96 protein-coding genes and 2 tRNA genes (1 of these 98 only partly in view) are annotated in these 112,962 nt (G+C 70.3%); 45 read left to right on the forward strand and 53 right to left on the reverse strand.

All coding sequences use genetic code 11. From position 1 onward, the window contains the following. Positions 1-299 precede the first annotated feature (299 nt). The 6 genes from ftsY to AB3X07_RS13910 all read left to right on the forward strand — a co-directional run bounded on the left by ftsY (position 300) and on the right by AB3X07_RS13910 (position 6,619). Complete coding sequence (gene ftsY, locus AB3X07_RS13885; protein ID WP_369939185.1) at positions 300-1,601, forward strand: signal recognition particle-docking protein FtsY; 1,302 nt, start codon at positions 300-302, stop codon at positions 1,599-1,601. A 205-nt stretch (positions 1,602-1,806) separates the two neighbouring features. After that, on the forward strand, positions 1,807-2,868 hold the full coding sequence (mutY, locus tag AB3X07_RS13890) for an A/G-specific adenine glycosylase (protein WP_369939186.1): 1,062 nt from the start codon (positions 1,807-1,809) through the stop codon (positions 2,866-2,868). Positions 2,869-2,921: 53 nt separating this feature from the next. Continuing rightward, a complete protein-coding gene (locus AB3X07_RS13895) occupies positions 2,922-3,197 on the forward strand; it encodes an oxidative damage protection protein (RefSeq protein ID WP_369939187.1) in 276 nt (91 codons plus the stop codon). A 231-nt stretch (positions 3,198-3,428) separates the two neighbouring features. Beyond that, the gene (locus AB3X07_RS13900; RefSeq protein WP_369939188.1) at positions 3,429-5,312 is read left to right on the forward strand and encodes an ABC transporter ATP-binding protein; all 1,884 of its coding nucleotides are present in this window, start codon (positions 3,429-3,431) and stop codon (positions 5,310-5,312) included. A 29-nt stretch (positions 5,313-5,341) separates the two neighbouring features. After that, a complete protein-coding gene (locus AB3X07_RS13905; protein WP_369939189.1) occupies positions 5,342-5,743 on the forward strand; it encodes a hypothetical protein in 402 nt (133 codons plus the stop codon). Positions 5,744-5,839: 96 nt separating this feature from the next. After that, positions 5,840-6,619, forward strand: a complete 780-nt coding sequence (locus AB3X07_RS13910; protein WP_369939190.1) for a ferredoxin--NADP reductase — start codon at positions 5,840-5,842, stop codon at positions 6,617-6,619. 131 nt (positions 6,620-6,750) lie between these two features. On the opposite strand, the gene AB3X07_RS13915 is transcribed toward AB3X07_RS13910, so the two are convergent. Next, entirely contained in the window at positions 6,751-7,242 is a 492-nt protein-coding gene (locus AB3X07_RS13915; RefSeq protein WP_369939191.1) for a glutathione peroxidase, read from the reverse strand. Positions 7,243-7,574: 332 nt separating this feature from the next. Between AB3X07_RS13915 and AB3X07_RS13920 the strand changes: the two genes are divergently transcribed. Further along, positions 7,575-9,776 carry a M3 family metallopeptidase gene (locus tag AB3X07_RS13920; protein WP_369939192.1) on the forward strand — a complete coding sequence of 734 codons (2,202 nt, stop codon included), beginning with the start codon at positions 7,575-7,577 and terminating at the stop codon, positions 9,774-9,776. Between the two features lie 120 nt (positions 9,777-9,896). Here the strand turns inward: AB3X07_RS13920 and AB3X07_RS13925 are convergent, their stop codons facing one another. From AB3X07_RS13925 to AB3X07_RS13935, 3 genes are all read right to left on the reverse strand, one after another. Beyond that, positions 9,897-10,394 carry a MarR family winged helix-turn-helix transcriptional regulator gene (locus AB3X07_RS13925; protein ID WP_369939193.1) on the reverse strand — a complete coding sequence of 166 codons (498 nt, stop codon included), beginning with the start codon at positions 10,392-10,394 and terminating at the stop codon, positions 9,897-9,899. A gap of 468 nt (positions 10,395-10,862) precedes the next feature. Then, the gene (locus tag AB3X07_RS13930) at positions 10,863-11,651 is read right to left on the reverse strand and encodes a DUF3298 domain-containing protein (RefSeq protein ID WP_369939194.1); all 789 of its coding nucleotides are present in this window, start codon (positions 11,649-11,651) and stop codon (positions 10,863-10,865) included. Positions 11,652-11,793: 142 nt separating this feature from the next. Continuing rightward, entirely contained in the window at positions 11,794-12,081 is a 288-nt protein-coding gene (locus AB3X07_RS13935) for a GNAT family N-acetyltransferase (RefSeq protein WP_369939195.1), read from the reverse strand. 280 nt (positions 12,082-12,361) lie between these two features. On the opposite strand from AB3X07_RS13935, the gene AB3X07_RS13940 reads away from it, so the two are divergent. Continuing rightward, complete coding sequence (locus AB3X07_RS13940) at positions 12,362-12,562, forward strand: hypothetical protein (RefSeq protein WP_369939196.1); 201 nt, start codon at positions 12,362-12,364, stop codon at positions 12,560-12,562. A gap of 91 nt (positions 12,563-12,653) precedes the next feature. On the opposite strand, the gene AB3X07_RS13945 is transcribed toward AB3X07_RS13940, so the two are convergent. Both AB3X07_RS13945 and AB3X07_RS13950 read right to left on the reverse strand, forming a co-directional pair. Then, positions 12,654-13,289: a rhomboid family intramembrane serine protease gene (locus AB3X07_RS13945; RefSeq protein ID WP_369939197.1), complete on the reverse strand. Its 636-nt coding sequence runs from the start codon at positions 13,287-13,289 to the stop codon at positions 12,654-12,656. 8 nt (positions 13,290-13,297) lie between these two features. Continuing rightward, positions 13,298-14,851, reverse strand: coding sequence for an oligopeptide:H+ symporter (locus tag AB3X07_RS13950; protein ID WP_369939198.1), 1,554 nt, complete (start codon positions 14,849-14,851; stop codon positions 13,298-13,300). Between the two features lie 179 nt (positions 14,852-15,030). On the opposite strand from AB3X07_RS13950, the gene AB3X07_RS13955 reads away from it, so the two are divergent. From AB3X07_RS13955 to AB3X07_RS13965, 3 genes are all read left to right on the forward strand, one after another. Next, positions 15,031-16,803, forward strand: coding sequence for a M14 family metallopeptidase (locus AB3X07_RS13955; protein WP_369939199.1), 1,773 nt, complete (start codon positions 15,031-15,033; stop codon positions 16,801-16,803). Positions 16,804-16,880: 77 nt separating this feature from the next. Further along, positions 16,881-19,865 (forward strand): glycoside hydrolase family 3 C-terminal domain-containing protein, encoded by a 2,985-nt coding sequence (locus tag AB3X07_RS13960; protein ID WP_369939200.1) that lies wholly within the window; start codon positions 16,881-16,883, stop codon positions 19,863-19,865. A 313-nt stretch (positions 19,866-20,178) separates the two neighbouring features. Continuing rightward, positions 20,179-21,066, forward strand: coding sequence for an endonuclease/exonuclease/phosphatase family protein (locus AB3X07_RS13965; protein WP_369939201.1), 888 nt, complete (start codon positions 20,179-20,181; stop codon positions 21,064-21,066). A 31-nt stretch (positions 21,067-21,097) separates the two neighbouring features. Here the strand turns inward: AB3X07_RS13965 and AB3X07_RS13970 are convergent, their stop codons facing one another. Next, positions 21,098-21,703: a response regulator gene (locus tag AB3X07_RS13970; RefSeq protein ID WP_369944768.1), complete on the reverse strand. Its 606-nt coding sequence runs from the start codon at positions 21,701-21,703 to the stop codon at positions 21,098-21,100. Between the two features lie 26 nt (positions 21,704-21,729). After that, positions 21,730-24,726 (reverse strand): sensor histidine kinase, encoded by a 2,997-nt coding sequence (locus AB3X07_RS13975; protein WP_369939202.1) that lies wholly within the window; start codon positions 24,724-24,726, stop codon positions 21,730-21,732. A gap of 201 nt (positions 24,727-24,927) precedes the next feature. On the opposite strand from AB3X07_RS13975, the gene AB3X07_RS13980 reads away from it, so the two are divergent. Continuing rightward, positions 24,928-25,302, forward strand: a complete 375-nt coding sequence (locus tag AB3X07_RS13980) for a hypothetical protein (protein ID WP_369939203.1) — start codon at positions 24,928-24,930, stop codon at positions 25,300-25,302. 143 nt (positions 25,303-25,445) lie between these two features. Then, a complete protein-coding gene (locus AB3X07_RS13985) occupies positions 25,446-25,934 on the forward strand; it encodes a helix-turn-helix domain-containing protein (protein ID WP_369939204.1) in 489 nt (162 codons plus the stop codon). 69 nt (positions 25,935-26,003) lie between these two features. Here the strand turns inward: AB3X07_RS13985 and AB3X07_RS13990 are convergent, their stop codons facing one another. Beyond that, a complete protein-coding gene (locus tag AB3X07_RS13990) occupies positions 26,004-26,615 on the reverse strand; it encodes a superoxide dismutase (RefSeq protein ID WP_369939205.1) in 612 nt (203 codons plus the stop codon). Between the two features lie 298 nt (positions 26,616-26,913). Here AB3X07_RS13990 and AB3X07_RS13995 point away from each other — a divergent pair, with 298 nt between their 5' ends. Both AB3X07_RS13995 and AB3X07_RS14000 read left to right on the forward strand, forming a co-directional pair. Continuing rightward, on the forward strand, positions 26,914-27,384 hold the full coding sequence (locus tag AB3X07_RS13995) for a ribonuclease domain-containing protein (RefSeq protein WP_369939206.1): 471 nt from the start codon (positions 26,914-26,916) through the stop codon (positions 27,382-27,384). Continuing rightward, positions 27,381-27,824: a barstar family protein gene (locus tag AB3X07_RS14000; protein ID WP_369939207.1), complete on the forward strand. Its 444-nt coding sequence runs from the start codon at positions 27,381-27,383 to the stop codon at positions 27,822-27,824. Before AB3X07_RS13995 ends, AB3X07_RS14000 begins: the two co-directional genes overlap by 4 nt. A 329-nt stretch (positions 27,825-28,153) precedes the next feature. On the opposite strand, the gene AB3X07_RS14005 is transcribed toward AB3X07_RS14000, so the two are convergent. After that, complete coding sequence (locus AB3X07_RS14005) at positions 28,154-30,046, reverse strand: ATP-binding cassette domain-containing protein (protein WP_369939208.1); 1,893 nt, start codon at positions 30,044-30,046, stop codon at positions 28,154-28,156. A gap of 17 nt (positions 30,047-30,063) precedes the next feature. Between AB3X07_RS14005 and AB3X07_RS14010 the strand changes: the two genes are divergently transcribed. The 4 genes from AB3X07_RS14010 (at position 30,064) to AB3X07_RS14025 (ending at position 33,327) form a co-directional block, all read left to right on the forward strand. Next, the gene (locus AB3X07_RS14010) at positions 30,064-30,423 is read left to right on the forward strand and encodes a hypothetical protein (RefSeq protein ID WP_369939209.1); all 360 of its coding nucleotides are present in this window, start codon (positions 30,064-30,066) and stop codon (positions 30,421-30,423) included. A gap of 116 nt (positions 30,424-30,539) precedes the next feature. Next, positions 30,540-31,229: a serine aminopeptidase domain-containing protein gene (locus tag AB3X07_RS14015; RefSeq protein WP_369939210.1), complete on the forward strand. Its 690-nt coding sequence runs from the start codon at positions 30,540-30,542 to the stop codon at positions 31,227-31,229. A gap of 197 nt (positions 31,230-31,426) precedes the next feature. After that, positions 31,427-32,803 (forward strand): ATP-dependent RNA helicase DbpA, encoded by a 1,377-nt coding sequence (gene dbpA / locus AB3X07_RS14020; RefSeq protein WP_369939211.1) that lies wholly within the window; start codon positions 31,427-31,429, stop codon positions 32,801-32,803. Then, a complete protein-coding gene (locus tag AB3X07_RS14025) occupies positions 32,800-33,327 on the forward strand; it encodes a DUF6985 domain-containing protein (RefSeq protein ID WP_369939213.1) in 528 nt (175 codons plus the stop codon). Before dbpA ends, AB3X07_RS14025 begins: the two co-directional genes overlap by 4 nt. Before the next feature lie 128 nt (positions 33,328-33,455). Here the strand turns inward: AB3X07_RS14025 and AB3X07_RS14030 are convergent, their stop codons facing one another. From AB3X07_RS14030 to AB3X07_RS14040, 3 genes are all read right to left on the reverse strand, one after another. Further along, on the reverse strand, positions 33,456-34,013 hold the full coding sequence (locus tag AB3X07_RS14030; protein ID WP_369939214.1) for an adenine phosphoribosyltransferase: 558 nt from the start codon (positions 34,011-34,013) through the stop codon (positions 33,456-33,458). A gap of 83 nt (positions 34,014-34,096) precedes the next feature. Continuing rightward, positions 34,097-37,219 carry an efflux RND transporter permease subunit gene (locus AB3X07_RS14035; RefSeq protein WP_369939215.1) on the reverse strand — a complete coding sequence of 1,041 codons (3,123 nt, stop codon included), beginning with the start codon at positions 37,217-37,219 and terminating at the stop codon, positions 34,097-34,099. A 6-nt stretch (positions 37,220-37,225) separates the two neighbouring features. Continuing rightward, positions 37,226-38,389 carry an efflux RND transporter periplasmic adaptor subunit gene (locus AB3X07_RS14040; RefSeq protein WP_369939216.1) on the reverse strand — a complete coding sequence of 388 codons (1,164 nt, stop codon included), beginning with the start codon at positions 38,387-38,389 and terminating at the stop codon, positions 37,226-37,228. A gap of 62 nt (positions 38,390-38,451) precedes the next feature. Between AB3X07_RS14040 and AB3X07_RS14045 the strand changes: the two genes are divergently transcribed. After that, entirely contained in the window at positions 38,452-39,159 is a 708-nt protein-coding gene (locus AB3X07_RS14045) for a TetR/AcrR family transcriptional regulator (protein WP_369939217.1), read from the forward strand. A gap of 305 nt (positions 39,160-39,464) precedes the next feature. On the opposite strand, the gene AB3X07_RS14050 is transcribed toward AB3X07_RS14045, so the two are convergent. Then, on the reverse strand, positions 39,465-41,018 hold the full coding sequence (locus tag AB3X07_RS14050) for a protein adenylyltransferase SelO (protein ID WP_369939218.1): 1,554 nt from the start codon (positions 41,016-41,018) through the stop codon (positions 39,465-39,467). 438 nt (positions 41,019-41,456) lie between these two features. On the opposite strand from AB3X07_RS14050, the gene AB3X07_RS14055 reads away from it, so the two are divergent. Then, the gene (locus AB3X07_RS14055) at positions 41,457-42,353 is read left to right on the forward strand and encodes an alpha/beta hydrolase (RefSeq protein ID WP_369939219.1); all 897 of its coding nucleotides are present in this window, start codon (positions 41,457-41,459) and stop codon (positions 42,351-42,353) included. A gap of 69 nt (positions 42,354-42,422) precedes the next feature. Here AB3X07_RS14055 and AB3X07_RS14060 read toward each other — a convergent pair whose 3' ends face one another. The 4 genes from AB3X07_RS14060 to AB3X07_RS14075 all read right to left on the reverse strand — a co-directional run bounded on the left by AB3X07_RS14060 (position 42,423) and on the right by AB3X07_RS14075 (position 45,813). Then, on the reverse strand, positions 42,423-43,118 hold the full coding sequence (locus AB3X07_RS14060) for a glutathione S-transferase family protein (RefSeq protein WP_369939220.1): 696 nt from the start codon (positions 43,116-43,118) through the stop codon (positions 42,423-42,425). 226 nt (positions 43,119-43,344) lie between these two features. Beyond that, entirely contained in the window at positions 43,345-43,557 is a 213-nt protein-coding gene (locus tag AB3X07_RS14065) for a cold-shock protein (RefSeq protein ID WP_369939221.1), read from the reverse strand. A gap of 423 nt (positions 43,558-43,980) precedes the next feature. After that, complete coding sequence (locus tag AB3X07_RS14070; protein WP_369939222.1) at positions 43,981-44,757, reverse strand: hypothetical protein; 777 nt, start codon at positions 44,755-44,757, stop codon at positions 43,981-43,983. 150 nt (positions 44,758-44,907) lie between these two features. After that, a complete protein-coding gene (locus AB3X07_RS14075) occupies positions 44,908-45,813 on the reverse strand; it encodes a pseudouridine synthase (RefSeq protein WP_369939223.1) in 906 nt (301 codons plus the stop codon). Positions 45,814-45,855: 42 nt separating this feature from the next. Here AB3X07_RS14075 and AB3X07_RS14080 point away from each other — a divergent pair, with 42 nt between their 5' ends. The 3 genes from AB3X07_RS14080 (at position 45,856) to AB3X07_RS14090 (ending at position 49,887) form a co-directional block, all read left to right on the forward strand. Beyond that, positions 45,856-46,401 carry a YaeQ family protein gene (locus AB3X07_RS14080; protein ID WP_369939224.1) on the forward strand — a complete coding sequence of 182 codons (546 nt, stop codon included), beginning with the start codon at positions 45,856-45,858 and terminating at the stop codon, positions 46,399-46,401. Beyond that, the gene (locus AB3X07_RS14085; protein ID WP_369939225.1) at positions 46,398-47,594 is read left to right on the forward strand and encodes an NAD(P)/FAD-dependent oxidoreductase; all 1,197 of its coding nucleotides are present in this window, start codon (positions 46,398-46,400) and stop codon (positions 47,592-47,594) included. The genes AB3X07_RS14080 and AB3X07_RS14085 overlap by 4 nt, the downstream gene beginning before the upstream one ends. Positions 47,595-47,811: 217 nt before the next feature. Further along, the gene (locus AB3X07_RS14090) at positions 47,812-49,887 is read left to right on the forward strand and encodes an EAL domain-containing protein (RefSeq protein ID WP_369939226.1); all 2,076 of its coding nucleotides are present in this window, start codon (positions 47,812-47,814) and stop codon (positions 49,885-49,887) included. A 175-nt stretch (positions 49,888-50,062) separates the two neighbouring features. Here the strand turns inward: AB3X07_RS14090 and htpX are convergent, their stop codons facing one another. After that, complete coding sequence (gene htpX, locus AB3X07_RS14095; RefSeq protein ID WP_369939227.1) at positions 50,063-50,947, reverse strand: protease HtpX; 885 nt, start codon at positions 50,945-50,947, stop codon at positions 50,063-50,065. A gap of 104 nt (positions 50,948-51,051) precedes the next feature. Here htpX and gluQRS point away from each other — a divergent pair, with 104 nt between their 5' ends. The 4 genes from gluQRS to AB3X07_RS14115 all read left to right on the forward strand — a co-directional run bounded on the left by gluQRS (position 51,052) and on the right by AB3X07_RS14115 (position 54,290). Continuing rightward, entirely contained in the window at positions 51,052-51,960 is a 909-nt protein-coding gene (gluQRS, locus tag AB3X07_RS14100; protein ID WP_369939228.1) for a tRNA glutamyl-Q(34) synthetase GluQRS, read from the forward strand. A gap of 55 nt (positions 51,961-52,015) precedes the next feature. After that, entirely contained in the window at positions 52,016-52,756 is a 741-nt protein-coding gene (locus AB3X07_RS14105; RefSeq protein ID WP_369939229.1) for a beta-ketoacyl-ACP reductase, read from the forward strand. Between the two features lie 192 nt (positions 52,757-52,948). Then, complete coding sequence (gene phaR / locus AB3X07_RS14110; protein WP_369939230.1) at positions 52,949-53,464, forward strand: polyhydroxyalkanoate synthesis repressor PhaR; 516 nt, start codon at positions 52,949-52,951, stop codon at positions 53,462-53,464. Positions 53,465-53,657: 193 nt separating this feature from the next. After that, positions 53,658-54,290: a VOC family protein gene (locus AB3X07_RS14115; protein WP_369939231.1), complete on the forward strand. Its 633-nt coding sequence runs from the start codon at positions 53,658-53,660 to the stop codon at positions 54,288-54,290. Between the two features lie 73 nt (positions 54,291-54,363). On the opposite strand, the gene AB3X07_RS14120 is transcribed toward AB3X07_RS14115, so the two are convergent. From AB3X07_RS14120 to AB3X07_RS14145, 6 genes are all read right to left on the reverse strand, one after another. Next, a complete protein-coding gene (locus AB3X07_RS14120; protein ID WP_369939232.1) occupies positions 54,364-55,332 on the reverse strand; it encodes a TraB/GumN family protein in 969 nt (322 codons plus the stop codon). A 13-nt stretch (positions 55,333-55,345) separates the two neighbouring features. After that, a complete protein-coding gene (locus AB3X07_RS14125; RefSeq protein WP_369939233.1) occupies positions 55,346-56,272 on the reverse strand; it encodes a DUF1684 domain-containing protein in 927 nt (308 codons plus the stop codon). Further along, on the reverse strand, positions 56,272-58,155 hold the full coding sequence (mutL, locus tag AB3X07_RS14130) for a DNA mismatch repair endonuclease MutL (protein WP_369939234.1): 1,884 nt from the start codon (positions 58,153-58,155) through the stop codon (positions 56,272-56,274). The genes AB3X07_RS14125 and mutL overlap by 1 nt, the downstream gene beginning before the upstream one ends. Positions 58,156-58,296: 141 nt before the next feature. Further along, the gene (locus tag AB3X07_RS14135; protein ID WP_369939235.1) at positions 58,297-59,925 is read right to left on the reverse strand and encodes an N-acetylmuramoyl-L-alanine amidase; all 1,629 of its coding nucleotides are present in this window, start codon (positions 59,923-59,925) and stop codon (positions 58,297-58,299) included. A gap of 81 nt (positions 59,926-60,006) precedes the next feature. Then, on the reverse strand, positions 60,007-60,486 hold the full coding sequence (tsaE, locus tag AB3X07_RS14140) for a tRNA (adenosine(37)-N6)-threonylcarbamoyltransferase complex ATPase subunit type 1 TsaE (protein WP_369939236.1): 480 nt from the start codon (positions 60,484-60,486) through the stop codon (positions 60,007-60,009). Continuing rightward, positions 60,483-61,967: an NAD(P)H-hydrate dehydratase gene (locus AB3X07_RS14145; protein WP_369939237.1), complete on the reverse strand. Its 1,485-nt coding sequence runs from the start codon at positions 61,965-61,967 to the stop codon at positions 60,483-60,485. Before AB3X07_RS14145 ends, tsaE begins: the two co-directional genes overlap by 4 nt. Positions 61,968-61,990: 23 nt before the next feature. Between AB3X07_RS14145 and queG the strand changes: the two genes are divergently transcribed. The 3 genes from queG to AB3X07_RS14160 are packed head-to-tail and all read left to right on the forward strand — an operon-like array spanning position 61,991 to position 64,913. Continuing rightward, positions 61,991-63,118 carry a tRNA epoxyqueuosine(34) reductase QueG gene (gene queG / locus AB3X07_RS14150; RefSeq protein ID WP_369939238.1) on the forward strand — a complete coding sequence of 376 codons (1,128 nt, stop codon included), beginning with the start codon at positions 61,991-61,993 and terminating at the stop codon, positions 63,116-63,118. 26 nt (positions 63,119-63,144) lie between these two features. Then, complete coding sequence (xseA, locus tag AB3X07_RS14155; RefSeq protein ID WP_369939239.1) at positions 63,145-64,476, forward strand: exodeoxyribonuclease VII large subunit; 1,332 nt, start codon at positions 63,145-63,147, stop codon at positions 64,474-64,476. Between the two features lie 41 nt (positions 64,477-64,517). Continuing rightward, on the forward strand, positions 64,518-64,913 hold the full coding sequence (locus AB3X07_RS14160; protein ID WP_369939240.1) for a hypothetical protein: 396 nt from the start codon (positions 64,518-64,520) through the stop codon (positions 64,911-64,913). 39 nt (positions 64,914-64,952) lie between these two features. On the opposite strand, the gene AB3X07_RS14165 is transcribed toward AB3X07_RS14160, so the two are convergent. From AB3X07_RS14165 to AB3X07_RS14175, 3 genes are all read right to left on the reverse strand, one after another. Beyond that, a complete protein-coding gene (locus AB3X07_RS14165; protein ID WP_369939241.1) occupies positions 64,953-65,492 on the reverse strand; it encodes a lipocalin family protein in 540 nt (179 codons plus the stop codon). A gap of 286 nt (positions 65,493-65,778) precedes the next feature. Next, positions 65,779-66,060 (reverse strand): hypothetical protein, encoded by a 282-nt coding sequence (locus AB3X07_RS14170; RefSeq protein WP_369939242.1) that lies wholly within the window; start codon positions 66,058-66,060, stop codon positions 65,779-65,781. Between the two features lie 373 nt (positions 66,061-66,433). After that, positions 66,434-66,509, reverse strand: a tRNA-Phe gene (locus AB3X07_RS14175). Positions 66,510-66,916: 407 nt separating this feature from the next. Between AB3X07_RS14175 and AB3X07_RS14180 the strand changes: the two genes are divergently transcribed. The 8 genes from AB3X07_RS14180 to dxs all read left to right on the forward strand — a co-directional run bounded on the left by AB3X07_RS14180 (position 66,917) and on the right by dxs (position 76,287). Then, positions 66,917-67,393: an LEA type 2 family protein gene (locus AB3X07_RS14180; protein ID WP_369939243.1), complete on the forward strand. Its 477-nt coding sequence runs from the start codon at positions 66,917-66,919 to the stop codon at positions 67,391-67,393. Between the two features lie 283 nt (positions 67,394-67,676). Further along, positions 67,677-68,174: a MarR family transcriptional regulator gene (locus AB3X07_RS14185; protein ID WP_369939244.1), complete on the forward strand. Its 498-nt coding sequence runs from the start codon at positions 67,677-67,679 to the stop codon at positions 68,172-68,174. Beyond that, positions 68,171-70,327 carry an FUSC family protein gene (locus tag AB3X07_RS14190; RefSeq protein ID WP_369939245.1) on the forward strand — a complete coding sequence of 719 codons (2,157 nt, stop codon included), beginning with the start codon at positions 68,171-68,173 and terminating at the stop codon, positions 70,325-70,327. The genes AB3X07_RS14185 and AB3X07_RS14190 overlap by 4 nt, the downstream gene beginning before the upstream one ends. Next, entirely contained in the window at positions 70,311-70,517 is a 207-nt protein-coding gene (locus AB3X07_RS14195; protein ID WP_369939246.1) for a DUF1656 domain-containing protein, read from the forward strand. Before AB3X07_RS14190 ends, AB3X07_RS14195 begins: the two co-directional genes overlap by 17 nt. 8 nt (positions 70,518-70,525) lie before the next feature. Continuing rightward, positions 70,526-71,521: a biotin/lipoyl-binding protein gene (locus AB3X07_RS14200; RefSeq protein ID WP_369939247.1), complete on the forward strand. Its 996-nt coding sequence runs from the start codon at positions 70,526-70,528 to the stop codon at positions 71,519-71,521. 169 nt (positions 71,522-71,690) lie between these two features. Continuing rightward, on the forward strand, positions 71,691-73,475 hold the full coding sequence (locus tag AB3X07_RS14205; RefSeq protein ID WP_369939248.1) for an acyl-CoA dehydrogenase C-terminal domain-containing protein: 1,785 nt from the start codon (positions 71,691-71,693) through the stop codon (positions 73,473-73,475). A 100-nt stretch (positions 73,476-73,575) separates the two neighbouring features. Continuing rightward, on the forward strand, positions 73,576-74,235 hold the full coding sequence (locus tag AB3X07_RS14210) for an HNH endonuclease (RefSeq protein ID WP_369939249.1): 660 nt from the start codon (positions 73,576-73,578) through the stop codon (positions 74,233-74,235). 138 nt (positions 74,236-74,373) lie between these two features. After that, entirely contained in the window at positions 74,374-76,287 is a 1,914-nt protein-coding gene (gene dxs / locus AB3X07_RS14215; protein WP_369944769.1) for a 1-deoxy-D-xylulose-5-phosphate synthase, read from the forward strand. A 118-nt stretch (positions 76,288-76,405) separates the two neighbouring features. Here dxs and AB3X07_RS14220 read toward each other — a convergent pair whose 3' ends face one another. From AB3X07_RS14220 to thrS, 22 genes are all read right to left on the reverse strand, one after another. After that, positions 76,406-77,425, reverse strand: coding sequence for a TraB/GumN family protein (locus AB3X07_RS14220; protein WP_369939250.1), 1,020 nt, complete (start codon positions 77,423-77,425; stop codon positions 76,406-76,408). A gap of 57 nt (positions 77,426-77,482) precedes the next feature. Beyond that, positions 77,483-77,953 (reverse strand): cupin domain-containing protein, encoded by a 471-nt coding sequence (locus AB3X07_RS14225; protein WP_369939252.1) that lies wholly within the window; start codon positions 77,951-77,953, stop codon positions 77,483-77,485. Between the two features lie 193 nt (positions 77,954-78,146). Further along, positions 78,147-78,908 carry a WecB/TagA/CpsF family glycosyltransferase gene (locus tag AB3X07_RS14230; protein ID WP_369939253.1) on the reverse strand — a complete coding sequence of 254 codons (762 nt, stop codon included), beginning with the start codon at positions 78,906-78,908 and terminating at the stop codon, positions 78,147-78,149. After that, a complete protein-coding gene (locus AB3X07_RS14235) occupies positions 78,895-79,704 on the reverse strand; it encodes a polysaccharide pyruvyl transferase family protein (protein WP_369939254.1) in 810 nt (269 codons plus the stop codon). Before AB3X07_RS14235 ends, AB3X07_RS14230 begins: the two co-directional genes overlap by 14 nt. A 53-nt stretch (positions 79,705-79,757) precedes the next feature. Beyond that, positions 79,758-80,945 carry a glycosyltransferase family 1 protein gene (locus AB3X07_RS14240; protein WP_369939255.1) on the reverse strand — a complete coding sequence of 396 codons (1,188 nt, stop codon included), beginning with the start codon at positions 80,943-80,945 and terminating at the stop codon, positions 79,758-79,760. Positions 80,946-80,997: 52 nt separating this feature from the next. Then, positions 80,998-82,503, reverse strand: coding sequence for a lipopolysaccharide biosynthesis protein (locus AB3X07_RS14245; RefSeq protein WP_369939256.1), 1,506 nt, complete (start codon positions 82,501-82,503; stop codon positions 80,998-81,000). After that, positions 82,500-83,549, reverse strand: a complete 1,050-nt coding sequence (locus AB3X07_RS14250; RefSeq protein ID WP_369939257.1) for a glycosyltransferase — start codon at positions 83,547-83,549, stop codon at positions 82,500-82,502. The genes AB3X07_RS14245 and AB3X07_RS14250 overlap by 4 nt, the downstream gene beginning before the upstream one ends. Continuing rightward, a complete protein-coding gene (locus AB3X07_RS14255) occupies positions 83,546-84,676 on the reverse strand; it encodes a glycosyltransferase family 4 protein (protein ID WP_369939258.1) in 1,131 nt (376 codons plus the stop codon). Before AB3X07_RS14255 ends, AB3X07_RS14250 begins: the two co-directional genes overlap by 4 nt. A gap of 43 nt (positions 84,677-84,719) precedes the next feature. After that, positions 84,720-85,820 (reverse strand): acyltransferase family protein, encoded by a 1,101-nt coding sequence (locus AB3X07_RS14260; RefSeq protein ID WP_369939260.1) that lies wholly within the window; start codon positions 85,818-85,820, stop codon positions 84,720-84,722. Beyond that, positions 85,817-87,073 carry a polysaccharide biosynthesis protein GumE gene (locus tag AB3X07_RS14265; RefSeq protein ID WP_369944770.1) on the reverse strand — a complete coding sequence of 419 codons (1,257 nt, stop codon included), beginning with the start codon at positions 87,071-87,073 and terminating at the stop codon, positions 85,817-85,819. Before AB3X07_RS14265 ends, AB3X07_RS14260 begins: the two co-directional genes overlap by 4 nt. 229 nt (positions 87,074-87,302) lie before the next feature. Continuing rightward, positions 87,303-88,763 (reverse strand): undecaprenyl-phosphate glucose phosphotransferase, encoded by a 1,461-nt coding sequence (locus tag AB3X07_RS14270; RefSeq protein WP_369939261.1) that lies wholly within the window; start codon positions 88,761-88,763, stop codon positions 87,303-87,305. A gap of 280 nt (positions 88,764-89,043) precedes the next feature. After that, positions 89,044-90,471, reverse strand: coding sequence for a GumC family protein (locus AB3X07_RS14275; RefSeq protein WP_369944771.1), 1,428 nt, complete (start codon positions 90,469-90,471; stop codon positions 89,044-89,046). Then, positions 90,453-91,154 carry a polysaccharide biosynthesis/export family protein gene (locus tag AB3X07_RS14280; RefSeq protein WP_369939262.1) on the reverse strand — a complete coding sequence of 234 codons (702 nt, stop codon included), beginning with the start codon at positions 91,152-91,154 and terminating at the stop codon, positions 90,453-90,455. The genes AB3X07_RS14275 and AB3X07_RS14280 overlap by 19 nt, the downstream gene beginning before the upstream one ends. A gap of 799 nt (positions 91,155-91,953) precedes the next feature. Further along, positions 91,954-92,030 (reverse strand) — tRNA-Pro (locus AB3X07_RS14285). A gap of 103 nt (positions 92,031-92,133) precedes the next feature. Beyond that, positions 92,134-92,490 carry a MerR family transcriptional regulator gene (locus AB3X07_RS14290; protein WP_009597860.1) on the reverse strand — a complete coding sequence of 119 codons (357 nt, stop codon included), beginning with the start codon at positions 92,488-92,490 and terminating at the stop codon, positions 92,134-92,136. Beyond that, entirely contained in the window at positions 92,471-92,770 is a 300-nt protein-coding gene (locus AB3X07_RS14295; RefSeq protein WP_003466661.1) for an integration host factor subunit alpha, read from the reverse strand. Before AB3X07_RS14295 ends, AB3X07_RS14290 begins: the two co-directional genes overlap by 20 nt. A gap of 22 nt (positions 92,771-92,792) precedes the next feature. Further along, a complete protein-coding gene (gene pheT / locus AB3X07_RS14300) occupies positions 92,793-95,171 on the reverse strand; it encodes a phenylalanine--tRNA ligase subunit beta (protein ID WP_369939263.1) in 2,379 nt (792 codons plus the stop codon). 131 nt (positions 95,172-95,302) lie between these two features. Then, positions 95,303-96,298 (reverse strand): phenylalanine--tRNA ligase subunit alpha, encoded by a 996-nt coding sequence (pheS, locus tag AB3X07_RS14305; protein WP_369939264.1) that lies wholly within the window; start codon positions 96,296-96,298, stop codon positions 95,303-95,305. Positions 96,299-96,496: 198 nt separating this feature from the next. Next, positions 96,497-96,856 carry a 50S ribosomal protein L20 gene (gene rplT / locus AB3X07_RS14310; protein WP_010342859.1) on the reverse strand — a complete coding sequence of 120 codons (360 nt, stop codon included), beginning with the start codon at positions 96,854-96,856 and terminating at the stop codon, positions 96,497-96,499. A gap of 10 nt (positions 96,857-96,866) precedes the next feature. Then, the gene (gene rpmI, locus AB3X07_RS14315) at positions 96,867-97,064 is read right to left on the reverse strand and encodes a 50S ribosomal protein L35 (protein WP_010342861.1); all 198 of its coding nucleotides are present in this window, start codon (positions 97,062-97,064) and stop codon (positions 96,867-96,869) included. 376 nt (positions 97,065-97,440) lie between these two features. Next, the gene (infC, locus tag AB3X07_RS14320; RefSeq protein WP_369944772.1) at positions 97,441-97,980 is read right to left on the reverse strand and encodes a translation initiation factor IF-3; all 540 of its coding nucleotides are present in this window, start codon (positions 97,978-97,980) and stop codon (positions 97,441-97,443) included. Between the two features lie 48 nt (positions 97,981-98,028). Beyond that, positions 98,029-99,933, reverse strand: coding sequence for a threonine--tRNA ligase (gene thrS / locus AB3X07_RS14325; RefSeq protein ID WP_369939265.1), 1,905 nt, complete (start codon positions 99,931-99,933; stop codon positions 98,029-98,031). A 288-nt stretch (positions 99,934-100,221) separates the two neighbouring features. Between thrS and AB3X07_RS14330 the strand changes: the two genes are divergently transcribed. From AB3X07_RS14330 to AB3X07_RS14345, 4 genes are all read left to right on the forward strand, one after another. Continuing rightward, positions 100,222-101,328, forward strand: coding sequence for a LacI family DNA-binding transcriptional regulator (locus AB3X07_RS14330; protein ID WP_369939266.1), 1,107 nt, complete (start codon positions 100,222-100,224; stop codon positions 101,326-101,328). A gap of 413 nt (positions 101,329-101,741) precedes the next feature. Continuing rightward, positions 101,742-102,023, forward strand: coding sequence for a hypothetical protein (locus AB3X07_RS14335; protein WP_369939267.1), 282 nt, complete (start codon positions 101,742-101,744; stop codon positions 102,021-102,023). Continuing rightward, on the forward strand, positions 102,023-102,286 hold the full coding sequence (locus AB3X07_RS14340) for a hypothetical protein (protein ID WP_369944773.1): 264 nt from the start codon (positions 102,023-102,025) through the stop codon (positions 102,284-102,286). Before AB3X07_RS14335 ends, AB3X07_RS14340 begins: the two co-directional genes overlap by 1 nt. A 10-nt stretch (positions 102,287-102,296) precedes the next feature. After that, positions 102,297-103,868, forward strand: a complete 1,572-nt coding sequence (locus AB3X07_RS14345; RefSeq protein WP_369939268.1) for a PepSY-associated TM helix domain-containing protein — start codon at positions 102,297-102,299, stop codon at positions 103,866-103,868. Between the two features lie 231 nt (positions 103,869-104,099). Here the strand turns inward: AB3X07_RS14345 and AB3X07_RS14350 are convergent, their stop codons facing one another. The 3 genes from AB3X07_RS14350 to AB3X07_RS14360 are packed head-to-tail and all read right to left on the reverse strand — an operon-like array spanning position 104,100 to position 109,464. After that, positions 104,100-105,779 (reverse strand): alpha-amylase family glycosyl hydrolase, encoded by a 1,680-nt coding sequence (locus tag AB3X07_RS14350; RefSeq protein WP_369939269.1) that lies wholly within the window; start codon positions 105,777-105,779, stop codon positions 104,100-104,102. Further along, positions 105,776-107,266 carry an MFS transporter gene (locus tag AB3X07_RS14355; RefSeq protein WP_369939270.1) on the reverse strand — a complete coding sequence of 497 codons (1,491 nt, stop codon included), beginning with the start codon at positions 107,264-107,266 and terminating at the stop codon, positions 105,776-105,778. Before AB3X07_RS14355 ends, AB3X07_RS14350 begins: the two co-directional genes overlap by 4 nt. Continuing rightward, entirely contained in the window at positions 107,263-109,464 is a 2,202-nt protein-coding gene (locus AB3X07_RS14360; protein WP_369939271.1) for a Six-hairpin glycosidase-like protein, read from the reverse strand. The genes AB3X07_RS14355 and AB3X07_RS14360 overlap by 4 nt, the downstream gene beginning before the upstream one ends. 241 nt (positions 109,465-109,705) lie before the next feature. Here AB3X07_RS14360 and AB3X07_RS14365 point away from each other — a divergent pair, with 241 nt between their 5' ends. Beyond that, positions 109,706-111,814 (forward strand): glycoside hydrolase family 97 protein, encoded by a 2,109-nt coding sequence (locus AB3X07_RS14365; RefSeq protein WP_369939272.1) that lies wholly within the window; start codon positions 109,706-109,708, stop codon positions 111,812-111,814. 531 nt (positions 111,815-112,345) lie between these two features. Continuing rightward, positions 112,346-112,962, forward strand: partial view of a TonB-dependent receptor gene (locus AB3X07_RS14370; RefSeq protein ID WP_369939273.1) — the 5' portion only. The gene runs 2,146 nt beyond the window's last position; the window shows 617 of its 2,763 coding nt (coding positions 1-617); its start codon is at positions 112,346-112,348; the stop codon falls past the right edge of the window.

The following is a 112,962-nucleotide window of genomic DNA, read 5'->3' on the forward strand; positions in this document are numbered from 1 at the left end:
GTAGGAGCGGCTTCAGCCGCGACAGACACCATCCGCAGAGCCGGGAATCGGGAATAGGATTGGGGCTGAATGCGGGCAGTGGGGTAGCCGCGCGCCGCGCGCCCTTGTAGGAGCGGCTTCAGCCGCGACAGACACCATCCGTCGCCGCTCGTCCTCGTGCCGCATCATGCCTCCTGTCGCGGCTGAAGCCGCTCCTACAGGGGCTTGCGCGGGCATTCGCCACTGCTTCGTGGCGCCGCTGCACGGGGCGCTCAGGCCGCAGGTGGTAGCATTCCGCGTTTCCGGTCCACGCGTCATCCATGGTCAGCCTATTCCGTCGCAACAAGCCCCAGGACAACGCCGGCGAGAGCCGCACGCAGCGCTACAGCATCGAGGAACTGGCCGCCGCCTTCCCCAAGCCGGCCGGCGCCGAACCCGCTGCGCCCGCGCCGTCGGCGCCGCCTGCTACCGAGGCAACCGCGCCCGCCGCGACGCCTGAGCCGGTAACCGCGCCAGTCGCCGAGCGCCTGGTGCAGGCGCCGGCCCCGGTCGCCGTTCCGCAATCGCAACCGGCGCCGCTGCCGCCCACGGCCCCCACCCCGCCGCCGCAGTCCTATGTGCCGCCGCCGGCCGCCGCCACCGCGTCCGTGCCGGCGAGCGACGCCGACCTGGTGCGCAGCGACGCGCTGCCCGCCGCGCCGGCCGGCAAGCCCGGCTGGCGCGAACGCCTGCGCAACAGCAGTTTCGCGCGCAGCGTCGGCAGCCTGTTCTCGCGCAATCCCAAGCTCGACGACGACCTGCTCGACGAGATCGAGACCGCCCTGATCACCGCCGACGTCGGCATTCCCGCCACCACCGCGCTGATCGAGAGCCTGCGCAAGCGCATGAAGGCGCGCGAGTTCGCCGACGCCAGGGCGCTGCAGCAGGCGCTGCGCGCCGACCTGCTGGAGATCCTGCAGCCGGTGGCCAGGCCGCTGCGGATCGACCGCAACGCCAAGCCCTTCGTGGTGCTGACCGTCGGCGTCAACGGCGTCGGCAAGACCACCACCATCGGCAAGCTGGCCAAGCGCTTCAAGGACGAGGGCCACAGCCTGATGCTGGCCGCCGGCGACACCTTCCGCGCCGCCGCGGTGGCGCAGTTGCAGGCCTGGGGCGACCGCAACGGCGTCACCGTGATCGCGCAGGGCCAGAACGCCGATGCCGCCTCGGTCGCGTTCGACGCGCTGCAGGCCGGCAAGGCACGCGGCACTGAAGTCCTGATCGCCGACACCGCCGGCCGCCTGCACACCCAGACCGGCCTGATGAACGAGTTGGGCAAGATCCGCCGCGTGCTCGGCAAGCTCGATCCCGGGGCGCCGCACGAGGTGCTGATGGTGATCGACGGCACCACCGGCCAGAACGCGCTGTCGCAGCTGCGCCAGTTCCACGCCGCGGTCGGCGTCACCGGCCTGGTGGTGACCAAGCTCGACGGCACCGCCAAGGGCGGCGTGGTGTTCGCCCTGGCACGCGAGTTCGGCATCCCGATCCGTTTCGCCGGCATCGGCGAGCGCCCGGAAGACCTGCGCGTGTTCGACGCCGACGCCTTCGTCGACGCCCTGCTGCCGGAAGCGCTGGGCGGCTGATAAAAGCCCCTCTCCCCTCGGGAGAGGGGTTGGGGTGAGGGTCCGACGCGAAGCGACTCGCGGAATCAAGTTGCACGAGGCTTCGCCCGTCCCCTCATCCGCCCCTTCGGGGCACCTTCTCCCGAAGAGAGAAGGGATTGGCTCGTCCTACCCATCCGGCCCTCGGGCCACCTTCTCCCACAGCGAGAAGGACACTGAAGCCAGCATGCGCCAGCCTCCCGACACCTTCCCCACCCGCCTGCTCGCCTGGTTCGACCGCCATGGGCGCCACGACCTGCCCTGGCAGCATCCGCGCAGTCCGTATCGCGTATGGCTGTCGGAGATCATGCTGCAGCAGACCCAGGTCGCGGTGGTGATCCCGTACTTCCTGCGCTTCCTGCAACACTTCCCGACCCTGCCCGACCTGGCCGCCGCCGACAACGACGCGGTGATGGCGCAATGGGCCGGACTGGGCTACTACGCCCGCGCCCGCAACCTGCATGCCGCGGCCAAACGCTGCGTGGAACTGCACGGCGGCGAACTGCCGCGCGATTTCGAGGCGCTGCACGCACTGCCCGGCATCGGCCGCAGCACCGCCGGCGCGATCCTCAGCCAGGCCTGGAACGACCGCTTCCCGATCCTGGACGGCAACGTCAAGCGCGTGCTGACCCGCTATCACGGCATCGCCGGCTACCCGGGCCTGCCGGCCGTGGAAAAGCCGCTGTGGACGCTGGCGCAGGCGCATGTGGCCGCCGTGCCCGACGCGCGCATGGCCGACTACACCCAGGCGCAGATGGATTTCGGCGCGACCCTGTGCACCCGCGCCAATCCCGCCTGCGTGCTGTGCCCGCTGCAGGACGACTGCGTGGCGCGCCGCGACGGCCTGGTCGAGGCGCTGCCCACGCCCAAGCCGGGCAAGACCCTGCCCGAGCGCGAAGCGTTGGCGCTGCTGCTGGAGAACGCCGCCGGCGAGCTGCTGCTGCAGCGGCGCCCGCCGACCGGCATCTGGGCCGCGCTGTGGACGCTGCCGCAGGCCGACACCGAAACCGAGTTGCGCGCCTGGTTCGAACGCGAAACCGTCGGCCGCGACTTCGACGCCGCCGAACCGATGGCGCCCATCGTGCATACCTTCAGCCACTACCGGCTGCACCTGCAGCCGCTGCGCCTGCGCAAGGTCGCCTTGCGCGACGCGGTGCGCGACAATGACGCCCTGCGCTGGGTGGCGCGCGCCGACCTGTCCGCGCTCGGCCTGCCCGCACCGATCCGCAAACTGCTCGACGGCCTCTAGCACGCGATGCTGCCCCACGCGCCAAGGCCGCCGCGCGCACCACAGGAACCGCCATGTCCCGCACCGTCTTCTGCCAGTACCAGCAACGCGACGCCGAAGGCCTCGACTACGTGCCGTATCCCGGCGACCTCGGCCAACGCGTCTTCGCGCACATCGGCAAGGCCGGCTGGCAGGCCTGGCTGGCGCACCAGACCATGCTGATCAACGAGAACCGGCTGTCGCCGCGCGATCCCAAGCACCGCGCGTTCCTGGAGGCGGAACTGGAGAAGTTCCTGTTCCAGGGCGGCGCCGCCAAGCCCGACGGCTACGTGGAGCCCGAGCAGGGGTAGAGCCGGGATTGGGGAATCGGGAATGGGGAGTGGGGCTGAATGCGGGCGTTGGGATGGCCACGCACAGCATGCTGTTGTAGGAGCGGCTTCAGCCGCGACAGGCTCTAGCTAGCCACACTCCCGATCGGACGCACGCTTGCGCAGACACACACCGTCAGGCGGGTCGGCAAGCGCTGGCGGAACGGGACTTCCACACTCCCCGCGCACACCCGGCCCCGGCACAATGCGCCGATGGCCTCCTCCCCTCCTTCCCACGGCGGCGCCCGCGCCGCGCCCAACACCGGCCCGAGCCTGCGCGAACGCTTCGACGCGATGCGCAACCTGCCGCCGTTCCTGCGCCAGATCTGGCAGACCAGCCGCTGGCTGACCGCCAGCAGCATCGGCCTGCGCGTGCTGCGCGCGCTGATCCCGGTGGCCTCGCTGTACATCGGCAAGCTGATCATCGACGAGGCGATCCACCTGGTCGGGCAGTCGCCCGGCTTCGACTCGCTGGGCCAGGCGCTGGCCAGCGGCCGCTTGAACCGGCTGCTGGAACTGCTGGGCCTGGAGCTGGCGCTGGCGGTCGGATCGGACCTGCTCGGGCGGCTGGTCAGCTATGCCGACACGCTGCTGTCGGAGCTGTTCAACAACGCCACCAGCGTGCAGTTGATGGAACACGCCGCGCAGCTGGATCTGGAGGATTTCGAGGACCCCGAGCAGCAGGACAAGCTCGACCGCGCGCGGCGCCAGACCATGGGCCGGATGAACCTGATGAGCCAGCTGTTCGGCCAGGTGCAGGACGCGATCACCGTGGTCAGCTTCGCGATCGGGCTGGTGGTGTACGCGCCGTGGCTGATGCTGATGCTGGCGGTGGCGTTGATCCCGGCCTTCGTCGGCGAAGCGCACTTCAACGCGCTCGGCTACTCGCTCAATTTCCAGTGGACCGCCGAGCGACGCCAGCTCGACTACCTGCGCCAGGTCGGCGCCAGCGTCGAGACCGCCAAGGAAGTGAAGATCTTCAATCTGCACAGCTTCCTGATCGAGCGCTACCGGGCGCTGGCCGACCGCTTCTTCCAGGCCAACCGCGCACTGGCGCGCAAGCGCATGCTGTGGGGCACGCTGCTGGCCGCGCTGGGCACGCTGGGCTATTACGCCGCCTATGGCTACATCGCCTGGCGCACCGTGCGCGGCGACTTCAGCATCGGCGACCTGACCTTCCTGGCCGGCAGCTTCCTGCGCCTGCGCCAGTTGCTGGAGGGACTGTTGATCGGCTTCTCGCAGGTGGCCGGACAGGCGCTGTACCTGGACGACCTGTACTCGTTCTTCCGCATCGTGCCGGAGATCCGCACCCGCCCCGGCGCGGCGCCGGTGCCGCGGCCGATCGTGCGCGGCTTCGTGTTCGAGGACGTCGGCTTCCGCTACCCGGACGCCGAGCAGTGGGCGGTGCGCCATCTGGACTTCGAACTGCGCGCCGGCGAGGTGCTGGCCCTGGTCGGCGAGAACGGTGCCGGCAAGACCACCCTGGTCAAGCTGCTGGCGCGGCTGTACGACCCGGACGAGGGCCGCATCCTGCTCGACGGCCGCGACCTGCGCGACTACGACCTGGACGACCTGCGCGCCAACCTCGGCGTGATCTTCCAGGACTTCGTGCGCTACCACCTCAGCGCCGGCGAGAACATCGGCGTCGGCCAGGTCGATTCGATGGGCGATGCGGCGCGCATCCGTGCCGCCGCGCAGCGGGCGATGGCGGCCGAGCTGATCGAAGGGCTGCCGAAGGGCTACGCGCAAGTGATCGGGCGCCGCTTCAAGACCGGCGTGGACCTGTCCGGCGGGCAATGGCAGAAGATCGCCATCGCCCGCGCCTACATGCGCGACGCGCAGGTGATGATCCTGGACGAACCGACCGCGGCGCTGGATGCGCGCAGCGAGTTCGAGGTGTTCCAGCGCTTTAAGGAACTGTCCGACAACCGCACCGCCGTGCTGATCTCGCACCGCTTCTCCAGCGTGCGCATGGCCGACCGCATCCTGGTGCTGGCCGATGGCCGGATCGAGGCCAGCGGCACCCACGACCAACTGATGGCGCAGGGCGGCCGCTACGCGGAGCTGTTCGAACTGCAAGCCGCTGGGTATCGTTGACCCCCTGCCCGCCGCCGCCGCCCACCGCCATGTCGCCACGCCTCCGGTCCTGCCTGCTCGCCGCCGCCCTCGCCCTTCCCGTGGCCGCGACCGCGGCCGACACCGCTCCCGGGCCGTCGGACTACGCCGCGGCCAAGGCCCTGGCCGACCGCGACGAAGCCGCGTTGCCCGCCGCGCTGGCCGAGCGCCTGCAGGCGCTGCAGCGCGCCGCGCTGGACGAGGGCGTGGCCAGCTGCGCCACGCCGCGCCCGGACACCTCGCCGTTCGCCATCGTGGTCCAGCTCGGCGCCGACGGCAGCGTGGCCGCCAGCTGGCGCAACGGCACCACCCCGCTGGCCCTGTGCCTGGAGCGGTTCCTGCGCCAGCGCCCGCTGCTGGCGCCGCCGCAGGCGCCGCTGTACCTGTCCTACGAGCTGTCGTTCACCAAGTGACGCGTTCCGGGATGCACTGGCCCAAATGAGATTCCCTCTCATTTGAATCGGCATGGGGTAGAATGGCACCCGTTCCTTCCCCATCGCGATCACGGCATGTCTTCCGCTTTTGGCCCCGAAACGGTGCTCGAAGTCCGTCACTGGACGGACGACTATTTCAGCTTCACCACCACCCGCAACGACGGCTTCCGCTTCGACAACGGCCAGTTCGTGATGATCGGCCTGGAGACGGAGACGCGGCCGCTGCTGCGCGCCTATTCCATCGCCAGCGCCAACTGGGAAGAGCGGCTGGAGTTCTTCAGCATCAAGGTGCCGGACGGCCCGCTGACCTCGCGCCTGCAGCACATCAAGCCCGGCGATTCGGTACTGGTCGGCAAGAAGCCCACCGGCACGCTGCTGATCAGCGACCTGCATCCGGGCCGCCATCTGTACCTGCTGGGCACCGGCACCGGGCTGGCGCCGTGGCTGTCGGTGATCAAGGACCCGGAAACCTACGAGCGCTTCGACAAGGTGATCCTCACCCACGGCGTGCGCTTCGAGAAGGACCTGGCCTACCGCGACTATTTCGAGAACGAACTGCCGCAGCACGAGTTCCTCGGCGAGACCATCCGCGAGAAGCTGCTGTACTACCCGGCGGTGACCCGCGAGGACTTCCGCAACCGCGGCCGTCTCACCGAACTGATCGAAAGCGGCGAGATGCAGCGCACCCTCGGCCTGCCGCCACTGAACCCGGAACACGACCGCGCGATGATCTGCGGCAGCCCGCAGATGCTGGCCGACCTGCGCCAGACCCTGGACGCGCGCGGCTTCGTCGCCTCGCCGCGGATCGGTTCGCCGGGCCACTATGTGTTCGAGCGCGCGTTCGTCGAGAAGTGACGTAACACCAGGCGTGCGGCGTCGACCGCGGCGCGCGCCCCTGTAGGAGCGGCTTCAGCCGCGACACGCCCTACCCGTAGCGTCTGTCGCGGCTGAAGCCGCTCCTACAGAAAAGCGGTCATCGATCCGGCTCAGCCCAGCGCGCGCTCGATGTCCGCGGCCAGCGCTTCCGGCTTGTCGGTCGGCGCGAAGCGCGCCAGCACCTGGCCGTCGCGGCCGATGAGGAACTTGCTGAAGTTCCACTTGATCGCGGCGATGCCGAGCAGCCCGGATTTCTGCTGCTTGAGCCAGCGCCACAGCGGATGCGCGCCGTCGCCGTTGACCTGCACCTTGGCGAACATCGGGAAATCGACGTCGTAGCTGAGCGAACAGAACTGGCGGATCTCCGCGGCATCGCCCGGTTCCTGGTGGCCGAACTGGTCGCAGGGAAACCCCAGCACCACCAGCCCGCGCTCGCGATACCGCTGCCACAGCGCCTGCAGCCCGGCGTACTGCGGGGTGAAGCCGCACTTGGAGGCGACGTTGACGATCAGCAGCACCTTGCCGGCGTAGTCGGCCAGCGGCTGCGGGTGGCCATCGAGGTCGGTGGCGGTGAAGGCGTAGGCGGTGGTCGGCGTGTCCATGGTTTCTCCTGGCGCGGCGCGCCACAGCGGCGTTGGTTCGATGCGATGCTACGCGGTGGCTGTGGGCGTCGCCAGCAGGCCGGACTCCACGCGCACGCCCGAGTCGCCCATGCCCGCGCGGGGCGACACGCCACGCCGCCAGCGCGACACCCGCGCAATCGCCTGCGCCAGCAGCCGTCCATGAGAGCGGACTGCATCAAGGTTCGCACCAAATACCGCAAAGCCCAGAGGAGCAAGCACCTATGCTGCAGCGCTCCCATGGCTTTCGTCACGGGCCACCCCTGCCTGCCTGAGGTAGCCTGGCCGATCACCATGATTGCGGATACCGCTTGATGACCACCCGCCTCGCCCTCGCGCTCGCCGCCACGCTCGGACTCGCCATGCCCGCCTACGCCAACGCCGCCACGCCCGCTGCCTCGCAGGCGGCCACGCAGGCCAACCCGTTTTTCGCCGAAAGCCCGCTGCCGCTGCACTACCCGCAGTTCGACAAGATCAAGGACAGCGACTTCGCCCCGGCCTTCGACGCCGGCATGGCGCAGCAACTGAAGGAAGTGGACGCGATCGCGAACCAGAAGGCCAAGCCGACCTTCGACAACACCATCGTGGCGATGGAGAAGAGCGGCCAGGTGCTGGACCGCGCCACCACCGTGTTCTTCAACCTGGTCGGCGCCGACACCAACGACACGCGCAAGCAGCTGCAGGCCGAGTACTCGGGCAAGTTCGCCGCGCATCGCGACGCGATCTCGCTCAACGCCAAGCTGTTCGCGCGCATCCAGGCGCTGTACGCCACCCGCGACCAACTCGGCCTGGATGCGCAGAGCCTGCGCCTGGTCGAGAAGTACTACAGCGATTTCGTGCGCGACGGCGCCAAGCTCGGCGACGCCGACAAGGCCAAGCTCAAGGCGATGAACGCCGAGCTGGCCAAGCTCGGCACCCAGTTCAGCCAGAACGTGCTGGCCGAGGTGAACGCGTCGGCCGTGGTGGTGGACGACGTCAAGCAGCTCGACGGCCTGTCCGACGAACAGATCGCCGCGGCCGCCGAAGCGGCCAAGACGCGCAAGCTCGACGGCAAGTACGTGATCGCGCTGCTCAATACCACCGGCCAGCCGCCACTGACCCAGCTCAAGGACCGCGCGCTGCGGCAGCGGATCTACGAAGCCTCGGTGTCGCGCGGCAGCCACGGCGGCCAGTACGACAACACCGCGCTGGTGTCGCGGATCATGAGCCTGCGCGCCGAGCGCGCCAAGCTGCTGGGCTACCCGAACCACGCTGCGTACTCGCTGGAAGACCAGACCGCCAAGACCCCGGAAGCGGTCAATGCGATGCTCGGCAAGCTTGCCCCGGCCGCGGTCGCCAACGCCAAGCGCGAGGCCGCCGACCTGCAGGCGATGATCGACAAGGAGCAGAAGGCCGCCGGCAAGCCGAGCTTCAGGCTCGAAGCCTGGGACTGGGCCTACTACACCGAGAAGGTGCGCCAGGCCAAGTACGACTTCGACGAGTCCCAGCTCAAGCCGTATTTCGAGTTGAAGAACGTGCTGGAGAACGGCGTGTTCTACGCCGCCAACCAGGAGTACGGGCTGACCTTCAAGCAGCGCACCGACCTGCCCACCTACCGCGACGACCTGCTGGTGTACGACGTGTTCGACGCCGACGGCAGCCAGTTGGCGATCTTCATCGCCGACATGTACGCGCGCGAATCTAAGCGCGGCGGCGCCTGGATGAATTCCTACGTGTCGCAGTCGGCGCTGACCGGCTACAAGCCGGTGGTCGCCAACCACCTCAACATTCCCAAGCCGCCGGCCGGACAGCCGACCCTGCTGACCTGGGACGAGGTCACCACCGCGTTCCACGAGTTCGGCCATGCGCTGCATGGCATGTTCTCCAACGTGAAGTACCCCTATTTCTCGGGCACCAGCGTGCCGCGCGACTTCGTCGAGTTCCCCTCGCAGGTCAACGAGATGTGGGCCGACAACCCGGCCATCCTCAAGCACTACGCCAAGCACTACCAGACCGGCGCGGCGATGCCGCAGGCGCTGCTGGACAAGGTCGTGGCCGCGGCCAAGTTCAACCAGGGCTTCGCCACCACCGAGTACCTGGGCGCGGCGATGCTGGACCAGCGCTGGCACCAGTTGGGCGCCGGGCAGGTGCCGGCGGCGGCCGGGGTGATGGACTTCGAGGCCAAGGCGCTGGCCGCCGACGGCATCGCCTACCCGCCGGTGCCGCCGCGCTACCGCACGCCGTACTTCAGCCACATCATGGGCGGCTACGCGGCCGGCTATTACGCCTACATCTGGTCCGAAGTGCTGGACGCCAACACCCAGCAGTGGTTCAAGCAGCATGGCGGATTGAGCCGCGCCAACGGCGACCGCTTCCGCCAGACCCTGCTCTCGCGCGGCGGCAGCGTCGATGCGATGCAGCTGTTCCAGGACTTCGCCGGGCATGCGCCGAAGATCGAGCCGTTGCTGGAGAAGCGCGGCCTCACCCCGAGTGGCGGCGACGGCGCCACGCCGCAGGCGCCGGCCGGCAAGGACTGATCCACCGCAAGCGCACACGCAGACGCCGTCCGCACCGCGGGCGGCGTCTTCGTTCGCGCGACCGCGTGGACGACGCCACGCACCCGGGTGCGCGGCGCGCGACAGTGCTGGCCGACGCCGTCAGCCGGGGCCGTCGATGCCGGCGAGCATCTTCTTGAGCAGCGTTTCCAGCTGCACCTGCTCGGCCTCGTCCAGGGCGGCGGTCTCTTCTTCCAGGAACCCGCACACCGCCGGCAGCATGCCTTCGATCAACGCGATCCCGGCCGGTTGCAGGGTCAGCGTGATCTTGCGCCGGTCGTCTGGACTGGCCGACCGCAGCAGCAGGCCCTTGCTGCACAGGCTGTCGGTCAGACGGGTGATGTTGGCCGGCTTCTCGCCCGCCGCCTCGGCCACTTCGGTCGGCGTGATGGACTGCCCGGGCGTGCCATACAGCATCATCAGGATCTCGTACTCCGGCGGGCTGAGGCCGTGCGCCTTGAGCAATCCGCAGGCATTGGCGTGGATGCGCTTGTACAGATGCTTGACGAGCCGCACCAGCACCGCCGGCTCGCGCGGGAAGGCGGGGTAGCGCTCACAGGTGAAGGCCACACGCCGCTCGGTCTGATCAAAACTTCCCATGGGGGGAATGCATCGCAGGTCGGGGGTCGGGCCGCCAATGCTACCGGTTGCCGTGCGGCAGCGAGCATCGGGGTCGCGCCCAGCGCGGCGCGCGGTTTCCGTTCGTACACCTTCGTCCGACCGCCACGCCTGCCATCGCCACGCGTGGCGGCAGCGAGGCGGTCAGCGACTTGCCAAGTGGAAACGCCCAAAGTGCCTGACGTGCGCGGCGTAGCACTGCGCATCCGGCCGCGGCTGCCGCGCTTCGGCAGCGTGCCAGCGGCATCTCCGACGCCTGCGCATTGCGTCAACTGTCCGGACAGCCGAATCCAGACGCAGCACTCTCCGCCGACACCAACACGGCACCCGACAGCGCGGATCGCGCACCTGCGTTGCCGCATGCGCGCTCATCGCCAAATCCACCTGAGTGCCGCCGAATCAGGCACCCGCAGGATGCTGCCGCAAGCAAAGCCGCCTGCGGCAACTCCGCTACGCGGCGAACAGCGCCGCGTATTCCGGCGCCACCAGCCCGCGCAAGACGCTGGCCGGCACGTCCACCGACTGCGTGCCGTCGGAATACGGCCCCACCTGGTACGGTGGGAACACGAAACGCAACGCCACGATCTTGCCGGCGGCGTCGACCAGGGGCTGGAACTGGCGGAAGTTCTCCGCGCGCGGCTCGGTGCCCTCGGCGATCATCTTGTCGGCGCTGCGCACCTGCGCGTCGCGGTCCTCCGGCGGCACCTGCTCGGCATCCAGGCGCGTCTGCACGGTCTGCCGCAACTGCGTGGCGACGTAGTCGGCCACCTGCGTCCACGCCTTGGGATCGGGGATCAGCGTCTCGGCGGTGAGCATGCGCTGCTGCTGCGGCAACCACACGAAGCGCGCCACCAGCGGTTCGCCATGGGCGCCGCCGGTGTAGCGGCTGCCGTCGGCGGCCACCGCCACCAGATCCGGCCGTTCCAGCAGCATCTCGAACTGCAGCGACAACTCGTAGGGCGCGCGCGGACGATCGTTGCCGAGGCCGCCCACCGCTTCCATCAACTCGCTGCGCGCGGCCTGCGCGTAGCGGCCGGCCGCCTCGGCCAGGCCCGGATAGCGGTTGATCGCCGGCGGGAAGGTGATGCCGACCACGTAGCTGGGGCTGTGTTCGATCACGTCCTTCAGCTCCACCGGTGCGGCCGCGACCGGCTCCGCCGGCGCGTTCGGCGCAGCGGCCGGCGGCGCCTGCGCCGGTTCGGCGGCGGGCGTGGCCGCCTCGCGCTTGCACCCGGCCACTGCCAACGCCGTCGCCAACGCCAGCGCGGTCCATCGCCAGCGCCCGTTCGATCCCGCCTGTGCCCTGTCCCTCACGTCCACTGCCCCTGTGTCCTGCTGTTGTGTGATGACGAATTATCGCGCCGACGCCGCGCCGGCGCACTCAGCCGAGCAGATCGGCGTACTCGGGATGGCGCTGCAGGAACAGCGCCGCATACGCGCAGGCCGGGACCACTGTCATTCCCTGCGCCCGCGCATACTGCAATGCCGCCGTTACCAACCCCGCCGCCAGCCCGCGGCCGCCGATCGCGGTCGGCACGCCGGTATGGGTGATGACCAGGCGCCCGTCCTGCACCAGGTAGTCCAGTTCGGCCTCGTGCCCCTCCTGCTGCAGGGTGAAACGCTGCCGCTGCGGGTCGTGCGCGATCGGCGGAGGGGAGGCAGCGTGCATGACCAGACTCGTGCGGCGTGAGGCTGCAGTGTGGCCGCGCGCGCGCGGCGGGAATGTGAAGCCACGCGCCGCGCCGCGTCACCCACGGCCGACGCAGCGCGTCACTTCCCGTCCGCCGCCGACCTGGCGAACGGCGGCCGCGCCGCGTGCGGCTCCGCACGCAGGCGCCCCATCGCTAAAGTTGCGCCGCCTGCGGCCGCTACCAGCGTGCGGCGGAGCGGAAACCTGGCATACGGCTTGCGAAGTCCGTCACGCTGCGAACGAACAGGGGCAATGACGCATGAGCGAACACGAAGGAATCCATGGCGACCACGATGCGTCGTTGCTGGAAGGCCTGTACCAACTGGTGGTCAGCGGCCACACCCAGGGCTGGGAATTCGAGCAGCTCAACAGCGAGGTCTACGACCGTCTGAAGCAGACCTACGCGCAGCTGGCCATCGGCAGCGCGCAGGTGCAGTTGCGCGGCCAAGAGGTCTCCTGACCTCCGCGCGCCGCGCATCGGCCGCACCGCGCGGCCAAGGAAGACTGCCGACGGGCGCCAGGAGCGCCCGTCGCCGCGAAGCGGGCGCCCGTCAGTCGCGGCCGAAGCGCGGCTGCGCCAACTGGCTCAGGAAGTGCTGCAGCACCGACGGCTCCATGATCAGCAGGAACATCACGCCGAACGCGGCCCCGGCCAGGTGCGCGCTGTGGTTGACGTTGTCGCCGCCACGGCGGTCCATCCAGATGCTGTAGCCGACGTAGAACACGGCGTACAGGATCGCGGGGATCGGGATCGGGATGAAGAAGAAATAGATCCCGGTCCACGGCGCCATCAGGATGTAGGCGAACAGCACCGCCGACACCGCGCCGGACGCGCCCAGGCTCATGTAGTTCGGGTTCTTCTGGTTCTTCAGGTAGCTGGGCAGGATCGAGACCACCAGCGCCGCCAGGTAGAACAGCGGATACACCAGCAGGCTGCCGGTCACCCGCTCCATCAGCCGCTCGATCGGGCCGCCGAAGAAGTACAGCGTGATCATGTTGAACAGCAGGTGCGGGAAATCGGCGTGGATGAAGCCGTAGGTCACCAGGCGATCGTATTGCCGGTGCCGGTCGATCGCCGGCGGCCACAGGATCAGCCGGTCGAGCAGGCCGCGGTTGTTGAACGCGGCCCACGACACCAGCACGGTGAGCACGATCAGGACCAGATTGACGGGGGTGACGGACGGCATGCGGGGCCTCAGGCGGTGCGGTAGTGGTCGACCATGCGGTAGCGGCGCGCGTACAGGCCGAACAGCAGCGCGGCGACCAGGGCGAAGGCGGCGAAGAAGAACATCAGGAACGCGGCTTCGCTGAGTCCGGTGCTGCCGATGTGCGCGGTGACGGTGTCGTTGCGCACCGCCGCGTTGGACAGCAGCACCCACAGGTTGCCGACCGTGGTGGTCAGGTTCCAGAAGCTCATCACCACGCCCTTCATCGACTGCGGCGCCTGGCTATAGGCGAACTCCAGCCCGGTCGCCGAGACCAGCACCTCGCCGAAGGTGAGCAGCGCATACGGCAGGATCTGCCAGGCGATGGACAGCGCGTCGCCGCCGTCCATGGCCACCTGCAGCGTGCCGACCACGATCCAGGCCAGACCGCTGAAGGCGATGCCGGCGGTCATCCGCCGCAGCGCGGTCGGCTCGTAGCCGCGGCGGCGCAGCAGCGGGTACAGCACCAGGTTGTTGAACGGGATCAGCAGCATCACCAGGGCCGGATTCAGCGCCTGCATCTGCGAGGCGCTGAACCATTCCGGCATGCGCATTTGCTGGCCCTGCAGCACCCAGGTCGAGGCCTTCTGGTCGAACAGCGAGAAGAACGGCGTCACCAGCGCGAACACCACCAGCACCCGCAGCACCGCGCGCACGCCGTCCACCGCCGCGTCCGGATGCAGCGCGCGGGCGCGCTCCAGTTGCCACCAGGTGCCGCCGCCGATGCCGGCCAGCAGCGACACCAGCGCCAGGCACAGGCAGATCACGATGCCCAGCGTCGGCACCAGCGCGGCACTGGCCACCGCCAGCGCCACCGCGACCACCGCCAGCGCCAGGCCCGGACGCCCCTGCCCCGGCGCGCGCGCCAGCAGCGCGCTGCGCACCACCTGGGCGAAGCCGTGCGGGTCCTTGGGCGGCAACGGCACCCGCACGTAGCGGTGGCGCCCGGCCCAGAACACCAGCGTGGCCACGAACATCAGGATGCCGGGAATGCCGAACGCCCAGCCCGGGCCGAGGTTCTTCAGCGCCAGCGGGATCAGCAGCGAGGCGAACAGCGAGCCGAAGTTGATGATCCAGTAGAACGCGTCGAACACCACCTTGGCCAACTGCTTGTTGGACTGGTCGAACTGGTCGCCCATGAACGAGGCCACCAACGGCTTGATCCCGCCCGCGCCCAGCGCGATCAGGCCCAGGCCGAGGAAGAAGCCGTTGCGGTGGCCCTCGAACAGCGCCAGGCAGGCATGGCCGACGCAGTAGACCAGGCTGAACCACAGGATGGTGCTGTACTTGCCGAAGAAGCGGTCGGCCAGCCAGCCGCCGAGCAGCGGGAAGAAATACACGCCGATCATGAAGCTGTGCATGATGTGCTTGGCCTCGGCCTCGCGGCCGGGCGCGGTCACTTCCTGCAGCAGCAGCGAGGTGATCAGGAACTGCACCAGGATGTTGCGCATCCCGTAGAAGCTGAAGCGCTCGCAGGCCTCGTTGCCGATGATGTAGGGAATCTGGCGCGGCATCCGCGCGCCGGCGCGTGCTTGCGCGCTCATGCGCGATTTCCCGTCGATGGTTCGCTCGTCACAGGCCCAGGTCCCGGCAAAATTTTCAGAAGGTTACCCGATCGTTGCAGGCGAATCGAACCGCCTCATGGCGCCTGCGCGGCGTGCGGGTGCTTTCGCAAATGGCGCGCTGCACGCATCATGGGGGTCTGTCCCGAGACGATGCGGCAATGATCCGACCCTGGCTGGCCCCTTTCCTGCTGTCGATGCTGCTGTGCAGCATGCCAGTGCTGGCCAGCGCCACGGACCTCGCCACCGACGCCGAGCGCAGCGGGTTCGCGCGCACCGGGCGCTATGCCGAGACCATCGCGCTGTGCGAGGCCTTCGCCCAGCGCTACCCGCAGGCGGTGCGCTGTTTCAACTTCGGCACCACGCCCGAGGGGCGGCCGATGAAGGCGCTGGCCGTGTCCACCTCCGGCGCGCTCGATGCCGCCGCGGCGCAGGCGCGCAAACTGCCGGTGGTGTTGATCCAGGGCGGCATCCACGCCGGCGAGATCGACGGCAAGGACGCCGGCTTCCTGGCGCTGCGCGAACTGCTCGACGGCAAGGCCGCGCGCGGCGCGCTGGACAAGCAGGTGTGGGTGTTCGTGCCGGTGTTCAACGTCGACGGCCACGAGCGCTTCGGCGCCTGGAACCGCCCCAACCAGCGCGGCCCGGAGCAGATGGGCTGGCGCACCACCGCGCAGAACCTCAATCTCAACCGCGACTACGTCAAGGCCGACGCGCCGGAGATGCAGGCGATGCTGCGCCTGGTCGGACAATGGGATCCGTTGCTGTACGTGGACCTGCACGTCACCGACGGCGCGCAGTTCGAGCACGACGTGTCGGTGCAGGTGGAACCGCTGCACGCCGGCGACGCCGCGCTGCGCGGCGACGGCCTGCGCCTGCGCGACGGCGTGCTCGCCGACCTCAAGCGCCAGGGTTCGCTGCCGCTGCCCTACTACCCCTCGTTCGTGGTCAACGACGACCCGGCCTCCGGCTTCGCCGACGACGTGGCCACGCCGCGTTTCTCGCACGGCTACTTCCAGTTGCGCAACCGCTTCGGCGTGCTGGTCGAAACCCATTCGTGGAAGCCGTATCCGCAGCGCGTGCGCATCACCCGCAACACCATCGTCTCGGTGCTGCAGCAGGTGGCGCGCAATGGCGCCCGCTGGCGCGCCGATGCGCTGGCCGCCGACGCGCGCGCGCAGCGCCTGGGCGGGCAGACGCTGGCGCTGGACTACCGCACCACCGAGGCCTCGCATCTGGTGGACTTCCGCGGCTACGCCTACACCCGCACGCTCTCGCCGGTGTCGGGCGCGCTGATGACCCGCTACGACGAGCGCACCCCACAGATCTGGCGCGTGCCGCTGCGCGACCAGATCGTGCCCAGCGTCGAAGTGGTCGCGCCGCGCGGCGGCTATCTGGTGCCGGCGGCGCGGGCCGCGCTGGTCGCGGCCAAGCTGCAGCAGCACGGCATCGCCTTCCGCACCCTGGACCACGACGCCACCTTGCCGGTGCAGACCTTCCGCGCCGACGCCGCCAGCTTCGCCGCGCGCTCGTCCGAAGGCCACCAGCGGCTCAGCGTCGAGGGCACCTGGGCGCCGGAGACACGCACGCTCGGCGCCGGCGCGCTGTTCGTGCCGATCGCCCAGCCCAAGGCGCGGCTGCTGATGGCGCTGCTGGAACCGCAGGCGCCGGACTCGCTGCTGCAGTGGGGCGAGTTCAACAGCGCGTTCGAGCGCACCGAGTACATGGAAGACTATGTCGCCGAGGACGTGGCCCGGCAGATGCTGGCCAGCGACCCGGCGCTGAAGGCCGAGTTCGAGCGCAAGCTCGAGCAGGACGCCGACTTCGCCAAGGATCCGCATGCGCGGCTGGAGTTCTTCTACCGCCGCCATTCCTCCTGGGATGCGCAGTACCGGCTGTACCCGGTGATGCGCAGCGACGAAGCGCCCTCCTAGCGCCGACCGGTTCACCCCTCCCCCCCAACTCCCCCGATGCGATCTCCCTTAGCTGCCGAAGAGGCCTCACGCCCCCCATGAAAACGTTTTCAGGACTTCTTTGCCTGGCGCTCGCGCTGGCCTGGCCGGCGTTCGCCGCGCCCGCGCCCGCGACCGACAAGGACGCACCCACGCTCAGCGTGGTCACGCTGAACCTGTACCACGACAAGCTCGACTGGCCGCAGCGGCGCACCCAGATCGTGCAGACCCTGCGCGACCTGCATCCGGACGCGATCGCGCTGGAGGAAGTGCTGCAGCACGACACGTTGCCCAACCAGGCGCAATGGCTGGCCGAGCAACTGGGCTACACCTGGTATTTCACCAGCGTCGATCCGCCCGGCGCCGCGCAGCGCTACGGCAACGCACTGCTGACCCGGCGCCCGGTCCTGGCGCGCGAGCAGATCCGCCTGAACCCGCTCGACGACAGCCGCACGGCCGGACGCCTGCGCCTGGACGTGGACGGCCACGTGGTCAATCTCTACGTCACCCACCTGCACTGGACCGAGGCCGGCGGCGCGCTGCGCGAGCGTCAGCTGCAGGACCTGCTGGCCTGGGTCGACAAGACCGCGGACGGCGCGCCGTCGCTGCTGGCCGGCGACTTCAACGCCAGCGCCGACGCGCCGGAACTGGCGGCGCTGCGCAGCGGCTTCGGCGACAGCTACGGCAGCCTGCACGGCGCCAGGGACAGCCGCGCCGACAGCACCTTGAACCCGAAGTTCAATCCGCCCAAGCGCATCGACCATGTGTTCTTCCAGCGCGACAGGTTCGCGCCGGTGAGCAGCCGCATCCTGTTCCGCAAGCCGGATGCGAACGGCGTGTGGGCCTCCGACCACTTCGGCCTGCTCAGCACCCTGCGCCTGGTGCCGGGCGCGGCGGCCGACCCGCAGCGTCCCTGGACCGATCGCAGCCTGTCCCCGGATCGCCGCGCCGCGCTGCTGGTGCAGGCGATGACCCAGGACGAGAAGTTCCAGATGCTGCACAGCTACTTCGGCCTGGGCAAGGATGGCGGCCCGCTGCCGCCGGGCGCGCTCGGCTCGGCCGGCTTCGTGCCGGCGATCGAACGGCTCGGCATCGCGTCGCAGCAGCTGGCCGACGCCGGCGTCGGCGTGACCAATCCGGGCAACGTGCGTCCCGGCGATTTCGCGACCGCGATGCCGTCCGGGCCGGCCACCGCCGCCACCTGGAACCGCGAACTGGCCTTTGCCGGCGGCGCGACCATGGGCCGCGAATCCTGGCAGCAGGGCTTCAATGTGCTGCTGGCCGGCAGCGTCAACCTGCAGCGCGATCCGCGCAACGGCCGCAACTTCGAGTACGCCGGCGAAGACCCGCTGCTGGCCGGCGTCATGGTCGGCGAGTCGATCCGCGGCGTGCAGAGCCAGCGCGTGGTGTCGACGATGAAGCACTTCGCGATGAACGACCTGGAGACCGGGCGCAACACCCACAGCGCCGACATCGGCGAACAGGCAATGCACGAATCGGACCTGCTGGCCTTCGAGCTGGCGCTGCAGATCGGCGAACCCGGTTCGGTGATGTGCTCCTACAACCGCATCAACGGCGTGTACGGTTGCGAGCACGACTACCTGCTCAACCGGGTGCTCAAGCAGGAGTGGAAGTTCCCCGGCTACGTGATGTCCGACTGGGGCGGCGTGCATAGCGGCTCCAAGGCCGCGCTGGCCGGGCTGGACCAGCAGTCGGCCGGCGAAGTGTTCGACAAGGCGGTGTACTTCGATGCGCCGCTGCGCCTGGCGGTGGCCGGCGGCACGGTGCCGCAGGCGCGCCTGGACGACATGGTGCGGCGCATCCTGCGCGCCTTCATCGCCACCGGCAGCTTCGACCACCCGCCGCAGCGGCAGCCGATCGACGCCGAGGCCGGCGGCCGCGCCGCGCAGCGGGTGGTCGAGGAAGGCACGGTGCTGTTGCGCAACGAGCGGCAGACACTGCCGCTGCCGCGCACGCTGCGCCGCATCGCGGTGATCGGCGGCCATGCCGACAAGGGCGTGATCGGCGGCGGCGGCTCGTCGATGGTCGGCATCACCGTCAACGGCGGCAACGCGGTGCCGGGCATCGCCCCGACCACCTGGCCGGGCCCGGTGATGTTCCATCCGTCCTCGCCGCTGCAGGCGCTGCGCCAGGCCTTGCCGGACGCGCGGATCGACTACGCCAGCGGCGACGACGTGGCCGCGGCGGCCAAGCTCGCGCGCGGCGCCGAGGCGGTGATCGTGTTCGCCACGCAGTGGTCGGCCGAATCGGTGGACCTGCCGGACATCAAGCTGCCCGGCAAGCAGGACGCGCTGATCGCGGCGATGGCCAAGGCCAATCCGCGCACGGTGGTGGTGCTGGAGACCAACGGCCCGGTGGCGATGCCGTGGCTGCAGCAGGTGCCGGCGGTGCTGGAAGCCTGGTACCCGGGCATCCGTGGCGGCGAAGCGCTGGCGCGGCTGCTGCTGGGCGACGTCAACCCGTCCGGGCGCCTGCCGGTGACCTGGCTGCGCGACGTGGCGCAGTTGCCGCGGCCGTCGATCCCGGGGCTGGGCTTCAAGCCGGCGCAACCGCCCGGCGCCAGCGTCGACTACGACATCGAAGGCGCCAACGTCGGCTACCGCTGGTTCGCCGCGCGCGGCCTGGAGCCGGTGTACGCGTTCGGCCACGGCCTGTCCTACACCCGCTTCGACTACGCCAACCTGAGCGTGCAGGTGGATGGCGCCAACGTCGTCGCCAGCTTCGATGTGCGCAACAGCGGCGAACGCGAGGGCGCCGACGTGCCGCAGCTGTACCTGCGCCTGCCGCAGGGCCGGCACACGCCGATCCGCCTGGTCGGCTGGGACAAGCTCACGCTCAAGCCCGGCGAAACCCGTCGCGTCAGCATCGTCGCCGAGCCCAGGACCCTGGCCGACTACGATCCGGCGCAGCGCCAGTGGCGCATCGCCGCCGGCGACTACGAACTGGTGCTGGGCCGCTCGGCGACGCAGGCCGAGGCCACCGCGCCGCTGCGCTTGCAGGAGACCGTGCTGCCGCGTCCGTGACGCCGCTTGCGTGCACGCGCCATGCGGCGCGTGCACGCGGCACGCATCAGCGTGCCACTGGTCGGCGTGGATCGGTTTTTCGACATGCTTCGCGGTCGAAGCCACCACGCACCGTGGAGCCGCGCCGTCGCAAGGGCGTCGGCGCGATGCGGGCGGGCGCCCGGTCAGGCGTCCGCACAGCAGTCATTGCCGCAGCCGTTGCGGCCCGTGAGCCGCGTCGAACGCGGGAAGCGTCACTCGACAAACATGGCCACGGCCTCGCGCCCCGCGCCCTACACACGACACTGAGCCGGCTGCCCCTAGCATCATGCGCATGACGGGCACCCCACGACGATGGCAGCGCCTGGGCTGGCTGCTGCTGGCCCTGGCCGCCGCTGCGCGTGCGCAAGCGCCGTCCGATCCCTCGCCCGCGCCGCCCGGCGCCGCGCTCGACGTGGTCAGCCTCAATCTGGACCAGGACCGCGACGACTGGCCGGCGCGCCGCGTGCGCCTGGTCGAGGTGCTGCAGCGCCTGCGACCGGAGGCCATCGCATTGCAGGAAGTGCTGCAGACCCCCGACCTGCCGAACCAGGCGCAATGGCTGGCGGCGCAACTCGGGTACCACTGCCATTTCATCAGCCCGGATCCGCCGAGCCGGCCGCAGCGGCGCGGCAACGCCCTGCTGACCCGGTTGCCGGTGCTGGAGGAGGCGGAAACCCTGCTGCATCCGTTCGAGGACTACAGCGTGGCCGGGCTGGTGCGCGTGGACCTGCACGGGCAGGCGGTGAACCTGTACTTCGCCCGCCTGCACGCCACCCGCGAGGGCGGCGCCAGCCGGCGCGAGCAGGCCGACGACCTGATGGCGTGGATCGACGCCACCGCCGAGGGCGTGCCGTCGCTGCTGGCCGGCGGCTTCTTCGCCGCCGCCGACGCCCCGGACCTGGCGCCGCTGGCCGCGCGCTTCGCCGACAGCGACGCGCGCCTGCGCCGCGCGCGCGCCGATGCGCCGCGCAACGGCCTGGATCCGCGCATGTTCGCGCTCGCCGCGCAGGCCGACCATGTGTTCTTCGAACCCGAGCGCTTCCGTCCGCTGCGCAGCGCGCCGCTGCTGCCGCGGACGGCGGGCGCGGCACGCGCGGCCGCGCCGCGCGGTCTGCTGGTGACGATGCAGCCGCTGGATCCGCCGCCGGCGGACGCGCTGCCGCCGCTACCGGTGCCATGACGCCGCGCGGGCGCCGACCGCGTGGCGCCCGCTAAAGATCGATGATGCCGCGCTTGAGCGCGATCGCCACCGCATGCGTGCGGTCGCGCGCGCCGAGCTTGCACAGGATGTTCTTCATGTGCGCCTTGACCGTTTCCTCGGCGATCGCCAACAGCGCGGCGACGGCCTTGTTGGAATTGCCCGCCGCCACGCTGCGCAACACCTGGATCTCGCGCGCGGACAGGCTGTCGCCGAGCAGGTGTTCGGCGATGTCCGCCGCCACTTCGGCCTGCACCTGGCGGCGCCCGTGGTACACCGCGCGCACCGTCTCGACCAGTTCGCGGCGCAGCGCGCTCTTGAGCAGGTAGCCGCTGGCGCCGGCTTCCAGCGCGCGCACCGCCTGCACGTCGCCGCGCGAGGCGGTGACCACCACGATCCGCGCCTGTGGGAATTCCTTGCGCAGCGCGACGATGACGTCGATCCCGCTCATGCCGGGCAACTGCAGGTCCAGCAGCACCAGGTCCGGACGCAGCGCGCGGTAGGCCTGCAGCGCCTGCAGGCCGTCGGCGGCCTCGCCGACCGACAACAGGTCCGGCTGCGCCGACAGCACCGCGGCGATGCCGTCGCGCAGCAGCGGATGGTCGTCGACGACGAGGATGCGGATCGGCACGGACGCTACGTCGCTCACTGCATGGTGTTCCGGACAGCCCATTGGCGCAGGCGGCACCATAGCCGGTTTCGCGCCGGTGCGCGGTAGGCGCGGTGCGCGGGCAGGCGCAGATTGAGTTCGGTGCCCATGCCCGGCCGCGACCACAGGTCCAGCCGCGCCTGGATGCGCCGCGCGCGCTCCTGCATGCCGGTCAGCCCCCAATGCCCGGCGCGGCCGCCGGCGGCCAGCACCTGCGGCGCGATGCCGCGGCCATCGTCGCGGAAGCGCAGCCGCAGCGCGTCGCGGCCGTAGGCGATCTCCACCTCGATGCGGTTCGCCTGCGCATGACGGAACGCGTTGAGCAGCGCCTCGCGGCCGAGCTGGTACAGCTCGTCGTCGACCAGCGGCTGCAGCGCCACCGGCGTGCCTTCGACCAGTACCCGCCGCTGTACCTGCGTCCGCGCGCCGAGTTCCTCAAGCATCGCGGCGAAGGCGGCCGGCAACAGGTCGGTGCGGCCGGCGCTGGCGCGCAGGCCCTCGACCCGGTCGCGGCCCTGCTCCATCGCCTGTTCGGCGCGATCGAGCGCGCTCTCCAGGTCGCGCCGCAGCGGCGCGTCTTCCGGCAGCGCGCCCAACGCCGCGTGGGTCCGCAGGATCAGGCCCTGGTAGCCCTGCAGCAGGGTGTCGTGCAACTCGCGGGCGATGCGCTCGCGTTCCTGGAAGCGCTCCTCCAGCCGCAGCCGCAGGCGCCGGCCCAACTGGCGCATGCGCAACAGGTACAGCGCCCACAGCGCCAGCAGCAGCGCCAGCATGCACAGCCCCCAGAACGCCGGGGTCTGCACGAAGCGCGGCGCGATGGAGAAGCGCAGGGTGGCCCCGCGCGTGTTCCATACCCCGTCGTTGTTGGCCGCGATCACCCGGAAGCGGTACTGGCCCGGGCGCAGGTTGGTGTAGAAGGCCTCGCGGCGCGCGCCGGCGTCGCGCCAGGTCTCGTCCACGCCGTCCAGGCGGAAGCGGAAGCGCATACGCTCGGGCGCGGTGAGGCTGGTCGCGGTGTAGGCGATCTGCAGCCGGGTGGTGCCCTTGGGCAGCGCCAGCGCCGCGCGCAACGGCATCGGCTGCTCGTTGGCCGACAGCGCGCGCACGAACACCTGCGGCGGCCAGGGATTGCGCCGCAGGTGGCGGCTGTCGATCCAGGCCAGGCCCTGGCTGGTGGCCAGCCACACCAGCCCGTCGCCATCGCGCGCGGCGGTGCTGCCGAGGCTGGCCTGCACGGCCACGCCGGGCAGGCCGTCGGCGGCGTCGTAGTAGGTCGGATGCAAGGCCACGGCAGCGTCGCCGAGCGCCGCGTCGAGTTCGCCGCGCGGCAGCCGCGCCACGCCGGCGGCGCCGTTGAACCACAGCGCGCCGTCGTCGGTCTCGGCGATGCCGGTGATGCCGCGCAGGCCCGGCGCGCGCGCCGGCGGCAGCGTCACGAAGCGGTTGCCGCGCCATTGCGCGATGCCCAGCTCGCCGGCGACCAGCAGCGCGCCGCGATCGGCATGCAAGGTGTTGATGCGGCCGACCTGCAGCCCGTCGCTGGCGGCGAACGCGCGCACCTGGGTGCCGTGCAGTTGCCGCACCAGTCCGGACGGATAGCCGAACCAGTAGCGCCCCTGCGCATCCTCGGCGATCGCGGTGCAGGTGTCCTGCGGCAGCCGCGCCTGGCGCACCCACTCGCCGGCGTGGTAGCGGAACACGCCCTCGCCGGCGAACGCCGCCCAGGCGTCGCCAGCGCGATCGGACAGGAACGCGCGTACCTGCCGCGCCCGCAGCCCGGCCGGCAACGCGGCCTCGACGCGGCGCCCACGCTGCAGGCGCACGATGCCGGCGCCGCCGAGGCGCCAGCCGCTGTCGCGCAGCCGCGCGTACTCCTGCGCCAGCGGCGCGCCGCGCAGCAGCCGCGCGGCGGCGGCGGCATCGGCGCGGAATGCGCCCTGCGTGTCGGTCACCAGCACGCTGCCGTCCGGCTGCGCCTGCACCTCGACCGCACCGGACGCGGCGCCGGGCTGGCCGGGCAAGGCCATCACGGTGCGGTGGCGATAGCGGTTGAGGCCGAGCGTGGAGCCGACCCAGATGTTGCCCTCCTTGTCCTCCAGCACCGGCGCGGCGGCATCGGAGGCCAGGCCGCCGTCGCGACGGAACGGCTCCAGCCGCGGCGCGCTCGGATCGTCCAGCAGTACCCGCACCACGCCGCGCGCCTGGACGTCGGACAGCCACAGGCTGCCGTCGCGGGCGAACAGCATGCGCCGTGCGGTGAGCGCGCGCAGCGCCGGCGCGGCCCGGCGCGCGGCGGGCGGCAGCGGCGTGCCGTCGGCGCCGGTGATGGCGCGGGTGCCCTCGCGCCGGTCCGACAGCCAGATGCGGCCGTCCGGGCCTTCCGCCAACACCGCGTACAACGTGGTGGCGACGCCGGTCGGCTCGAAGCGGCGCGCGCCCGGCGGCAGACGCAGCACGCTCTCGCCGCTGCACACCCACAGCACGCCGCGGCGATCGCGCAACACCCAGTCGGCGCGCGCGGTGGGATAGCCCCAGTCGGCGCCCACGCGCTGCCAGCGGCGGCCGTCGAAGCGCGCCAGGCCGCCCCAGGTCGCCGCCCACAGCGCACCGCGCCGGTCCGCTTCCAGGCGCACCACCGGGCCGTCCGGGAAGCCGTCGGCCGCGCCGTACTGCTGCAGCTGGCCGTCGTGCAGCAGGCTGGCGCCGCCATCGAAATAGCCCAGCCACATGCGCCCATCCGGCAACACGGTCAGGGCGGTCACGTTCTGCGACAGCAGGCGCGCGCCCTGCGGCGGCTCGCGGCGCTCGAAGCGTTCGCCATCGAAGCGGTACAGGCCGAAGCCGGTGCCCATCCACAGATACCCGTCGGCCGACTGCGCCAGCGCCCACACGTCCGCCGGCGCGCCCTGCTCCACCCGCCAGGCGGTGTTGTGCAGCGGCGTCGGCGGCGGCGCGGCCGCGACCGGCGGCGCCGCGAAGGCCAGGCCGAGCACCCACAGAATGCATGCCCAACGCCGTCCTCGCAGACTTCGCACTGCGCTTCCTCTGCCTCGCAAGATGGGGGAAAACCGGATTCTCGGCAGCGCCGCGGACCGCGCCAACACCCCGATCGGGGGATGACGCGCTGCCCCGTATACGGCTAGGCCGGTCCGCCGCGGCGGCCGTAGCCTGGCGCCATGCAACGACTCTACTCCATGTTTCCCGGAGGCAACGCGGGACTCGGGCTGCTGGCGCTGCGCCTGTTCCTGGCGCTGAGCCTGTGGCCGGCCACTGCCAGCGACGCATGGGCGCTGCCGCCGTCATGGCGCTGCGCAGCCGTGGCGCTGGCGCTGTGCGCCGCCGCCGGCGCGCTCACTGCGCTGGCCGCGGGGCTGGCCTGCGCGGTGCCGGCGCTGTCGTGGTGGCATGGCCACGCCGCCGCGCACAGCGCGCTGCTCGCGGCGCTGCCGGCGCTGGCGCTGGCACTGCTCGGGCCGGGCGCCTATGCGCTGGACGCGCGCTGGTTCGGCCGCCGCCTGCTGGTGCTGCCGCGCGACCCGCCGCCCCCGCGGCCTCCCCCGAACGGGTGAGCCGGCGCTCTGCCGGAATGGGGTGGCCGCGGCGGCCGACCGCGGCCAGCATGGATCGCGTCGCGACGACCGGGTCCCCGCGCGTGCCGCAGGCGCGCGCCGAGCGCCTGTGCGCGCGTCCGGCACTTCCCAGGAGACACGCCATGCCCCGCTCCCCCGCTCCCGCCTCGCGTTCCGGCGCCGCCGACCGGCCCGCCGCCGCCAGCACCGCCACGCCCGCCCACAAGGGCCTGCGCCCGTCCGCGCTGGCGCGCGCGCAGCACTACATCGACCATCATCTGGCCGAGCGCATCGGCCTGGCCGACATCGCCAACGCCGCCTGCGTCAGCCGTTACCATTTCGCGCGCATGTTCCGCCTGAGCACCGGCCACAGCCCGATGCAATACCTGTTGCAGCGGCGCATCGAACGCGCCCGGCAACTATTGCGCAGCGGGCGCCATTCGGTCGGCACCGTGGCCCACGAACTGGGCTTCTTCGACCAGAGCCATTTCGTCAACAGTTTCCGCCGCGTCACCGGCGCCACGCCGGGCTGGTATGCCCGGCACAATCGAGACGACGCCGCATCCAAGGACGCGCGCAGCGTTCCCGAGCATGGCGCGCGCGCCGCCACGGCCTGCGTTCCGGCGGCCTAGGCCGGACGCCGCGCAACGAAAAGGCCGGGCGCGAACCCGGCCTTGCGTTCGCCCTCTGCGCGCGCGCGATCAGCCGATCGCGGCGTGGTAGCGGCGCTCCACTTCGTTCCAGTCGACCACGTTGAAGAACGCGCCGATGTAGTCCGGACGGCGGTTCTGGTACTTCAGGTAGTACGCGTGTTCCCACACGTCCAGGCCCAGGATCGGGGTGTTGCCCTCGAACAGCGGGCTGTCCTGGTTGGCGGTGCTCTCGACCACCAGCTTCTTGTCCGGGGTCACGCTGAGCCAGGCCCAGCCGCTGCCGAAGCGGGTCAGCGCGGCCTTGGTGAAGGCTTCCTTGAACTTGTCGAAGCCGCCGAGTTCGCTGTCGATCGCCTTGGCGACGTCGCCGCTCGGGTTGCCGCCGGCATTGGGCGCCATCACCGTCCAGAACAGCGAGTGGTTGGCGTGGCCGCCGCCGTTGTTGCGCACCGGACCCTGCAGGTTCTCCGGCAGCGACTTCAGCTTGGACACCAGTTCCTCGACCGGCAGATCGGCGTACTCGGTGCCTTCCAGCGCGGCGTTGACGTTGTTGATGTAGGTCTGGTGATGCTTGGTGTGATGGATTTCCATCGTCTGCGCATCGATGTGCGGTTCCAGCGCGTCGTAGGCGTAAGGCAGTTTGGGGAGGGTGTAGGCCATGCGGTTCTCCTGGACATTCGCCCGGCGGAAGGACGGGCGTTGCGTGATGAATGGTAGGGACGACCGGCGACCTTACCAAGACCGCGGCGGGGGAAACATCGTCCCAAGCCGCGGCGGCGGCACCCGGCCGGCATCGCGAATCGGCGCCTACCATGCCTGAAACGCCGGTTAGTCGCGCGTGAACCGAATGCAATGCGCTCGGCAACGCGCGTGTTTAGACCTGGAACAGGCGCGCTCGCCCATACTGTGCCGCGCTGGCGCAGTTCGGCGCCGTGTCCACGTTCCTGCAGGAGTCTCCATGCGCAAGCCCGTGCTGTTGATCGCCGCGATCGTGCTGCTGGTCGGCGGTCTGTGGGGCATCCGCGGCCTGCAGCATCCGCCACCGCCGCAGTTCGCCCCGTCGCTCGGCGCCCAGACACAGACGCCGTACGCCCCACCCGGCGCGCCGGCGCAGGCGCCCGCCGCCGACGCGCCATCGCTGCCGGCGTTCCTGCCGCCGGAGGCGCGCGCCACCGTCGCCCTGATCCAGCGCGGCGGGCCGTTCCCGCACCGCCAGGACGGCAGCGTGTTCGGTAATCGCGAGCGGCGCCTGCCCGCGCAACCGCGCGGCTATTACCGCGAGTACACCGTGGACACGCCAGGCCTGTCGCATCGCGGTGCGCGGCGCATCGTCACCGGCGGCAACCCGCCGCAGGTCTGGTACTACAGCGACGACCACTACGACAGCTTCCGCGCCTTCCAGGTCGCGCCCGCGGGGCCGACGCGATGAGTGGCCTGCCGTTCGCGCTCGACCTTTCCGATCCCAGCGCCTGCGGCGTGTATCGCGTCGCCAATCGCGACCTGGACAGCGTGGCCGCGCTCGGCCGCGGCGCCGGCCTGCGCGTGTGCCGGATCGACCTGCATGGCTGCACCGGCAAGGCGATGCTGCTGATGCGGCTGGCCGCGCAACTGGATTTCCCGGCGAGCTTCGGCCGCAACTGGGATGCGCTGAACGATGGCCTGCGCGACCTGTCGTGGCTGCCGACCACGCGCGGCTATGCATTGCTGCTGGAGGACGCCGGCGCGTTGCAGGCGCGGGCGCCCGAGGACGTCGACGTACTGCTGCAGATCCTCGACGAGGTGGCCGCCGCGTGGGCGCAGGACGGTCTCAGCTTCGTCGCGTTTCTGGGCGGCAGCCAGGATCCGGACGCAGTTGCCGATCCCGATTGACCACACCATCGACCGCGCGCTTTGGAACGGCTTCAGCCGCGACGCGCTCCGAAACCAGAAACTCCGCCGCTGCGTTCGTCGCGGTTGAAACCGCTCCTACAGAAAACCTCGGCGCGCCGGCTGGGTGCACGGTGGCAAGGGCTGCGCTCCTCGCGACGGAAGGCGCTCCCACAGCAGCACTGCGATCGCTGCCGAGTGCACTGTAGGAGCGGCTTCAGCCGCGACAGACGCCATCGGTCGCCCGTCACCCGCGGCACGTCATGCATCGTGTCGCGGCTGAAGCCGCTCCTACAGAAGAGCGCGTGATCTGCGGCGTTCTCCGGGGCCGCTCACCCGTCCAGTTCGCTCCACCGCGCATACGCCGCATCCAGCTCCGCCTGCGCCTGGGTCAGCGCCTGGGTATGCGCGTTCACCCCGGCCGCATCGCGCTGGTAGAACGCCGGCTCGGTCATCGCCTCGGTCAGCGCCGCGACCTGCTGTTCCAGCGCCTCGATCCGCGCCGGCAGTTGTTCCAGCTCGCGCGCGTCCTTGTAGCTGAGCTTGCGCTTGGCCGGCACCGCCGCCGGTGCCGCGGCGGCCACCGGCGCGGTCGCGGCGGCGGTGGCGGAGGCCTTGGCCACCGCCATCGCGCTGACCGACGGCGCGCCGCGCTGGCGCACCCAGTCGCTGTACCCGCCGACGTATTCGCCGATGCGACCGTCGCCTTCCATCACCATGGTCGAGGTCACCACGTTGTCGATGAAGTCGCGGTCGTGGCTGACCAGCAGCAAGGTGCCGGTGTAGTCGCCCAGCAGCTCTTCCAGCAGCTCCAGGGTCTCCACGTCCAGGTCGTTGGTCGGTTCGTCCATCACCAGCAGATTGGACGGCTGCGCGAACAGCCGCGCCAGCAGCAGGCGGTTGCGCTCGCCGCCGGACAGGCGGGTGATCGGCGCGCGCGCGCGCTCCGGGGTGAACAGGAAATCCTGCAGATAGCCGTGCACGTGCTTGCGCTTGCCGTTGACCTCGATGAAGTCGCGGCCCTCGGCCACGTTCTCGATCGCGCTCCAGTCCTCCCGCAGGGTGGCGCGGTACTGGTCGAAATAGGCCACCTGCAGGTTGGTGCCGGCACGCACCTCGCCGCTGCCGGGGGTCAGTTCGCCCAGCAGCAGCTTCAGCAAGGTGGTCTTGCCGCTGCCGTTGGGGCCGATCAGGCCGATGCGGTCGCCACGCAGGATGGTGGTGGAGAAATCGCGCACCATGGTCCGCGCGCCGAAGGCGAAGTTCAGGTCCTTGGCCTCGATCACCTTCTTGCCGGACGACTCGCCCTGCGCGGCCTCCATGCGCACGTTGCCGCCGAGTTCGCGGCGCTGGGTGCGCTCGCGGCGCATCGCTTCCAGGCGCCGCACGCGGCCCTCGTCGCGGGTGCGCCGCGCCTTGATGCCCTGGCGGATCCACACCTCTTCCTGCGCCAGCAGCTTGTCGAAGCGCGCGTTCTCCTGCGCCTGCGCATTGAGCCGCTCCTCGCGGCGGCGCTCGTAGTTGGCCCAGTCGCCCGGCCAACTGGTGACCTGGCCGCGGTCGATCTCGACGATGCGCGTGGCCAGCGCGCGCAGGAAGCGCCGGTCGTGGGTGACGAACACCACGCTGCCGTTCCAGCCCTTCAGGAACACTTCCAGCCAGTCGATCGCCTCGATGTCCAGATGGTTGGTCGGCTCGTCCAGCAGCAGCAGGTCCGGCGCCGACACCAACGCGCGCGCCAGCAGCACGCGCCGCTTCATGCCGCCGGACAGCCGCGCGAACTCGGCGTCGCCGTCCAGGTCCAGCCGGGTCAGGGTCTCGCTGACCCGTTGGTCCAGCGCCCAGCCATTGGCGCCGTCGATCTTGGACTGCACCGCGCCCAGCGCATCGCCGTCGAACTCGACGGCATGGCTGAGCCGGTGGAACTCGGCCAGCCAGTGGCCGAGCTCGCCCAGGCCGTCGGCGACCACATCGAACACGCTGCCGGCGGCGCCATGCGGCACCTCCTGCTCCAGCCGCGCGATGCGCACGCCCTGCTGCACGCGGATCTCGCCGTCGTCGGGCTTCAACTCCCCGGCGATCAATTTCATCAGGGTGGATTTGCCGGCGCCGTTGCGGCCGATCAGGGCGATGCGCTCGCCCGGCTCGATCGACAGGTCGGTCTTTTCCAGCAACAAGGGGCCGCCGACGCTGTAGTCGAGGTTCTGCAGAGTAATGAGAGGCATTGGGCTATTGTACGTGGATGCGCTCTTCGCCGAACCCGAACGCCGCGCCGGCCACGCGCGACGGCCACCGCCGCCGTACCCTGCGCATCGCGGTGGAGCGGATCGAGGCGCGGTTCGGCGCCGGCAACCTCGACGATGCCTGCGATGCGCTGATCGCACTGCTGCGGACATGCTGCGGCGACCAGGGCTACCGGGTGGCGACCGAACTCGACACCCACCATCCCAACCCCTGGTTCCATCGCCTCCTGCTGCACCTGGACGACGGGCCGGCGGATCTGCCACCCCGCGCCGGCGCAGTGGCCGGGATCGCCGACAGCAGCTACCGCGCCTTCGTGCGCGAGGTGGCGGCGCTTGGCCTGGCAGCGGACGCCGATTAGGCCGATCGGCAACCGCTAGACTGCGCCCACCCCGCGCCTGGACCCGCCCCGTCGCCCGTCGTGCCCTCGTATCGTCGCCACCATGCCGCAGCCGCCAGCCGGAGCCCGTTCCGGCGATGACCGCGCTCGCGATCCTGCCGGGCCTGGACGGCACCACCGAACTGCTGGCCGCATTCGTCGCCGAAGCCCGGCGTCACTTCGCGCAGGTCGCGGTGGTGGGGTATCCAGGCGATCGGCCGGCGTCGTACGCGGAGCTGGAACAGTTGGCGCGGCAGGCATTGCCGCGGCGCCGCTTCGTCCTGCTCGGCGAATCGTTCTCCGGCCCCATCGCCGTGTCGATCGCGGCGCGCCCGCCCGCGCACCTGGTCGGGTTGGTGCTGTCCACCACCTTCGCGCGCAATCCGGTCCCGCTGCTGGCCCCGTTAGCGGCGCTGACGCGGTTCGCCCCGGCGCGCCAGCTCCCGCGCAGCGCACTGCGCTGGTCGCTGTTGGGACGCTGGGCCACGCCCGCCATCGAAGCGCAGCTCGCGCAAGCGCTCGGCCAAGTCGCGCCGGCGGTGCTGCGCGCGCGAGCCGCCAGCGCACTGCGCGTCGATGTCAGTGCCGAGCTGAGCGCCATCGCGGTGCCCACGCTGTATCTGCGCGCCAGCCATGACCGCTTGATGCACCCGTCGGCGGGCGACCTGATCCTGAGCCGCGTCGCCGGCGCGCGCCGCGTGGATCTCGCCGGTCCGCACCTGCTGCTGCAGACCGCCCCCGCCGCCAGCGCGCGCGCCATCGCCGACTGGTTCGCCGCGGTGACCTGAGCCGGCGATCGTCCGTCGACGCCGCTGCAGGGCCGTTTTCGCCCGTTTCGGAGAACGGCCGCAACGCGCTCCGCCGGGCATCCCGTCGCGGCTGAAGCCGCTCCTACACAAGCACCGCGCGACGGCCGGCACTCGCGAATCTCCCCATCCCGAATCCCCACTCCCGAATCCCAGCCGTTCAACGGCTAAAATGTCGCATGAACGATTTCACCACCCTTGCCCTCTCCCCGGCGCTCGCGCCCGGCATCGACGCACTCGGCTACACCACGATGACCCCGGTCCAGGCGCAGAGCCTGCCGCCGATCCTGGCCGGCCGCGACGTGATCGTGCAGGCCCCCACCGGCAGCGGCAAGACCGCCGCGTTCGGCCTGGGCCTGCTGCAAAAGCTGGATCCGGCGCTGACGCGCGCGCAGGCGCTGGTGCTGTGCCCGACCCGCGAACTGGCCGACCAGGTCGGCAAGCAGTTGCGCAAGCTGGCCACCGGCATCCCCAACATGAAGCTGGTGGTGCTGACCGGCGGCATGCCGCTGGGCCCGCAACTGGCCTCGCTGGAAGCGCACGATCCGCAGGTGGTGGTGGGCACGCCCGGCCGCATCCAGGAGCTGGCGCGCAAGCGCGCCCTGCACCTGGGCGGGGTGCGCACGCTGGTCCTGGACGAGGCCGACCGCATGCTCGACATGGGCTTCGAGGAACCGATCCGCGAGATCGCCAGCCGCTGCGACAAGCACCGCCAGAGCCTGCTGTTCTCGGCCACCTTCCCCGAGGCGATCCGCACCCTGGCGCGCGAACTGTTGCGCGAACCGGCCGAGATCACCGTCGCCGGCGCCGACAGCGCGCCGGAGATCGACCAGCAGTTCTTCGAGGTCGATCCCGCCTACCGGCAGAAGGCGGTGGCCGGCCTGCTGCTGCGCTTCACCCCCGAATCCAGCGTGGTGTTCTGCAACACGCGCAAGGAGGTCGACGAGGTCGCCGGCTCGCTGCAGCAGTTCGGCTTCTCGGCGCTGGCGCTGCATGGCGACATGGAGCAGCGCGACCGCGACGAGGTGCTGGTGCGCTTCGTCAACCGCAGTTGCAACGTGCTGGTCGCCAGCGACGTGGCCGCGCGCGGGCTGGACGTGGAGGACCTGGCGGCGGTGCTCAACTACGAGCTGCCGACCGACACCGAGACCTACCGGCACCGCATCGGCCGCACCGCGCGCGCCGGCAAGCATGGCCTGGCCCTGAGCCTGGTGGCGCCGCGCGAGATCGCGCGCGCGCAGGCGCTGGAGGAAGAACAGGGCCAGCCGCTGCGCTGGTCGCGCGCGCCGCTGGCCACCGCGCGCCCGGCGCAGTTGCCGCAGGCGGCGATGACCACGCTGCGCATCGACGGCGGCAAGACCGACAAGCTGCGCGCCGGCGACATCCTCGGCGCGTTGACCGGCGAGGCCGGCCTGTCCGGCGCGGCGATCGGCAAGATCGCGATCTACCCCACCCGCTCCTATGTCGCCATCGCCCGCGCCCACGTCGCCAAGGCGCTGGCGCATCTGCAGGCCGGCAAGATCAAGGGCCGCCGCTTCCGGGTGGCCAAGCTGTGAGCGCGCCCACGCCGTTGCAGACCGTGCTCGCCTCGCTGCAGCAGGACGAGGACGGCGCCGCCTGGATCGCGGCGGTGCCGGTGCCGTGGATGCAGGACGCCTGCGGCTTCGTGTTCGAGGACTACGCGGCCGATCCGGCGCCGGCCGACTACGCCGCCGCGGTCGCCGCGTTCCTGCGCATCGACCAGGCCGTGCTCGATGCGGCGGCTCCGCATGTATTCGCTTATTACCAACGCATGCAGGCCCTGCATCAGCAGTACGGCACACCCTGCCCACGCATCGACGATCCGGCGCAGGTGTGGCGGCACGTGCAGTTCGGCGGCGAGGCCTACCTCAGCCGCTACCGCGACGGCCGCCTGCGCATCAGCCTGGAATGCAACTGCGACTGGGAACAGGAGCACGGGCTGCAACTGGTGTTCACCGATGCGGGCCGGATCTGCAAGGTCGGTCCGTTCGACGGCCACCTGAGCCACGCCGACGCGCATGCCGACCCCAGCCTGGACACGGTGATCTACCCGACCTGAGGCGGCGCCCGCGGTGGTCGCGAACGGCGTTAGCCGCACCGATGCGCGATGGCCGCGACGCATGCGCGTCGCCCAGCGCTTCGCCCCGCCGGGCCGCGCCACCTGCTGGCCGCAGCCGTGCGCCTTGCTCAGTACGTCAGCGTCGCCAGCAGCGGCAAGGTCTCGCTCCAGCGATCGCGACCGCGCAGCGCCTGTAGTTCCACCAGCACCGCGGCGCCGACCACTTCCAGTTCCAATTGCTGCGCCAACGCCAGCGCCGCGCGCAAGGTGCCACCGGTGGCGAGCACGTCGTCGACCAGCAGCACGCGCGCCCCGGCCGGCAACGCATCGGCGTGCATCTCGATGCGGTCGCTGCCGTATTCCAGCGCGTACTCCTGGGTCACCGTCCTGCCCGGCAGCTTGCCCGGCTTGCGCACCGGCACGAAGCCGGTGCGCAGTTCGTGCGCCAGCGCCGCGCCGAGGATGAAGCCGCGCGACTCGATGCCCAGCACCGCCTGCAACGGCGTGGTGCGCCACGGACGCGCCATCTCGTCCAGCGCCGAGGCGAACTCCGGGCCATCGGCGAGCAGCGGGGTGATGTCCTTGAACACGATGCCCGGCTTCGGGAAGTCGACGATGTCGCGGATATGGGCGGACCAGTGGGCCGGTGCGTCGCTGGGCGCGTCGCAACAGGAGGAATCGTTCATCGCGCAGTCGTATGGCGTGGGGAAACGCCAAGTCTAGTCGCAAGGCGGCACCGCGTCGCGGTGCCGCCGCGTCGGTCTACGGCTTACGCCGACGCGGCGCTCGCGTCCTGCCGTGCCGGACCGTGGAACAGGCCGCGCACCAGCACGAAGAACAGCGGCACCAGCAGCACCGCCAGCAAGGTACCCGAGACCATGCCGCCGATCACGCTGACGCCGATCTCGCGGCGGCTGGACGCGCCGGCGCCGGTGGACAACGCCAGCGGCAGCACGCCGGCGACGAACGCCAGCGAGGTCATCACGATCGGCCGCAGGCGCAGCCGCGCGCCTTCCAACGCCGCGTCCAGCAGCGCCCGTCCGGCGCGATGCTGGGCCTCGGCGAACTCCACGATCAGGATCGCGTTCTTGGCCGACAGGCCGATCGTGGTCAGCAGGCCGACCTGGAAATAGATGTCGTTGACGAAACCCGCCAGTGTCGTCGCGGTCACCGTGCCGAGCACACCCAGCGGGATCACCAGCAACACCGCCACCGGGATCGACCAGCTCTCGTACAGTGCGGCCAGGCACAGGAAAATGAACAGGATCGAGGCGGTGTACAGCCACAGCGTCTGGTTGCTGGACAACTGCTCCTGGTAGGACAGCCCGCTCCACTGCAGATCGAAGCCCTGCTGCTTGGCGACCAGCGCCTGCATCCGCTGCATCGCCTCGCCGGAACTGCTGCCGGCCGCCGCGCCGCCCTGGATCTGCGCCGCCGGCAGGCCGTTGAAGCGCTGCTGCAACTGCGGGCCGCGGGTCCACTGGGTGCTGGCGAAACTGGCGAACGGCGCCATCTGCCCGTCCTTGCCGCGCACGTACCACTGGCCGATGTCCTCCGGCAGCGACCGGTACGGCGCGTCGCCCTGCACGTAGACGCGCTTGACCCGGCCGCGGTCGATGAAGTCGTTGACGTAGCTGCCGCCCCACGCGGTGGACAGGGTCGCGTTGATGTCGCTCTGCGCCAGGCCCAGCGCACTGGCCTGGGCCTGGTCGATGTCCACCTGCAGTTGCGCCTTGTCGCCCAGGCCGTTGAGCCGCACCGCGGTCAGCTGCGGGTCGTCGCCGGCTTCCTGCAGCACCTGCTGCTGCGCCTGCAGCAGCGCCGCGCGGCCGGCTCCGTCGCTGTCGCGGATCCACAGTTCGAAGCCGCTGGACTGGCCCAGGCCGCGCACCGCCGGCGGCGACAGCACGCTGATCTTGGCGTCGGCAGTGCCGCGGAAATGCGCGTTGGCGCGGTCGATGATCGCCTGCGCGGTGTTGTCGCGGCCGCGCTCGCCCCACGGCGTCAGCGCCACGAACGCCTGCCCGGCATTCTGCCCGGTACCGGCGTTGTTGCGCCCCACCACCATGAAGATGGCGGTGAGGTTGGCCTTCTCGTGGGTCATGAAGTAGTCGCTGATGCGCTGGCCCAGGGCCTGGGTCCTGGCCAGCGGCGTGCCTTCCGGAGTGGTGAACTGGATCTGCACCTGGCCCTGGTCCTCCACCGGCAGGAACCCGGTCGGCATGCGCGCATAGAGCGCCACCATCGCCAGCACGATCAGCGCGTACAGCGCCATCCAGCGCCGCGGCCGTCGCAGCAGCGTGCCGAGCCGGCGCTGGTAGGCGTGCTGGCCGCGCTCCACGCCGCGGTTGAACCAGCGGAAGAAGCGCCCGAGCTGGCGTTCCTGCTCCACCGGCTTGAGCAGGGTAGCGCACAGCGCCGGGGTCAGGGTCAGCGCGACCAGCGCCGACAGCGCCATCGCCGCGGCGATGGTGATCGAGAACTGGCGGTAGATGATGCCGGTGGAACCGCCGAAGAACGCCATCGGCAGGAACACCGCGCCCAGCACCACGGTGATGCCGACCAGCGCGCCGGTGATCTCGCCCATCGATTGCGCGGTCGCCTCGCGCGGCGGCAGGTGCTGCTCGTGCATGATGCGTTCGACGTTCTCCACCACCACGATGGCGTCGTCCACCAGCAGGCCGATCGCCAGCACCATCGCGAACAGGGTCAGCGTGTTGATGGTGAAGCCGGCCGCGGCGAGGATGCCGAAGGTGCCCAGCAGCACCACCGGCACGGTGATCGCCGGGATCAGCGTGGCGCGCCAGTTCTGCAGGAACAGGAACATCACCACCACCACCAGCACGATCGCCTCGGCCAGGGTGTGCACCACGTTCTCGATCGAGATCCGCACGAACGGCGTGCTGTCGCGCGGATACGCCACCTCCAGCCCCGGCGGGAAGGTCGGCTTGAGCCGCGCGATGGTGGCGTGGATCGCATCGGAGGTGGCGATCGCGTTGGCGCCGGCGGACAGCGTCACCGAGAACCCGGACGCCGGATGGCCGTTAAGCGTGGCGTTGTTCTGGTAGTTCTCCGCGCCGATCTCCACCCGCGCCACGTCGCCCAGGCGCACGCTGGAGCCGTCGGCGCGCGTGGCCAGGATGATCTGGCGGAACTGCTCGGGGGTCTGCAGCCGCGACTGCGCGGTGACCGTGGCGTTGAGCTCCTGGTCGGCGCCGGTGGGCAGCGCGCCGAGTTCGCCGGCGGTGACCTGGGTGTTCTGCGCCAGGATCGCGTTGCGCACGTCGCCGGGCATCAGGTCGTAGGCGTTGAGCTTGTGCGGATCCAGCCACACCCGCAGCGCGTACTGCGCGCCGAACACGGTGATCTCGCCGACGCCGTTGATGCGGCTGATCGGATCCTGCAGGGTGCTGATCAAGTAGTCGGAGATGTCGACGTTGTCCATGCGGTCGGTGCTGTCGTACAGCGCCACCGCCATCAGGCTGTCGCCCTGCGACTTGGACACGGTCACGCCCTGCTGCTGCACTTCCTGCGGCAGGCGGTTGAGCGCCTGGTTGACCGCGTTCTGCACCTGCACCTGGGCGATGTCGGGATTGGCCGCCTGGTCGAAGGTGATGCTGATGCGCGCCTGCCCGGAGGAGGAACTGGTCGAGGAGAAATACAGCAGGTGGTCGATGCCCTTGATCTGCTGCTCGATCACCTGGGTGACGCTGTCCTCCACCGTCTGCGCCGAGGCGCCGTTGTAGGTGGCGGTGACGTTGACCCCGGGCGGGGCGATGTCCGGGTACTGCTCCACCGGCAGGGTGACCACGGCGATGGCGCCGGCGGCCATGATGCAGATCGCCAGCACCCAGGCGAAGATCGGGCGGGCGATGAAGAAGCGCGCGAGCATGCCGGCTCAGCCCTGCTTGGCGGGGGTGGCGGCCGCGGCGGCCGGCTTGACCGTCACCTTGGCGCCGTCGCTCAGACCCTGCCGGCCCTCCACCACCACCCGCTCGCCGGGCTGCAGTCCCTCGCCGACCAGCCAGCGGTCGCCGACCGCGCGCAGCGTGGTGAACCGACGCTGGCGCACGACGTTGTCCGCGCCCACCACCCAGGCCTCGGCGTCGCCGCGCGGGCTGCGGTCCACCGCGGCCTGCGGCACCAGCAGCGCCTGCTGGCGGATGCCTTGGCCGACGATCGCGCGCACGTACATGCCCGGCAGCAATTGCGCATCGGGGTTGGGGAAGCGCGCGCGCAGGGTCACGCTGCCGGTGGTTTCCTCCACGTCGATGTCGGCGAACTCCAGCGTGCCGGGCAACGGATAGTCGCTGCCGTCGGACAGCTTCAGCCGCACTTCGGCGGTCGCCGGCTGCACCCCGCCATCGGCGATCGCGCGGCGCAGCGCCAGGAACTGGCTGCCGGACTGGGTGATGTCCACGTTCATCGGGTCCAGTTGCTGGATCTTGGCGATCGCATCGGCCTGGCTGGCGGTGACCAGCGCGCCCGGGGTGACCCGCGCGCGGCCGATGCGGCCGCTGATCGGCGCCTCCACGGTGGCGAAGCGCAGCTGGGTGCGCGCGGTCTCCAGCGCGGCGCGCTGCGCGTCGCGGCTGGCCAGGGCCTGCTTGTAGCTCGCCTGCGCGTCGTCCACGTCCTGCTGCGCGGCCAGCCGAGTCTTGCCCAGTTCGCGATAACGCTCGGCGCGCAGTTGCGCGGTCGCCAGCGCCGCCTCGGCGGTGGCCAGGTTGGCCTGCGCCTCGTTGGCCGCGGCCTGGTACAGGGTCGGTTCGATCTGGAACAGCGGTTGCCCGGCACGCACCATCGCGCCCTCCTCGAACAACCGCTTGCGCAGGATGCCGCTGACCTGCGGCCGCACTTCCGATTCCTCCGAGGCCACGGTGCGCCCGGCCAGCTCCGCGCTCAGCGGCACGCTCTGCGGCTGCAGGGTGACCACACCGACCGTCCTGGCCTGCGCCGCCGGCGCGGCGCGCTCGCCCTTGCAACCAACCAGCGCGACGAAAACGAGGCACAGCAACAGCGGCAGCGCGCGACGCGGACGCTGGGCGAAAGGCGCGGGCATGCGCTTGATCCTGGGAAGCGGGGAGAGGATCATTTAATTTACTTAAAGACAAATAAATAAACATGAAGGATCGCACAACCGCCCGCGCCCCGCGTGCGCGCGCCACCCGGCCCGCGCCCGAGACGCGCGCGGCGGTGGTGGCGGCCGGGCGCCCGCGCGGCCGCCCGGCGCTGGCGCGGCCGCGACTGCTGCAGGCCGCCCGCGCATTGCTGCTGGAGCACGGCCTGGATGTCTCGCTGGAGCAGATCGCGCTGCATGCCGGGCTGACCCGGCAGAGCCTGTACAACCACTTCTCCAGCAAGGCCGACCTGCTGATGCAGGTGTTCGAGGCCTTGAGCGAGGAACTGCAGGCGCAACTGGAGAACATCGGCGACAGCGCCTCACAGAACCTGCCGCGCACCCTGCGGCAGATCGCGCTGACCGTGCAGGCGCATCTGTACGCGCCGTCCTCGCTGCGCCTGCACCGGCTGCTGGTCCAGGCCAGCGCGCAGATGCCCGAGCTGCTGCAGTCGCTGCATCAGCGCCGCGCCGGCCGCCTGCGGCAACGCCTGAGCGATCTGCTGCACAGGCTCGACGCGCGCGGCGACGTGCGCGTGGCCGCGCCGCAGGTGGCCGCCACCGCCTTCATCGGCGCGGCGATCGGCTACGCCTACCCCGGCGCGATGCTCAACGGCCGGGCGCCGGACCACGCCAGCCAGCAGGCGCTGGCGGAGGAAGTGGTGGCGAGCTTCCTGGTCGCCTGGGGCTATCGCGCCGACGCGGCGCGCTGAGCGCGACGCGCCTGCACCAGCGGCCGCCGCTCGTGCGACGAGCGCCGGTCTCACGCGTGGCGCATGCGACCCGCCATTGGCGGCACGTCATGCTGACAGGTCGCGGAGACCACGCTGTCGCCGCGGCGGCTCATGCAGGCGAGGCGTCGGCCGCGATGCTCAGTGCGCGCAAGCGCACCGCACGGCCGCCCAGCCCAGCCCCGACCCGACGCCGGCATCCTCCCGCAGCCACCAGGCGCCGCCACGCTCTGCCGCCGCCACCCGCATCGACGCGCCAGCCCTCCGCGCCCCGCCCGGTCACGGGCTCAGGAACTGCACGACAACATCGAACACCCGGCGCGATCGCGCGCCCAGTCCGGACGCCGCGCCGCGAACGCCTCGCGTCCCGGCTGCTCCGCGTAGGGCCGGCGCATCACCTCCAGCAGGTCGTGGATGCCGCCGGGGTCGCCCTGCTCGGCGCGATCGATCGCCTGTTGCGCCAGATAGTTGCGCAGCACGTAGCAGGGGTTCGCGGCGCGCATCCGCGCCACGCGTGCGGCCGCGGGCAGCGGATCCTCGCGCAACCGCTGCGCATAGCGCGCCAGCCAGGCTTCGAACGCCGGCGCCTGTGCGGTCCGCCTGGCCGGGTCGTAGAACGCATCGGCCAGGTCCGCCAGCGCCGGCGGCTGCGGCGCGCTCAGCCCGCGGAACCACAGGGTCATGTCCACCTCGGCCTGCTGCAACAGCTGCAGCAGGTCCTGCATCAGGATCAGGTCGGCGTCGTCGCATGCGCTCAGGCCGAGTTTGGCCGCCGCGGTGTCGCGCTCGGCCTGCGCGTAGGTGTCGCGGAAGCGCTGCAGGCCGGCCTGCAGCGGCGCGACGTCGGCGAACAGCGGCGCCAGCGCCTGCGCCAACCGGGTGAGGTTCCAGTACGCCACCTGCGGCTGGGTGCCGAAACGGTAGCGTCGCCCCTGCGCGTCGGTGGTGTTCGGCGTCCAGTTCGGATCGTAGTCGTCGATCCAGCCGTAGGGGCCGTAGTCGATGGTCAGGCCCAGGATCGACATGTTGTCGGTGTTCATCACCCCGTGCACGAAGCCGACCCGCATCCAGTGCGCGACCATGACCGCGGTGCGCGCGCAGACCTCGCCGAACCAGTCGGCGTAGCGCAGGTCCGCCGGCCCCTCCAGCTCGGGAAAATCGCGCTCGATCACGAAGTCGGCCAGTTGCCGCAGCAAGGCCGTGTCGCCGCGCGCGGCAGGCAGCTCGAAACTGCCGAAGCGCACGAACGACGGCGCCACCCGGCACACCACCGCGCCCGGCTCGGCGCGCGGATGGCCGTCGTAGAACATGTCGCGCAGCACCGGCTCGCCGGTGGCGACCAGGCTCAGCGCGCGCGTGGTCGGTACGCCGAGATGGTGCATCGCTTCGCTGCACAGGAATTCGCGGATCGACGAGCGCAGCACCGCGCGGCCGTCGGCGCCGCGCGAATACGGCGTGCGCCCGGCGCCCTTGAGCTGCAGTTCCCAGCGCCGGCCATCGGCCCCCAGCGCCTCGCCCAGCGCGATCGCGCGGCCGTCGCCGAGTTGCCCGGCCCAGTGCCCGAACTGGTGGCCGCCATAGTTCGTGGCATACGGGCGCATGCCCGGGTAAAGCGCATTGCCAGCGAAGACCTCGGCGAACCCCGGCGCCAGCACGTCCTGTTCCGACAAGCCGAGCAAGGCCGCCATCTCGTGCGAATGGGCCAGCAACTGCGGCGAGGCCACCGGGGTCGGCGCGACCTCCGACCACAGCGCGCCGAGCACCTCGCGCAGGCGCGGTCCGCGCTCGGGATCGCCAGGCAGCTCGGCGGTAAAACGGTTGTCGAAGCGCAATGCAGGCATGCGTGCCAGCTTACAGCGATGCTGCTACCGGGAGATGAGGTGGGGTGAGGGCATGGCGCGAAGCGTCTCGCTGCGTTTGGTGCACGAGGCTGCGCCCGTACCCTCATCCGCCCCTGCGGGGCACCTTCTCCCGACGGGAGAAGGAACAGCCGAGCCCCTCTCCCACCGGGAGAGGGGTTGGGGTGAGGGTCCGGCGCGAAAGCGACTCGCGGAGTGGAACGCACAAGGCTTCGCCCACCGCTCATCCGCCCTGCCAGGCACCTTCCTAAAAAAAGCGCCAATGCTCCCGGCGAAAGAAGGAACGTCGCACCGCAGCCAACACCGCGCATCCGCAGCGGCATCTTGCGCCTACCTGCCGACAATGCCGCCGACGCCATGCACTCGCTGCCGACACCTGCATGCGGCATGCTCCCGCTCCTTCCTCGCAGATCGCCGCCCATGCCCGACCGTTCGCCGCCACTGCCGCGCTGGCCCCGCCACCTGCTGCTCGCCCTGTCCTCGCTGCTGGTCTCGGCGTGCAGCAGCGTGTTCTTCGGCGGCCTCAACGCCGGTTCCGCGCGCCAGGGCCTGGGCGAGCAGCGCGGCATCGTGTTCGACGCGGCGCACGGCCTGAAGCTGGACGTGTACCGACCGATCGCGGCGCAGGATGCGCCGGTGGTGGTGTTCTTCCATGGCGGCACCTGGAAGAACGGCAACCGCCAGCAGTACCGCTGGGCCGGCGAGGCGCTTGCGCGGCACGGCGTGGTGGCGATCGTGCCGGACTACCGCAAGTACCCACAGGTGACCCTGGACGGCTTCATGCGCGACGCCGCCGCGGCGGTGGCCTGGAGTCGCGCCCACGCGGCCGAGCACGGCGGCGACCCGCGCCGGCTGGTGCTGATGGGCCATTCCGCCGGCGCGCACATGGCCGCGCTGCTGGCCAGCGACGGCCGCTGGCTGCAGGCCCAGGGCATGGCGCCGCGGCAGGTGTGCGGCCTGGTCGGGTTGGCCGGCGCCTACGATTTCCTGCCGCTGACCGATCCCGACCTGATCGGCATGTTCGGCCGCGATCCGGCGCAGCAGCGGCGCTCGCAGCCGATCGCCTTCGTCGACGGCGACGAACCGCCGATGCTGCTGTTGCACGGCAGCGCCGACAAGGTGGTGCTCCCGCAGGAAAGCCTGGCGCTGCAGGCCGCGCTGCAACGCGCCGGGGTGCCGGCCGAGGTCAAGCTCTACCCGGGCGTCGGCCACCTGCGCCTGGCCCTGGCGCTGCGCAAGGACGATCCGGCGTTGCCGGTCATGGCCGACAGCATCGCCTTCGTCCGGCAGTGCCAGCCGCGCGGCCCGTCGCCGTGAGCCAGGCGGGGCGCCGCGCACCGCAGGCGTTCGCGGCGCGGCTGCGGCATCCAGCCGCGCGAACAGGCTTCAGCCGGCCTCGCCGCCACCGAGCAAGCTGAACGGCCCGCCCTGCTGCAGCGCGCGCTGGTAGGCCGGACGCTGCTCGATGCGCTGCACGAAGCCGGCCAGGTTCGGATAGGCCTGCACCCCGGCGCGCGCGGCCGCGGCCTGCACCGGGAAGCTCATCTGCACGTCGGCGGCGGTGAAGCGGTCGCCAGCGAACCAGCCGCTGGCGGCCAGCTCGCGCTCCATCCACTCCAGGTGCAGCTTCAGTTGCGGGCCGACGAAGCCCTGCATCGCCTTGTCGACGATGGCGCGGGCGATCGGCCGCGCGAAGAACGGCATCTTCGCCGCGCGGATCCGGCCGAACACCAGGCTCATCAGCAATGGCGGCATCGCCGAGCCCTCGGCGTAGTGCATCCAGTAGCGGTAGCGCAGGCGTTCGGGCGCCTCCAGTGGCTGCGGCGACGGCGACAGCGCGCGTTCGGTGTCGTAGCGCTCGACCAGGTAGTCGAGGATCGCGCCGGATTCGGCCAGCACGTGGCCATCGTCGACCAGCACCGGCGACTTGCCCAGCGGATGGATCGCGCGCAGTTCCGGCGGCGCCAGCATGGTCTGCCGATCGCGCTGGTACTTGACCACCTGGTACGGCAGCGCCAGTTCCTCCAGCAGCCACAGCACGCGCTGCGACCGGGACTGGTTGAGGTGATGGACGGTGATCATGGCGAGGGTTCCGAAGACGCGGGGCCGATCATGGTAGCCGGCCACGGCTGCGCGCATGGACACGGCAGGCGCCACGACTCCGACGCGCCGCCTTGCCCGCGCCGCGCTGCGCGGGAGGGCGCCCCGTTTGCCCCAAGCGCCAGCGCAACGGCGGCACGCACCAAATAAAAACGCCGGGAGCTTGCGCTCCCGGCGTTCTGGCAACCTTACGGTGGCGGGCGTCTGATTAGACGGCCTGCACCTGGTCGGCCTGCATACCCTTCTGACCCTGGACGGCGACGAAGGTCACCTTCTGGCCTTCCTGCAGGGACTTGAAGCCCGTGCCCTGGATCGCGCGGAAATGCACGAACAGGTCGGGACCGCTTTCCGGGGTGATGAAGCCGAAGCCCTTGGCATCGTTGAACCACTTCACAGTACCGGTCTGGCGCGCTTCGCTCATTTACTAACTCCTGAAACATTGATTGAAAAATATCGCAGCCACCGGGTATCGGGGCCGAGACTGAGTTGCAGGCGTTGGTAAAGCGGAACGATGGAGCGGATCGCGAGATCAACTGCACCAGGCCACGATTCACGGTGACCCTAGCAAACACAGTGGGATGCACCATACGCGGGTCGTCCCCAAAAAGCGACAAGTTTGTGTAGACAAAGCGAGATCGCCCACAAGGAAGCTGAATCCAGCCCTAAAGTTCCTGGCGGCGCGGCCGCTGCCGCTTGGTTGCAGCGCACATTGCGCAGATCCGCCGGGCCCGAACCCGGCACTGTGGCGGCACTGCGCAGGACCGCCCCCCCCCCCCCCCCCCCGAACGCGCCCTGCCCCGCCTCGCGCCTGCCAAGCGGCCCTACGCCGTCATGCATCTTCCCGTCATCCATCCCGGGCGATCAGATCACCCAGGATGATGAGCGCCTGGGACCAGCAGGTATGGAACCTGGTATTGCCGCTCAGCCCTTGCGGATCAAAGACCGACATCTTGCCGTCGTCGGCCACGAAGGCCTGCAGGTCGATGACCGCCTGCTGCTTGGCCTCGAACACCCGTCCCATCGAGGCGACGTCGTCTGAAAGCGTTTCGCGCCAGCGCGCGCTCTTGCCATGCACCAGGTCGTGCAGGACCAGGCCATTGAGGGAAACCGCCCGGTATGCGCTCTCGACCTTGCTGCGGTAATCGGGCGCCGTGCACTTCGCCGCAGTCTGCGAATCGACCAACGCGTTCTGGTAGCCCGCCCAGTAGACCTCCGTGCCCGACAGCTTGCCCTCGGTGAAGCCGCCGCAGCCGAACTTGCTGTCCTGCACGCTGCACGGCAGCGGCTCGATGAACGCCGAACCGACCTCGACCGAAGCCACGTTCCATTGATTCAACGTGGCGAGGGTGGCGTGTTCTTCGCGCACCGCCGCGGCCTTGCGCCCATTGATGTTGCCGATCAGGACGACCTGCGGGTACTCCTTCAGGAAGCAGACGTTCTTGCCGTTCTTGCTCTGCACCTTGCTGCAGCCAGTTTTCAGCACGTTCTGGCCCTGCGCCGTCTGCTTGGTGACGTAGACCTGCGCCTCCTCGACCTGGCTGGCCAGCGCCGGTCCCGCCAGCAACGCGCTGGCGACGCCCAGCGCAACGAGACGGATCGGTATCGCGATCGGCGTTTTCATGAGCGCTCCAGCGTGACGGGTGGTCAGGCGCCTTACGCTACGCGTCGGCGGCCGCGCTGGCGGCGCAGCCGATCGGATGTATACGGGCGTACACGCAACGACCGACGGCGCTCCACCTGGGCGCGCCCCGAGCCCCACGCCGAGCGCGGCTCAGCCGGTCCCGGAGGGCCAGTGCAGGCGCTGTTCGCTGGCAAAGCGACGCCGGACACCACTGAGCGGATCGTCGAACGCCAGCGCACATGCCAACAGGCGCAGCGGCTCGGCCTGCTCGTCGCGGTCCTGCAGCGCCGGATACAGCGGATCGCCGAGGATCGGCGCGCCCAGCGCGGCCATGTGCACGCGCAACTGGTGCTTGCGCCCGCTCACCGGGGTCAGGGCGTAGCGCCACAGCGGCCCGGCGGGCGCCTCCAGCACCGCGATCCGGGTCAGGCTGTTGGCCTGGCCGTCGGCCTCGGCCATACGGAAGAACGGCTCGCCGCGCACCAGCCGGCTCGCGCGCAGCAGCGGAAACGCCACACCCGGAAGGGCCGGCGCCAAGGCCTCATAGGTCTTGGCGATGCGTCGCTCGCGGAACAGCGCCTGGTACGCACCGCGGCTGTCCGGGTCGGCCGAGAACAGCACCAGCCCGGCGGTGGCGCGGTCCAGGCGGTGCAGCGGCACCAGCGCCGGATTGCCCAGCCGCGCCACCAGGCGTGCCAGCAGGGTCTCGCGCAGATAGCGCCCGGATGGCGTGACCGGCAGCCCGTGCGGCTTGTCGGCCACCACCAGGTGCGCATCGGCGTACAGGATGCGCTCCACGCCGGCGATCGGCGCCTCGTCGGCGACCTCGCGGAAGTAGCGCACCTCCAGCCCGACCCGGTACGGCAGCGCCGCCGGCAATGGCCGGCCCTGCGCATCCTGCACCCGGCCACGCGCGCAGCGGTCCTGCCACTGCGCCCGCGATACCCGTGGAAAGCGCGCGCACAGCCCATCCAGCAGGGTCGACCACGGTCCCGGCGGCAGTTGCCAGCGGCTCGGGGCGGGATCGGCGCTGGACGGCGGACGGGGATCGGACATCGCCACGCATTATCATGGCCGCCCTTTGATCCCGGTAGCCGCATGGCCCTCACCGCCACCCTTCGCAAGGCCGACCTGCAGATTTCCGACATGGACCGCGGCTACTACGCGGCGCATGCGCTGACCCTGGCCCAGCACCCGTCCGAGACCGACCAGCGGCTGATGGCGCGACTGCTGACCTTCGCCCTGTTCGCCGAGGAACGCCTGCTGTTCGGCAAGGGCCTGAGCAGCGACGACGAGCCGGACCTGTGGCGGATGGACTACACCGGCGCGATCGAGCTGTGGATCGAGGTCGGCCAGCCCGACGAATCGCGCCTCCGCAAGGCCTGTGGCCGCTCGCGCGAGGTGGCGGTGGTCAACTACGGCGGACGCGCCGCCGACATCTGGTGGGAGAAGAACGCCTCGGCCCTGCTCAAGCTCAAGCCGCTGCAGGTGCTCGACCTGCCCGCCGAGGCGGTCGCGGCGGCGGCCGAGCTGATCCAGCGCAGCATGCGCTTCGACGTGGTGATCCAGGACGGCGAGGTGCAGTTGCTCGGCGACGAGGGCAGCGTGACGTTCACCCCGACGGTGCGCAAAGCCGCGGCATGAGCGCGCGCGCCGAGCCGATCCAGGTCGACGTCGCCGTCGTCGGCGGCGGCGCCGCCGGGCTGATGTGCGCCTTGACCGCCGGCCGCCGCGGGCGCCGCGTGCGGGTGATCGAGCACGCCAACAAGGTCGGCAAGAAGATCCTGATGTCCGGCGGCGGCCGCTGCAACTTCACCAACACCGGCACCGCCCCGGGCAACTTCCTGTCGGCCAACCCGCATTTCTGCAAGTCGGCGCTGGCGCGCTACCGCCCGGCCGACTTCGTGGAGATGGTCGAACGCCACGCCATCGCCTACCACGAGAAGGAACTGGGCCAGCTGTTCTGCGACATCTCCTCCAAGCAGATCGTGCGCATGCTGGTGGACGAGTGCGACGCGGCCGGGGTCACGATCCGCACCCAGTGCCCGGTCCTGCGCGTGGAGCGCGGCAGCGCCGGGTTCCGCATCGACAGCGGCGATGGTCCGGTGCACGCCGCCGCGCTGGTCGTGGCCAGCGGCGGGCTGTCCATTCCCAGCCTGGGCGCGACCGGCTTCGGCTACGACCTGGCGCGCCAGTTCGGCCACGGCGTGCTGCCGACCCGTGCCGGGCTGGTGCCGCTGACCCTCAGCGGCAAGCACCAGGAGCGCCTGCAGGACCTGTCCGGACTGGCGCTGCCGGTTGAGGCGCGCTGCAACGGCGTCAGCTTCCGCAACGCCATGCTGATCACCCATCGCGGCGTCAGCGGCCCGGCGATCCTGCAGATCTCCTCGTACTGGCAACCGGGCGACGACCTGCGCCTTGACCTGCTGCCCGGGCAGGACGCGGCCGCCTGGCTGCGCGAGCACAAGCGCCTGCGCGGCGCCGCCGAACTGCGCACGGTGCTGGGCGAGGCGCTGCCGCGCCGCTTCGCGCAACGCCTGTGCGAGGTGTGGCTGCCGGACAAGCCGATGCGGCAACTCGACGAACCGCAGCTGCGCGCGGCCGCCGACCTGCTCGGGGCGTGGCCGCTGGTGGCCAGCGGCACCGAGGGCTACCGCACCGCCGAAGTCACCCTGGGCGGCGTGGACACCGCGCAGGTGTCCTCCGCCACCATGGAATCGCGCCTGGTGCCGGGCCTGTACTTCGTCGGCGAGGTGCTGGACGTGACCGGCTGGCTGGGCGGCTACAACTTCCAGTGGGCCTGGGCCTCGGGCCACGCCGCGGGTCTGGTGGCTTAGAGGCTGGGAATGGGGAATGGGGAATGGGGAATCGTAACGGCGCGCTGCGTTGCTTGTGCTCTTTCTCGGACTGACCGCGAACGTTTCAGAGCAAGAAGGCCCGCTCTTGCCATTCCCCATTCCCCATTCCCCATTCCCCATTCCCCATTCCCCATTCCCGGCCAACATGGACGGCAAGGCAGGCATCGTGTATTAAACGCCGTCCCCGGGAGGCTTCATGCAGCAGACAGGCAAAGACACCACCCTGCGGCTGATGATCGTCGACGACAGCGGTGAAGACGCCGAGACGATCGTCAGCAGCCTGCGCAACAGCGGCATCGCGGTGCGCCCGTCGCGGCCGCAGCACGCCGAAGAACTGGGCGCCATGCTCGCCGCGCAGCCGATCGACCTGGTGTTGAGCGCGCGCGCGCAAGCGATCCCGCTGCCGCAGGTGCTGCAACGGGTCGGCGCCAGCGGCAAGGACATCCCGGTGATCCTGCTCGCCGACCGCATCGACGAGAACGAATGGGTCGAGGCGGTGGCCGGCGGCGCGCGCGCGATCGCGCTGCGCCAGCGCCCGGAACACCTGCTGGCGGTGGTGCGCAGCACCTGGGCCGATCTGCAGGCGCGGCGCGGGCTGCGCCGGATCGAGGCGCAGATGCGCGAGACCGAGCGCCGCTGCGATGCGCTGATCGCCTCCTCGCGCGATCCGATCGCCTACATCCACGAAGGCATGCACATCCGCGCCAACGAGGCCTACCTGGAGATGTTCGGCTTCGACTCGTTCGACGACGTCGAAGGCGTGTCGCTGCTGGACATGGTCGCGCCGCAGCACGTGGAAGAATTCAAGCAACTGCTGAAGTCGCTGGGCAAGGGCGAGCCGCCGCCGGCCCAGTACCAGGTCGACGCGCGCACGCTGGAGGGCGAGAGCTTTCCGGCGACGATGGAGTTCGCCACCGCCAGCTACGAGGGCGAGGCCTGCGTGCAGGTGGTGTTCCGCCGCCGCGAGGAGTTCGATCCGGAACTGGCGCGCGAGGTCGAGGACCTGCGCCAGCGCGACCAGGTCACCGGCCTGCTCAACCGCCCGACCTTCATGCTGGCGCTGGAGAACGCGGTGGCCCAGGTCGGCCGCGGCGACGGCCACTACGGTTTCCTGCTGGTCGAACCCGACCACTACGCACGGCTCTTGGCCGACATCGGCCTGGATTCGGCCGATGCGCTGATCGCGGCACTGGCCCGCCACCTGGCGGCCGCGATCGACGGCGACGTGCAGGCGGCGCGTTTCGGCGAACACAACTTCGCGTTGCTGCTGCAGGGCGACTACGCGCGCACCGCGGCGCTGGCCGAGCGCCTCCTCCATGCCTATGCCGCGCACGTGTTCAGCGTCGGCGAACGCTCGGCCACGGTCACCGTCAGCATCGGCGGTGTGCAGATCGGCGAGAAGATCGCCAGCGTCGGCCAGGTCCTGGCGCGCGCCACCGAGAACGTGCAGGCGACCATCGAACTGGGCGGCAACGCCTGCAAGATCTTCGACCCCGGCGCCGCCGATCGCATCGAGGAAGAGCGCATCCAGCGCTGGGTGCAGCACCTGCGCGAAGCGCTGGCCGGCGACGGCTTCCTGCTGCACTACCAGCCGGTGCTGAACCTGCAGGGCGAGCCGCACGAACTGTACGAGGCCTACCTGCGCCTGGAGCGCAACGACGAGACCATCGGCCCGACCACCTTCCTCGGCATCGCCGCCGACCACGGGCTGATGGCCGAGATCGACCGCTGGGTGGTGGCGCGCGCGATCGCCGTGATCGGCGAACGCCAGCGCGCCGGCCACGCCACCAGCCTGTTGGTCAAGATCAGCCCGGATGCCTTCGGCGACGCGCAGATGGTGGCGCTGATCCGGCGCGAACTGGCCGCGCACGGCGTGCCCGGCGAGCGCCTGTGGCTGCAGACGCCCGAGGCCAAGGTCTTCACCCACCTGCGCAACGCGCAGCAGTTCCTGGCCGAGGCCAGCGCGCTGGGCTGCAAGGTCGGGCTGGAGCAGTTCGGCTCGGGCCTGGATTCGTTCCAGTTGCTGGCGCACTTCCAGCCCGCGTTCCTGAAGCTGGACCGCGGCTTCACCCAGGACCTGACGCAGGCCCGCGAGCATCAGGACAAGATCCGCGAGATCACCGAGCGCGCGCAGGCGGCCGGGATCCGCACCATCGCCGAGTTCGTCGCCGACGCCACCTCGATGAGCCTGCTGTTCAGCGCCGGCGTCGATTACGTGCAGGGCGAATTCGTGGGCCTGGCGGGGTCTGGGATGACCTTCGATTTTGTTTGAAGGCCGGGATTCGGGAGTGGGGAATTGGGATTCGCAGCGGCGCGATCCGTCCGACGCAGGCAGGGCCGCGCAACAAAAAACGCCAGGCAGGTGACCCTGCCCGGCGTTGTGTCGAGGGGCGGAAGGCCCCTCGGGCCGCGGTGCGGCACTCGTGGCCGAGCGCCCGACTGCGGCGTTAGCGCACCGTCGCGTTGACGTGCGAGGCGCGCAGCGTGGCGATGCGCTCGGCAAGCGGCGGGTGGCTCATGAACAACTTGCGCAGGCCCTGGCCGAGTCCGCCGGCGATGCCGAACGCCTGCACCTGCGACGGCAGCGTGCTCTGCCCATGGTTGAGCTCCAGCCGCTGCAGCGCCGCGATCATCTTGGCGCGGCCGGCCAGGCTGGCGCCGCCGGCGTCGGCACGGAACTCGCGGTAGCGCGAGAACCACATCGCGATCATCGTCGCGAACAGGCCGAACACCATCTCCAGCACCATCACGATGGCGTAGTACGCCAGGCCGCGGCGGCCGTCGCGGTTGCCGGACAGATAGCTGTCCACCACGCCGCCGACCACCCGCGCCAGCACGATCACGAAGGTGTTCAGCACACCCTGCAACAGCGCCATCGTCACCATGTCGCCATTGGCGATGTGGCTGATCTCGTGGCCCAGCACCGCCTCGGCCTCGTCCTCGGTCATGTTCTGCAGCAGGCCGGTGGACACCGCGACCAGCGCGTTGTTGCGGTTGGCGCCGGTGGCGAAGGCGTTGATTTCCGGCCCGTCGTACACCGCGACCTCGGGCATGCCGATGCCGGCGGCCTGCGCCTGGCGCCGCACCGTCTCCAGCAGCCAGCGTTCGGTGTGGTTGCGCGGCTCGGTGATCACCTGCGCGCCGGTGGCGCGCTTGGCCATGAACTTGGACAGCAGCAGCGACACCAGCGAACCGCCGAAGCCGAAGATCGCGGCCATCACCAGCAGGCCGCCCATCTGGTTGGGATTGACGCCGAACACGGACATGACGATGCCGGCCAGGACCAGCACCGCCAGATTGGTGATGAGGAACAAGGCAATTCGGTTGAACATGTCGACGTGGACTCCGCACCGGATCAATGAAGGGGATTGCTTCGAATCTGCGGCGCGTGCCGCTTGAATTCAAGCGCTTACCTGACCGACGATTCAGCTTGCCCATGCCCACGCCTTCCTACCGCGGCCGTTTCGCGCCCTCGCCCACCGGCCCGCTGCATCTGGGCTCGCTGCTGGCCGCGTTCGGCAGTTGGCTGCTCGCGCGCCATGCCGGCGGCCAATGGCTGCTGCGCATCGAAGACGTGGACCGGCCGCGCAGCGTGCCCGGCGCGGCCGACCGCCAACTCGCCAGCCTGCGCGCCTGCGGCCTGGAAGCGGACGGCGCGATCGTGCGCCAGAGCGCGCGCGACGCGCTCTACCAGGCCGCCGCGCAACGCCTGCTGCAGGCCAACCAGGCGTTCGCCTGCAGTTGCAGCCGCAGCGAACTGGCCGCGCAGGGCGGCGTGCACCATCGCTGCGTGGCCGCGCAGGCGCGGCCGCAACCGGCGCTGCGCCTGCGGGTGGCGCCGGGCAGCGTGGTGCGCTTCGCCGACGGCGTGCGCGGCGAGGTAGCGCAGGACGTGTACGCCGACGTCGGCGACTTCGTCTTGCTGCGCGCCGATGGCTGCTGGGCCTACCAGTTGGCGGTGGTCGTCGACGACGCCGCGCAAGGCATCACCGACGTGGTGCGCGGCGCCGACCTGCTGGACTCCACCCCGCGGCAGATCCTGCTGCAGCGCGCGCTGGGCCTGCCGACGCCGCGCTACCTGCACCTGCCGCTGCTGCTCGGCGCCGACGGCCGCAAGCTGTCCAAGTCGCACGCCGCGCAGCCGCTGGACGATGCCGATCCGCTGCCGGCGCTGCGCCTGGCCTGGGCGCTGCTGGGCCAGCCACCGGCGGCGCTGCGCGGGGCCGGCTCGGTGGCCGCGCTGCTGGCGGCGGCGCGGCGCGCCTTCGACCCGGCACGGCTGCCGGCGCAGGATCGGACCGTGCCCGATGCGACCGGTATCCCCAGCGACACCCAGGCTGACTAGAATCGGGGTCTCGGCCGCGACGCGGCCCGCCCTCTTTTCCATCCGGAGCGAATCCATGACATCACGCGTTGCGCTGGTCACCGGCGGTACCGGCGGCATCGGCACTGCGATCTGCGAGCGGCTGGCCGCGCAGGGCCACCGCGTGGCCAGCAACTACCGCGACGAGGCGAAAGCCCGCGCCTGGCAGCAGCGCATGCGCGAACGCGGCCACGAGGTCGCCATCGTCCCTGGCGACGTCGCCTCGCCCGAGCACGCGCAGACCCTGATCCGCGAGGTCGAACGCCAGCTCGGCCCGGTCGAGATCCTGGTCAACAACGCCGGCATCACCCGCGACACCACCTTCCACAAGATGACCGCCGAGCAATGGCACGAGGTCATCAACACCAACCTCAACTCGGTGTTCAACGTCACCCGCCCGGTGATCGAGGGCATGCGCCGGCAACGCTGGGGCCGGGTCATCCAGATCAGCTCGATCAACGGCCTCAAGGGCCAGTACGGCCAGGCCAACTACGCCGCGGCCAAGGCCGGCATGCACGGCTTCACCATTTCCCTGGCGCGCGAGAACGCCAGCTACGGCATCACCGTCAACACGGTGTCGCCCGGCTACGTCGCCACCGACATGGTGATGGCGGTGCCCGAGGAAGTGCGCGCCAAGATCGCCGCCGAGATCCCCACCGGCCGGCTCGGCAAGCCGGAGGAGATCGCCTATGCGGTGGCGTTCCTGGTCGCCGAGGAAGCGGCCTGGATCACCGGCTCGAACCTGGACATCAACGGCGGGCACCACATGGGCTGGTAGCGGCCGCGCCTGAACCGCTCAGTCCTGGCGGCCCGCGTCGAGGTAACGCTACCGAAATTGCTGCAGCCACTGTCCGCGCATGCTGCGCAGCATTTTTTTGCGGGCCGGGGCCGTGCGGATGGGACGTTTGGCGGTTGCAAGCCCTGCTGCGCTGCGCCATGCTGCGCGCCTACCGTCACGAGCGACCGCTTCATGGCTGAGATCCGCATCATCAAGAAGTACCCCAACCGCCGCCTCTACGACACCGAGATTTCCAGCTATATCACCATCGAAGACGTCCGCCAGTTGATCATCGACGGCGAGGAATTCGAGGTGCGCGACGCCAAGACCGGCGAAGACCTCAGCCGCGCGGTGCTGCTGCAGATCATCGCCGACCAGGAACAGGACGGCGAGCCGATGCTGTCCACCCAGTTGCTCAGCCAGATCATCCGGTTCTATGGCGATTCGCTGCAGGGCTTCATGGGCAACTACCTGGAGCGCAGCATGCAGGTGTTCCTGGACCAGCAGCAGCAGTTCCGCCAGCAGATGGGCAACCTGCTGGGGCAGACGCCGTGGACCATGATGAACCAGCTCACCGAGCGCAACATGGAGCTGTGGCAGGAATTCCAGCGCAACCTCGGCGCCGGTTTCGGCCGTCCCGCCGCCGGCAGCGGCAAGCCGAGCGAGCCGCCGGCCGCCGGCGCCGCGCCGAAGTCGCGCGCGCGCTGAGCCGCGCGCCACGCCGCAGACTGCGGGCGGGACGCTCGGCCCCGCCCGCGCCATGGCCGGATGCCATGCCGCGCAGGCCTGCTTGACAGCCGTTCGTGGCCGACGCCACACTCGCCCCGCTTCATCGGGATGCATCGGCGACACGCCGAAAGGGCCAGGCCCACCCGCTGACACCTCAGCCGGAACGCCCCCGATGACCACCCTCGACACCTATCGCAAGCGTGCCAAGCAATTGCTGCGCTGGCACCGCGACGGCAACTATTCCGTCGGCGGCAAGCTGCGCCTGCTGCCGCGCTATCGCAACCTCACCGACCGGCAGGCCCTGGACCTGCCGATGCCGCTGGCCGTGGCCCAGGAAATCGTCGCCGTCGAGGCCGGCTATGCGGACTGGCCCGCACTCAAGGCCGCGGCGGCCGACGCGCCGAAGACGCCAAGACCGGCGACCGGCGCCGTCGCGGCACGGCCCGCCGTCCCCATCCTGTTCGTGCGCGACGTCGCTGCCTCCGCCGCGTTCTACCGCGACCAGCTGGGCTTCGCCATCGATTTCCTGCACGGCAACCCGGCGTTCTACGGCGCGGTGAGCCGCGACCTCGCCTGCCTGCATCTGCGTCTGGTGCAGCGGCCGAATTTCGCCGCCCTCGCGGCCAGCGAGTGCGGCTTGATCCTCGCCACGATCGAGGTCGGCAACCTCAAGGCGCTGTGCGCCGAGTTCCAGGCGCGCGCCGTGGACATGCCGCAAGGCCCGACCCGGCAAGCCTGGGGCGGGATCACCCTGCACGTGCGCGACCCGGACGGCAATGTGTTCTCGTTCGTCGAGTACGCCTAGGGCGTGTCGCCACTCCCCGAGCAACCGCGGCCCTTCGGGGAGTGAGGACACGCCCTAGCCTGGCCGCATGGGTTCAACGCGCGCGCGGCGCCGGCGAGGCACGACAGCCGGAACACAGCCGCTCGACCTTGTAGCCGCGCGCGCGCAAGGCCTCGACCACGCCGTCGGGGCCAAGCAGATGCAGGGCGCCGACCACCACCAGGGTGTCGCCCTGCCCGTCGCGCAAGCGCTGTTCCAGCCGCGGCACCCAGGCCTGGTTGCGCTCGACATTGATGCGCTGGTACAGGCGCGGGTAGTCGCGCTTCATCTCCATGCCCATGTCCTGCCACAGCAGATGCTCGTCGCCGCGGCGCCAGGCCAGGTACAGGCGCTGGGTCTGCGCCGCGCCGCGCTCGGCATCGTCCAGCGCCTCGATCAGCATCTGCTTCTGCTCGACCGGCTCCATGCCGTCGAGCATCGCGATCTGCGCCTGCGCCGTTTCCAGCCCTTCGACCGTCTTGCCGGCCTGCACCGCCATGTCCATGAAATGCCGGTCCAGGCCCGCATCCGCCTGCAGCCCCTGCGCCTTCATCTCGGCGATGCTGATGCTCAGGCCGACGAACCAGGGCTCGAATCCGCCCATCTGCTCCAGCGGGAGGCCGTGGCCGGCGGCGTAGCGGCGCAGGCGCTGCCAGGTGGCCGCATCCAGATCGTCCTGCAGGCGCTTGCCGTCCTGGCGTTGCGCCGCCTGCAGCATCTGCGCGCCCAGCTGCGGCGCGTCCATGTCCTGCGGCGACAGCTCGAACAGCAGCCGCGACGCCGCCGCATAGGCGGCATCCACCTCGTGCGCCAGCGGATAGTCCTCGGGCTTGAGCAGATGGAACGAGCCCAGCAGATACAGCGTGCCGCGCGGCCCGCTGACCTTCCACAGCAGCGGCGTCGGCGGCGCGGGCGTCGCGTTCGGCGCGGCCGCGGGCAGCGGCGCGCGCGCCGGCACCGGCGCGGCGGCGAACAGGGTCAGGCACAGCAGCAGGGTGCGCAGCAGGCGCGGCATCGATGGCATCGGCGTCTCGGAGTCAGTGTGCGGCGTAGGTCTTCTCGCCCGCCTCCACCGCCAGGTCCAGCCGGTTCTCCGGCGGCGGCAGCGGGCAGGTCGCGAACGGGGTGAACGCGCAGGGCGGGTTGTAGGCGCGGTTGAAGTCCAGCACCACGCTGCCGTCGGCGTTCGGCGCCGGCACGTCCAGGAAGCGCCCGGCCGGATAGCTGCCGCGGCCGCTGGTGCGGTCGGCGAAGACCACGAACAGCGGGCGTCCCGGCTCGCCGATCGCCTCCAGGCGCCAGCGCTTGCCGTCGCGTTCGAATTCCAGTGCGCCGGCGTGCGGCGATGGGGTGGTGACGCCGATGATGTCGACGATCGGCAAGGTCGTGCCCGGCGCGTTGGGCACGAAGCGCGCGCGGATGCGCCAGGACGCGGCCGCCGGCCAGTACTGCAGCCCGGCGAAGCCGAGCCGGGCCGGCGCGTCGGCGTGCTTGACCCGCAGCGCATAGCGGCCGCCGCGTTCGATCAGGCTCAGCTTGCCCTTGCCGTCGTCGAACTCGACCACGCTGGGCGTGTTCTCGCGGTCGCTGTACAGGCGCGTGCGCCGCAGCAGCGGCGCGCCGTCCATGCGCAGCCCCGCGCCCGGCTCGGGGGTCAGGAACACCTGGTCGCCCACGCGCGACACCAGCGCCATCCGCGCCGGCCCCACCGCCAGGCGGATGCCGCTGCCGGGACCGCTGCCGATGTAGTGCTCCTTCAGTTCCAGCCAGTGCAGGCCGACCAGGCTGGTCCAGCCATCGGGCGCCTGCAGTTCCTGCCGGCGCTGCTCGCGCCAGGCCTGCTGATCGGCCAGGAACGCCTTGTCGACCGGCGCCGGCGCGGCCGCGGGCGGCGGCTCCTTGCCGCAGGCGGCCACCCCGAGCAGTGCCACCAGCAACGCCATCGTTCTCGCCCACCTGCCCATCAGCGCCCCCGTAAGAACCAACGGTCGATCTCGCCCAGCGTGAAGCGCGCCCAGGTCGGACGCCCGTGATTGCATTGCCCGGAGCGCTCGGTGGCCTCCATGTCGCGCAGCAGCGCGTTCATTTCCGGCACGGTGAGGCGCCGGTTGGCGCGCACCGCGCCATGGCAGGCCATCGTCGACAGCAGTTCATCGCGCGCGCCGGCGACGCGGCGGCTGTGGCCGTGCTCGCGCAGATCGGTGAGCACGTCGCGCAGCAAGGCTTCCGGCTCGGCCTGCGCCAGCAGCGCCGGAATGCTGCGCACGTGTAGCGACTGCGGGCCGCCGCGGGTGACCTCGAAGCCGAGCGCGGCCAGCGTCTCCGCCTCGCGCTCGGCGGTGTCGGCGTCGCGCTCGCCCACCGCCAGGGTGATCGGCACCAGCAGCGGCTGCGCGTGCAGGCCGATGCCGTCGTGCGCGTTCTTCAAGCGCTCGTAGCCGATGCGCTCGTGCGCGGCGTGCATGTCGACCACGATCAGGCCGTCGGCGTTCTCGGCCAGGATGTAGATGCCGTGCAACTGCGCGATCGCGTAGCCGAGCGGCGGCACGCCGCTGTCGGCCGCGGTCGGCGGCAGGCCGCCGGCGGGGTCCTGGGTCTGCCGCGGCAGGCCGACGGCGTTGCCCGCGTCCGCGGGTGCCGCGTACAGCGCGGCATACGCGGCCGGCGCTTCCTCCACGCGCAAGCCGAGCGGCGATTGCGCCGGACGCCACTGCGCGCCGTACCCGTAGCCCTGCCCGCCACCACCACCCGCGCCGCTGCCGCCGTGCGGCGCGCCTGCGGCCGCCCAGGCCGGCGTACCCGCACCCGGCGTCGGCTGCGCCGCCTCGGCGCCGAGCGCGCCCGGCAGGCTGCCGGCGCGGGTCTGCGCCAGCGCGTCCTGCAGCGTGCGATAGACGAAATCGTGGATCAGCCGCGCATCGCGGAAGCGCACCTCGTGCTTGGCCGGATGCACGTTGACGTCGACCCGTGCCGGCTCCAGTTCCAGGAACAGCACATAGGCCGGCTGGCGGCCATGGAACAGCACGTCGCCATAGGCCATCTTCACTGCATGCGCGACGCTGCGGTCGCGCACCGAGCGGCCGTTGACGTACAGATACTGCTGGTCGGCGCTGGCGCGCGAGTAATGCGGCTGCGCGATCCAGCCGTGCAGGCGCAGGCCGGCGCCGCTGTGGTCCACGCGCAGCGCCTGCCGCGCGAAGTCCTCGCCCAGGGTCTCGCCCAAGCGCGCATCGGAATACAGATCACCGGGCTTGTAGCGCCGCGACGGCTTGCCGTTGTGCGACACGCGCAGCTCCACGTCCGGACGCGCCAGCGCCAGCGAGCGCAGCCATTCCTCGATGTGGCCCAGTTCGGTGCGCTCGGCGCGCAGGAACTTGCGCCGCGCCGGCACGTTGTAGAACAGTTCGCGCACTTCGACCGTGGTGCCCGGCGCCTGCGCCCGCGGCTGCACCTGCCCGACCTTGCCGCCGTCCACCTGCAGCGCGGCGCCGTGTTCGTCGCCGGCGCGGCGCGAGGCCAGGGTGAAGCGGCTGACCGAGGCGATCGACGGCAGCGCTTCGCCACGAAAGCCGAGCGTCCCCACCGATTCCAGGTCGTCCAGCGAGGCGATCTTGCTGGTCGCATGCCGCGACACCGCCAGCGGCAGTTCCTCGGGCGCGATGCCGCCGCCGTCGTCGCGGATCCGGATCAGGCGCACGCCGCCCTCCTCCAGGTCGATGTCGACGCGGCGCGCGCCGGCATCCAGCGCGTTCTCCACCAGTTCCTTGACCACCGAGGCCGGGCGTTCGACCACCTCGCCGGCGGCGATCTGGTTGATCAGGATCTCGGGCAGTTGGCGGATGCTCATGCCGCCTCCCGCCAGGCGGTCGAGGCGCGCGGCGTCGCGCGGGGCATGGAAGCGGGAAAACGGCAGGGACTACGCGACATCGGCACGGCTCACGGCGCGGACGCCGTCTTGAGGATCAGCCGGCGATGATAGCCGAGCGCCTCAGCGGCTGCCGCCGGCCACGGTGCCGGCCGCCTCGGCTTCGGCCTGCGCGCGCGCGGCGAACAGCGTGCCCGGCGGCGGCTGCCGGGTGAAGAAGGTATTGACCCCGTCCAGCACCGCGCCGGCCAGGCGCCGCTGGTAGCCGGGATCGGTCAGCCGGCGCTCTTCGTCCGGGTTGGAGATGAAGGCGGTCTCGACCAGCATCGCCGGCATGTCCGAGGTGCGCAGCACGGCGAAGTTGGCGCGCTCGATGTCCGGCTTGTGGTTGTTGCCGATCCGCTTGAGCCCGCCCAGCACGTGCCCGGCCGCGTCCTCGGAGGCCTTCATGTGGCCGCTCTGCGCCAGGTCCAGCAACACGCTGGCCAGGGTGCTGTCGGTCTTCTGCAGGCGCACGCCGCCGACCAGGTCGGCCGCGTTTTCCTTGTCCGCCAGCCAGCGCGCGCGCTGCGAGGAAGCGCCCTTGGTCGACAGTACGTACACCGAGGAGCCGGTCGCGCTGCGGTTCTCGGCAGCGTCGGCGTGGATGGAGATGAAGATGTCGGCCTTGGCCGCGCGCGCCTTCTGCGCACGCATCGGCAACGGGATGAACACGTCGGTGTCGCGGGTCATGTACGCCTTCATGCCCGGCGTGGCGTTGATCTGCCGCGCCAGTTCGCGGCCGATCGCCAGGGTCACGTCCTTCTCGCGCTTGCCGGTGGGGCCGGTGGCGCCCGGGTCCTGGCCGCCGTGGCCCGGATCGATGGCCACGATCAGCGGCCGCATGCCGGGCTTCATCGTCACCCGCGACGGCGCGCTCGGCATCACCGGCCGCGGCTCGACCGCCGCGGCCAGATCGTCGGCGTCCGCCGCCGGATCGGGCTTGGCCGGGACCGGCGCGGCGCCGCCCGGCGCGGCCGGGGCGCTGCCGCCCGGCGCGGCGCCCGGGACCATGGTGCCGGTGGCGGCGACGGCGGCCTGCACCGCCGTCGCGTTGGGCGTCGTGGCCGGAGCCGGCGCGGCATGAACAGGCGCCGGGGCCGGCGCGGCATGAACAGGCGCCGGGGCCGGCGCGGGCGCCGCGCTCTGCACCACCGTCGACGTCAGCGCCGCGGTCGCACGGGCCGCTTCCAGGCGCGGGTCGGGCGCGGGTTTGGGCGCGACCGCTGCCGCTGTGGGAGGCGTCGCCGGTGCGGCGGAAGGAACCGTCGAAGCCGACGTCGTGGCGGCGGCGGCGACCGGCTTGCCCGGGGCGGCATCGCCCGGCCACTCGATGACCAGCACCGAACTGCCGCCCACGGTCTGCATCTGCGGCTTGAACGCCACCACCGGGCTGCTCAGGTCGAACACGATGCGCAAGGTGCCAGGCACCGGATGGCCGGTACGGACCGCAGTGACCACGCCATTGCCCGCGGGCAGCTTGAGCCCCTGGACCGCGGAGGACTCGGGCAGATCGACGACCAGCCGGTTGGGATTGGCCAGGCTCAGCGTGGTGAAGCCGCCGCTGCCCTGCAGCCGGATCTCGGCGCGGGTACCGGTGGCGCCATTGCCCAGCGACACCGCCTGGACCTGGCCGGCAAACGCCGAATGCGCCGCCAGGCACCAGCCTGCGGCGATGGCGGAACAGGCGAAAAATCGGATCCCCAGGCGCATGCTGGCGATTCAAGCATCACCGCCAGATAAACACAAGCGGTTTTCCCTTAATAATCCATAACCTGCCTACACTTTCTAGTGTCAGCCGGAAGAAAAGCCCCGCAAGTCGTCCCGGTCGGCCAGCCGCGCCAGCCAGGCCTCGCCCACCGCGCTGCCCGCGCCCAACTGCGCCGTCCGCCCGTCCCCCTGCAGCGCGAGCGTCACGGCCAGATCGGCCGGGGGCAGCACGTCGCCGCCGCGTTCGGGCCATTCCACCAGCCACAGCGTCGCCGCCGCCTCGTCGAGCCCGAGGAAGTCCAGCTCGCCGGCGGCGCCGATGCGGTACAGGTCCAGGTGCCAGGCCTCGCCATCGGGCAAGGGATAGCGCTCGACCAGGGTGTAGGTCGGGCTGCGGATCGCGCCCTGCACGCCCAGCGCGCGCAGCAGCGCCCGCGCCAGGGTCGATTTGCCGGCGCCCAAGTCGCCGTGCAGATGCACCGTGGCCAAGGCCGGGCGGGTCGCGGCCAGCGCCTGGCCCAGGCGCTCGGTAGCCTCGCTGTCGCGCAGATGCAACTGGATCATCGCCGCGTCTCCGGATTGGCCAGGTGGCGCAGCGCCGGCAGCAGATCCGACGGCAGCAGGCCGCGCTGGCCCGTGTCGGCGGCGCGGTCGCCGGCCGCCGCGTGCAGCAGCGCGCCGAGGCTGGCCGCCTCGAACGGGTCGTGGCCCTGCGCGCGCAGCGCCGCGATCACGCCGGTCAGCAGATCGCCCATGCCGCCCACCGCCATGCCGGGATTGCCGGCGGCGATGACCCGCGGCGTCCGCCCCGGCGCGGCGACGATGCTGCCGGCGCCCTTCAGCACCACCGTCGCCTGGTAGCGTTCGGCCAGCGCCGCGGCGGCGGCGAAGCGGTCGCCCTGGACCTCGGCGGTGGTGAGCCCGAGCAGGCGCGCGGCCTCGCCGGGATGCGGCGTCAGCACCGCCTCCGGCAGCGCGCGCGGCGCCTGCGCCAGCAAATTCAGTGCGTCGGCGTCGAGCACCAGCGGCAGGTCCGCCGCCAGCGCCAATCGCCACAGGCCCTGCGCCCAGTCGTCCTGGCCCAGTCCCGGGCCCAGCGCGACCGCGCGCGCGCGCCGCAGCAACGGCGCCAGCGCGGCGCCATCCTCGATCGCGTGCGCCATCGCTTCCGGACAGCGCGCCAGCAGCGGCGCCACGTGCGGCGCGCGCGTCGCCACGCTGACCAGGCCGGCACCGCTGCGCAGCGCCGCCTCGCTCGCGAGCATGACCGCACCGCCGCTGCCGAGATTGCCGCCGATGCACAGCACATGGCCGGAATCGCCTTTGTGGCTGTCGCGCCGGCGCGGCGCCAGGCGCGTGCCCAGCGCCGCCGCGGTCCAGGCCTGCGCCTGCGGCGCGCAGCCGTCGAACGCGGCGGGCGGCACGTCCAGCGTCGCCAGCGTGGTGGCGCCGACATGGTTCAGCGCCGCGCCGGTGTGCAATCCGGCATGGGCGACGATGAACTGCACGGTCAGCGTCGCCGGCAGCGCCGCGCCAGGCACGCTGCCGTGTTCGGCATCCACGCCGCTGGGCACGTCCAGCGCCAGCACCGGCGCGCCGAGCCCGGCCAGCGCGCCGAGCAAGGCGGCCAGTTCGGCATCCGGCGCGCGGTTGAGACCAAGACCGAGCAGCGCATCGACCACCACGTCGGCCGGCTCCAGCGCCGCGTCGAAGACCTCGATGCGGCCGCCGACCCCGATGTAGTCGGTGCAGGCGCGCTGCGCCAACGCCGATTGCGGGCCGCGCCCAGGCAGATGCAGCACGCGCACGCGGCGTCCGGCCGCATGCGCGAGCCGCGCCAGCACGTAGCCGTCGCCGCCGTTGTTGCCGGTGCCGCAGGCCACCAGGATGCGCTGCGCCTGCGGCCAGTGCTGCAGCAGCGTCTGCCAGGCGGCCTGGCCGGCGCGCTGCATCAGCGTGTAAGCGTCGCCGCCGAGCAGGGCCGTGGCCTGCGCATCGAGGCGCCGCGCGGCGGCGGTGGCGTAGAGATCGAACGAGTCGGACATGCGCGGGATTCTATACTTGCGCCATGTCCAGCCGCGTCGCCCCCGCCGATCCGCATGCCGCCGCCGCGCGTATCCGCGCCTTGGCGCGCGAGTTCGGCTTCCAGCGCTGCGGCATCGCCGGCATCGACTTGCAGCAGGACGAAGCGCATCTGCGCGACTGGCTGGCGCAAGGCCTGTACGGCACGATGCAGTGGATGGCGCAGCACGGCGACAAGCGCGCGCGTCCGGCCGAACTGATTCCGGGCACGCTGCGGGTGATCTCGGTCGGCCTGGACTACGGCCGCAACGACGACGACTCGGCCTGGGACACGCTGCGCGACGGCGAGCGCGCCTACGTCGCCCGCTATGCGCTGGGCCGCGACTACCACAAGCTGATGCGCAACCGCCTGCAGAAGCTGGCCGAACGCATCCAGGGCGAGATCGGCCCGTTCGGCCACCGCGTGTTCGTCGATTCGGCGCCGGTGCTGGAGCGCGCACTGGCGCGCGACGCCGGCCTGGGCTGGATCGGCAAGCACACTTGCCTGATCGACCGCAACGGCGGCTCCTGGTTCTTCCTCGGCGAGATCTACGTCGACCTGCCCTTGCCGATCGATCCGCCGGCCAGCGCCCACTGCGGCACCTGCACGCGCTGCATCGACGTCTGCCCGACCCAGGCGATCGTCGCGCCCTATCGGCTCGACGCGCGCCGCTGCATCGCCTACCTCACCATCGAGCACGACGGCGCGATTCCGGAAGAGCTGCGCCCGGCGATCGGCAACCGCATCTTCGGTTGCGACGACTGCCAACTGGTGTGCCCCTGGAACAAGTTCGCCAAGCGCAGCGACGAACCGGACTTCCGCGCCCGCAACGAACTGGACAAGGCCACGCTGGCGCAGTTATTCGCCTGGGAGGAGGACGAGTTCCTGCGCCGCACCGAAGGCAGCGCGATCCGCCGCAGCGGCCACGAGCGCTGGCTGCGCAACCTGGCGGTGGCGCTGGGCAATGCGCCGACCACGCCACAGGTGCTGGCCGCGCTCGGCGCACGCGCGCAGCACCCCTCGCCGCTGGTGCGCGAGCACGTGCAATGGGCGCTGGCGCGGCATGCGCAGGCGCCGGCCCCGGCGGTAGCGACTCCGACATCGCCGGCGCCGAAAGCGGACGTGCGAGGATAGACGGCCGTTCCCGCCGCACCGCCCGCATGCCCGATCGCGACGACCAGATCTTCAGCCCCAGCCAGCTCAACACCCTGGCCCGCGACCTGCTGGAAAGCGCGTTCCCGCTGGCCTGGGTGGAGGGCGAACTGGGCAACGTCACCCGGCCTTCGTCCGGGCACCTGTACTTCACCCTCAAGGACGCGCGGGCGCAGGTGCGCTGCGCGATGTTCAAGCCCAAGAGCCAATGGCTGAAGTTCGTGCCGCGCGAAGGCCTGCGCGTGCTGGCGCGCGGCCGGCTGACCCTGTACGAGGCGCGCGGCGACTACCAGTTGGTGCTGGACCACCTGGAGGAAGCCGGCGAAGGCGCGCTGCGCCGCGCGTTCGAGGAACTCAAGGCCCGGCTCGCCGCCGAAGGCCTGTTCGCCAGCGAGCGCAAGCGCGCCCTGCCCGCCTTCGTGCGCCGCCTGGCGGTGATCACCTCGCCCAGCGGCGCGGCCGTGCGCGACGTGCTGAGCGTGCTCGGCCGGCGCCTGCCGCTGCTGCAGGCGGACATCCTGCCGAGCCTGGTACAGGGCGACAGCGCCGCCGCGCAGATCGTCTCGCTGCTGCAGCGCGCCGACGCCAGCGGCCGCTACGACGCGATCCTGCTGACCCGCGGCGGCGGCTCGCTGGAAGACCTGTGGGCGTTCAACGACGAACGCCTGGCCCGCGCCATCGCCGCCTCGACCACGCCGGTGGTGTCGGCGGTCGGCCACGAGACCGACGTGACCCTGGCCGACTTCGCCGCCGACCTGCGCGCGCCGACCCCGTCGGTCGCCGCCGAACTGCTCGCCCCCGACCAGCGCGACCTCGCCGCGCGCCTGCGCGGCCAGCACGCGCGACTGCTGCAGTGGCAACAGCACCGCCTGCGCCAAGCCATGCAGCGCGCCGACCGCGCCCTGCTGCGGCTGCAGGCGCAGAGCCCGCAGGCGCGGCTGCAGTTGCTGCAGCGGCGCCAGCGCGACGCCGCGCGCCGCCTGCTGGCGCTGTGGCGGCAGCAGCACGAACGCCGCGCCGCGCGCCTGCGCCATGCCGGCGCGGTGCTGCGCAGCGCGCAGCCGCAGCGCCGCCTGGCCGCGCTGCGCGAGCGCCTGCTGGCGCTCGGCCGGCGCCCGCAGGCGGCGATGGCGCGGCAACTGCAGGCCGACACGCAGCGCCTGCGCGCGCTGGCCCGCGCACTGGAAACGGTCAGCCCGCTGGCCACGGTGACGCGCGGCTACACGATCCTGACCCGGGTCGAGGACGGCGCGCTGGTGCGCTCGGCCGCGCAACTGGCCCCCGGCGACCGCCTGCGCGCCAGGCTCGCCGACGGCGAGGTGACGCTGCGTACAGAATGACTGCGGTACATCTGTGGTCCCGCGCTCACCGTTGCCACGCCATGCCACAGCACATTTCCGACGAACAGCGCATCAAGGCCGTGCTGCAAGGCATGCGCCGCGCCGAGCGCGACAAGGCCGGGCGCATGGCGCAAGAGCGCGACACGCTGGCGCTGATCGACGGCGCCACCTACGGCGTCGCCGAGGACGCGCAGCGCGTGATCGACTGGCTGGCGCGCGATGCGGACACCCTGGCGCAGTTGCGCGCCGAGCACCTGGCCGACGTCGGCGAAATGATCTGCATCGTCTGGAACGGCTGCCGCGGCGACCGCGCCGCGCTGTCGCACTGGCTCAATGACAGCCACGCGCAATTGGACGGGCTGACGCCGCGGCAGTTGCTGCGCGACGGTGCCAGCGCGCGGCTGCTCGACGCGGCCCGCGCCACCTTCGCCGCATAGCGGCGTCCTGCACGCCAATCGACCGACGGACGCGTCGATTCAATCCAGCGGCGCGACCACCAGCAACGGATCCAGGTCGTACCCCATCGCTTCCGCCCTGGCCTTGATCTGCCCGAACAGCGCGCGCGGCATGCTCGGCGAACGCGACAGCACCCACAGGTACTTGCGGTCCGGCGCGCCGACCAGCGCCCACTGGTACTCCGGATCCAGCGCGATCACCCAGTAGTCGGCCCAGACCATCGGCACCCAGGCCAGCCAGTCGGGCGCGAACCGCACCTGCAGCCGTCCCGGATGGCCGCTGACCCGGCGCGCCACGCCCTCCGCCGCGAGCAGCGCACCCGTGTGGGTACGGCAGGCGTTGCGCACTCCGACCAGGCTGTCCTCGCGCAGCGTGTAGGCAGCGGTGATGTCGCCTACGCACTTCTTCTGGAACGACACCGGCAGGTGCGCGATCTCGTGCCACTCGCCGGCGTAACGGCCCAGATCGAGTTCGGCGACGGACGTGACCGGCGCTGCAGGAGCCGGCAGCGCCAGGCACAGCAGGCACGCCAGCAACAGCGCGGAGAGTGAAAGGCGCATGCGAACCATCCAGCTAGGGAGCTCACCCGCCTTATGCAGGAGCGTGGCAACGATGTAAAGCCGTACGCCATTGCGTGCGAGACCACACTCGCCATCGATCTCGCTGGCACGAACGCGGTCCACGCGCTCGCAGAACGCGTCACCGCGGCTGGCGGTACGGCATTCCGCGTCGGCGGCCAGACATGTGAATTGCACGGCGCCCGCAGGCCCAGTTGGAGATCACGCTTTTTTCAGGCCGACGCGCTCGGCGCGTCCACGGCCACAGCAGCCGGCGACGCCGCCAGCATCAGCGAGACAGATCGGCGACGGCGAGATCGTCGCCCTGGCCCGCGCATTCCACCGGCTCGCGCAGCACGACCTGCTCGGCGACGCCGTCGTTTTGCTGCAGGTAGACATTGACCAGCACGCAGTCCGTACCGACCTGCTCGATGTAGGGCGCGCCGTGCTCGCCGCCGGCCGGGCGGGACGGGTTCGGGGCGGCGCCGTTCACTGCATCGGCCGCACCCGCGCCACCGGCCCACGCCAGGGACATGGCGCAAAGGCACATGCGCAACAGTTGGCTGTTCATTGGCGTCCCCTTGTGACCGTGTGTCCAATGATTACGACAGCCACGGGCAGGAGTTGAGCCGCAGACCCCAAAAAATCGCCGTATCTCAACACTTGTCTACGAAATGTGAACATTCGGATGCGTATGCCCAGCGCGCCGCGGCGCCCTGCAAACGAGCCCATCAGGGTCGACCTTGCACCCGGCAGACCGCAAGCCTCGGTGCGGAAATCCGCACATCCCATGCAGGCGTCGCCAGCGCGGATGTGACGGTCGCCGTCGTGCTAGAAGGCGCTCCCGAAGGCACCCGAGGCTGCCGCCGCCACGGTGTCCGAATCGCGTCGCAGCGCTTGCGGCAAAAAGAAAGGGCCTGCATTGCTGCAGACCCTGGATGAAGTGGTGGCCGAGGACGGAATCGAACCGCCGACACGGGGATTTTCAATCCCCTGCTCTACCAACTGAGCTACTCGGCCACTGCGCAACGCGGCAGGACCGGTGCGAGGACGCGCATCATAGCGATGCTGTCGGGAATGGGCAAGTGCGATGTTTCGGCCCCGTGCCGCTGCCGCCGCCGTGGACGGCAGATGGCCGCACCGGCGCGATTGGCACGACCATCGCCGGCACGCATCGGCCGCCGACCTGCCAGACGCCCGCGGGCGAGCGGCGCGTCACCCTGTTCCCTTGCCAGGCGTCAGCGAACAGGAGCGGGCATGCCGCCAACCGCGCCGTCGTACACGCCCTGACCATACACCGGCAAGCGACGCCGGCGGCGAGCGCATGGCCGCAGCCTCACTGGACCAGGCGATGCGCCCGCCCCACGCGCGGGATCCGCAGGCGCCGTAGTATTCTTCGCCGTTCTCCACGTCCTGGAACTCCGGTCATGCGTCAGCGGCTCCGTCTCGGCTTGCTCGTGTTGTGCACCGCGCTGCTGAGCGCATGCGGCGACGGCATGGTGCGGCGCGTGTCCGACCCGGCCGCCAGCCTGCAGCAACTCACGGTCAACATGGACGGCAGTTGGAAGGTGGAACTGCGGCTGCAGAACTACAGCAGCATCCCGATGCGCTACGACAGCGTGCGCCTGGAACTGGGCGTGGGCGGCGAGGCCGCCGGCGTCGTGCAGGCCGCGCCCGGCATCTCGATCGGTCCGGAGACGGCGGATGTGGTCAGCGTGGCGCTGCGCCCGAGCTCGGCCGCGCGCATCGCCGTGGCCGATGCCCTGGCCGGCCGCCGCAGCCTGGAGTACACACTCAAGGGCGGCATCGCCGCGACGCCGGAAGAGAAGAAGCAGCGCAGCTTCGACATCGACACGCGCAACATGCTGTCGCCGGCGCCCGGCCTGGACGGCGTCCTGCGCTGACCGCGCGGTGGCGCTGAAGCGCCACCCCACTCCGCTTGCGAAACAGGCCACACCCCGGACGTCGGGGCGGGGCGTGCACTTGCAGGCCCGTCTGCGCTTCACCGCAGATAGCCACCGCCTCGATGCCCCTCTGCACGCTGAGCGCGCCGCGCGTTCGGCGCACTGCGGTACGCGCGCTCCCACCGACCGCCCTCCCCGCCCAGCCCATCGCGTTCAGCCGGCATTACCGCAAAATTAATACATAAATGTATTATTTACATATGTATCAAATCCCGAGCCGAACATGAGCCGTTTTTCCGCCACCGAGCAGCGCCTGGACGCGACCGCCCGCAAGCATCCGCGCTTTCCGCGCGAAGCCGCGCTGGTGCTACGGCTGGTCAAGCTGTTGCACAAGCTCAGCCTGGACCAGAGCAACGAGGTGTTGCGGCCGTATGGCTTGAGCTACGCCGAATACAACGTGCTGATGATGATCGACGCCAGTCCGGACGGGACCTTGAACCCGTCCCAGCTCAGCGACGCGGCCGGCGAGAAGTCGGCCAACATCACCCGTCTGACCAGCCAGTTGGTCGACAAGGGCCTGATCCAGCGCATGCCCAGCGCCGAGGACCGGCGCATGCTATTGCTGCACCTGACCGACGCGGGCGAACGCCTGATCGAGGCGCTGATCCCGGCCCTGTGCGCCCAGCTCGACACCTACGTGCAGCATCTGGATCCGGCGGCGCTGGCGCAGTTGCAGGCGCTGCTGAAGACCCTGCTGCGCGGGGTCGAGGACGCCGCATGAGCGCGCCGCAGTCCAACGCCGCCGCAGCCGAGGCGGCGCCCGGCCTGCGCACCCTGCTGGCCGACGCCTTGCGCGGCGAGGGCGAGGCCTGGCTGTTCGTGCTGCGCACGCTGCTGTCGATCTATCTCGCCGGCTGGATCGCGCTGCGCCTGGATCTGGCCTCGCCGATGACGGCGATGATCACGGTGATGGTGGTGATGCACCGGCAGACCGGCATGGTGTTCGCCAAGGCCTTCTACCGCGTGCTGGGCACGCTGATCGGCAGCGTCGCCGCGTTGACGATGGTCGCGCTGTTCCCGCAGGAGCCGGTGCTGTTCGTGCTGGCGCTGGCGATCTGGATCGGCCTGTGCACCGGTGGCGCGCTGCTGTACCGCAACTTCAAGGCCTACGCGTTCGTGCTGTCCGGCTACACCGTGGCGCTGATCGCGCTGCCGGCGGTGAACCAGCCGCAGAACGTGTTCACGCTGGTCACCGCGCGCGTCACCGAGGTGCTGCTCGGCCTGCTGGTGACCGGCGTGATCAGCGACGTGGTGTTCCCCAGTCGGCTGCGCCAGACCCTACGCGACACCGTGCGCCGCGCCTACGACGGCTTCCTGGATTTCGTCCGCGACGCCACCGGCGGCCAGTTGCCGCGCACGGCGATGGAGCAGGCGCACCTGCGCTTCGTGCGCGATGCGGTGGAGATCGAGGACCTGCGCAGTTCGGTGGTGTTCGAGGACCCGGAAGCGCGCGTGCGCAGCGGCCGCCTGCGCCTGCTCAACCAGCGCTTCATGGCCGTGTCCACCAGCTTCCAGTCGCTGCACCACTACATCAACCGCCTGCTGCGCCAGGCCGAGGGCGATGCCGCCGACGCGTTGATCGGCTTGTACCGCCCGCTGAAGGCGGCGCTGAGCGAACGCGGCGGGCGCGACCGCACCGCCGAGACCGCGCGCAAGCTGGCCGAGTGCCGCGACGCATTGGCGGCGCGCGCCGCCGCCGCGCGCGACGCGCTACCGCGCGCGCAGCACGAGGATTTCGACACGGGCGTGTCGCTGCTGCGGCGTTTCTTCGGCGAACTGCACGACTACGTCGCCGCGCAGGCCGCGCTGGTCGCCCCGCAGCAATGGCGCACGCCGCAGGCCGATACCGCGGTGTTCCTGCGCGGCAACGACTATGCGACCGCGGCGCTGACCGCGCTGCGCGCCGCGCTGCTGGTGGTGGCGATGTGCTGGCTGTGGATCCATGCCGGCTGGATCAGCGGCGCCACCGCGGTGTTCCAGGCGGTGGCGCTGAGCGCGATCCTGTCCTCCAGCGCCAATGCGCCGGCGGCGGCGCGCTCGCTGTTCAAGGGCTTCGTGTTCGGCATCGCGTTGGGCCTGGTCTGCCAGTTGCTGGTGCTGCCGCAGATGGACGGCTACGGCCTGTTCGTCGCCGGCACCGCGCCGTTCCTGCTGCTGACCGTGTACCTGGCGTCCAAGCCGGCCCTGTTCGGCTTCGCCACCGGCGCCAACCTCGCCTTCATCTCGATCCTGGCGGTGCAGCCCACCCCGAGCGTCAACGCCGCCGCCACCTTCAACAGCGTGGTGCCGCTGTTGCTGGGCACGCTCGCGGTCAGCGTGACGTTCGTGTTCGTCCCGCCGGTGATCGGCACGCGCTGGCATCGCCGGCGCCTGCTGGAGCAATTGCGGCGCCAGGCCACGCTCGCCGCGCAGGCACCGCTGCCGGGACTGCACGCGCGCCTGGAAAGCGTCAATCGCGACCTGTTCCAGCAGATCGTCGCGCATACCCCGCCGGGCAGCGACGAACTGCGCGCGTTGCTCGGGTGGGCGCTGTCGGTGCACGACACCGGGCGCACGCTGATCGAGCTGCGCCGCGACGCGCGCGACGGCGACCTGCCGCCCGCGCTGGTGGCCGCGGTGGACGCGGCCGTGCAGGCGCTGGCCGCGCTGTACCAGGCACCCGCGCCGGACCGGCATCGCCTGGCCCTGCAGCGCATCGACGCGGCACTGGCGGCGAGCCGGATCGAGGACCAGGTGCCGCTGCGCTGGAAACGCACCCGCGAACACCTGCATCTGCTGCGCGGCGCGCTGCTCGACGCCGATTCCGTGCTGGCCGCGCTGGCGGCCGAACCCGTCCCCACCCCGCCAGGAGCCGCCGATGTCGCTGCCCGCTGAAGTCTCCATCGCCGGCGTGTACGTGCCCGGCCTGCTGGTCCTGGCCGTGCTGCTGCTGATCGCCGCCTGGGCGGTCGATACGCTCGCCGGCCGCAGCGGCCTCTACCACCATGCCTGGCATCCGCCGTTGTTCCGTCTGGCCCTGTACGTCGGCGCATTCGCCGGCGCCGGCCTGCTCCTCCTGCCGTGAGTTTCGCCATGAAGACCGCCCCCCTGATCCGTTTCGCCCTCACCGCCACGGTGGTGCTGATCGCCGCCCTGCTCGCCCATGCCCTGTGGCGGCACTACATGTTCTCGCCATGGACCCGCGACGGCCGGGTGCGCGCCGAGGTGGTCCGCATCGCCCCGGACGTGTCCGGTCTGGTCGATGCGGTGGCGGTGCGCGACAACCAGCATGTCAAGCGCGGCGACGTGTTGTTCAGCGTCGATCGGCGGCGCTTCGAACTGGCGCTGGAGCGCGCCCGCGCCGATCTGGCCGCCGCTCAGGCACAGGCGCGCGCGGCCGGCGCCAGCATTTCCGCCGCGGCCGCCAGCCAGGCTGCGAGCGAGGCCGAATTCCAGATGCGCCGCGCGCAGGCCGAACGCCGCGCCCGCGCCGCGTCGGTGCTCTCGGCCGAAACGCGCTCCGATGCCGAGGCCACCGCGCGCTCGGCGCAGGCCGACGTGCACCGCACCGCCGCCCTGCGCGGCCAGGCCAGCGCCGCGCAGGCGCAGGCGCTGGCCGCGGTGCAGCAGGCGCAGGCCGCGGTGGACCTGGCCGAACTGGACCTGCAACGCACCCAGGTCCGCGCCACCGCCGACGGCTACGTGACCAATCTGGAGGTGCGCGTCGGCGACTACGCCCAGGCCGGCGGCGCGCGGCTGGCGCTGGTGCGCGACGATGCGATGTGGATCTACGGCTACTTCGAGGAAACCAAGCTGCCGCAGGTGCACGTCGGCGATCGTGCCGATATCCGCCTGATGAGCGGCGGGGTGACGCTGCACGGCCGGGTCGAAGGCATCGCCCGCGGCATCGCCGACAGCGACAATCCCACCGGCGCCTCGCTGCTCGCCGACGTCAACCCCACCTTCAACTGGATCCGCCTGGCGCAGCGGGTACCGGTGCGGGTGCGCATCGACCCGGCCAGCGTGCCGTCGGGCACGATCCTGGCGGCCGGCATGACGGCGACGGTCACGTTGCATGGGAAGTCGTGATTCGGGAGTGGGGAGTGGGGATTCGCAAAAGCCGAGTCCGATCCCCAGCTCGGCGCCGCGCCGCCTTTGCGAATCCCAACTCCCGAATCCCCAATCCCCGCCCCACATCCATACGCCGTAGTATCCTGCGCGTCTCGGCCGCGCCGCGGCCCCTGTCACGAGCGACCGCATGAGCACTTACCAAGCCCCGCTGACCGATCTCCGCTTCGCGCTGCATGACGTGCTGCAGGTCGAGGCGCTGTTCGCCCGCCTCGGCCATGCCGACGCCAACGCCGAACTGATCGACGCGGTGCTGGAGGAAGCGGCGCGCTTCACCGGCACCGTGCTTGCGCCGCTGAACCGCGTCGGCGACGAGCACGGCTGCACCCTCGACAAGGCCACCGGCGCGGTCACCACCGCGCCCGGCTTCCGCGAGGCCTACCGGCAGTTCGCCGAGGGCGGCTGGACCGGGCTGACCGCCGCCGCCGAGTTCGGCGGCCAGGGCCTGCCGCACACCCTGGGCGTGCCGCTCAACGAAATGGTCAACGCCGCCAACCTGGCCTGGGGCAACTTCCCGCTGCTGTCGCACGGCGCGGTCGAGGCGCTCAAGCAGCACGGCGAGGCCTGGCAGCAGGAGGTGTTCCTCAAGCCGCTGGTGGACGGCCGCTGGACCGGCACCATGTGCCTGACCGAGCCGCACTGCGGCACCGACCTGGGCCTGCTCAAGACCCGCGCCGAACCCAACGCCGACGGCAGTTGGTCGGTCAGCGGCACCAAGATCTTCATCACCGCCGGCGAGCACGACTTCACCGACAACATCGTGCACCTGGTGCTGGCGCGGCTGCCGGACGCCCCGGCCGGCGCCAAGGGCATCTCGCTGCTGGTGGTGCCGAAGTTCAAGGTCGCCCGCGACGGCAGCGTCGGCGAGCGCAACGCGCTGCGCTGCGGCTCGCTGGAACACAAGATGGGCATCCACGGCTCGGCCACCTGCGTGATGAACTTCGACGGCGCGCAGGGCTATCTGGTCGGGCAGCCGCACAAGGGCCTGCAGGCCATGTTCACCATGATGAACACGGCGCGCCTGGGCGTCGGCCTGCAGGGCATCGGCCTGTCCGAGCGCGCGTATCAGAACGCACTGCGCTACGCCCGCGAGCGCCTGCAGTCGCGCTCGCTCAGCGGCGCCAAGCTGCCGGAGAAGCCGGCCGATCCGATCCTGGTGCACCCGGACGTGCGCCGCATGCTGCTGACGGTGAAGGCGCTGACCGAAGGCAGCCGCCTGCTGGCGCTGCACGCCGCGACCCTGATCGACATCGCGCACAGCACGCAGGACCCGGCCGAGCGCGAACAGGCCGACGTGCTGGTCAGCTTCCTCACCCCGATCTCCAAGGCCTGCCAGACCGAATGGGCGGTGGAGAACACCTATCACGCGCTGCAGTGCTTCGGCGGCCACGGCTACATCCATGAACACGGCATGGAGCAGTTGGCCCGCGACGCGCGCATCACCACGCTGTACGAAGGCACCACCGGCATCCAGGCGCTGGACCTGATCGGACGCAAGACCGCGTCCAGCCAGGGCGCCGGATTGAAGCTGTTCCTGGCGCAGATCGAGGCCTTCCTGACCGAGCATGCCGACAACCCGGCGGTGGCCGAATTCGTCGCCCCGTTGCGCGAGAAGGCCGGCGAATGGGCGGCGCTGACCAAGCGCATCCTGCAGCGCGCGGCCGGCAACCCGGACGAACTGGGCGCGGCCAGCTACGACTACGTGTTCTATTCCGGCTACGTGGTGCTGGCCTACTGGTGGGCGCGCAGCGTCGCCGCGGCCGAGGCCTCCACGCAGAGCGAGGCGTTCAAGCAGGCCAAGCGCGAGACCGCGCGTTTCTACTACGCCAGGCTGCTGCCGCGCACGCTGACCCATGCCGCGGCGATCGAGGCCGGTGCCGAGCCGCTGATGGCGATGGACGACGCGCGCTTCTGAGGCCCGCGCGGGCGCGACCGGCAGTCTCCATGCCGGTCGCGCCACTCCGTCCTGCTTCGATACACAAATCGTCAACAATCGGGTATAAGCTGTTTTCCCGATGGAGACAGACACAACACCGCTTGGTCTGATCGATGCCGGAGCCTTCGCCGCTTCGGACGGCGCGGCGTCGCCGCCGCCCTCCTGCACGCATCTGCCGTCGGTCCGCCTGCTGTCGCTGGACGCGCACGGCCGGGTCCTGGACTGGATCAACTGGCAATCGGCGGCCTGCCTGTATGCGCGCGACGCGGTGGCCTGGACCCTGGGCGAGCCCTGCATGCAGATCCACGGCGGCGTGTCGCGCGCCAGTGGCGAGCGCAGCGTGCTGCACCTGCACCCGATCATCGCCGCGCGCGGACAGGCGCGCTCGCGCGCGCTCGATCCCACCCCGACCCTGACCAACACCGCGCTGTTCGCGCGCGACGCGCAGCTGTGCCTGTACTGCGGCCAGCAGTTCAGCCGGCCTCAGTTGACCCGCGACCACGTGCTGCCGGTGTCCAAGGGCGGTCGCGACATCTGGGAGAACGTGGTCACCGCGTGCTTCCACTGCAACTCGCGCAAGGGCAACCGCACCCCGCAGCAGGCGTCGATGCCGCTGCTGGCGGTGCCGTACCGGCCGAGCTGGATCGAGCACCTGATCCTGTCCAACCGCAACATCCTGGCCGACCAGATGTCGTTCCTGAAGGCGCAATTGCCCAAACGCTCGAAATTGTCGCTGTAATCACGCCGCCCTCACGGGCTGCGACGGATTGCCGCACCCCCGTCGAAACAGACCGCGCAAGCGCCTGCCATTGCACGGGTTGCTTGCCCGTGCCCGGAATGGAGAGGAAAATGACAGGTCCGCTGAACCTCCATGCCGATGATCGACCCCACCCGCTATCCGCGCCTCTCGCGCATCCAGCTCCCCGCCGAACTGCGTCGCTTCGATGAATCGGAGCTGCCGGCCATCGCCGAGGAACTGCGCGCCTATCTGATCGAGTGCGTCGGCAAGAGCGGTGGCCATTTCGGCGCCGGGCTGGGCGTGATCGAACTCACCGTCGCCCTGCACTACCTCTACGACACGCCGCTGGACCAGGTGGTGTGGGACGTTGGCCACCAGACCTACCCGCACAAGATCCTCACCGGGCGCCGCGACCAGATCCACACGGTCAAGCAGGCCGACGGCGTGGCGCCGTTCCCCAAGCGCGAGGAGAGCGAATACGACACCTTCGGCGTCGGCCACTCCTCGACCTCGATCTCCGCGGCGCTGGGCATGGCCATCGCGCTGCAGCGCGCCGGCGACGAGCGCAAGGTGGTGGCGGTGATCGGCGACGGCGCGATGACCGCGGGCATGGCCTACGAGGCCTTGAACCACGCCGGCGGCATGGAGCCGGAACCGAGCCTGCTAGTGATCCTCAACGACAACCGCATGTCGATCTCCGAGGCGGTCGGCGGGGTCACCAAGATGCTCGGGCGGATGACCGGCAGCAAGACCCTCAACGCCATCCGCGAAGGCGGCAAGAAGATCCTCGGCGACAAGAAGAGCAACCCCACCGCGCGCTTCGTGCGACGCTGGGAAGAGCACTGGAAGGGCATGTTCGTGCCGTCCACGCTGTTCGAGGAAATGGGCTTCCACTACACCGGCCCGATCGACGGCCACGACCTGCCGGCGCTGCTCGGCGCGCTGAAGACGCTCAAGACCCTCAAGGGTCCGCAGTTGCTGCATGTCATCACCACCAAGGGCAAGGGCTACGAACTGGCCGAAGGCGACCAGATCGGCTACCACGCGGTGGGGCCGTTCGACCCGAGCAAGGGCCTGGTGGCCAAGCCGGGCGCCAAGGCGCCGACCTACACCGACGTGTTCGGCGACTGGATCTGCGACATGGCCGCGGCCGAACCGACGCTGCTGGCGATCACCCCGGCGATGCGCGAGGGTTCGGGCCTGGTGCGCTTCAGCAAGGAATACCCGCAACGCTATTTCGACGTGGCCATCGCCGAGCAGCACGCGGTGACGCTGGCGGCGGGCATGGCCACGCAGGGCGCCAAGCCGGTGGTGGCGATCTATTCCACGTTCCTGCAGCGCGGCTACGACCAGTTGGTGCACGACGTGGCGGTGCAGCAGCTCGACGTGCTGTTCGCGATCGACCGCGGCGGCGTGGTCGGTCCGGACGGCGCCACCCACGCCGGCAACCTGGACCTGAGTTTCCTGCGCTGCGTGCCGCACATGGTGGTGATGGCGCCGGCCGACGAGGCCGAGTGCCGGCAGATGCTCAGCACCGGCCTGCGCCATGCCGGTCCGGCGGCGGTGCGCTATCCGCGCGGCACCGGTCCCGGCGTGGCGCCGGGCACGGCGCTGGACACGCTGCCGATCGGCAAGGCGCAGCTGCGCGCGAACGGCACCACGCTGGCGCTGCTCGCCTTCGGCGCGACCGTGGCCGCGGCCGAACAGGTCGGCCGCGAGCTGGGCCTGAGCGTGGTCAACATGCGCTTCGTCAAACCGCTGGATCGCGCCCTGTTGCTGGAGTTGGCGCGCAGCCACGAAGGCTTCGTGACCATCGAGGACAACGTCGTCGCCGGCGGCGCCGGCTCCGGCGTGGCCGAGCTGCTCAACGCCGAGGGCGTGCTGCGCCCGGTGCTGCACCTGGGGCTGCCCGACGCGTTCCAGCACCACGCCAGCCGCGAGCAACTGCTGGCCGAAGCCGGCATCGACGCCGCCGGCATCCGCGCCGCGGTACTGGCGCGCTGGCCGCAGCTGGCCGCCAGCACCAGCGCACCCCGCACCGCGGCGGGCTGACCGCCGCGGTCACGAGCACGGCACGGCGGTCCGCGCGTGCCGTGCTTGCTTGCGCGATGGCACGCGCGCTTCCGCCGCGTCCCAGGCGGCATCGCACCATCCCGACCGTCCTCGCGCGCTAGGGCGCGATCACCTCGTAACCGCGGGCCCGAAGTCGGTCCAGGAGCCCGCCAGGCTCTTGAAGGGTCTGCATCGGCAGGGCCGCGAAACTGGAGCGGTGCTGCGCCAGCGCCCGCTCGGCCGTCTGCAGCCACGCCGCCTGCGCGCGCTGGCGCACATCGCCCAGACCCAGCTTGCGGGCGAGCGCCGTTTCGCCGACCGCATCCAGGCAGACCCGGTACTGGTCGTTGGCGGGCAAGGTGGCCAGTGTGTCCAGATCGCCGATGGACCAGGCGTTGGCGCGTTGGCGCATCGTGTCCAGGTCGCGGTCGATGACCTGCAAGGTGCGCGCGAAACAGGTGCCGTCGTTCAACGACGTCGCCCGGAATTCCTGCAGCGCGCGCTTGGCATCGGGCACCTTGATCTCCACCACCACCGGCACGATCGGCACCTTGGCGCGCTTGGCCGCACGCGCGATCACCGGCTGCACGACGCTGCCCAGGCTCAGGCCGGATTTGCGCATCGCCGCCTCGTACAGTTCCTGCGCGGCGAACACCGGCCGCCAGCGTTCCACACCGGCGTCGCGGCCCAGGTAGCGCGCCTTCAGCGGTCGCCAACGCGCATACAGGTCCGCCGGCAGCACCTGTTGCAGGGTGCGGTCGTCCGGATTGCGCCGCGCCTTGAGCAAGGACGGCAACAGCAACAGGCTGCGGAACATGCCCAGGCCCGAGTCCAGGGTGACGGTCGGCGCCTCGATCACCTGTTGCGACTGGCCGATCACCCGCTCCACCTCGCCCGACTCCCACCGCATGCGCGTGGGCAGCGGCGATACCGTGCCCAGGATCCACAGCACGTGGTCGCCACGGCGCACCTGCCACAGTCCGGGACCTGGCTGCTGGCCGGTCACCAGCACCGCTTGCAGATCGACCACCGGCGCGGCGGGCGCCGCGGGAGGCGCGGCCGGATGCGCGGCGGCCAGGCCCGCGAACGCCAGCAGCAGTGCCGCACACGCGCCTCTCACCGCACTCGTCCAGCGCATCGCGACACTCTCCAGGCATTCGGACCGACGCCGCAGAGCCGGCGCGGCGCGACGATATCAGCCCGTCAGCCTGGGCAGGTAGTCCGCCAGCGGGTCGGTGGCGGGCAGCAACTCGAAGCGCTCCCACAGGAAGCCCGGCGACACCACGCAGCGCACCAGCGTGTAGTCGTCCAGCGGCCGCGCCGCCTGCCAGCTGCCGGCCGGGATCACCGCCGAGGGCAGGCCGCCGCGTCCGCCCGCGTCGAGCCGATAGCGCTGCAGGCCGTGCTGCGGATCGAAACTGAGCAGTTCCAGCGCCCCGCCCTCCTCCCACAGCCAGGTCTCGTCGGCATCGATCCGGTGCCACGCGCTGACCTGGCCGCACTCCAGCAGGAAGCGGATCGCGGTACAGGCCGGACGCGTGGTGCCTTGGTGCTGGACCTCCAGGGCGGAGGTGTGCACCCGCGCATAGCGGCCCCCTTCCGGGTGCGGCAGCAACGAGAAATCGCGGATCAGGGCGGCGACGCGAGTGGACGATTTCGTAGACATGACTCAGTGTAGAGGCTGGCGGCGGGCTTGGGCTAGACCAACTTCGGGCCTGCGCCATACCGTCTGTCGGAGACTCCCGGACGACCTACGGGCGCGCCCAAGGCGATCGACTCAGCGCGTAAATCGCGACCGATCGCGGCCATGTTCGGGCGGGCGCGGCGCCACTTGGAGCGGCCGCGCAGGCCGCGCCCACCTACGCCAGGCGCCGGCCGTTGCGCAGGCATACCCCGAAGAACACCAGCAGGTCCCAGCTGTAGCGCTTGAGCAGCCGCCGCGGCTCCCGCAGCAGACGGTACAACCACTCCAGCCGCAGCCGCCGCACCCAGCCCGGCGCGCGCCGCGCCGTACCGGACAGGAAATCCAGCAGCGCCCCCACCCCGAACAGCAGCGGCACGCGCAGGCGCGGGGCGTTGTCCAGGATCCAGGTTTCCTGCAGCGGATTGCCGAACGCGACCAGCAGCACATCGGCGCCACTGGCATTGATGCGCTCGACCAGCCCCGCGCCGGCCGCGGCGAACTCGGCATAGCCGTCGCAGGTGCCGACCACGCTCTGCCCCAGGGTCTGCCGCAGCGTCCGCGCGGCGGCCTCGGCCACGCCCGGGCGCCCACCCAGCAGGAAGAAGCGCAACGGCCGCCGGCTGTGCCGGCACAGGTACGGAATCAGGTCGGTGCCGTTGAGGTTGCCGGCGAAGCGGCGGCGATGCACCAGCAGCGCGCCCAGGTCCATGCCGATGCCGTCGTTGACGATGCACACCCCCGGCGCGCGCAGGCGCTGGCGCAAGGCCTGGCATTGCACCACGAAGTTGGTGTTGGCGAAGAACACCTGGCGCTGCTCGCCGCGCGCCTGCGCCTGGAACAAGGCATGTGCGAACGCCGCCTCGGTGGTGCGCAGGATCGGATAGCCGCCCAGCGCCATCACCTCCGGGCGCTCTGGCGGCAGATCACCAGAGGTCATGGGGGAAGCTGTCCAGCAGCCCGCGCTGCACGCCGTGCAGATCGAACGGCGCATTGCCGCCCAGCGCCAGGCATTCATCGACGGTGTGTCCGGCATGCCACTGCATGCGCCCGGTGCCGTGGTAGTAGTCGTCGTACTTGAAGCGGTCCTCGCCGTTGCCCCAATCCAGGTAGACCGACGGCACGCCGTAGGCCTCGGCCAGGATCAGGCCATGCAAGGAACTGGACACCACCAGTTCCGCGCCCAGCAATTGCCGCACGAAGCCGGCCGGCTGCCGGTTCGGCAACACCAGCCTGTCCTTGTAGCCGGCGTACTTCTCCGATGGCTCGTTGAAGTGCGGCACGATCAGGAACGGCTGACGCGTCGCCGGCGGCGCCAGCGCCTCGCGCGGAAAGAACAGCGGCATCAGCAGGCCGGGGTCGCCGTAGATCTCCGGCGCGTCGATCCCGCGTTCGCGCAGGAACGCGCGGGTCTTGGGGCCGCGCACGGCGCGCACGTCGAGACTGCGGAAGCGGTGCCGGTCGGCCGGGATCTTGCCGTTGACGCCGCTGCCCCAGACCGTGTCGCCGTCGCTGGCGAAATGCAGCACCGAGCCGATTGCGATCAGCCGCTTGCGCTTGTCGCGCTTGTCCAGCAGGGTGCGGTCGCGCTGCCCCAGCACGTTGGAGACGATGATCTTCGACAAGTGATCGCCGACGTTGATCTCCCCGTTCTTGGGCTTCCACCAGAACAGCGCGCGGCGCTCTTCGTAATCGATCCAGCGTTGCAGGGCGGACCATTTTGGCAGTGCGGACATGCGCAGGACTCCTTTTGCCGCGCGGACGGCGGTGGATGGGCGGAAGTGCGGGGTCAGGCGGCGTCGCCGGCGAACAGCCGGGTTTCCGGATAGGCCGACGGATCCAGCACGCGATCGGTAGTCTCCGACCAGCTCAGGCATTGCCGGTGGCGCACATGCGGCGCCTCCAGCGCCTTGCCGATGGCCGCCACGATCGAAGCCTCGTCGCCCGGCGTATAGCCGAAGCGCGACGGGTAGCTGCCGACCACCGCATTCGGGCACACCGCCGGCAAGCCGAAGAAATCGTATTGCAGCAGCTTCATCGAACTGTCGGCCAGGTACGCCGGCACCTGCTCGGAGGCGTAGGGCGCGATGCCGAAGCGCGCGTGCTTGATGTAGCCGATGGTCTCGGCGTGCTTCATCTCGCCGTACACCACCACGTTGTCGCCATAGCCCGGCGCGCGGCCCATGCCCGAGCCGATCACGTGGAAGGCGACCTGCGGGAAGGCGCGGCTGGCGGTGACGAAGAAGGTTGGATCGAACAGCATCGAGCCGACCGCCACCGCATGGATGCCCTCCGCGTACGGCGAAGGATCGCCGAGCTCGCCCAGGTTGTGGTCCACCCCGTGGCCGACGTGGAACACGTTGTGGCGGCTGGAAATCTCCCGGGCCATCGCCGGCGACACCAGTGCGATCACGTCCAGGCTCGGCGCCACCCGCTCGAACTCGCGCTCGATGAAATCGGCGACGTTGATCGTGCTCAGCCCGTCGGAGGCGCGATAGACCTTGCGTGCGGTCGGGTTGATCCGCGCCGCCAGTTCGATGAAGGCGACCGCGATTCCGCTTTCGAACACGATCACGTCCGCCTCCCGCATCCAGCGCAGCAGCGTGGCCGGCGGCTTGGCCGCGTAGAGCCTGAACATCAGGTCTTCGAACGGGCGCAGCCAGGGCCGCCGCGTGTTGAACGGATGCAGCGGCGCGCGCCACAGGTAGCAGTCCACGCCGTTGTGCTTGACCACCGTATTGGCGGTGGCGTCCAGGGGCAGGCGCAGGTCGCCCTTGAGCCGCGACAGCAGGCTGTAGCGCAGCGAGAAGAAGCGCGTGGTGCCGCGCTTGGCCAGCTCGTCGGCGATGAAATGGATGTTGGCGCGGCGCGGCGTGCGGTAGTCGTGCGCCGACAGCACCAGGTAGCACGGCGGGCGGCCGGCCATGGCCGCGGCCGGTGCCGCGGCGAGCGTCGCCGATGCGGAAGAATCGCTCATGCCATCGCTCCTTTGCGAAATAGGGTCTCGGGAAACCTCACGGCGCCGCGCGTCATCGTTTGGCCCTGGCGTCGCGCAGCAAGGTACGCATGTGCAGGATCGCCAGCACGTCGCGACGGAACGCCGGCCACAGCGCGAACACCAGCACGCAGCCCAGCGCCATCGCCGCGGCGCCCACCGCCAACTGCTGCCACAGCGACACGCCGCCCCACTGCCGCGCGGCGACATACGCCGCCGCGCCGGCCGCGCCGTAGCCGACGATCGCGCGCAGCCCGTTGTTGAACAACTCCATGGCCGGCACCCGCGGCGCCACCTTGGCGATCCAAATCACCGACAGCGGCCACATCGCCAGCAAGCCCAGCGTATAGCCCACGGTCACGCCCATCACGCCCCACACCGAGCCGGCGAAGATGCAGGCGATCAGCAGCACCCGCCCGACCACCGAGTACACCAGTTGCTGGCGCATCAGCCCCAACGCCAGGAACACCCAATAGGTCGCGTAGGACGCGGTCTGGAAGATGCCGCCCAGGGTCAGCACCTGGAACAGCGGCACCGCCGGGCGCCATTGTTCGCCCAGCACCAGCACGATCAGCGGCAGCGCCAGCGCGCAGGCGAACGAGAACAGGGCCACGATCAGATGCACCATCACCGTCTGCCCGCGCAGCAGGAAGTTGCCGAAGCGCTCCGGCTGATCCTGCAATTGCGACAACACCGGCAGGGCCACCGAGGTGGCCGGCGCATTGATCTGGTTCAGCGGCATCATCAGCAGTTGGAACGCGCGGTTGTACAGGCCCAGCGCCTCGGCGCCGATGCGATGGCCGATGATCACCTGGCCGACGTTGCGGCTGGCGTAGCCCAGCAACTGCGCGGCCATCAGGTTCCAGCCGAAGCTCAGGAACGCGCGCATCGGCGCGTCGCGCCGGTAGCCGCGCGGCAGCCAGCGCGCGCAGGCGCCGGCGATGACCAGGTTGACCAGCGCCTGCACCACCTGCTGCCAGACCAGCGCCCAGTAGCCGTGGCCGGCCAGGGCCACGCCGACGCCGGCGAGCAGGCCCAGCACCTGCGCGCCGACGTCGCTCAACGACACCTGGCCGAACCGCAGCCCGCGGCTGAGATGCGCGCGGTACTGGGTGGTCATGCCGTTGAGCAGGAAGGTCACCGCCAGCGCCTGCGAGATGCCCAACAGCGCCGGCTCGCGATAGAAATGCGCGATCCACGACGAGGACAGGAACACCACGATCGCCAGCACCAGGCCGATGCCGCTGTTGATCCAGAACAGATTGTCGCGCTGCTCGCGGCTGACGTGCTTGGCCTGGATCGCGGCCGAGGACAGGCCGAAGTCGCGCAGGATCTCGGCCATGCCGACGATCGCGGTGACCATCGCCATCAGGCCGTAGTCGTAGGGCGTCAGCAGCCGCGCCAGCAGCACGATGCCGCCGAACTGCACCACCATCTTGGCCAGCTGCCCGGCCATGGTCACCGCCGCGCCGCCGGCCGCGCGCGCGCCCAGGCTGGGCTGCGGCGGCGGCGCGGACGAAGGCGTCTGCGCCGCGCTCATGGCCGCGCCTCGCCGCGTCGGCCGAGCGCATCCAGATAGCTGCGGTAGTGCTGCACGCCGATCGCGCTCCAGTCGCGCCGCGACAGGTCCGGCACCGCGTCGGCGGGCAGGCCCCGCGCCCGCTCCAGCGCGTCCGCCAATTGCGCCGCATCCAGCTCGCCGCGATACAGCAGCACCCATTGCGGCCCGACTTCCGCGGCGATCGCCGCATTGGCCTCGTTCCACGGCGCCAGCACCGGTCGCGCCAGCGACAAGGCCAGCAACAGCGTGCCGGAGTTGTGCATCTGCCGGTACGGCAACACCACCAGCTCGGCCTCGCCGACCTCGCGCGCCAGCACCTCGTCCTCCACGTACTGCAGGCGCGCGCTGATCCGCGGATCGGCGGCGCAGGCCTGCTCGACCACGGCGCGGATCTGCGCATCGCTCGGATTGCCGGCGATGCGCAGGCTCAGCTCCGGATCGGGCAAGGCCTGCACCGTCGCGACCAGCGTCTCCACGCCCTTGTACGGGCGCAGCAAGCCGAAGTGCAGCAGGCGCCCGCGCACCCGCGGCGGCTGCGGCATCGCCGCGTACCAGTCGCGGTAGTGGCCGTGCAGGATGGTGTCGGTGGCCGGCGCGCGTTCGGGCGTGGTGGCGTTGATGCGGATCCAGCGCGCGGTCAGGCGGTCGGTCCAGCGCAGCAGCAGGCGTTCGCGCCAGCCCTTGTCCTCGTGCGGGGCGACGTTGTGCAAGGTGCGCAGCAACGGCACGCCGCTCAGCCGCAGCCGCAACAGCAGCAGCGCCATGCACACCTGCTTGGCCAGCGTGCCCAGCGCGGTGCGGTGGCGCATCATGTATTCGGGCCAATGCACGTGCAGCACGTCGTAGCGCGACAGCAGCGCTGCGCGCATCGAGAAGAAGCGCAACTGCACCTGCTGCGGCAGCGCGGCATACAACTGGGTCAGATACGGGTTGGTGGTCGCGGCCGGCCGTTCGGTCGACAGCAGCACGGTGACCGGCGGGCCCGGCACGCGCGCATCGCCGCTGCAACGCGGTTCGCCGCTCATCGCGCCGCTCCCGTCGCCAATGCGGCGCGATACTCGTCCAGATAGGCGCCGACGACGTGATCCCAGTCGTAGCGTTGCGCATAGGCCATGGCCGCCTGCCTCTGCGCGGCGAAGCGCGCGTCGGTCGCGCCCGCATAGGCCTGCACCGCGGCCGCGGCGCGCGGCGCGTCGGCCGGATCCACCAGCACGCCCTGCGCCGATTCGCGCACCAGCCGCGCGAACGGCGGGATGTCGCTCAACACCGGCAGCAGGCCGGCGCTCATCGCCTCGACCGCGGCCAGGCCAAAGCCCTCATGGCGCGACAGGCAGACGAAGTACTGGGCGCTGCCGAGCAACTGCGCCAAGGCCTCCTGCGACGGCGCCACGTGCAGTTGCACACGCTCCTGCAGCCCGCGTTCGGCGATCGCCCGCAGCAGATCGGCCTGGCTGAAATCGTATTCGCGCCCGGCCACGATCAGCCGCCACGCCGGATCCTGCGCCGCCAGCGCGCGCAACAGGTCCAAGGTTTCCAGCAGGCCCTTGTTCACCGACCAGCGTCCGAAGTAGATCAGCGTGCGGCCCGGCGTGGCGCTGCCCTGCCCGGCGAACTTGCCCACGTCCACGCCGTTCTCGATCACCCGCAGCCGCTGCGGCGCGACCACCGCGGAAAACACCTGGCCGTCGTTCTCGCTGGTCGCCACGACCCGCGCATAGGCGAGCGCCGAGGCCCGGGTCAGCGTCTTGAACCACAGCATCTTCAAGCGCGAGGCATAGGTGGTGTGGAAGAAGCCCCCGTGCGTGGACACGAGCATCGGCGTGCGGTGCAGCAGCCGGGTCGCGGCCAGGAAGTCGTAGAAGAAATCGATGCCGTGCACGTGCACCAGATCGGCCCCGCGCAGCGCGCCGAGCACCTTCGGCGCCAGCGGATAGCGCGAGGAGCCGCGGTACGGCAGGCGCACGATCGGCACGCCCTGATACGTCTCGTGCTGCGCCAGCCGCTCCTGCGGCCGGGTGAAGACCCGGTCCAGGGTCACCACCTCGACCTGGTCGCGGCCCTGCTGCAGATGCCGCCGCGCGATATTGAGCACGACCTCCTCCATCCCGCCCACGGAGGGATGGAACTGGCGCACGACATGGACCACCTTCATCGCGCGCTCCCGCGCCACGGCGCACGGCGTTGCGATCGCGCCATCAGTTCGCCTCCTGTCTGGCCGGTTCACGGCGCAGCCCGATCATCCACGGCGCCACGCGCACGATCACCGCGCGGATCGGCACGCTGGCCAGCACCGCGAGCACGCCCACCGACACCGCCCAACCCGGTCCCCAGGCATCGCCGCGGACCAGGCCGGTGCGGCTGGCGACGCCCGCCATCACCGAGAACAGCAATGTATGCGTGCACAGGATCAGCAAGGTGTTGCGACCGATCCACTGCACCCATGCCCACTCCTGCACGAGACGCGCCGCGCACAGCGCCATCGCGCTGCCGAGCAGGCTCGCGGCCAGGAACGCCAGCGGCGAATCGCCGAACTTCATCATGTTCACGTCCACCCGGCCGTTGTTCCAGGCGATCGCGCCCCAGGCCAGGCCCAGCAGCAGCGCCGCCAGCGCGTTGCCCATGCGGCCGCGCGGCAGGCGCGCGCTGCGCGTGGCCGCGGCCGCGCCGACCGCGAAGAAGCACAGCGCCACCGGCAACACGTCCAGCGCGAACGGGAGCCGGTAGTCCTGGCCCGGGAACCACGTCGCCCACCCCCAGGCCAGCGGCAACGACAGCAGCGCCAGCACGTCCAGCGACAGCAGACGACGCAGGTACAGATACGCCAGCGTGGTCACGAACAGCGCCGGCAGGAACCACAGCGCCGGCATCACGTAGAGCTTGGGACCGATGCCGCTGAGCAGGCCCAGCAACGGCTCCCACCACGGCCGGTCGCCCCACAGCTGCGCCTTGCTGCCGATGTGCCGGGTCAGCATCCAGTACGCGTAGGCGACCACGAAGAACGCCAGGTACGGCAGCAACAGCGTGCGCGCCAGCTTGGTCCAGGTCGCCATGCCCAGCGGCCGCTTGCCGAATGCCTCCCCGACCCAGCCGGACAGCAGGAAGAACATCGGCACATGGAAGCTGTAGGCCAGGATCACGTAGGCATGCGGAATGCCCTTGGCGTGGCCGAACACCACCAGCAGGATCGCCAGCGCCTTGGCCGCGTCGATGCGCGCATCGCGCGCGCCGCGGGTGCCGTGCGCGCCGGTCCGGGTCGGCGCTTCGGTCAGCGCCGTCTGCAAGGTCGTCGCGCTCATGTCGCCACCGCCGGTAGCCGCGGCGCACCGGCCGCGGGCGCCGCCGCATCCAGTTCCTGGCGCCGCGGCTGCATCTGCCACAGGCAGCCGCAGACGAACCACCACAATGCCGCCGTCTTGATCGAGAAATAGCCGTTGGATACCAGCAGGCTGAGCGCGAAGGCGAAGATCAGCAGGTTCTTGAACAACTGACCCTCGATCGTGCGCATCAGCATGACGAACGAATACGCGAGCAGGAACGCCAGCACCATCAGCACCGATTGCGAGGAGATGAAATAGGCGATGCCGCTGTCGAAATACTTGTAGGGCACATCGAAATCCAGGCCCAGCCACGCGTCGGCGGTCATGTTGCGGATCGAGTAGACGCTGAAGAACACCCGCCCCAGCATGGTGTCCTCGTAGCTCTGGATGCCCGACGCCCACACCATCAGCCATGCGCCCAGCATCACCCCGAAGAAGATCAGGAAGCCCAGGCGCTGGTCCATGCGCAGCAGCAGCGGGCTCAGCAGCACCATCATCACGCATGTGCCGGCGGCCAGGCGCCCGTCCGAGGCCACGATCAAAAAGCCGATCATCGCCACCGACGCGGCGATGCCCAACGGCCGCATCCAGCGCCAGAAGGTCAGCAGGATCGCGGTGAAGAAGATGATGAAGTTGCCCATCGTCACCGGCTCGATGAACACCGAGGACGCGCGCGGCAGGTTGGAGGACGGCAGGAAGTTGCGCGCGCCCGGCCGCGTCGCGCTGACGAACAGGTTGCTGTCCTGGTTCCAGAAGCTGGCCGCGCTGGCCCCGCGCGCGTTGACGAAGTAGCTCTTGGGATTGACCACGTCGCCGTACAGCTTGGGCAGCGCCAGTTCGAACAGCGCCACCAGCGATACGACCAACGCCATGCGCAGGAACAGCTTGGGCAGCGAGCCGGTGTAGGCCGCGCCCAGCACCAGGAACGCGAACGGGATCAACGCGTCGCGGAAGAACTTGGGATCGATCGACCAGACCAGGAACAGCCGCACCAGCATCAGCAGCGCCAATGCCGCGATGCCGGTGAACACGATCGCGGTGCGCTTGCGGTCCAGCGACCACAGGCCGATCACGAAGCAGGCCGCGTACACCCCCAGTTCTGCGACATAGGTCATCGCCGGGCTGACCCGGAACAGCTTGGCGTTGACCACGGCGAGCAGGAAGTTGTAGCCGATGGCGAACAGCAGCAACAGTTCGATCAACAGATTGCGGCGCTGCTCGCGCAGCGTCATCACCGGCGCGGTCAGCACGCGAGGCCTCCCGGCGCGGCACGCCAGTTAGCCACGCGCGGCCAACGCGCCTGGCGCGACAGGCCGGCGACACGCCGCGCAAGGCGGCCCACGCGCTTACCGGCGAGACGGCCAAGTACGCCCCGCCAGCCGCCGCACCCGCTGCCGGCGGCGACGACGGGGCGGCGCCGGCAGCGGGTGCGGTCGGCGGGAAAACGGCACATCGGGCGCATCAGTAGGCGGTCTTCTGCCCGAGCACCTTCACCGCGGTCAGCACGATGATGCGCGTATCCAGCCACAGCGACCAGCGCCGGATGTAGTCCAGGTCGTACTGGATGCGCTTCTTCATCGTCCGCAGTTCCGGCGTCTCGCCGCGAAACCCGTTGACCTGGGCCCAGCCGGTGATGCCCGGCTTGACGTAGTGCCGCTGCATGTAATGGTTGATCAGCTTTTCGTAGTGGGTGTTGTGCTGCGCCGCATGCGGGCGCGGCCCCACCACCGACATGCTGCCGCCGAGCACGTTGAACAGCTGCGGCAACTCGTCCAGGCTGGTGCGGCGCAGGAACGCGCCGAACGGCGTGACCCGGCTGTCGCCACGCTTGGCCTGCACCACCACGTCGGTGGGCTCCTGCTGCACGCGCATGGAGCGGAACTTGTACATGTAGAACTCGCGCCCGCCCAGCCCGTGGCGGCGCTGGCGGAAGAACACCGGGCCGGGCGAGCTCAGCTTCACGCCCACCGCGATCGCCAGCATCACCGGCCACAGCAGCGCCAGCGCGGCCAACGCGACCAACTTGTCCTGCAGCGCCTTGGCGACCACGAAGTAGGTGTTGCGGTCGACCCCGCCCTGGCGCAGGTTGATCACCGGCACGTTGCCGATCTGGTCGCCGGACTGGTTGAGCATGCCGAAATCGAACAGGTCCGGGATCAGCCGCACCTGGATCGGATAGCGGTCCATCTGCTGCAGCAGTTGCTTGATGTGGTCGCGCTCGCCCAGCGGCAGCGAGATCCACACCTGCTCCACCTCGTTGTTGTTGAGGTAGTCGATCAGCGACTCCGGCGTGCCGGCCCCCAGGCACTGCAGCTTCTTCGGATGGTCGGCCACCGACAGGTCGTAGTCGCTGCTGAAATAGCCGACCACCTGCATGCCGACCCACGGATTGCGGCTCAGGTAGTTGTGGATCTTGACCACCGGATGACGCAGACCGACCACGACCACGCGCTGCACGTCCACGCCTTCCGAGCGCAGGTGGTTGAGCACGCCGCGGACCGCGGTGCGCGACAGCAGCAGCGTGGCCAGGCTGCCGGCGAACCACAGCCCGATCCACAGCCGCGACACCTGCTGGCCGAACTGCACCACGAAGGCGTGCATCGCGAACAGCGCGAACACGCCGCCGCAGGCCAGGCTCAGCACCACCATCTCGCGCAGCAGGCCGCGTCCGCGCCAGCTGCGGTACAGCGGGAACAACGCGAAGCAGATCACCGCGTACAGCAAGGTGGTGCCGATCGCGACACGATAGGACGCCTCGGGCATCCAATTGCCGAACAACAGGCGGTGGCTGACCAGCGCACCGGCGACGATCACCGTCAGATCCGAAACGCGGAGCAGGATATCCGCCGCGGCTGCGTACTTGGACAGCAGGCGGGGGGACGAGGTTGTATAGGTGGCGCTACTCAGGTCTGCCAAAAGCATGGTCGGGATTCCCATCCAAACCCGGTCGGTGGCATGCGGGGGAACATGCGACGTCTCCGGGCCTCGATCTCATCTGCCTGTGGACCGCTGCGGTGCCTCCCTCACCGACCCCAGGTCCACGGCAGCCCGTGTTCACTTCAACAGAAGAACGACTGCATACGACCGATCGGGAAAATAATGGATCACCTGCCTGGTTAGCTGAATCACGTATCACCTCGCTGAAGAAATTGCGTAGAACTCATGACCTGTGTCAGCCTCGACACGATGGCCGCGATCGCGGTCACGCCGTGGCCGCCGCCTGCGCCTCGCGCAGGAAGTAGCGGATCAACGCGACGGAGATCGCCAGGAACAGGCCGAACACGAACGCCAGCGCGAGGTTCAGCAAGGTCTTGGGCGAACTCGGCCGCCCCGGCACGTCGGCGCGGTCCACGATCGACACGTTGTTGGTGCCGACGTTGCCGGCCACGCCGATCTCCTTGTAGCGCTGCAGCAGCGCATCGTAGAGCTGGCGATTGGTGTCGGCCTCGCGCCTGAGCATGGTGTAGCGGATGCTGCGCGTCTGCAGGTCCAGTTCCTCGTTCTTCAGGCTGGAAATGCGCTCGGAAAGCAGGGTCTCCTGCTGCCGCGCCGCTTCGTAGTCGTTCTTCAGCGCGCTGCGGATGTTGGCGACTTCGTTGCCGATCTGGCGCTTGATCTCGGCGATCTGGTTCTGCAGCCGCTGCATTTCCGGATAGCCGGGCTGGAACGTGGCCAGCTTCTGCTGATAGTCGGCGGTGAGCTTGACCTGCTCCGAGCGCAGGCTCTGGATCAGCGGACTGCTGACCACCTGCGGCAGGCCCATGCCGTCGCCGATGCCGGCCTGGCGCCAGGCCGCTTCGGCCTTGATCCGCGCATCCTGGGCCGCGGCCAGGCGCATGTTGAGCTCGCTCAGGTTCTGCGACGGCAGCGAGGGCTTGTCCTCGCCCAGCGACACGATCTGTTCCTGGCTGGAATAGTCGACCGCGTTCTTCTCCGATTCCTCGACCTTGTTGCGCAACTGCTCCAGCCGCTCGGACAGATACTTGGCGGCGAAGGAAGACGCCTGCAGGCGCCGCTCCTGGGTCGAGGCGATGAACATCTTCGCGTAGGTGTTGGCCACGCGCGCGGCCAGCACGCGGTCGGGCGAATCGAAGTTGATCCGGACCAGGCGCGAATCGCGCACCGGCTCGATCTGCAGCGCGTCCAGCACCGGGCCGACCAGCGCGTTCTCGGCGGCGGCCGCGCGTGCCTGCGGCGACGGCGCCGGGCCATCGCCATTGTCCTGCAGCTTCTCCAGCGCCTCGTCGACGAACGGCTTGAACGCCGGCGCCTTGGTCAGCTGCGCCTCGCGGATCACCACGCGCGCGAGCGAACGACTGCCCAGCAATTCGTACTGGGTCTGGTAGAAGTCGCGGTCCTGCGGCGACTCCACCGGCATCAGGTTCGCCACATTGGTGACGTTCAAGGACTCGCGCTCGATCTGCAGCACGCTGGTGGCGCGGTACTTGGGCGTCATCAATAACGTTACCAACAGCGCCAGCAAGACGATCGCCGCGGTGATGCCGACGATCAGCCAGCGCTGCCGATACAGGGCATTCCAGTAGTCCAGCAGGCTGATGTCGGCCGGGCTCAAAGGCGCGGAGGAGGAACGGGTATGCATGCGCGAAGGACTCATCGGTAGGCCCGCCAGACCATGACGAACGGGGTCAGCTGCACCACCGTGCGCAGCAACACCAGCGCGTCGGAGCGGTACACCACGACGATGTCGCCGCCGTAGATTTCGGGATCGGGCGCGGCGCCCTTCTGGATGTCGCGAAGATCGAAGCGGGCCAGCATCTTCTGTCCACCGACATTGCGGAACACCACGACATTGCCGCGGCTGGCCACGTCGCTGACGCCCTTGCCCAGCGACAGCGCCTGCTGCAGGGTCAGCGCCGGACCGACGATCGGATAGATGCCCGGCTCGCTCACCGCGCCGGTCACGGTGACCCGGTTGCCGGTGAACTCGTCCACCAGCACCGACACCTGCGGATTCTGCAGATAGCCGTTGCGGTAGCGCTCGGTGATGTCCTTCTGCAGCGCGTTGACGCTGAGCCCGGCCGCCTTGATGTCGCCGATCAGCGGCAAGGAGATGCGGCCCGCATTGTCCACGCGCACCTGGCGCTCGAGATCGTCCACCTGGAACACCTTGACCGTCAGCAGGTCGCCAGGGCCGAGCAGGTACTCGGGCTGGCCCATCGAGCCGGCCAGCGGATCGCCAGGCGGCAATTCCTTGGCCATCCTGGCGCCGCCGCTGCTGCAGCCGGCCAGGAAGACCAGACAGGAAAGGGCCAGACACAATGCCCAGTTGAACGTACCGGAGAGTTTACCCATGCGCGATGCGATGCCCTCTGTCGAGTGGTTTTGGGAACGCCGCACTCCTCCGGCCGGCCAGTGCTCCATCACCGGTCGGGCAAGACGATTGCAGTGTCGAATTCCAGCCTCGGGCGACGGCCCGGGCCAACAGCGAAGCCTCGTGTTGCACCGCACTATGGCACAGCTGCGAGACCTCACCAAGGCATCAACCGACATTTTTTTGACGCCATACCAGCAGGATTCAACTACATGTCCGGGCATTCAGCATTCGGGCGAGACAGCGCAACAAAAAGACGCGACGTTAACGTGACGCATGTCAACGCCTTGACGGCCCTCCTCCGCAGTTCTCCGCCAAATTCCCGTTTCCAGCGGCCTTTCCTGACTTCCCGGTGGACACAGGTGGTGCGCGCGCTCCGCTGAGGGCTCAGCCTTTGTCTACACCCTCGTCCGCCCCGGCCGCCTGCGCGCCGGGGGGACGGACGCCCGATCGCAGCGCCGAGCCGGGTCGAACCTCGACGCCAGCATCCCTAGCGTCGTTTGCCAGGCACCCGCTCCGTTCTTTGCGGCGCGGCTTGTGCGCGAGCACCGCGCCGCCGGGCGCCGCCGCAAGGGTGCACGCGCACCTTGCCTTGGACCGGGGCAGGCATGGATCGGGGCATGCGCTCGTCCAGAGAAGAGCCCCGCTGCGCGAAGGCCACGTTGCGCGGGAGCGCTGGCGCGGCACCGTCCTTCGTCGCCGGCATCCGGTCGGACATCCGACGAATGGCGAGGGCGCAAAACGAAGAAGGCCCATGTCGCTGACATGGGCCTTCGAAGATGGTCGGGGTAGCCGGATTCGAACCGACGACCACTAGTCCCCCAGACTAGTGCGCTACCAGGCTGCGCTATACCCCGGTGTGTTGCGTCTCCGCCGTCGTGGCGGACCCGCCTCGCGGCGAGCTGGCGATTATAGCGGGTTTGCCGCGGCCATTCCTAGCGGCTGCCGCGCCGCCGCCGCTCAACGCCGCAGCAGCTGCAGCACTTCTTCCAGTTCCTGGCGCACCTGCTTGATGATCTGGTTGCTCAGCGCCGACTCCTGCCGCGCGCCCTCGCCTTCCAGGCGCAGCCGCGCGCCACCAATCGTATAGCCCTGTTCGTACAGCAGGCTGCGGATCTGGCGCACCATCAGCACGTCGTGGCGCTGGTAGTAGCGTCGGTTGCCGCGGCGCTTGACCGGCTCCAGGCTGGGAAACTCGGTCTCCCAATAGCGCAGCACGTGCGGCTTGACGTCGCACAGCTCGCTGACCTCACCGATGGTGAAGTAGCGCTTGGCCGGAATCGGCGGTAGTTCGCGGTTACTGCCCGGGTCCAGCATAGGCCTCCACTCGCTCCTTGAGCTTCTGTCCCGGGCGGAAGGTCACCACCGTCCGCGCCGAGATCGGAATTTCTTCGCCAGTCTTGGGATTGCGACCGGGCCGTTGGTTCTTGCGGCGCAGATCGAAATTGCCGAAGCCCGACAGCTTCACCTGCCGCCCCTGCTCCAGCGCATCGCGCAGCACATCGAAGAAAGCATCGACGAACTCCTTGGCCTCGCGCTTGTTCAGCCCGACTTCGTCGAACAACCGTTCGGCCATTTCCGCTTTGGTCAACGCCATTGCCCTGCTATCCCCGTACGTCTCAACCGCGAATCCGCGCATCGTGTTCGCGCGCCAGCGCCGCCACTGCATCGGCGACCACGGCATCCACATCGCGATCCGTCAGAGTGCGCGAGTTGTCCTGCAAAATCAAGCCCATAGCGAGACTCTTGAAACCCGCCTCGACCCCCGGCCCGACGTAGCGATCGAACAGCACCACATCGCGCAGCAACGGCCCGACCGCGCCGCGCACGCTGCTCGCCAGCGCCGACCAGGCCACCGCCTCCGGCACCAGGAAGGCCAGGTCGCGGCGCACCGACGGGAACCGCGATAGTTCGGCGGCGCGCGGCAGCGCGCGCGCGGCCAGCGGCGCCAGATCCAGCTCGAACCCCAGCACGTCCACGTCGATCTGCATCGCCTGCAGCAGGCGCGGATGCACCTGGCCGATCCAGCCGAGCAGCGTCCCGTCGCGGTAGACGTCGGCCGAGCGGGTCGGATGCGCGTAGGCGCGCGCCGACGGACGGTACTCCAGACGCGCCCCGGCGGCGCTGGCCAGCGCGTCCAGGTCGCCCTTCAGGTCATGGAAATCGGCCTTGCGCGCGGGCAGGCCCCATTGCAGCGCATCGGCGTCGCCGCACACCGCCGCGGCCACGCGTTGCGTTTCCACCGGCGCCGCGCCAGCCGCCGCGGCCGCCGCGAACGCCTTGCCCAGCTCGAACAGGCGCACCCGGCCGGCCTGTCGCGCGACGTTGCGGCCCAGCGCCGCGACCAGCCCGGGCAGCAGCGACGGCCGCATCACCGCCAGTTCGGCACTGAGCGGATTGGCCAGGGCGACACGCCCCTCGACCAGGCCCCACTGATCCAGCAGCGCCGCATCGACGAAGGCGTAGTTGATGGTCTCCAGCATCTCGCGCGCGACCAGTTGCCGGCGCACGCTGCGCTCGTCCAGCCGGGTCTCGCTGTCCATGGCGATGCGCGAGGCGCCGCCCGGCAGCGTGGTCGGCAGCCGGTCGTAGCCGTGGATGCGCGCCAGTTCCTCGATCAGATCCTCTTCCAGCGCGATGTCGAAGCGCCGGCTCGGCGCGGTGACCTGCCAGCCGTCGGCCCCGGCGATCACGACCATGCCCAACGCGCGCAGGATGCGCTCGACCTCGGCATCGGCGATCTCGATGCCGAGCACGCGCCCGATGCGCGCGCGGCGCAGCGCGATCGGCGCCGGCGCCGGCAGGTATTCGGGCAACTCGGCCTCGACCACCGGACCGGCGCGGCCGCCGGCCAGTTCCAGCACCAGCCGCGTCGCCAGCTCCAGCGCCTGCCGCGGCAACGCCGGGTCCACGCCGCGCTCGAAACGGTGGCCGGCATCGGTGTGCAGGCCGAGCTTGCGGCCGCGGCCCATGATCGCCGCCGGCGCGAAATGCGCCGCTTCCAGGAACACGTGCCGGGTCGCGTCGGTGACGCGGGTGGCGTGGCCGCCCATCAATCCGGCCAGCGCGACCACGCGGTCGGCGTCGGTGATGGCCAGGAAGCCCTCGTCCAGCGCCGCATCGCGGCCATCGAGCAGTCGCAGCGTCTCGCCGACGCGCGCGCGGCGCACGCCGATCGGTCCTTGCAGCGTGTCCAGGTCGAAGGCATGCATCGGCTGGCCCAGTTCCAGCATCACGTACTGGGTGATGTCCACCAGCAGCGACACCGGGCGCACGCCGCTGCGGCGCAGCCGCTCGGCCATCCACAGCGGCGTCTTCGCCGCCGGATCCAGATCCTCGACCACGCGGCCGCAATAGCGCGGCGCATCGGCGCCGGCGTCCAGGCGCACCTCGAGACGGCGCTCGCTGGTCACCGCGGCCATCTCCGCGGCGAGCGGCAGCACATCGCTGGCGCAGGCCGCGGCCACGTCGTAGGCGATACCGCGCACACCGAAGCAGTCGGCGCGGTTGGGGGTCAGCTTGATCTCGATGCTGGCGTCGGGCAGGCCCAGGTACTCGGCCAGCGCCTGGCCGACCGGCGCCTCGTCGGGCAGCTCGAACAGGCCCGACGCATCGCTGTCCAGGCCCAGTTCCTTGGCCGAGCACAGCATGCCGTTGGAGTCCACGCCGCGCAGCTTGGCCGCCTTGATCGCGATGCCGCCGACCTGGGCGCCGACCAGCGCCAGCGGCGCGACCAGTCCGGCGCGCGCGTTCGGCGCGCCGCAGACGATCTGCAGCAAGCCGCCCTGCCCGGCATCGACCTGGCACACCTGCAAACGGTCGGCCTCCGGATGCCGTACCGCCTCGACGATGCGCGCCACCACCACCTGCTGCAGCGACTCGCCGAGCGGCGTGACCTCCTCGACCTCCAGACCGATGGCGGTCAGGGTCGCGGTCAGTTCGTCGCGCGAGGCCTGAGTGGGGACGTGGCTGCGCAGCCAATTTTCACTGAATTTCATGGAGAGGCCGGGAATCGGGAATGGGGAATGGGGAATCGAAAGAGCGGCTTACCGGGGCGGAAACGGATGCGAGGAACGAGCCTTGGTGTTGCTTTTGCCCATTCCCGATTCTCGTTTCCCGACTCCCAGCCTCAGGCGAACTGCCTGAGGAACCGCACATCGTTCTCGAAGAACGCGCGCAGGTCGTTGACGCCGTAGCGCAGCATCGCGAAGCGCTCCACGCCCATGCCGAAGGCGAAGCCGGTGTAGCGTTCCGGGTCGATGCCGACGCTGCGCAGCACGTTCGGGTGGACCATGCCGCAGCCGAGCACTTCCAGCCAGCGGGTGCTGCCGTCGGGCTGCTGCCAGGCGATGTCCACTTCCGCGCCAGGTTCCACGAACGGGAAATAGCTGGGACGGAACCGCATCTCGAAGTCGCGCTCGAAGAGCGCGCGCACGAACTCGGACAAGGTGCCCTTGAGGTCGGCGAAGGTGGAATGCTCGTCGACCAGCAGGCCTTCGACCTGGTGGAACATCGGCGAGTGGGTCTGGTCGCTGTCGCTGCGGTAGACCTTGCCGGCGGCGATCATCCGCAGCGGCGGCGCATGCTCGCCCATGTAGCGCACCTGCACGCCGGAGGTGTGGGTGCGCAGCAGGCGGCCGTCGCCGAAATAGAAGGTGTCGTGCATCGCCCGCGCCGGATGGTGCGGTGGGAAGTTCAGCGCCTCGAAGTTGTGCCAGTCGTCCTCGATCTCCGGGCCGTCGGACAGTTCGTAGCCCAGCCGCGCGAAGATCTCGGTGATGCGCTCCAGGGTGCGCGTGACCGGATGCAGCCCGCCACGCTCGCCACGCCGGCCCGGCAGGGTCACGTCGATGCGCTCGGCGGCCAGGCGCGCGTCCAGCGCTGCGCTTTCCAGCAGCGTACGGCGTTCGGCCAGCGCCGCGGACACGGTGTCGCGCGCGCGGTTGATCGCCTCGCCGGCGAGCTTGCGCTGCTCCGGCGCCAGCGCGCCGAGTTGCTTGAGCTGGGCGGTGATGCTGCCGCTCTTGCCGAGCAGCGCGACCCGCAGCTGCTCCAGCGCCTCCGGACTCTGCGCCGCGGCGATGTCCGCCAACGCCTGTTCGCTCAGGGAATCGATCTCACTCATTGCACTCGCGCCTTACCTGCTCCGGCCGAACCGTGGCCACCGTGTCCGCCGATGCGGAACCTCGCCTACCTGCGGCATCCCGTCGCCGGGACCCTAAAACGCAAAAGGGGAAGGACTTGCGCCCTTCCCCTGCATGACTGCGATTGCTCCCGCCGAACACCCGCACATGGATGTGCGGGTTTCTGCTGGGACTCGCACTTATGCCGCCAGCGCGCCCTTCGCCTTCTCCGCCAGGGCGGCAAAGCCCTGCGCGTCGTGCACGGCGATGTCCGCCAGCACCTTGCGGTCGAGGGTGATGCCGGCCTTGAGCAGGCCGTTCATGAAACGGCTGTAGCTCATGCCGTTGATGCGGGCCGCCGCATTGATGCGGGTGATCCACAGCGAACGGAAATTGCGCTTCTTCTGCTTGCGGCCGATGTAGGCGTACTGCTGCGCCTTGATCACCGCCTGCTTGGCGACGCGGAAGACCTTGCGACGGGCGTTGTAGTAGCCCTTGGCGAGGTTCAGAACTTTCTTATGACGACGGCGCGCCTGGACGCCACGCTTGACTCGAGCCATGGTTCAGTCCTCAGAGGTAGGGAAGCATACGGTCAAGACGGCCTGCGTCCTCGGCACGGACGTGGTTCGTCTGCCGCAGGTTGCGCTTCCGCTTGGTCGCTTTCTTGGTGAGGATGTGGCTACGGTTGGCGTGGCCAGCCTTGTACTTGCCGGAGGCGGTCTTGCGGAAACGCTTGGCCGCCGCCCGGTTGGTCTTGATCTTGGGCATTGCAATGTCCTTGATGGTGTTTGTCACTGGTCAGGGCGGTGGCTGCGCCACACTTTCCGTCCGTGCCCGTACCGGCTTGTAAGCCCTTGATCCTCAACGGATCGGGGCGGGTCCTGTTGCCGCGCGAACGGCAAACCCGATGAACTGGGCCGAGCATTATGCCAGGGCTTGGAATACCTTGCAAATCATGCAGTTTGGGCGTGGCGCTTGCGCGCCGGGATTCGGGATTCGGGATTCGGCAAGGCTGCGTGACTCGCGGCCACGACGCAACCGCGCAGCAGCGCTGCGCCGGGAGGTCAGAAAGGGCTGGCCACAGGCACTGGAGAACCGCGCACCCACCAGTGGCGGGGCGCGATCCTGGGCTGCGGTTCGCGGATCAGCGCTTCTTCGGCGCGATCATCATCACCATCTGCCGGCCTTCCAGGCGCGGACGCGATTCGATGACGATGTCCTCGCCCAGGTCGGCCTCGATCCGCGCGGCCATTTCGCGACCGAGCTCCTGATGGCTCATCTCGCGGCCACGGAAGCGGATGTTGACCTTGACCTTGTCGCCCTCTTCGAGGAAGCGGCGCATGTTGCGCAGCTTGATCTGGTAATCGCCCTCGTCCGTGACCGGACGGAACTTGATTTCCTTGATCTCGACCTGCTTGGTCTTCTTCTTGGCTTCGTTGGCCTTCTTCTGCTGCTCGAACTTGAACTTGCCGAAGTCCATGATCTTGCAGACCGGCGGATCGGCCTGCGGCTGGATCTCGACCAGATCCAGGCCGTCTTCCTCGGCCATCGCCAGCGCTTCGTCGCGGCTCAACACGCCGATCATCTCGCCGTCTGCGCCGATCACGCGCACGCGCGGCACGCGGATCTCTTGGTTCTTGCGGTTCTGTTTGTTGTCAGGGGTACTGATGTTGCAATCTCCCAGGGGAATCGGACTGGCACGGACGGAGGTTCCGCCCGCGCCAGGGTAATGTCACGCCAACTGCTCGGCGCGCAGCCGTTCGGCGAAGGCGGCGACGGACATGGTGCCCAGATCCTCCCCCGATCGCGTACGGACCGCAATGGCGCCGTTTTCCTTCTCACGGTCGCCCGCGACCAACAGGTACGGCACCCGCTGCAGCGTGTGTTCGCGAATCTTATAGCCGATTTTTTCGTTCCGCAAATCGGCCTCGATGCGGAAGCCTTGATTTGCAAGGAGTTTCCGCACGCTGTCTACGTAGTCGGCCTGGGCATCGGTGATGTTCATCACGATTGCCTGCACCGGCGACAGCCAGGCCGGGAACGCACCGGCATGGTGTTCGATCAGGATGCCGATGAACCGCTCCATCGAGCCGACGATGGCCCGATGCAGCATGACCGGGTGCTGCTTCTGGCTGTGCTCGTCCACGTACTCGGCGCCGAGCCGGCCCGGCATCATGAAATCGACCTGCATGGTGCCCAGCTGCCAGGTACGACCGATCGCGTCCTTCAGGTGGTACTCGATCTTCGGGCCGTAGAAGGCGCCCTCGCCCGGCAGTTCCTGCCACTCCACGCCGCAGGCACCCAGCGCCGCGCGCAGCGCGGCCTCGGCCTTGTCCCAGGTGGCATCGTCGCCGAGGCGCTTTTCCGGGCGCAAGGCGATCTTGATCTGGATGTCGTCGAAACCGAAGTCGGCGTACACCTTCAGCGCCTGCTGGTGGAACGCGGTGACCTCGGCCTCGATCTGCTGCTCGGTGCAGAAGATGTGGCCGTCGTCCTGGGTGAAGCCGCGCACGCGCAGGATGCCGTGCAGCGCGCCGGACGGCTCGTTGCGGTGGCAGGCGCCGAACTCGCCGTAGCGGATCGGCAGGTCGCGGTAGCTGTGCAGGCCCTGGTTGAACACCTGCACGTGGCCCGGGCAGTTCATCGGCTTGACCGCGTAGGTGCGCTTTTCCGACTCGGTGAAGAACATGTTGTCCTGGTAGTTGTCCCAGTGGCCGGATTTCTGCCACAGCGACACGTCCAGGATCTGCGGGCAGCGCACCTCGCCGTAGCCGCTGTCACGGTAGACCTTGCGCATGTACTGCTCGACCACCTGCCAGATCGACCAGCCCTTGGGATGCCAGAACACCAGGCCCGGACCTTCTTCCTGCAGGTGGAACAGGCCCTGCTGCTTGCCGATCTTGCGGTGGTCGCGCTTGTCGGCTTCCTCCATGCGCAGGATGTAGGCGTCGAGCTGCTTCTTGTCCGCCCAGGCAGTGCCGTAGATGCGCTGCAACTGCTCGTTCTTGGCGTCGCCGCGCCAGTAGGCGCCGGAGATGCGGGTCAGCTTGAAGGCCTTGAGGAAGCGCGTGTTCGGCACGTGCGGGCCGCGGCACATGTCCACGTATTCCTGGTGGTAGTACAGGCCCATCGCGGTGACGTCGTCGGGCATGTCCTCGATCAGGCGCAGCTTGTAGTCCTCGCCGCGCTGCTTGAACAGTTCGACCACCTCGGCGCGCGGGGTGACCTTCTTGATCACGTCGTAGTCCTGCGCGATCAGTTCCTGCATGCGCTTCTCGATCGCCGCCATGTCCTCGGGGGTGAACGGGCGCTCGCTGTAGATGTCGTAGTAGAAGCCCTCGGCGATGACCGGACCGATCACCATCTTGACCTCGGGGTACAGCTGCTTGACCGCGTGACCGACCAGGTGCGCGCAGGAGTGGCGGATGATCTCCACGCCCTCGGCGTCCTTGGCGGTGATCAGGCGCAGGCTGGCGTCGTGATCGATGACGTCGCAGGCGTCGACCAGGCGGCCGTCGACCTGGCCGGCGATGGTCGCCTTGGCCAGGCCGGGACCGATGGACTGGGCCACGTCCATGGGGCTGACGGGGTGTTCGAATTCGCGGCGGCTGCCGTCGGGGAGCGTGATCGTGATCATGGGAGTCGGCAAGAAGAAGAAGCGAGGCGGGTCGGGCATTTCCCGCTGCGCGCCGGAGATCGGCGGCGCCAGGCGCGGGATACAAAGAAGGCGCCACAAGGGCGCCTGCTCGGACAGCCTTGGACGGGGTTCATGCTTGGGCGGTGGTAGTGCTCATGTCGCACGCTCGGCCGGCGTTGCCGCGGGCCACCCAGAGTTCCGCATCGAAGAGTCATCAATGGTAACCCAAGTCGCCGCATGTTTGGGTTCGTCGGCCACCGGCGCGCGCAGCTCCAGGGCCGGTCGCGCATGCACGCTGCACCGCAGCAAGTGCTATCCCGTACGCCATGGCATGCTGCCCCCTGTCCCCCGCACTGCGAGCGCCCCGTCATCAAAGGCAAGGCCACATCGCTCGATATCGCCTATCTGGCGGGCGTATCGCAGCCCACCGTCTCGCGCGCGCTGCGCGGCAGCCCGGCGGTCAACGAGCAGACCCGGCGCAAGATCCTGGCGATCGCCAACGAACTGAACTACAAGGTCGACAAGCACGCCTCCAGCCTGCGCCTGCGCAATGCCGGCACCCTGGCGCTGCTGTTCTTCGAGGACCCGACCACCGACGACTCGCTGATCAACCCGTTCTTCCACTCGATGCTGGGTTCGATCACCCGCGCCTGCGCGCGCCACGGCTACGACCTGCTGGTCTCGTTCCAGCAGTTGTCGGACGACTGGCGTGCCGACTACGGCGACAGCCAGAAGGCCGACGGCCTGATCCTGCTCGGCTACGGCGACTACCTGCAGGCGCAGCAGCGGCTGCAGCACCTGGTCGAGCAAGGCACGCACTTCGTGCGCTGGGGCGCGGTGCTGGCCGAGCAGCCGGGCGTGTCGATCGGCAGCGACAACTTCCAGGGCGGGCACGACATCACCGCGCACCTGCTGGCGCAGGGCTGCAGGCGCGTCGCCTTCCTCGGCGACGCCTCCAATCACTACCCGGAGTTCCTCGAACGCTATCGCGGCCACGCCGAGGCCCTGCGCACGGCCGGGTCGGCATTGGATCCAGGCCTGCAGGTCGATGCGATCACCACCGAACAGTCCGGCTACGAGGCGGCGCTGGCGTTGCTGGAGAGCGGCGAACGCTTCGACGCGATCTTCGCCGCCAGCGACCTGATCGCGATCGGCGCGCTGAAGGCGCTGCGCGAGCACGGCCTGCGCGTGCCCGAGGACGTGGCCCTGGCCGGCTTCGACGATATCCCCGTCGCCGCCTGTGTGGCGCCGGCGCTGTCCACCGTGCAGCAGGACACCAAGCTGGCCGGTGCGGTGCTGGTGGAAACCCTGCTGGCGCAGATCGCCGGACAGCCGGTCAGCAGCCGCACCCTGCCGGTGACGCTGGCCCTGCGCGGCTCCTCGCTGCGCGGCTGACGGCCGCGCGGCGCGCACGCCGGCTCGCCTCACGGGCCAGGCGGCACCGGCTCCTTGATCGGCGACTCGCTGCACCACCGCCGTCGGCTCTGCGAACAGCCAACGCTCTGCCGCCCGCGTGCCGGCACGCGGGACGCCGCGCGCCCACCTGACAACGACAACCCACCATCGCCCGCACTGGATCGTGCGGCGACCACGCCCGCCCGCACTTCCATGCGAAAGCAGAATCATTATCATCTACGCCGACTGCGACGCGATGTGCCGCCAGCGCTCACGCCCACCGGAATCGTCGATGCCCCCTGCCCGCTCCGTTGTCCGCTCCTCCTGCGCCGGCCCGCGTATCGCCACGGCATGCCCAGGCTCGACGCCAGCGGCGGCCTGGTGCGGCGCCCGATGAGGCACCGTCCCTGGCCATGATCGTGGTCGCCACGGCGTGTGCGCTGCTATCGGCATTGGCCCTGTACGCGGGCTCGCCGCATTGCCGGGTGGCGCCATTGCGGCGCCTGCGCGCCGTCGGCACCTGGCTCGGCCTGGCCTTGGCGACCGCCTCGTTGGCGGCCTGGATCGCACAGTTGGGCATCGGCGCCGGACTGTGCGCGATGCTCGCCGCCTGGATGCTGGGCCTGATGCTGGTGCCGACCGTCGGGGCGCTGCGCGGCGACGCCGATGCTGCTGCGCGGGGCCGCCCACGATGATGTGGAGCCGCGGCCTGGCCGGGCTGATTCCCGGCTTCTTCCTCGCCGCCGCGCTGACCGGACTGGCCTGCTGGCTGCCGCCGGGGCCGTGGCAGCGGGCGCTGGTGCCAGCGCTGATCGCGTTCGTGCCGTTGTGGGTGGGCGTTGCGGTCGGCGCCTTCGCGTTCGCCAGCGGCCGCCGCGCATGGGCGTGGCTGAGCGGCGCGGCGCTCGCCGGCTTCGCCCTGTTGTGGGCGCTCAAGACCCTGGGCTGGGCGCAATGAGGACACCCGCATGAAACTGCACGCCGCCACGCTGCGCACCTTCACCGCGCTGCACACCTGGATGGGTCTGATCGCCGGCTTCGCGCTGTTCGTGGCCTTCTACGCCGGCGCGATCACCGTGTTCCACCACGATCTGCCGCACTGGCAGTCGCAGCAGCCGGAGCCGGTGCAGACCGTGGACGACGCCCAGCGCCTGCTCGATGCGACCCTGGCACGGCACCCGCAGGCCAGGCCGATGCTCGGCATGCTGTTCCCGAGCAGCGAGTTCCCCAAGGCACTGATCTACTGGCCCGACAGCAAGGGCGAGTGGCAGATGGCCACGCTGGACGACCTGGATGGCGGGCCGACCGTGCCGCAGGCCGAACTGGCCACGCTGGTCAACGAGTTGCACTACACGCTGGGCCTGCCGGTGGCGGGCGTCTACCTGATGGGCATCGTCAGCCTGCTGTACGCGGTGGCGATCGTGTCCGGGCTGATCATCCACCTGCCCAAGCTGCTCAAGGACCTGTTCGCGCTGCGGCCGGGCCGCAATCTCAAGCAGTTCTGGCTGGATGCGCACAACGTGGTTGGAGTGCTGAGCCTGCCGCTGCACCTGATGTTCGCGGTGACCGGGGCGGTGCTTTGCCTGTCGCTGGTGCTGATGGCGGCGCTGAATCCGCTGGTGTTCGACGGCAAGCTGCCGGAAGCGGTGCCGGTGGCGATGGACACCGCGCCGGTGCGCAGCGCCAGCGGCACCCCGGCGCCGCTGGGCACGCTGGCCGATTGGCGCGCGCGCGCCATCGCCGAAGCGCGGCGGCAGGGACTGGCCGAGTTCGAGCCGGTGTACATGAAGCTGCAGCATGCCGGCGACCGCAACGCCACGGTGGAGATCAGCGGCGAATCGCCCGGCACCCTGGGGCCGACCGGCACGGTGGCGCTGGAGGCGGCCAGCGGCAAGGTCATCGCCACCCAATTGCCCGGACGCCGCGATGCCAACCATGCCACGCTGACCTCGGCCTACGCCCTGCATTTCGGCGAGTACGGCAACGCGCTGGTGGCGTGGTTGTACTTCCTGCTCGGGATCGGCGGCGCGTTCCTGTTCTACTCGGGCAACCTGCTGTGGATCGAATCGCGGCGCAAGCGCCGCCAGGCGCAGCAGGGCCGCGCGCAGATCAACATGGCGCGGGCCACGGTCGGCGTGTGCATCGGCCTGTGCGTGGCGGTCTCGGCCGCGTTCGTCGCGGTGCAGGTGCTGGAACGGATCGCGCCGGAGGCGGTGAACGCCGGCATGCGCTTGGCCTGCTTCGGCAGTTGGGCGCTGTGTGCGCTGTGGGCCGCGATGCGCACGCCCGCCCAGGCCGCGCGCGAACTGCTGTGGCTGGCGGCGGCGGTGACCGCGGCGATCCCGCTGGCGCATGGCCTGGCCAGCGGCTGGTGGATGTGGACCAGCGCCGCCGCCGGGCAATGGGCGTTGTTCTGGGTCGACGGCGTGTCGCTGGCGATGGCGGCGGGCTTCGCGGCGCTGGCGCGCGCCACCGCGCGCCGCGCACGCCACGGCGAACCGAACAGCGTGTGGGCCGAGCCGCAGCCGGCGGCGGCGTGAGCGCAGCTCGCGTTCTGTAGAAGCGACTCTGCGCGGCCTCGGCCCTCCGTCGGGACGAACCGGGCCGTCCACTACTCCAGCTTCGGAAACCGTCGGGACTGAAGTCCCTCCTACAGCGCACCGCGCCGATGCTCGGAGATCCCTGTAGGAGCGGCTTCAGCCGCGACAGGCGCTACGGAGAACGCCTGTCGCGGCTGAAGCCGCTCCTACAAAAAGCGATCAACGCAGGCGCTAGTGCGGCGGTTCCACGCCATCCTTGGCGGTCATCAACCACCCCAGCCTGGCGCGCAGGTCCGGGCGCACGATCGGCGCGTCGGACAGGAACACGCGCACGCCATGCGCCGGCACCTCGGCCCGCAACACGTCCGCGACCTCGATCGCGCTGCCGTCGAAGCCGTCGTGCCAGATACCGGGCTGCAGGTAGCGGCGCACTTCCAGTGTCTTCGCCGTGTCGCCCTTGTTGAGCAGCACCAGCGCGGTCTGGGTCGTGCCGGCGTGCTGGTACACGCGGTAGAACACCGCCTCGTCGCCGGACAGGCGCAGGTTGAGCTGCAGCCCGCGCTGCAGCGCCGGCGTGCGCTGGCGCAACTGCGCGATGCGCTGCAACGGCGCGAAGATCGGACTCTGCGGCGCGGCATCCACCCGCTCCTGGCCGAAGTAGTTGCGGTTGCCGGCATGCTCGGCGCGACCCCGCATGAAGCCGGTCTCCGAGCCGTAGTAGAGCACCGGAATGCCGCGCGCGGTGAACAGCCAGTTGTGCGCATCGATGAAACCGGCGTCGCTGGCGTCCAGCCGTGCCATGTCGTGGTTGTCGTAGAAGGTCATCAGTTCGTACGGATTGGCGTACGGACCGCGCTCCAGGAACAGCGGCGCCTGCAGCGTCTCGAACCCGCGCTGTTCGTGTCCGAACACCGCCGCCAGCCCCTGTTTCAGCGGGAAATCCAGCACGCTGACCCCGGCGTTGCGCGCCCAGGTATGCCCGGCGATCTTGCGCGCGTCGTAGTCGAAGGCCTCGCCGAACATGAACATGCCCGGGCGCTGCGCGCGGATGCGGCGTACGAACTCGTGCCAGAAGCTGTCGGGCATCCAGCCGATGGTGTCGATGCGGAATGCGTCGGCGCCCTGCCCCAGCCACTGCGAGTACGCGCCGACCAGGTACTCCATCACCGCCGGATTGCGCTCGTTGAAATCGGACAGTTCGGCCAGATTGCCGCCGGTGTTGTAGAACGCGTGCAGCGGGTTGTGCGCCGGGTCCAGCTTGGACGGCGGCAGGTTCTGGTGGTCGGCGATCAGCGTGCCGTCGCGGTCGAACACCTGCCCGAACATCGGCTGCCGCTTGGGCATGGTCCAGGCCGGCGAGCCGTGGTTGCCGACGATGTCCAGCACCACCTTGAGCTGTTGCGCATGCATCGCCTGGGTGAAGCCGGCGAAATCCAGGCCCGGACTGGGCAGGTGTTCGTCCAGCTTGTAGAAATTGACGCCCCAGTAGCCGTGGTAGCCGGTCTTGCCGCGATCGCTGAGGTTGCTGCCCCAACTGATCGGCTTGCCGCCGGTGAACGCTTCGTCCGGATTGTCGACGATCGGCGTGATCCACACGGCGCCGAAGCCCAGGCCGCGGATGTAGCCGGCATTGTCGACCACGCCCTTGAAGTCGCCGCCGAGGTAGCCGATGTTGTCGCTCTCGCCCGGCGGCGCCGGCAGCGGGATATCGAAGGTGCGATGCGCGCCGCCCTGGTCGCGTTGGTCGTTGCCGGGGTCGCCGTTGACGAAGCGGTCGGTGACGACGAAATACACCGCCTCGCTGGCGAACGGCTCCAGCGTGCCGTAGTACTCGGCGGTGGTCTGCGCGCGCGCCGCCGGCGCCGCCGCGCCCAGCAACGCCAGCGCGAGCAGCGAGATCCGATACGTCATTGCCTTGCTCCCGGTTCGGCCGGAACCCGCAGCACGCACAGCGCCGCCAGCAACAGGCTGGCGCCGCCGACGCCCAGCGCGTACAGCGGCTTGCCGTCCAGCCAGTGCCTGAGCACGAAGCCCAGCACGCTGACCGCGACCAGCTGCGGGATCACGATGAAGAAATTGAAGATGCCCATGTACACGCCCATCTTCGCCGCCGGCACGCTGTCCGACAGCAGGGCGTACGGCAGCGACAGGATCGACGCCCAGGCGAAGCCCACCCCCAGCATCGACAGCAGCAGCCAGCGCGGGTCGCCGATCCACAGGAACGACAGCAAGCCGGCCGCGCCCAGGCACAGGTTGATCATGTGGCTGACGCGCAGGCCCAGCGCCCGCACCAGCAGCGGAATGCAGATCGCCGCCAGCGCCGCGAACCCGTTGTAGGCACCGAACAGCACGCCGACCCAGTTGGCGCCGTCGTTGTAGGCCGCCGAGCCGGTGTCGGTGGCGCCGTAGTGCGTCTGCGTCACCGCCGCGGTGGTGTAGATCCACATCGCGAACAGCGCGAACCAGGAGAAGAACTGCACCCAGGCCAGGCGCCGCATCGCCAGCGGCATCGCCTGCACGTCGCGCATGATCGTGGCCAGCATGTGCCCGGGCCGCAGCCGCGGCGCCACCCATTGCAACAGCCCATAGGCCGCAAACAGGCCGGCCAGCACGTACAGCATGCGGTCGCCGCCGCTCCAGGCGATCGCCGCCGCGCCGGCCGCGCCGAGCGCCAGCCAGATCGCCGCGGCGGCATCCGCGCGCGGCAGCGCCGCTGCGTCGGCGTCATGCGACGGCGGCGCGTCGTCGAAGCCGTGCAAGGTTTCCGGCGGATACTCGCGCGTGCGCAGCACGGTCCAGCCGATCGACAGGAACAGCACCGCGCCACCCAGGTAGAAGGCGTAGCGCACCGTGTCCGGCACATGCTTCGGCGCGGCGGTGTTGCTCACGCCCCATTGCGCCAGCAACCACGGCAGCAGGCTCGCCACCACCGCGCCCACGCCGATGAAGAAGCTCTGCATCGCGTAGCCGGTCGCGCGCTGGCGCTGCGGCAACTGGTCGCCGACGAAGGCACGGAAGGGCTCCATCGAAATGTTGATCGAGGCGTCCAGGATCCACAGCGTGCCGGCGGCCACCCACAACGCGGGCGAGTTCGGCATCACCAGCAGCGCCAGCGTGGTGAACAAGGCACCGACCATGAAATACGGGCGGCGCCGGCCGAAGCGGTTCCAGGTGCGGTCGGACAGGTAGCCGACGATCGGTTGCACGATCAGCCCGGTCAGCGGCGCGGCGATCCACAGCCCCGGCACCTGCTCCATGTCCGCGCCCAGGGTCTGGAAGATGCGGCTGGCGTTGGCGTTCTGCAGCGCGAAACCGAACTGGATGCCGAGGAAGCCGAAGCACATGTTCCAGATCTGCCAGAACGACAGCGCCGGCTTGGCGCGCGGCACCGCGCTCATCGGCGCACCTGCGCGGTCGCGGCCGGCGCGATCAGCAGCGCGGCGACGGCGGCATCGTTGACCACGCCATCGGCGCCGCCCTGGCCGCCGGTGTAGCGCGCGAAGTGCTGCAGTGCGCTCATGTTGGCCGCCGGCGCCAACCGGATGCGGCAGGCCTGCCCGGCCTTCAGCGCGAACACGGCGGCGGTGGACTCCTGTTCGCCGACGCTGTGCGGCATCACCACCGGCATCCGTTGCGGTGCGGCATCGCCGCATTGCAGCTGCAGTTGCTTCACCGCGGCGGTGACGCCGGTGTTGATCGGACCATGTGCGTTGGCGTAGCGCAGGCTCAACCGGTAGTCGCCGTCGTGCGGAGCGGTCCAACGCCAGTCGTCGTCTCCGGCGAGGCGGACCACATCACCGATGCAGACGCTGGGGCTGTGCAGCGATTCCCAATGGGCATCGCGACGGGTCAGGCTCAGGCATTGCACCTGCTCGCGCAGCGGCAGTCGCGTGCCATCCGCCGCGCCCGGACGACGCTGGCCATCGACATACAGCACCGTGCCGGCGGGAGCGGCCACGCGCCAGCCCTGTGCGTCGCGTTCGACGCGTGGAGCGACCGGTGCCGACGGCGCGAACGCCTCGGCGGAGGTGAGCAGCGGCACCGGCGTACTTCCGGTCGCGCGGCCGACCAATTGCACCGTGGTCACACCAGCCGCGTTGCGCGTATCGCCGGCCACCAGGAGATCGCCCTGCAACCGCGCAGGCCGCCGCAGCACGATGCGCCGGTCGTGCAGTTGCAGCGCGATCTCCTGGCGGTCGCCGAACAGCATCGGCACCAGGCTGGCCGGCAACTTGGGCGCCACGCGGCCATCCTCCTCCACGCCGAACACGCCTTCGATCACCATCGCCAGGTAGCCCGCCACCGACCACAGCTGCCGTGGCGAATTGACCACCGGGCCGCTGAGCGGACCATCGTCCACGTGCGCGGCCTGGCTCAGGAACTCGTAGTTCTCCATGTTCGATCCCGCAAGCGCCGCGCCGCGCATCAACGACTGCACCTCGAAGGCGATCCGCGCGCTGTCGTCGGTGTGCCGCGCCGCGCGCAGCGCATAGGCGCTGACGAACGGCCAGATCGCGCGGTTGTGGTAGATCGGCACGTCCCGCTGCTGCGGCCACACCACCGGGCTGCCGGCCTCGACTGCCGGATAGCGCGCCAATGCCTGGCGCGCGCGCGCGCGCGGCAGCACGTCGGCCAGCACCGCCAGCGACAGCCCGAGCAGATCATAGCTTTCGTAGGCCACCGGATGCGCGGCGCTGCCGATGTAGCTGACATAGGTGCCGCGGTCCTCGCGCCAGAAGCGCTGCGCGATCGCCTGCTTGAGCGCATCGGCCCAGCCGGCATAGCGCGCCGCGCGGGTGGCGTCGCCCTGCTCGCGCGCCAGCCGTTCGCCCAGGCGCAGCGCCTGGTAATGCAGCACGTTGGTGGACAGTGCGAACGACTCGGCGATGAAGCGCACGTCGTCGCGGGTCCAGGCCGGATAGGTCTGTTCGCGCCAGTCCAGGAACGAGGTCTCGCCGCGGTACAAGCCGATGCGCGGGTCGAACGCGAACGCGCGGTCCTGCGCCAGGGTCGCATCGAGCGCGGCGCGGGTGTCGGCGGCGAACGCCGCGTCGTCGAGCAGGTGCCGCGCGGCCAGGAACCAGACCACGCGGTCGCTGCTCACCGGCCAGCTGCCGCCGGAGCCGGTGTCCTGCGCCACGAACAGGCCCGGCAGCGCGTCGGGACCGCGCATCGCCGACAGCTTGAAGTGAAGCGAGCGCCGCGTGCGCTGCGGATCGAGCCGTGCCAGCGCCAGATCGGCCGCATAGCTGACGTCGCGGGTCCACACGTAGGGCCAGCGCTCGCCGGTCTGGTAGCAGTCGCATGGCAGCGGCTTGCCGTGGTCGAAGGCGGGATCGCGGATCGCGTCGACCTGGTCGTCGCGCAGCTCCTGCTGCGCCAGCGCGAACAGCGCATCGAACAGCGGGCTGGCGGTCTCGCTGCGCAGCGGTTGCGGCGCCAGCGTGCGCTTGCCCTGCGTCGAGCTCAGCACGAAGCCGCCATCGGCGGCGGCCGCGGCGTGCGCGGTCTGGCCGCGCCATTGCAAAGACGCCTGCCACGCAGGCGCCGACACCGCGGCACCCAAGGTGGCGGCCAAGCAGATCATCTTCAGCATCGAAGCGGCGGACCGGCTCGCGCCCGTCGGCCTCCCTCCCTCTTTGCCTGCATTGTGGGTTCGCGGTGCCGGCAGGCCGGCGCCACGGTCGCGGCCTCTTCTTCGAGAGGCGCTGCGGACATGGTAGACGCGCCGCATCGCACCGCGTGCATCTGCATACGTATTCATTGCGTGGGCTGCGGCCGCGCCGCGGCGCCTCGCTATAGTCGCCGCACCTGCAACGGCCGCCTTGGGAGGGGAGATGCCGCAGCTTCATGCCATGCCACTCGTGCGCTGGACGCATCGCCTGCCGCTGCTGCTCGCCGCCGCGCTGTTGTGCACCGCACCGCTGCTGCGCGCCGAACCGAAGACCGTGGCCAGTGTGGAATCGCCCGGCAAGGTGCTGCAGGTCGCGCTGCAGCTGGATGGCGGCAAGCCGAGCTACCGCGTGCAGCGCCTGGGCGACACCGTGATCGGCGAATCCCGGCTCGGCTTCCAGTTGCGCGACGGACGCCTGGACCGCGACCTGGACGTGCTGGCGCAGGCGACCCGCAGCGTGGACGAGACCTGGGAACAACCCTGGGGCGAGCGCCGCTTCGTGCGCAACCACTACAACGAACTGCGCGTGGATCTGGGCGAGCGCAGCGGCCAGCGCCGCCGCTTCGCCGTGGTGTTCCGGGTCTACGACGACGGCCTGGGCTTTCGCTACAGCTTCCCCCAGCAGCCAGGCCTGCGCGAGGCGATCATCGACGAGGAACTGACCGAGTTCGATATCGCGCCGGAGGCGACCGCCTGGTGGATCCCGGCCGGCGAGCCGATCCACTACGAATACCTGTACCGGCAGACGCCGTTGAACCAGGTCGCGCTGGCGCACACGCCGATCACCTTGCGCAGCCGCGACGGCCTGCACATCGCCCTGCACGAAGCCGCCCTGGTCGACTACGCCGGGATGTGGCTGCGCCGCGGCGACGGCCAGCGCCTGCATGCGCAGCTGTCGTCCTCGGCGCAAGGCTGGAAGGTCAAGCGCCGCCTGCCGTTCGAGACGCCGTGGCGCACCGTGCAGGTCGCCGACCATGCCGGCGGCTTGGTGGACTCGGACCTGATCCTCAACCTCAACGAACCCAACGCGCTCGGCGACGTGAGTTGGGTGCACCCGGCCAAGTACGTGGGCGTGTGGTGGTCGATGCACCTGAACCAGCAGACCTGGGCGACCGGCCCCAAGCACGGCGCGACCACCGCCAACACCCGCCGCTACATCGACTTCGCCGCCGCGCACGGCTTCCGCGGCGTGCTGGTGGAAGGCTGGAATCCCGGCTGGAACGGCGAGTGGTTCGGCCATGGCGACAGCTTCGACTTCACCCGGCCGACCCCGGATTTCGACATCGCGCAACTCTCCGCCTACGCGGCCGGGAAAGGCGTGCACCTGATCGGCCACCACGAAACCGGCTGCGCGGTGCAGCATTACGAGGACCAGCTCGACGCCGCCCTGGATCTGTACGCGCGGCTGGGCGTGGACACGTTCAAGACCGGCTACGTCTGCGACGACGGCCAGGTGGACCGGCGCAATCCGGCCGGCGGGCCGCTGTGGCGCGAATGGCACGATGGCCAGTTCATGGCCCAGCATCACCTCAAGGTGGTGCGCGAAGCGGCGGCGCGGCACCTGTCGGTCAACGCGCACGAGCCGATCAAGGACACCGGCCTGCGTCGCACCTATCCCAACTGGCTCTCGCGCGAAGGCGCGCGCGGCATGGAGTACAACGCCTGGGGCCAGCCGCCGAACCCGCCCGAGCACGAGGTCAACCTGGTGTTCACCCGCATGCTGGCCGGCCCGATGGACTACACGCCCGGCATCCTCAGCCTCGAGGGCCGCGACGGCCAGCCGATCCCCAGCACGCTGGCGCGGCAGCTGGCGCTGTACGTGACGATCTACAGCCCGATCCAGATGGCCGCGGACCTGCCCGAGCACTACCTGCAGCACCGCGACGCGTTCCGCTTCATCGAGGACGTGGCGGTGGACTGGGACGACAGCCGCGTACTCGACGGCGAGGTCGGCGACTACGTCACCATCGTGCGCAAGGACCGTCACAGCCGCGACTGGTACCTGGGCAGCATCACCGACGAACACGGCCGCGTGCTGCCGGTGGCCCTGTCGTTCCTGGAGCCGGGCGTGCGCTACCGCGCCGAGATCTACCGCGACGGGGATGCGGCGGACTACCGTAGCAACCCGTTCGCCTTCGTGCGCGAGCAGCGCGAGGTCACCAGCGCCGACCGGCTGCAGCTGAAGCTGGCGCCGGGCGGCGGCCAGGCGATCCGGTTCGTGCCGCTGGACGCCGCGGCGGACGCCCACGGCAGCACGCCGATGCGCCCCTGATGTTCAAAGCGCCAGTCGCCCGCCGGCGCTTACCGCCGCCGGCGCGTGCTCGCGTATCGGGCGACGCGCTGGCCGATGCCTGAAGTGGCCCAACTCGTTCATCGCTGCAAGGGCACATCGCCGTGCCGCGTCCGCGCCGCCCTGCCGGCGAAGCCGCCATACGTCTCTGGCCGCCTCCTCCAAGTCCGTCCTGCCCACATCCGCGCGCATGCGGCGGACACGGCGGGACGCCCGAGTGTTGACCATCGCCATGGGATGGCCCCGTCGCCGCCACGCCGACGATGCGCTGCATCCCAAGCGCCGACGAGTTCCCAGTGCACGCTGCGCACATCGCCGCCTGCGCCAGTACGCCCTTGGAATCGATTCCAATGCGATGAAAACCAGTGAATACGTATGCAGCCCGCGTTCGCGGCGGACCGCCGTGTCTACCATACGTCGCAGTCGCGTCACCTGGAAACGCTGCGCGATCTCTATATCCGGCCGACGCGCCGGACCGAAAATTTGCACGACAACATTGCCTGGGAGGGGAAAATGTTGAACCACAAGCGCAATGCGCTGACCCTGGCGCTGGCCATCGCCATGACGCCGATGCTGGCCGCCGCACAATCCGACACGCAGACCGGCGGCACCGCCGAGCCGGCGCAGAATCCAGTCACCGAACTGGACAAGGTCCAGGTGACCGGCATCCGTCGCGGCATCGAGAACGCGATCGCGATCAAGCAGGATTCCACGTCCATCGTCGAGGCGATCTCGGCCGAGGACATCGGCAAGCTGCCGGACGTGAGCATCGCCGAATCGCTGGGGCGCCTGCCCGGCCTGGCCGCGCAGCGCGTGGCCGGTCGTGCCCAGGTGATCAGCGTGCGCGGCCTGTCGCCCGACTTCGCCACCACCCTGCTCAACGGCCGCGAGGTGGTCAGCACCGGCGACAACCGCAGCGTCGAGTTCGACCAGTATCCGTCGGAACTGGTCAATGGCGTGACCGTGTACAAGACGCCCGACGCCGGCCTGGTCGGCCAGGGCCTGTCGGGCACCATCGACATGCAGACCGTGCGTCCTCTGAGCTTCCCTGATCGGGTGATCGCGGTGAGCGGCCGCCTGCAGAAGAGCTCGCTGGGCAAGGCCGCCGACGTCGATGCCTACGGCAACCG

This window comes from Xanthomonas sp. DAR 35659, assembly GCF_041242975.1.
In the GTDB taxonomy this organism is placed as follows: domain Bacteria; phylum Pseudomonadota; class Gammaproteobacteria; order Xanthomonadales; family Xanthomonadaceae; genus Xanthomonas_A; species Xanthomonas_A medicagonis.

What these genes read in the sequence shown, in the direction of transcription:
- ftsY (WP_369939185.1), top strand. Translation starts at nt 300, where the DNA reads ATGGTCAGCCTATTCCGTCGCAACAAGCCCCAGGACAACGCCGGCGAG.
- mutY (WP_369939186.1), top strand. Translation starts at nt 1,807, where the DNA reads ATGCGCCAGCCTCCCGACACCTTCCCCACCCGCCTGCTCGCCTGGTTC.
- AB3X07_RS13895 (WP_369939187.1), top strand. Translation starts at nt 2,922, where the DNA reads ATGTCCCGCACCGTCTTCTGCCAGTACCAGCAACGCGACGCCGAAGGC.
- AB3X07_RS13900 (WP_369939188.1), top strand. Translation starts at nt 3,429, where the DNA reads ATGGCCTCCTCCCCTCCTTCCCACGGCGGCGCCCGCGCCGCGCCCAAC.
- AB3X07_RS13905 (WP_369939189.1), top strand. Translation starts at nt 5,342, where the DNA reads ATGTCGCCACGCCTCCGGTCCTGCCTGCTCGCCGCCGCCCTCGCCCTT.
- AB3X07_RS13910 (WP_369939190.1), top strand. Translation starts at nt 5,840, where the DNA reads ATGTCTTCCGCTTTTGGCCCCGAAACGGTGCTCGAAGTCCGTCACTGG.
- AB3X07_RS13915 (WP_369939191.1), bottom strand. Translation starts at nt 7,242, where the DNA reads ATGGACACGCCGACCACCGCCTACGCCTTCACCGCCACCGACCTCGAT.
- AB3X07_RS13920 (WP_369939192.1), top strand. Translation starts at nt 7,575, where the DNA reads ATGACCACCCGCCTCGCCCTCGCGCTCGCCGCCACGCTCGGACTCGCC.
- AB3X07_RS13925 (WP_369939193.1), bottom strand. Translation starts at nt 10,394, where the DNA reads ATGGGAAGTTTTGATCAGACCGAGCGGCGTGTGGCCTTCACCTGTGAG.
- AB3X07_RS13935 (WP_369939195.1), bottom strand. Translation starts at nt 12,081, where the DNA reads ATGCACGCTGCCTCCCCTCCGCCGATCGCGCACGACCCGCAGCGGCAG.
- AB3X07_RS13940 (WP_369939196.1), top strand. Translation starts at nt 12,362, where the DNA reads ATGAGCGAACACGAAGGAATCCATGGCGACCACGATGCGTCGTTGCTG.
- AB3X07_RS13945 (WP_369939197.1), bottom strand. Translation starts at nt 13,289, where the DNA reads ATGCCGTCCGTCACCCCCGTCAATCTGGTCCTGATCGTGCTCACCGTG.
- AB3X07_RS13950 (WP_369939198.1), bottom strand. Translation starts at nt 14,851, where the DNA reads ATGAGCGCGCAAGCACGCGCCGGCGCGCGGATGCCGCGCCAGATTCCC.
- AB3X07_RS13955 (WP_369939199.1), top strand. Translation starts at nt 15,031, where the DNA reads ATGATCCGACCCTGGCTGGCCCCTTTCCTGCTGTCGATGCTGCTGTGC.
- AB3X07_RS13960 (WP_369939200.1), top strand. Translation starts at nt 16,881, where the DNA reads ATGAAAACGTTTTCAGGACTTCTTTGCCTGGCGCTCGCGCTGGCCTGG.
- AB3X07_RS13965 (WP_369939201.1), top strand. Translation starts at nt 20,179, where the DNA reads ATGACGGGCACCCCACGACGATGGCAGCGCCTGGGCTGGCTGCTGCTG.
- AB3X07_RS13980 (WP_369939203.1), top strand. Translation starts at nt 24,928, where the DNA reads ATGTTTCCCGGAGGCAACGCGGGACTCGGGCTGCTGGCGCTGCGCCTG.
- AB3X07_RS13985 (WP_369939204.1), top strand. Translation starts at nt 25,446, where the DNA reads ATGCCCCGCTCCCCCGCTCCCGCCTCGCGTTCCGGCGCCGCCGACCGG.
- AB3X07_RS13990 (WP_369939205.1), bottom strand. Translation starts at nt 26,615, where the DNA reads ATGGCCTACACCCTCCCCAAACTGCCTTACGCCTACGACGCGCTGGAA.
- AB3X07_RS13995 (WP_369939206.1), top strand. Translation starts at nt 26,914, where the DNA reads ATGCGCAAGCCCGTGCTGTTGATCGCCGCGATCGTGCTGCTGGTCGGC.
- AB3X07_RS14000 (WP_369939207.1), top strand. Translation starts at nt 27,381, where the DNA reads ATGAGTGGCCTGCCGTTCGCGCTCGACCTTTCCGATCCCAGCGCCTGC.
- AB3X07_RS14005 (WP_369939208.1), bottom strand. Translation starts at nt 30,046, where the DNA reads ATGCCTCTCATTACTCTGCAGAACCTCGACTACAGCGTCGGCGGCCCC.
- AB3X07_RS14010 (WP_369939209.1), top strand. Translation starts at nt 30,064, where the DNA reads ATGCGCTCTTCGCCGAACCCGAACGCCGCGCCGGCCACGCGCGACGGC.
- AB3X07_RS14015 (WP_369939210.1), top strand. Translation starts at nt 30,540, where the DNA reads ATGACCGCGCTCGCGATCCTGCCGGGCCTGGACGGCACCACCGAACTG.
- dbpA (WP_369939211.1), top strand. Translation starts at nt 31,427, where the DNA reads ATGAACGATTTCACCACCCTTGCCCTCTCCCCGGCGCTCGCGCCCGGC.
- AB3X07_RS14030 (WP_369939214.1), bottom strand. Translation starts at nt 34,013, where the DNA reads ATGAACGATTCCTCCTGTTGCGACGCGCCCAGCGACGCACCGGCCCAC.
- AB3X07_RS14035 (WP_369939215.1), bottom strand. Translation starts at nt 37,219, where the DNA reads ATGCTCGCGCGCTTCTTCATCGCCCGCCCGATCTTCGCCTGGGTGCTG.
- AB3X07_RS14040 (WP_369939216.1), bottom strand. Translation starts at nt 38,389, where the DNA reads ATGCCCGCGCCTTTCGCCCAGCGTCCGCGTCGCGCGCTGCCGCTGTTG.
- AB3X07_RS14045 (WP_369939217.1), top strand. Translation starts at nt 38,452, where the DNA reads ATGAAGGATCGCACAACCGCCCGCGCCCCGCGTGCGCGCGCCACCCGG.
- AB3X07_RS14050 (WP_369939218.1), bottom strand. Translation starts at nt 41,018, where the DNA reads ATGCCTGCATTGCGCTTCGACAACCGTTTTACCGCCGAGCTGCCTGGC.
- AB3X07_RS14055 (WP_369939219.1), top strand. Translation starts at nt 41,457, where the DNA reads ATGCCCGACCGTTCGCCGCCACTGCCGCGCTGGCCCCGCCACCTGCTG.
- AB3X07_RS14060 (WP_369939220.1), bottom strand. Translation starts at nt 43,118, where the DNA reads ATGATCACCGTCCATCACCTCAACCAGTCCCGGTCGCAGCGCGTGCTG.
- AB3X07_RS14065 (WP_369939221.1), bottom strand. Translation starts at nt 43,557, where the DNA reads ATGAGCGAAGCGCGCCAGACCGGTACTGTGAAGTGGTTCAACGATGCC.
- AB3X07_RS14070 (WP_369939222.1), bottom strand. Translation starts at nt 44,757, where the DNA reads ATGAAAACGCCGATCGCGATACCGATCCGTCTCGTTGCGCTGGGCGTC.
- AB3X07_RS14075 (WP_369939223.1), bottom strand. Translation starts at nt 45,813, where the DNA reads ATGTCCGATCCCCGTCCGCCGTCCAGCGCCGATCCCGCCCCGAGCCGC.
- AB3X07_RS14080 (WP_369939224.1), top strand. Translation starts at nt 45,856, where the DNA reads ATGGCCCTCACCGCCACCCTTCGCAAGGCCGACCTGCAGATTTCCGAC.
- AB3X07_RS14085 (WP_369939225.1), top strand. Translation starts at nt 46,398, where the DNA reads ATGAGCGCGCGCGCCGAGCCGATCCAGGTCGACGTCGCCGTCGTCGGC.
- AB3X07_RS14090 (WP_369939226.1), top strand. Translation starts at nt 47,812, where the DNA reads ATGCAGCAGACAGGCAAAGACACCACCCTGCGGCTGATGATCGTCGAC.
- htpX (WP_369939227.1), bottom strand. Translation starts at nt 50,947, where the DNA reads ATGTTCAACCGAATTGCCTTGTTCCTCATCACCAATCTGGCGGTGCTG.
- gluQRS (WP_369939228.1), top strand. Translation starts at nt 51,052, where the DNA reads ATGCCCACGCCTTCCTACCGCGGCCGTTTCGCGCCCTCGCCCACCGGC.
- AB3X07_RS14105 (WP_369939229.1), top strand. Translation starts at nt 52,016, where the DNA reads ATGACATCACGCGTTGCGCTGGTCACCGGCGGTACCGGCGGCATCGGC.
- phaR (WP_369939230.1), top strand. Translation starts at nt 52,949, where the DNA reads ATGGCTGAGATCCGCATCATCAAGAAGTACCCCAACCGCCGCCTCTAC.
- AB3X07_RS14115 (WP_369939231.1), top strand. Translation starts at nt 53,658, where the DNA reads ATGACCACCCTCGACACCTATCGCAAGCGTGCCAAGCAATTGCTGCGC.
- AB3X07_RS14120 (WP_369939232.1), bottom strand. Translation starts at nt 55,332, where the DNA reads ATGCCATCGATGCCGCGCCTGCTGCGCACCCTGCTGCTGTGCCTGACC.
- AB3X07_RS14125 (WP_369939233.1), bottom strand. Translation starts at nt 56,272, where the DNA reads ATGGGCAGGTGGGCGAGAACGATGGCGTTGCTGGTGGCACTGCTCGGG.
- mutL (WP_369939234.1), bottom strand. Translation starts at nt 58,155, where the DNA reads ATGAGCATCCGCCAACTGCCCGAGATCCTGATCAACCAGATCGCCGCC.
- AB3X07_RS14135 (WP_369939235.1), bottom strand. Translation starts at nt 59,925, where the DNA reads ATGCGCCTGGGGATCCGATTTTTCGCCTGTTCCGCCATCGCCGCAGGC.
- tsaE (WP_369939236.1), bottom strand. Translation starts at nt 60,486, where the DNA reads ATGATCCAGTTGCATCTGCGCGACAGCGAGGCTACCGAGCGCCTGGGC.
- AB3X07_RS14145 (WP_369939237.1), bottom strand. Translation starts at nt 61,967, where the DNA reads ATGTCCGACTCGTTCGATCTCTACGCCACCGCCGCCGCGCGGCGCCTC.
- queG (WP_369939238.1), top strand. Translation starts at nt 61,991, where the DNA reads ATGTCCAGCCGCGTCGCCCCCGCCGATCCGCATGCCGCCGCCGCGCGT.
- xseA (WP_369939239.1), top strand. Translation starts at nt 63,145, where the DNA reads ATGCCCGATCGCGACGACCAGATCTTCAGCCCCAGCCAGCTCAACACC.
- AB3X07_RS14160 (WP_369939240.1), top strand. Translation starts at nt 64,518, where the DNA reads ATGCCACAGCACATTTCCGACGAACAGCGCATCAAGGCCGTGCTGCAA.
- AB3X07_RS14165 (WP_369939241.1), bottom strand. Translation starts at nt 65,492, where the DNA reads ATGCGCCTTTCACTCTCCGCGCTGTTGCTGGCGTGCCTGCTGTGCCTG.
- AB3X07_RS14170 (WP_369939242.1), bottom strand. Translation starts at nt 66,060, where the DNA reads ATGAACAGCCAACTGTTGCGCATGTGCCTTTGCGCCATGTCCCTGGCG.
- AB3X07_RS14180 (WP_369939243.1), top strand. Translation starts at nt 66,917, where the DNA reads ATGCGTCAGCGGCTCCGTCTCGGCTTGCTCGTGTTGTGCACCGCGCTG.
- AB3X07_RS14185 (WP_369939244.1), top strand. Translation starts at nt 67,677, where the DNA reads ATGAGCCGTTTTTCCGCCACCGAGCAGCGCCTGGACGCGACCGCCCGC.
- AB3X07_RS14190 (WP_369939245.1), top strand. Translation starts at nt 68,171, where the DNA reads ATGAGCGCGCCGCAGTCCAACGCCGCCGCAGCCGAGGCGGCGCCCGGC.
- AB3X07_RS14195 (WP_369939246.1), top strand. Translation starts at nt 70,311, where the DNA reads ATGTCGCTGCCCGCTGAAGTCTCCATCGCCGGCGTGTACGTGCCCGGC.
- AB3X07_RS14200 (WP_369939247.1), top strand. Translation starts at nt 70,526, where the DNA reads ATGAAGACCGCCCCCCTGATCCGTTTCGCCCTCACCGCCACGGTGGTG.
- AB3X07_RS14205 (WP_369939248.1), top strand. Translation starts at nt 71,691, where the DNA reads ATGAGCACTTACCAAGCCCCGCTGACCGATCTCCGCTTCGCGCTGCAT.
- AB3X07_RS14210 (WP_369939249.1), top strand. Translation starts at nt 73,576, where the DNA reads ATGGAGACAGACACAACACCGCTTGGTCTGATCGATGCCGGAGCCTTC.
- dxs (WP_369944769.1), top strand. Translation starts at nt 74,374, where the DNA reads ATGATCGACCCCACCCGCTATCCGCGCCTCTCGCGCATCCAGCTCCCC.
- AB3X07_RS14220 (WP_369939250.1), bottom strand. Translation starts at nt 77,425, where the DNA reads ATGCGCTGGACGAGTGCGGTGAGAGGCGCGTGTGCGGCACTGCTGCTG.
- AB3X07_RS14225 (WP_369939252.1), bottom strand. Translation starts at nt 77,953, where the DNA reads ATGTCTACGAAATCGTCCACTCGCGTCGCCGCCCTGATCCGCGATTTC.
- AB3X07_RS14230 (WP_369939253.1), bottom strand. Translation starts at nt 78,908, where the DNA reads ATGACCTCTGGTGATCTGCCGCCAGAGCGCCCGGAGGTGATGGCGCTG.
- AB3X07_RS14235 (WP_369939254.1), bottom strand. Translation starts at nt 79,704, where the DNA reads ATGTCCGCACTGCCAAAATGGTCCGCCCTGCAACGCTGGATCGATTAC.
- AB3X07_RS14240 (WP_369939255.1), bottom strand. Translation starts at nt 80,945, where the DNA reads ATGAGCGATTCTTCCGCATCGGCGACGCTCGCCGCGGCACCGGCCGCG.
- AB3X07_RS14245 (WP_369939256.1), bottom strand. Translation starts at nt 82,503, where the DNA reads ATGAGCGCGGCGCAGACGCCTTCGTCCGCGCCGCCGCCGCAGCCCAGC.
- AB3X07_RS14250 (WP_369939257.1), bottom strand. Translation starts at nt 83,549, where the DNA reads ATGAGCGGCGAACCGCGTTGCAGCGGCGATGCGCGCGTGCCGGGCCCG.
- AB3X07_RS14255 (WP_369939258.1), bottom strand. Translation starts at nt 84,676, where the DNA reads ATGAAGGTGGTCCATGTCGTGCGCCAGTTCCATCCCTCCGTGGGCGGG.
- AB3X07_RS14260 (WP_369939260.1), bottom strand. Translation starts at nt 85,820, where the DNA reads ATGAGCGCGACGACCTTGCAGACGGCGCTGACCGAAGCGCCGACCCGG.
- AB3X07_RS14265 (WP_369944770.1), bottom strand. Translation starts at nt 87,073, where the DNA reads ATGACGCTGCGCGAGCAGCGCCGCAATCTGTTGATCGAACTGTTGCTG.
- AB3X07_RS14270 (WP_369939261.1), bottom strand. Translation starts at nt 88,763, where the DNA reads ATGCTTTTGGCAGACCTGAGTAGCGCCACCTATACAACCTCGTCCCCC.
- AB3X07_RS14280 (WP_369939262.1), bottom strand. Translation starts at nt 91,154, where the DNA reads ATGGGTAAACTCTCCGGTACGTTCAACTGGGCATTGTGTCTGGCCCTT.
- AB3X07_RS14290 (WP_009597860.1), bottom strand. Translation starts at nt 92,490, where the DNA reads ATGCTGGACCCGGGCAGTAACCGCGAACTACCGCCGATTCCGGCCAAG.
- AB3X07_RS14295 (WP_003466661.1), bottom strand. Translation starts at nt 92,770, where the DNA reads ATGGCGTTGACCAAAGCGGAAATGGCCGAACGGTTGTTCGACGAAGTC.
- pheT (WP_369939263.1), bottom strand. Translation starts at nt 95,171, where the DNA reads ATGAAATTCAGTGAAAATTGGCTGCGCAGCCACGTCCCCACTCAGGCC.
- pheS (WP_369939264.1), bottom strand. Translation starts at nt 96,298, where the DNA reads ATGAGTGAGATCGATTCCCTGAGCGAACAGGCGTTGGCGGACATCGCC.
- rplT (WP_010342859.1), bottom strand. Translation starts at nt 96,856, where the DNA reads ATGGCTCGAGTCAAGCGTGGCGTCCAGGCGCGCCGTCGTCATAAGAAA.
- rpmI (WP_010342861.1), bottom strand. Translation starts at nt 97,064, where the DNA reads ATGCCCAAGATCAAGACCAACCGGGCGGCGGCCAAGCGTTTCCGCAAG.
- thrS (WP_369939265.1), bottom strand. Translation starts at nt 99,933, where the DNA reads ATGATCACGATCACGCTCCCCGACGGCAGCCGCCGCGAATTCGAACAC.
- AB3X07_RS14330 (WP_369939266.1), top strand. Translation starts at nt 100,222, where the DNA reads ATGCACGCTGCACCGCAGCAAGTGCTATCCCGTACGCCATGGCATGCT.
- AB3X07_RS14335 (WP_369939267.1), top strand. Translation starts at nt 101,742, where the DNA reads ATGATCGTGGTCGCCACGGCGTGTGCGCTGCTATCGGCATTGGCCCTG.
- AB3X07_RS14340 (WP_369944773.1), top strand. Translation starts at nt 102,023, where the DNA reads ATGTGGAGCCGCGGCCTGGCCGGGCTGATTCCCGGCTTCTTCCTCGCC.
- AB3X07_RS14345 (WP_369939268.1), top strand. Translation starts at nt 102,297, where the DNA reads ATGAAACTGCACGCCGCCACGCTGCGCACCTTCACCGCGCTGCACACC.
- AB3X07_RS14350 (WP_369939269.1), bottom strand. Translation starts at nt 105,779, where the DNA reads ATGACGTATCGGATCTCGCTGCTCGCGCTGGCGTTGCTGGGCGCGGCG.
- AB3X07_RS14355 (WP_369939270.1), bottom strand. Translation starts at nt 107,266, where the DNA reads ATGAGCGCGGTGCCGCGCGCCAAGCCGGCGCTGTCGTTCTGGCAGATC.
- AB3X07_RS14360 (WP_369939271.1), bottom strand. Translation starts at nt 109,464, where the DNA reads ATGCTGAAGATGATCTGCTTGGCCGCCACCTTGGGTGCCGCGGTGTCG.
- AB3X07_RS14365 (WP_369939272.1), top strand. Translation starts at nt 109,706, where the DNA reads ATGCCGCAGCTTCATGCCATGCCACTCGTGCGCTGGACGCATCGCCTG.